This is a genomic window from Actinotalea alkalitolerans (assembly GCF_023369855.1).
Classification (GTDB): Bacteria; Actinomycetota; Actinomycetes; order Actinomycetales; family Cellulomonadaceae; genus Actinotalea.
In genome coordinates, this window is the sequence record NZ_JAMBPP010000003.1 from 115343 (window position 1) to 230685 (window position 115343).

Sequence of the window (115343 nt, forward strand, 5' to 3'; positions counted from 1 at the left end):
TGGGCGGCGCCACCAGGTCGGTGCCCGGCGCGCCGGGGAGCACCGAGGTCACGACCTCGTCGGCCGGGTCCGGGACACCGACCTGCGCCGCAGGAAGGACCTCGGTCGCGCCGGCGTCCGTCACCGGGGGGTGGGCCGGCTCGGTCAGCGCCGCTCGCTCGAAGGCCTCGTCGCCCGCGAAGCCCTCGGTGTCCACCTCGGGGACCTGCGTCGCCCGAGGCTTGCGCAGGCGCTTGAGCCCACGGCGCGCCGCCGACCCCTCTTCCTCCTGCTGCTGGGCCAGGGTCGGCAGGTCGGCGAGACTCTCGTCGTCGGCCGGCGGCGCATCGTCCCGCCCGCCGGTGAGCCGGTGGTACCCGCTGCGCAGCCGGGTCCCGATCTGATGCACGGGTGTCGCGGTGATCACCAGGACCCCGAAGAAGGCCAGCATCACCAGGAGCGGGACGGTGACCCACACGGTCAGGAGGTGCTCGAGCGGGGTCGCGACCAGGTAGCCGATCACCCCGCCGGCGGCACGCACCGCCTCGAGGTCCTCGCTCGGCGAGGGGAGCCCGGCCGGGAGGTGCACCAGCCCGCAGACCGCGAGCAGGACGGCGGTCAGACCGATCCCCATGCGTGAGTTGGCCTGAGCCCGGTCGGGGTGGCGCATGAGTCGTACCGCGACACCGAGCAGCAGCAACGGTACGACGACGCCGACCACGCCGAAGGTGCCGGCCACCACGGCATGGATCCCGTCGCCGGCGGCGCCCGACAGGCCCCACCACTCGCGTGCGGCGATGATCACCGCGAGACCCACGAGCGTGAAGGCGATGCCGTCGCGTCGGTGGGCCGGGTCGAGATCCCGGGCACTGCGTCCCAGCCGCCGTGCCGTACCACCCACGAGGTGCGCCGAGCCCATCCATGCCCCTCGCACCATCCGCACCGGGAGCGATCGCGGCCGGGGCGGGGGCTCGGCCTTGGCCCCACGACCGGCCGGACGCGACGAACCGCCACCTCGGGGGGCCGACGCCCGGGCGGCCGAGGATCTGTTCGAGGTGCTGCGTCCGGAGGCGCTCCGGGGCTCTGAGGTGCGGGTCGCCATGCTCGACACGGTACCTGGCGCAGCAGCCCAGACCGGGGAGGCTGCACCGCGACGGTGGGCCGGGGGGCAGCTCACACCCTGAGCAGCCCGACGCCCAGGGTGAGGACCCCTGCGGTCAGGAACACGCCACCGGCGGGGAGCAGCACGACCCATCGACTGGGTCGTGCACGCCCGACGCCGAGCACCGACAGGAAGAACCCGGCAGGCATGAGGATCGCCGCCACGAGCACACCGGTCTGCGCGATCCACCGCCAGAAGCCGGTCAGGTCGGTGGCCTCGCCCAGCAGCAGGCAGAGCAGCCCCAGGATCACCAGGACCCCGGCGTGGGCATGGCCGGCCCGGAAGAAGCGTCGCTGCAGGTCGGTCGTCGGTACGGCACCTGTGACGACACGGACCATGAAGGCCCCGCCCGCCTCGATCGCCACGACCGTCAGCAGGACGATGCCCGCGGTGACCCGTGCAGCCTCGGTCAGCTCGAGCACGATGCCTCCTCCTCCGCCTCGGGCTCCGAGATTTCCGAACACTGTTATAGAACACTGTTCGCATTCGTGCGGTCAACCCCTACCATGGCTGCGTGCCCCGCCCCCGTCTGCACGACCAGGCCCTGCGCGACCGTCTGGTCGAGGTCGCCTCGGAGGTGATCGCCGCCGCCGGGCCCGGTGCGCTGACCGTCCGGGACGTGGCACGGCGAGCCGGGACCTCTGCCTCGGCGGTCTACGCCCTGCACGGCGGGCGTGAGGAGCTCGTGGCCGCCGTGGCCGACGAGGCCTTCCGTCGGTTCGGGACGCACCTCGGGACAGCCACCCGCACCGACGACCCGGCGTCGGACCTGCTCTCCCTGGGCCTGGCCTACCGGCGCAGCGCCCTGACCGATCCGCACTTCTACCGGATCATGTTCGACGTGCCGGGGACCGGCGGGCAGGACCCCCGAGGCCCGCACGCCACCGCACGTCCGACCTTCCACGTGCTGCGCGACGCCGTCGTCCGCGTGCTGCGGGCGCAGGGGGCTCCGACCGGCGACGGGACCGACCGCGCGGGGGTCGAGATCGCCGCAGCCCTGTGGGGCCAGGTGCACGGGATGGTGACCCTCGAGCTCGCCGGGCTGCTACCCGGTACCGCCGAGCAACGCGCCGACCGGTACGAGCGGGTGCTGCGCACCGTCGGCCAGGCCCTCCTGGTAGCGCCCCGCGGTGACGGACTCAGGCCTCGACGACCACCGGGATGATCATCGGTCGACGCTTCAGACGACCCGAGACCCAGCGGCCCACGATCCGTCGCATCAGCTGCTGCATCTGGTGCGCGTCCGCGGCGCCGCCCATGGCCATCTCCTCGAGCGCGCGGGCGACCTCGGGCTGGATCGCCTCGAAGACCTCGTCACCCTCAGCGAAGCCCCGCGCGTGGATCTGCGGACCGGCAAGGACCTTGCCGGTCGCAGAGTCGACCACCGCGAAGATCGAGATGAAGCCCTCCTCGCCCAGGATCCGCCGGTCCTTGAGCTCGGCGTCGGTGATCGTGCCGACGGTCGACCCGTCGACGTACACGTAACCGCACGGCACCGCACCCACGACCCGGGCCCGCCCGTCGACCAGGTCGACGACCACACCGTCCTCGGCGACGACCACCCGGTCGGCCGGCACACCCGACCGCACGGCGATCGCCGCGTTGGCGACCAGGTGGCGCACCTCGCCGTGGACCGGCATGACGTTGCGCGGTCGCAGGATGTTGTAGCAGTAGAGCAGCTCCCCCGCGCTCGCATGGCCCGAGACGTGCACCCGGGCGTTGCCCTGGTGGACCACCGTGGCCCCCAGACGCATCAGGCCGTTGATCACCCGGAACACGGCGTTCTCGTTCCCCGGGATCAGCGAGGAGGCCAGGATCACGGTGTCGCCGTGGCCGACCTCGACCCGGTGGTCGCGGTTGGCCATCCGCGACAGCGCGGCCATCGGCTCGCCCTGCGACCCGGTGCACATGAGGACCACCTCACGCGCGGGCAGGTCATCGGCCGCCTTGGCGTCCACCAGGACGCCGTCGGGCACCGTCAGGTAGCCCAGGTCGGCCGCGATGGTCATGTTGCGCACCATCGACCTGCCCACCAGCGCGACGCGGCGCCCGTGCGCGTGCGCCGCGTCCAGGACCTGCTGCACGCGGTGCACGTGCGAGGCGAAGGACGCGACGATGACGCGTTGCTCGGCACGCGCGAAGATGCCGTCGAGCACCGGCCCGATCTCGCGCTCGTGGGTGGTGAAGCCCGGCACCTCGGCGTTGGTCGAGTCCACCATGAAGAGGTCGACACCCTGCTCGCCGAGCCGCGCGAAGGCCCGCAGGTCGGTGATCCGACCGTCGAGCGGCAGCTGGTCCATCTTGAAGTCGCCGGTGTGCAGCACGGTCCCTGCACGCGTGCGGACTGCGACGGCGAGCGCATCGGGGATCGAGTGGTTGACCGCGACGAACTCGCACTCGAACGGCCCGAAGGTCTCGGTCCGCCCCTCGGCGACCACGAGCGTGAAGGGCGTGATCCGGTGCTCCTTGAGCTTGGCCTCCACGAAGGCCAGGGTGAGCTGCGAGCCGACGAGCGGGAGATCCGGACGCAGCCGCAGCAGGTAGGGCACCGCGCCGATGTGGTCCTCGTGCCCATGGGTCAGGACCACGGCCTCGATGTCGTCGAGACGGTCGGCGATGTGGTCGAAGTCCGGCAGGATCAGGTCGACACCCGGCTGGTGGTCCTCGGGGAAGAGGACCCCGCAGTCGATCACCAGCAGCCGGCCGTCGATCTCGAGCACCGACATGTTGCGCCCGATCTCCCCCAGACCACCCAGCGCGACGACCCGCAGCGCGCCAGGTGCCAGGGCGGGGGGAAGGGAGAGCTCGGGGTGGGGGTGCGACATCAGACCTCCGGGACGTCGAGCAGACCGGCCGTGACCAGGGCCGCCCTGACCTCCTCGACCTCGTCAGGGCTCGGCGGTGCCTGGGGCAGTCGCATGGTGGCGCCCGGGATCAGCCCGAGCAGGGCCAACGCCACCTTGGAGCGCAGGGCGCCGTTCCCGCTGCCGCAGATCACGTCGATCGCCGGCAGAGCTCCCACGAAGGCGGCGCGCGCCGCGACGACGTCGCCGGCGTCCATCGCGCGCACGACGCTGGCGAGCGCGTCACCGACCAGGTGCCCCGCCATGCTGACCACCCCCGCGGCACCGTGCGCGAGGAACGCCAGCGTGAGGGGGTCGTCCCCCGAGTAGTACGCCAGGCCGGTGCGCTGCATGACCTTGAGCGCGGCGAAGACGTCCCCGGTGGCGTCCTTGACCGCCACGACCTGCTCGAGGGCCGCCAGACGGTCGAGGGTGTCGTCGGAGTAGCGGACGACCGTCCGGCCCGGGACGTCGTAGAGCATCACGGGCAGGTCCGTCGCCCCGACGACCGCTGCCGTGTGGAGGTAGACCCCCTCCTGCGAGGGCCGCGAGTAGTACGGGGAGACCACGAGCAGGCCGTGCGCGCCGGCGTCGGCAGCCTGCTCGGCCATCCGCACCGCGTGCGCGGTGTCGTTCGACCCGGCCCCCGCGACCACCACCGCACGGTCGCCGACGGCCGCCACCACGGCCCGGATCAGGTCGGCCTTCTCCGGGGCGTGCGTGGTGGGCGCCTCGCCCGTGGTGCCGTTGAGCACGATGCCGTCGTGGCCGTGGTCGACGAGGTGGGCGGCCAGGGCCGCACCCGCCTCGAGGTCGACCGACCCGTCCGGCGCCATCGGCGTCACCATGGCGGTCAGCACCGCGCCGAACGGGCGGGCAGAGGATGTCACGACCATGGGCGACAAACTACCGCCCCGGGTCCCGCCCGAGGCACCCGGTCAGCGCCGCCAGGTCGTGAAGCGGTAGCGCAGCCCGCTGGTCGAGACGAGCCACTCGTCGGACCGCGCGGTGCACGTCCACCCGGCCGGCAGGAGCGGTGCCGAGGTGTCGCCCCCGACCAGGACGTCGACCTCGGTGACCTCGAGCCGATCGGCGTAGGGCAGGAAGGCCTCGTAGACCTGCGCACCGCCGATCACCCAGGACTCGCGTCCCGCGACGTGGGCGAGGGCGTCCTGGACGCTGCCGACCACGGTCGCACCCTCGAGCGTGAGCCCCGGCCGGCGGCTGAGCACCACGTTCTCACGTCCCGGGAGGGGGCGGAAGCGGGCTGGCAGCGAGTCCCACGTCGCGCGGCCCATGATCACGGGGTGGCCCGTGGTCAGCCGGCGGAAGTGGGCGAGATCCTCAGGCAGGTGCCAGGGAAGCCCGCCGTCGCGGCCGATGAAGCCGTCGGAGGACTGCCCCCAGACCATCGCGAGACTCACCGGCAGCTCACACCGCCACCGGGGCCTTGATCGCCGGGTGATGCTGGTACCCGACGACCGCGACGTCCTCGAAGGTGTACTCGTCGATCGACGCCGCACGGCGCAGCTCGAGGGTGGGTGGCGCGTACGGGGCCCTGGTCAGCTGCTCCCGGACCTGCTCCACGTGGTTGTCGTAGATGTGGCAGTCCCCGCCGGTCCAGATGAGGTCGCCCACCTCGAGGTCGGTCTGCTGGGCCACCATGTGGGTCAGCAGCGCATAGCTCGCGATGTTGAACGGCACCCCGAGGAAGAGGTCGGCCGAGCGCTGGTAGACCTGGCAGGACACCCGACCGTCGGCCACGTAGAACTGGAAGAAGGCGTGGCAGGGAGCCAGGGCCATGCGCGGGATGTCCGTGACGTTCCAGGCCGAGACGATCATGCGCCGCGAGTCCGGGTCGCTGCGCAGCGTCTGCAGCACCTGCGCGAGCTGGTCGACCGTCGTGCCGTCCGGGGCCGGCCACGACCGCCACTGCACCCCGTACACCGGGCCCAGGTCACCGTCCGGCCCGGCCCACTCGTCCCAGATGCTGACACCGCGCTCCTGGAGCCACCGGACGTCGGGCTCGCCACGCAGGAACCACAGCAGCTCGTAGACGATCGAACGCAGGTGGACCTTCTTGGTCGTCACCAGCGGGAAGCCGGTCGCGAGGTCGAACCGCATCTGGTGGCCGAAGACGCTCCGCGTCCCGGTGCCGGTGCGATCGGCCTTGGGGGTGCCCTCCGCGAGCACCAGGCGGAGGAGATCCTCGTAGGGCGTGGGCACCGTCGTCATGGCGACATCGTAGGCGCCGGGTTCATACTTCCGTCATGGCATCCGCACCCGCCTTCCCCGTCCCGGCGACCGTCGCCGCGCACCTGCCCACCGGCCTGCTGATCGGCGGCGAGTGGCGGCCGTCGTCGAGCGGTGCGACCTTCCCGGTGCACGACCCCGCCACCGGCACCGACCTCTTCGACGTGGCCGACGCCACCCCGCAGGACGGGCTCGCAGCCCTGACCGCGGCCCACGAGGCGCTCCCGGCCTGGCGGGCGGTGGCCCCGCGTGACCGGGCCGAGCTGCTGCGCGCGGTCTTCGAGACCGTCACCACCCGCACCGAGGACTTCGCCGCCCTGATCACCGCCGAGGGGGGCAAGCCACTGGCCGAGTCGCGGGCCGAGGTCGCCTACGGGGCTGAGTACGTGCGGTGGTACTCCGAGCAGGCGGTCCGCATCAACGGGATGACCAGGACAGCCCCGAGCGGCGCCAACCGGCAGCTGGTCCTGCGGCGTGGTGTCGGTCCCGCGCTGCTGATCACGCCCTGGAACTTCCCGCTCGCGATGGCCACGCGCAAGATCGCCCCGGCCCTGGCCGCCGGATGCACCGTGGTGATCAAGCCGGCCGGGCTCACCCCACTCACCACGGCGTACTTCGCCGAGGTGGTGCGCGCCGAGCTGGCCGAGCGAGGACTGCCCCCTGGTGTGATCAACGTCGTGCCGACCTCGTCGTCCGGGGACCTGGTCGGTCCTCTGCTCGCCGACCCCCGGCTGCGCAAGCTGTCCTTCACCGGCTCGACCGAGGTCGGGCGCGTGCTGCTGGCCGGCGCAGCGCAGGGGATCCTCCGGACCTCGATGGAGCTCGGCGGCAACGCCCCCTTCCTGGTCTTCGAGGACGCCGACATCCCCGCGGCGGTGCAGGGAGCCGTGGTCGCCAAGATGCGCAACGCCGGGCAGACCTGCGTCGCGGCCAACCGCTTCCTGGTCCACCGGTCGGTCGTCGAGGAGTTCAGCGCCGGGCTGACCGCCGCCTTCGAGAAGCTGGTGACCGGCCCCGGCTCGGCACCCGGGACGACCGTCGGTCCCCTCATCGAGGCCGGTGCGGTCGACCGTGTCGAGGAGGTCGTGGCGCAGGCGGTGGACGACGGCGCCACGGTGACCACCGGTGGAGGGCGGCCGGCCCGCCGGGGGCACTTCTACTCCCCGACGGTGCTGACCGGGGTCTCCCCCGACGCGCGCGCGGTCCGCGAGGAGCTCTTCGGGCCGGTCGCGCCGGTGGTGACCTTCGACACCGAGGACGAGGGCATGGACCTGGCCAACAGCACCGAGTTCGGCCTCGTCGCCTACGCCTACACCCGCGACGTGGGACGAGCCTTCCGCGTCGCCGAGCGGATCGAGTCCGGGATGCTGGGCCTCAACCGCGGCATGATCTCCGACGCCAGTGCACCGTTCGGCGGCGTCAAGGCCTCCGGCCTGGGCCGTGAGGGTGGCGAGGCGGGCATCGAGGAGTACCTCGAGAGCACCTACGTCGCGCTGTGACGGCACAGATCGACCAGCAGCACCGCCCCCCGGCCGCGGCTCGACGGCGCGCGACCCTGCGGCAGGCACTGTCGGTGTCCGCCGCGACCGGCGTGTACGGCATCTCCTTCGGGGCGCTCGCGGTCGCGGCGGGCCTGGACCTGTGGCAGACCATGGCGCTGAGCCTGCTCATGTTCACCGGTGGGTCGCAGTTCGCGTTCATCGGGGTGCTGGGGGCCGGCGGCGCCCCGGGCGCTGCGATCGCCACGGCGGGACTGCTCGGAGCGCGCAACGGCCTGTACGGCGCGGCGATGGCACCCCGGCTGGGTGTCCGCGGACCCCGCCGGTGGTGGGCTGCCCAGCTGACGATCGACGAGTCGACCGCGGTCGGCACGGCGCAGAGCGAGCCGACGCTGGTCCGGGTCGGCTTCTGGTGGACCGGGTGGGGTGTCTACGCGCTCTGGAACGTCTTCACCGTGGTCGGGGCGCTGGTCGGCGACGCCCTGGGTGACCCCACCCGCTGGGGCCTGGACGCCGCCGCGGCGGCCGCGTTCCTGGGACTGCTCTGGCCTCGGCTCGCGGGACGCACCACGCAGACGGTGGCTGCCGCGGCGGTCGTCGTGGCGCTGCTGCTCACCCCCCTGGTCCCGGCCGGGATCCCGGTGCTGGCCGCCGCCGTCGTCGCGGTCGTCGCCGGATGGCGCACCCCCGGTCGCGCCCCGGACGAGGCCGCGCACCCCGACCGGCAGGGTGGGGAGTCGCCGTGAGCGCCTACGCCCTGACCTGGGTCGCGGTGATCGCCGCGTCCGCCGTGTGCTTCGCCCTCAAGCTCGTGGGTCACCACCTGCCCGAGCACTGGCTCGCCGAGCCGCGAGTGGCCCGCACCGCCGGGCTGGTCACCGTGTCACTGCTCGCGGCGCTCGTGGCCGTCCAGACGTTCACCCTCGGGTCGACGGTCGTGGTGGACGCACGGGTCGTCGCCCTGGCCGTCGCCGCGGTGGCCCTGGCGCTGCGGGCCCCGTTCGTCGCGGTCGTGGTGCTCGCGGCAGCGGTGGCCGCGACCCTGCGTGCGGTCACCTGAGCCGCAGTTGCTAGCCTGCCCGGATGGCACTCTTCCGCGAGCAGGCTGACGTCTCGGTCCGACCTGCCCAGCCCGATGACGAGGCGGCGATCGCCCGCGTGCAGCTGCGGGCGTGGCGGTCGAGCCACGCCGCGCTCCTGGGGCCCGAGGTCCTCGAGCAGATCGACGTCACCGCGGTGCGCGACCAGTGGTCCCGCGCGATCACCGCACCCCCCTCCCCGGCCCACCACGTCCTGGTCGCCTGCGACGGCGCCCGGGTCATCGGGTTCGCGGCGTCTGCACCGGTCGAGGACGGGGTGGAGATCCTGGCGCTCGAGGTCGACCCCGACCACCAGCGCGGCGGGCACGGGTCGCGCCTGCTGACCGCGTGCGTCGACCTCGGTCGCGACCAAGGCGCGCAGCACCTCCAGACCTGGGTGCTCGACGACGACGACGCGCGCGCGCAGTTCCTGTCCTCGGCGGGTCTGGGCCCCGACGGGGCTCACCGCGACCTGGCCACCGGGACCACGGCCGAGGGCGCCACCCGAGCGGTGTCCGAGCGACGCTGGGTCGCCGAGCTCTGATCCACGGGGTCCGGCCTACCGACCGTTCACGAGGTGGGCGGTCCCGCTCGGACGGTTCGCTCAGCTCGTGCCCGGGCCGTCCTGGCGGTAGAGCCGTGCCGCCGTCCGCAGCGCGCTCCGTGCCCGACGTCGGTCACCCGCGGCGTCGTAGGCGAAGGCCAGCCGGTACCAGGCCGCCCAGTCGTCCTGGGCCTGGTCGACCGCCGACCGCGCCTCGACGAAGGCCTCATCCGCAGCCGCACGGTCGATCCGACCTCCGGGCGAGCGGGGCAGGTCGTCCACGGGCAGCAGGCCCTGCGCGGCGAGCCGGTCGGCCATCCGCTGCACGACGATCGCGAGCCACCACTCGCGGACCACGATCCACAGTCCCATCAGCGGCAGGACCAGGACGGCCAGCCCCAGGGCGACCCCCACGGGCTCCCCGGTGCCGAGCAGCGCGAGTCCGCGGCCCGCGACCGCCACGACGTACAGCAGGAGCAGTGCGGTGAGCGCCAGCGCACCCAGGAGCGAACGTCGCACGGGATCGCCTCAGCCCAGGTCGAGGTAGCGCTCGAGGCCCACGGTGAGCCCCGGCCTGAAGCTGACCTGCCGCACCGCGTGCAGGACCCCGGGCATGAAGGAGACGCGGTCGAACGAGTCGTGCCGGATGGTGAGCTGCTCCCCCGGGTTGCCGAGCAGGATCTCCTCGTGCGCGACGAGGCCGCGCAGCCGGACCGCGTGGACCCGCACACCGTCGACGTCGGCTCCCCGCGCCCCGTCGAGCTGCTGCGACGTCGCGTCGGGGACCGGGCCCAGCCCCGCGGCCCGGCGGGCCTGAGCGATGGCTGCGGCGGTGTGACGAGCCGTCCCGCTCGGGGCGTCGACCTTGTCCGGGTGGTGCAGCTCGACGACCTCGACCGACTCGAACCATCGCGCGGCCTGCGCGGCGAAGGCCATCGCGAGCACCGCACCCAGCGCGAAGTTCGGGGCGATGAGCACCCCGACGCCCGGCGCGTGCTCGAGCTGGCCGCGCAGGCGGTCCAGGGAGGTCTCGTCCCAGCCCGTGGTACCCACCACGGCGTGCACCCCGTCCGCGACCAGGGTGCGGACGTTCTGCGCGGTGGCCGTCGGAACGGTGAAGTCCACCGCGACCTGGGCTCCGGCGCGGGCGGCCAGGGCCGGATCGTCGCCCGCCTCGAGCGAGGCCACCAGCTCCAGGCCGGCAGCCTGCTGCACCGCCTGGACGACGGTGCGCCCCATCCGTCCGGCAGATCCCAGGACCGCTACTCTGATCGGCTCGCTCACGGTCAGCCACCCTAGTGCGTCGCTCGTGACCCGCAGCCCCCGGCCGCCGGACCAGGACGAGGCTCGACGCGGCTCAGGACCCGAAGGGACCGACCCGGACCACCGAGCGCGGCTGGGTGGCGAGCTCGGCAGCGAGCTCCTGCACCTGCGTCGCCGTGACCGCCCTGATCCGGTCGAGCGACTCGCCCTGGGTCAGCAGCTCACCGTGGACGAGCTCGGCCTTGCCCAGCCGGCTCATCCGGGACCCGGTGTCCTCGAGCCCCAGGACCAGACCGCCCGAGAGCTGACCGACGCTGCGCTCGAGCTCGGCGGAGGTGATGCCGTCCGCCGCGAGACGCTCCCACTCCTGGACCATGAGGGCGATCACCTCGTCGACCTTCGTGGGCGTGCACCCCGCGTAGAGGCCGAAGATCCCGGTGTCGGCGTGACCTGAGGCGAAGCAGTACACCGAGTACGCCAGCCCCCGCTTCTCGCGGACCTCCTGGAAGAGCCGCGAGGACATCCCCCCACCCAGCACCGCGCTCAGGACGGAGAGGGCGAAGCGACGGTCGTCCGTCGCGGTCAGACCCAGGCCACCGACGATCACGTTCGCCTGCTCGGTCGTGCGACGCACCGTCAGCTCGGTGCCCGCGGAGGGCAGCGAACCGTCAGGGAAGGTCAGCGACCCGGGGGCGCCCGTGCCGCGCCGAGCGCGCGGGCTCGTCGCCCCGCTCAGGTCCCAGCCACCGGCGTCCAGGGCGCCCGCGACCTGCTCGCACAGCGCGACGTGGTCGACGCCCCCGGCGGCGGTGACGACCAGGGTCGAGGGCTGGTAGTGCTCGGTGTAGTGCTGCCAGACGGCCTCACGCGGGACGGCGCGGATGGTGGCCGGGGTACCGCCGATGGGTCGTCCCAGTGCGTGCTCGCCGAGCACGACGGTCGCGAACTGCTCGTGCGCGACGTCGGACGGGTCGTCGTCGTTCATCGCGAGCTCTTCGAGGATGACTCCGCGCTCGGTCTCGAGCTCGGCCGGGTCCAGGCGTGCCGAGGTCACCATGTCGGCGATCACGTCGACGGCCATCGGGAGGTCGGCGTCGAGCACCCGGGCGTAGTAGCAGGTGTGCTCCTTGCCGGTGGCCGCGTTCGCCTCACCGCCGACGGCGTCGAAGGCCTCGGCGATGTCCATCGCGGTCCGTCGCTGCGTGCCCTTGAAGAGCAGGTGCTCCAGGAAGTGGGTCGATCCGTGGTGCCCGTCCCGCTCGTCGCGCGAGCCGACACCGACCCACGCCCCGACGGTCGCGGAGCGTAGGCCGGGCATCTGCTCGGTGAGCACGCGCACCCCGCCGGGCAGGACGGTGCGACGCACGATGGCGCCACCGTCCTGCCCGGCGGTCAGGTCGCTCCCGGGCTCACCCGGGGCACTGAGCGGAAGGGTCAGCGACACCTCAGGCCTGGGGCCCGTCGGTCGTCGCCGACGCCTCGGCGTCACCGGACTCCTCGATCACGGCGTGCAGCGAGAGCTTGCCGCGCGGGTCGATCTCACCGATCTCGACCTGGACCTTCTGACCGATGGCCAGGACGTCCTCGACGTTCTCGACCCGCTTGCCGCCGACGAGCTTGCGGATCTGCGAGATGTGCAGCAGCCCGTCCTTGCCGGGGGCGAGCGAGACGAACGCACCGAAGGTGGTCGTCTTGACGACCGTGCCGACGAAGCGCTCGCCGATCTCGGGCATGTGCGGGTTGGCGATGGCGTTGATCATCGTCCGTGCCGCCTCGGCCGACGGGCCGTCGACCGCACCGATGTAGACGGTGCCGTCGTCCTCGATGGAGATGTCAGCGCCGGTCTTCTCCTGGATCTCCTTGATCATCTTGCCCTTCGGCCCGATGACCTCACCGATCTTGTCGACCGGGACCTGCACGCTGATCACCCGGGGGGCGTACGGCGACATCTCGTCGGGCACGTCGATGGCCTCGTTCATGACGTCGAGGATGTGCATCCGGGCGTCGCGAGCCTGGGTCAGCGCACCGTCGAGCACCGAGGTCGGGATGCCGTCGAGCTTGGTGTCGAGCTGGATCGCGGTGACGAACTCCCGCGTACCGGCGACCTTGAAGTCCATGTCGCCGAAGGCGTCCTCGGCCCCGAGGATGTCGGTCAGCGCGGCGTACCGCGGCTGGCCGTCGATGGTGTCCGAGATCAGACCCATGGCGATGCCCGCGACGGGCGCCCGCAGCGGGACACCGGCGTTGAGCAGCGACAGCGTCGAGGCGCAGACCGAGCCCATCGACGTCGACCCGTTCGAGCCGAGAGCCTCGGAGACCTGACGGATCGCGTAGGGGAACTCCTCGCGCGTGGGCAGGACCGGCATGAGGGCACGCTCGGCGAGGGCGCCGTGGCCGATCTCGCGACGCTTGGGAGAGCCCACGCGTCCCGTCTCCCCGGTGGAGTACGGCGGGAAGTTGTAGTTGTGCATGTAGCGCTTGCGCGTCTCAGGAGCCAGCGTGTCGAGCTGCTGCTCCATCCGGAGCATGTTCAGCGTGGTGACACCGAGGATCTGCGTCTCCCCGCGCTCGAACAGCGCCGAGCCGTGCACCCGCGGCAGGACCTCGACCTCGGCCGAGAGGGTCCGGATGTCGGCCAGGCCACGACCGTCGATGCGGATGCCGTCGGTCAGCACGCGCTGGCGGATGAGCTTCTTGGTGACCGCGCGGACCGCGGCCGACAGCTCCTTCTCGCGACCCTCGAAGGCGTCCTTGAGGGAGTCCAGCGCCGCAGCCTTGATCTCGTCGAGACGACCCTCACGGGCCTGCTTGTCGGCGATGGTCAGCGCCTCGGCGAGCGGGCCGGAGACCTCCGCCTCGACGGCCGCGTAGGAGTCGTCCTGGTAGTCCAGGAAGCGGGGGAAGTCCTGCGTGGGCTTGGCGGCCTTCGCGGCCAGCTCGGCCTGGGCCTCGCAGAGCACCTTGAGGAAGGGCTTGGCGGCCTCGAGGCCCTCGGCCACGACCTCCTCGGTCGGGGCTGCGACGCCCTGGAACTTGATCAGGTCCCAGGCGTTGTCGGTGGCCTCGGCCTCGACCATCATGATCGCGATGTCGGACGAGCCGTCCTCGTTGGTGACCTGGCGCCCGGCCACGACCATGTCGAAGACCGCGCGCTCCTTGTCGCTGAACTTGGGGAACGCGACCCACTGGCCGTCGACGAGCGCGATGCGCACACCGGCCACGGGCCCGGTGAAGGGCAGGCCGGAGAGCTGGGTGGACAGCGACGCGGCGTTGATCGCGAGCGTGTCGTAGGCGTCGTCCGGGTGCAGGGACATCACCGTGATGACGACCTGGACCTCGTTGCGCAGGCCCTTGGCGAACGTCGGGCGCAGCGGGCGGTCGATCAGCCGGCAGGCCAGGATCGCCTCGGTCGAGGGGCGGCCCTCACGGCGGAAGAAGGAGCCGGGGATGCGACCCGCGGCGTACATGCGCTCCTCGACGTCGACCGTGAGCGGGAAGAAGTCGAAGTGCTCCTTGGGGTGCTTGCCCGCGGTCGTCGCGGACAGCAGCATCGTCTCGCCGTCGAGGTACGCGACGGCCGAGCCGGCAGCCTGACGGGCGATGCGGCCCGTCTCGAAACGGACGGTGCGGGTGCCGAAGCGGCCGTTGTCGATCGTGGCCTCGGCGAACTGGATCTCGGGTCCCTCCATAGGGATGCCCTCCTCATGTGTCGATGTGCCCGGCTTCGCGTGGCGGTCATCGATCGAGGTCCGCGGAGCTGCGTCCAGGACGCCTCCGAGAGCCACTACCGAGGACCGGACGGCGGTTCCGAGCGGTCTGGTTGCGGTCGTGCGGTGGTGCGGTTCGCACTCGGACGCGCTCACGCACGTCGTCGTACTGAAGGCGCCGGGGGCGCGGGACGCGTCCCGGAGCGCCTGACACCGGGCCAGCCCGGACCCCTACGGGTCCGGGCTGGCCCAGGGATGTTCAGCGGCGCAGGCCGAGCCGTTCGATCAGGCTGCGGTAGCGGTTGATGTCGATCTTCTGGAGGTAGCCGAGCAGCCGGCGGCGCTGGCCGACCAGGAGGAGCAGGCCACGACGCGAGTGGTGGTCGTGCTTGTGCTCCTTGAGGTGCTCGGTCAGGTCCTTGATGCGCTGGGTCAGCATCGCGATCTGGACCTCCGGCGAACCGGTGTCGTTCGGCGTGGTCGCGTACTCGGTCATGATCTGCTGCTTGACGGCGGCATCGAGTGGCACTGGTTCTCCCAAGGTGTTCATTGCGCGGTGCTCTGGGGCATGTCCACCCGAGCGCTCTGGTTCCGCGGCCGATCTGACGGCCTCGCCATGCTATCAGCCGGGCTCGAGGGCTCCCACCACCAACGGCCCGCCGGCCAGCATGGCCCGTGCCTGGTCGACGTCCTCGCCCATCTGGGTGACCAGGTCCTCGACCGTGGCGAACCGGACCGTGGGGCGCAGCCGTGCGACGAGCTCGAGGACGACCTCCTCGTCGTACAGGTCCAGGTCGTCGCGGTCCAGCACGTACGCCTCGACGCGTCGCTGGACCCCGTCGAAGGTGGGGTTCGTCCCGATCGAGATCGCCACCGGCAGGAAGCCGTCAGGCAGCCCCTCGGGCAGGTCAGGGCGCCGCATCCATCCGGCGTACACACCGTCCGCAGGCACCGTCCCGCACAGGTCCTGCCTCAGGTTCGCCGTCGGGTAGCCGAGCCCACGGCCGCGGGCATCGCCGTGCACGACGGTCCCGCGCACACGGTGAGGACGGCCCAGGATCTCCGCGGCGCCCACGACGTCACCCGCGGCGAGCAGCTCTCGGACCCAGGTCGAGGACCAGCGCCGCGCCGTGTCGAGGGGACCGTGGATGTCCTCGATCACCTCCACGTCGAACCCGTGACGGCGACCGAGCTCAACCATCGTCGAGAGGTCCCCCACGTTGTCCCGGCCGAACCGCACGTCCTGGCCGACGACCACGGTCCTCGCGTGCAGCCCGTCGACCAGGTACCGGCGGACGAACTCCTCAGGAAGCAGACGGGCGAACTCGAGCGTGTAGTTGACCACCAGCACCGCGTCCAGCCCGGTGTCCGCGAGGAGCTCGAGGCGGTCCGCGAGCCCGGTGATGAGGTCGGGCGGGTCGGCCGGCCGGTGGACCTGCGCGGGGTGCGGGTGGAACGTCACCGCGACCGCACTTCCCTGGATCGCACGTGCCGAGCGGACCATGCGCGTGAGAACGCTGCGGTGACCGCGGTGCACGCCGTCGAAGTTGCCGATCGTGACGACCGAGGGTCCGAGGTCTGCCGGGACCTGGCCCAGGTCGGTCCAGCGGTGCACGCGTTCTCCTCGTCTACCTACGGCTCTACCCCCGTGCACTGCGCACGGAGCGGGTCAAGCCTGCCACGCCCGCGGCCGCCCGGGCGCCGTGCGCGCCCGACGGCCGTCGCGGCTCACGGGTCGAGCAGCCGCTCGAGCCCTTCGAGCACCGCCTCGAGAAGCTTCGCGCGCGGGGTCTCCCCCGGCACGACCTGGGGAACCGCCGACGTCATCTGGAGCAGGCCGATCCACAGCACATAGGCCTGCAACGCACGCGCCCGGCACGCGTGGCCCGCGACCCCCACCTCTGCGAGCACCGCGGCCATGTAGTCGACCCGCCGACGGGTCACCCGCTCGAGGACGAGGGCGACCTGCGGGTGGGCGGCGGCCGCGAGCACCGCCAGGTCCTGGGCACCGGGAGTCGGGTCGGCGAAGGTCAGCGCGAACAGGGACCTCAGCCGACGTCGCGGGTCAGCCTCCGCCTCGAGGTCGGCGATGACCTGCTCGGTCGCGACCGCCTCCCACCGCTCGAGGACCGCGTCGACAAGCGCGGCGCGGTCTGCGAAGTGCCAGTAGAAGCTGCCCTTGGTCGCGCCGAGGCGCTGGGCGAGCGGCTCGACGCGCACCGCTCCGAGCCCGCCCTCGGCCATCGCCAGCAACCCGGCCTCCGACCAGTCCTCGGGGGTCAGGGAGGTACGGCGACTGGTCGGAGGCACCCCCATACGCTACCGTACGGATGACCGTACGGGTCCGTATGGCCACGTCCGATGAGAGGCCCCGTCATGCTTCATGAGCGTGTACGCAACGTCCATGAGCGAGTCATCGCCGCCCCCGCGGCGAAGGTCGCAGCCCTCCTCGAGACCCTGGGCTCACCCGATGACGAGATGTGGCGGACGCGGGTGCCGACCGTGATGGTCCTGGACCGCGGGGTGGTCCCCGGGTCCGCGGGCGGTCACGGCGGTGTTCGCTACCACGTCACCGATCACGTGCCCGGCCGGCTCCTCGCCTTCACCTTCGACGCACCCACCCCTGTCGAGGGCACGCACCGGTTCGACATCGACGAGCTGACGCCCGGCTCGACGCGGCTGCGGCACACCCTCGAAGGGCGGCTGCTCGGGCCGATGCGGTGGCAATGGCCCCTGCTCGTGCGAGCCGCCCATGACACCGTGATCGAGGACATCCACGACCACGTCGAGCGCACCCTCACCGGGGTGGCGCACCGGGCCCAACCCGCGAGCCGGCGTATCGCCCTGCTCGTCGCCGTGCTGCCCGGCCGCGCGGTGGTGCGACGGAGCGTCCCCCGCTCGGCCCTCCTGGAGGCCGCCCTCCCCCGCGTCGACGCATCGGACGCCTGGGCCACCCCGCTGCTCCCGGGCGACCCGCACGACGTCCGGGAGTGGCAGGAGGCGATCTTCACCGCCGCGCCCGGTTGGGTCCGGCGGCTGATGGCACTTCGCGACCTGCTGGTGCGCCCCCTGGGGCTCGAGACCGCGGGAGGGACACCCGCGCGGCGCGGGTTCCCCGAGGTGCGTGGCGACACGCACGAGATTCTCACCGGGGTCGACGACCGGCACCTGTCCTTCCGGGTGAGCACCCGGGTGGACGCCGACGACGTGACAGTCAGCACCCTCGTCCAGATCCACAACCACCTCGGGCGGATCTACTGGGCCGTGGTGCGCTGGTTCCACCCGGTGGTCGTGCGCGCCCTCGTCCGCCGCGCGCCCCGGCCCTGGCGTCGTTGAGCACAGCCCTCCCGCGGTGGCCGGGACGCGTCCGAGAGGTCGTCGGGCGTGCGTCCGATCAGGGCGCGTCGTCCGGAGACGCGAAGACGATGACCGGCCTCGACCTGCCCTGCTCGTCGGCCACCAGCGCGACGAGGGTGCCGTCGGGGGCGAAGGCCGCCACGGGTCGCTCGCGGGTCCCGACGGGCCCTTCGACGGAGATCGGGATCCGTCGCCCGAAGGTCAGCTCTCGCGCCTGCTCGGCGTCCACCTCACGGCTCGCGAGCGTCGCCCGCGCCGCGTCCGCGAGCGGCAGCAGCGCCAGCTCCTGCGCGAGTTCGTCGAGAGACCGCGCGACGTCGAGGCCGTAACCACCCACCCGCGTCCGCCGGAGCGCGGTCAGGTGACCCCCGGTACCGAGGTCCGAACCCAGGTCGCGGGCGAGCGCTCGCACGTAGGTCCCCGAGGAGCACGTCACCTCGACGTCCACGTCGACCACCGGTGTCCCCTCGTCGGACGCTGCCCGCACGTCCCGCACCAGCAGCCGGTCCACCGTGACCCGACGGGCCGCGAGCTCCACGACCTCGCCGGCGCGCGCGCGGGCGTAGGCCCGGCGACCGTCCACCTTGATCGCGCTCACGGTCGAGGGCACCTGGTCGATCGGCCCGGTCAACCGGGCGACAGCGTCCGCCAGCCCGGGGAGCGGCAGCTCGGCACCGGCCCGTGCGAGCACCTCGCCCTCGGCGTCGTCGGTCGTGGTGACCACACCCAGGCGGATCGTGGCGGCGTAGTCCTTGTCGGCACCGACGACGAACGTCAGCAGCCGTGTCGCGGCCTCGACGCCCAGGACGAGCACACCAGTGGCCATCGGGTCGAGCGTCCCGGCGTGGCCCACCTTGCGGGTGCCGGCCAGCCGCCGGACCCGCGCGACCACGTCATGGCTGGTCCACCCGGCAGGCTTGTCGACGACGACCAGACCTGCCGGGACCCGGTCAGCCACGGACCGTCGGGCCGGCCGTGCCTGCCTCTCCCTGCGTGGGCGCGTCGTCGAGGTCGTCGTCGTCGGCGCGCTTGTAGGGGTCGGCCTCCCCGGCGTACTGCGCGGCCGCAGCCAGTGCCGCGACCTCGGCATCCCGGGCCGCCGCCTGGCGCAGGGCGTCCTCGAGGTGCTGGGCGGTCTCGGGGATCGCGTCGGCGATGAACTCGAGGGTCGGTGTCAGGCGGGTACCCACCTGCTTGCCGACCTCGGAACGGATGACACCCTTGGCGCTCTCGAGCGCCGCTGCGGTGCCCTCGCGCGCCTCGGTGTCACCCAGGACCGTGTAGAACACCGACGCGTGCTGGAGGTCGCCCGTGACGCGGACGTCGGTGATCGTCACGAAACCGAGCCGCGGGTCCTTGATGCGGGTGTCGAGCATGCGCGCGACCGTCTCGTGGATGCGATCGGCGACCTTGCGCGCACGGGGGTGGTCAACCATCAGAAGTCTCCTAGCGTGCTGTCAGAACCACTGGTCCCGCGAGGCTCGTGCAGCCTCTGGGAGATGAGACCACGGTGACGTCGTGACCGCGGCGGGGCCGAGGTGAGCCGTGGCGCACCGGAAGGACGCCCGACGGACGAGGTCGTCGGGTGGGCCGCGCGTCGATCCCCGCCGCGCGGCCCACCCGGACGTCACCTCAGGAGCGCGGCTTCTCGCGCATCTCGAAGGTCTCGATGACGTCCTCGGACTGCAGGTCGTTGAACGACCCCAGACCGATACCGCACTCGAAGCCCTCACGGACCTCGGTCGCGTCGTCCTTGAACCGCTTGAGCGACTCGATCGTGAGGTTGTCCCCCACGACCTTGCCGCCGCGCAGCACCCGTGCCTTGGCGTTGCGGCGGATGAGGCCCGACCGCACGATCGAGCCCGCGATGTTCCCGAACTTGCTCGAACGGAAGATCTCGCGGATCTCGGCGGTACCGAGCTGGACCTCTTCGTACTCGGGCTTGAGCATGCCCTTGAGGGCCGCCTCGACGTCGTCGATCGCCTGGTAGATGACCGAGTAGAACCGGACGTCGACGCCCTCGCGATCGGCGAGGTCCTCGACACGCTCGGCGTACTTGACGTTGAAGCCGATGATGATCGCGTTGTCCACGGTCGCCAGGTTCACGTCGTTCTGCGTGATGGCACCCACCCCACGGTGGATGACCCGCAGGTCGACCTCGTCGCCGACGTCGATCTTGAGCAGCGCGTCCTCGAGCGCCTCGACGGCACCCGAGACGTCACCCTTGAGCACCAGGTTGAGCGTCTCGACCTTGCCGAGCTGCAGCGCCTGCGTGAAGTCCTCGAGGCTGATCCGCTTGCGACGCTTGGCGAGCAGAGCTGCTCGCTCGGCCGCCTCGCGCTTCTCGGCGATCTGCCGGGCGGTCCGGTCGTCCGGTGCCACCAGGAAGGTGTCACCCGCACGCGGGACCGAGGTCAGACCCAGGACCAGCACCGGACGTGCCGGCGTGGCCTCCGTGACGGCCTCGCCGTGCTCGTCGAACATCGCCCGGACCCGGCCGTAGGCCGTGCCGGCGACGATCGCGTCGCCGATCCGCAGGGTGCCCGACTGGACGAGCACGGTCGCGACGGCACCGCGGCCCTTGTCGAGGTTCGCCTCGACCGCGACACCACGAGCGTCCTTGTCGGCGTTCGCCCTCAGGTCCAGAGCGGCGTCGGCAGTGAGCAGGACGGCCTCGATGAGGTCGTCGATGCCCATCCGCTGGAGCGCGGAGATCTCGACGAACATCGTGTCGCCGCCGTACTCCTCGGCCACCAGGTTGTACTCGGTGAGCTGCTGGCGGATCTTGTCGGGGTTGGCCCCCTCCTTGTCCACCTTGTTCACCGCGACGACGATCGGCACGCCGGCCGACTGCGCGTGGTTGAGGGCCTCGACCGTCTGCGGCATCACGCCGTCGTCTGCCGCGACCACCAGGATCGCGATGTCGGTGACCTGCGCGCCACGGGCACGCATGGCGGTGAACGCCTCGTGGCCCGGGGTGTCGATGAAGGTCACGGCGCGGTCCAGACCCTCGTGCTGGGTGTGGATCTGGTAGGCACCGATGTGCTGGGTGATGCCGCCGGCCTCGCCCGCGACGACGTCCGCCGAACGGATCGCGTCGAGCAGCTTGGTCTTTCCGTGGTCGACGTGACCCATGACGGTCACGACCGGCGGTCGGGCGCTCAGCTGGTCGTCGCCCTCTCCGGCGAGCTCGGCCTCGAGGTCGATGTCGAAGCCCCCGAGGAGCTCGCGGTCCTCCTCCTCGGCCGAGACCATCTCGATGACGTAGCCGAGCTCGTTGGCGAGCGTGCCGAACGTGTCCTCGTCGAGGGACTGGGTCGCCGTGGCCATCTCACCGAGGTGGAACAGCACCGTGACCAGGCTCGCGGGGTTCGCGTCGATCTTGTCCGCGAAGTCGTTGAGCGACGACCCGTGGCGCAGTCGCACGACCGTGCGACCGTCCCCACGCGGAACCTGCACGCCACCCAACGAGGGTGCCTGCATCTGCTCGAACTCCTGGCGCTTCGCGCGCTTGGACTTCCGTCCGCGCACGGGGCGGCCACCGGCGCGCCCGAAGGCACCCTGGGTGCTGCCTCGACCGGCACCACCGGGGCGACCGCCACCGCCGGGCCGACCGGCGAAACCGCCACCACCGGCACCAGGGGGGCCACCGCCGCCGGGGCGACCGGCGTAGCCGCCACCACCACCACCGGGACGGCCTGCACCGCCGGCGCCGCCACCGGGGCGACCGCCTCCGGGGCCCGCGGCACCCGGACGACCGACCGTGCTGCGGCCGGGCATCATGCCCGGGTTGGGGCGAGGACCACCAGCACCGGCCTGCGGCGGTCGGGGGCCACCGGGACGCTCGCCGGCGCCCTCGGTACGGCCGCCCGGTCGCGGCATGCCCTGGCTGGGGGCGAACGGGTTGTTGCCCGGACGCGGACCGCCGGGACGACCGCCGCCACCCTGGCGCGGCATGCCCTGGCTGGGGGCGAACGGGTTGTTGCCCGGACGCGGGCCACCGGGACGGGGCGCTGCCGGGCCAGGTGTCGGAGCGGCCGGTGCGGCCGGAGCGGCCTCAGCCGCCGGGCGCGGTGCGGAGGTCGGCTCAGCGGGGGCCGCGGGTGCGGCCGACGCGGCAGGAGCCTGCGGCTCGGCAGGGGCCGCCGGAGCAGCGGCTGCCGGAGCGGGCGCCGCCGGAGCAGGCGCCTGCGGGGCCGCTGCGGGGGTCGAGGTGACCTCCGGCTCAGCGACGGGCTTGGGGGCTGCCGGTGCGGGCTTGCGCGCCCCGGGCTTGTTCGACGCAGCGGGCGCTGCGGACTCCGCCTGCCCGGACCCTGCCGGGTAGGCGTCACGCAGCTTACGGACGACGGGCGGCTCGATGGTCGATGATGCCGACCGGACGAACTCGCCCATCTCACCGAGCTTGGCCATGAGGGCCTTGCTCTCGACCCCGAGCTCCTTCGCGAGCTCGTAGACGCGGACCTTTGCCACAACTCTCCTGTCTCGGTCCGCCCGGACAGGGTCGGACCGTCGTTAGTGCTGGGTACTCATCGCTGGGTACTCATCGGGTGCCCATCGGCTTCCAACCCGCTTTCCTTCTCGATGAACGACGGACGTGCTGCAAGGCCGTCGGTGACGATCCTGCTCTCGTGCTCGAACCACCGGGTGACCGGTGAGGTGTCCAGCTCCGTGACGCGCAGCGCGCGAGGCAGAGCCCGACGCCGTTCGGCGAGCTCGAGGCACCTCGGCTCGGGGTGCAACCAGGCACCCCGGCCAGGCATCACGTGACCCTCGTCGACGACGGCGCGGATCGTGCTCTCGTCCGACGTCGACAGGACCACCCTCAGCAGGACGGACCGCTGGTCCCGTGACCGGCATCCCACGCACGTCCGCACCGGGCCCATGTCAGGCGCCGAGGCACCGTCAGAGCCGTGATCGGCCAGTCCGGGGAGCCGAGCGCGTGACCCAGCCTCGGTCAGTCTAGCCCCCTCGCTCACGAATCGTGACCGGGGGGCTCCTGCGGACCCGGCTCACCGGACACCGCGTCCGCCCTGGTCGGTGTCGCGTCGCCGCCCGCGTCGGGGCGGTCGCCGCCCTCGTCGGAGCGGATGTCGATGCGCCAGCCGGTGAGCTTGGCTGCGAGCCGCGCGTTCTGGCCCTCCTTGCCGATCGCCAGGGAGAGCTGGAAGTCGGGCACCACGACGCGTGCCGCGCGGGCCTCGGCGTCGACCACCGTGACCGACGTCACGCGGGCGGGCGACAGCGCGTTGCCCACCATCGTCGCCGGGTCGTCGCTGTGGTCGACGATGTCGATCTTCTCGCCGTGCAGCTCGGCCATGACCGCCCGGACGCGCGCCCCCATCGGTCCGATGCAGGCGCCCTTGGCGTTGAGCCCTGGGACCGAGGTGCGGACCGCCATCTTGGTGCGGTGGCCGGCCTCGCGGGCCATCGCGGTGATCTCGACCGAACCGTCGGCGACCTCGGGCACCTCGAGCTCGAAGAGCTTGCGGACCAGACCCGGGTGCGTGCGGGACAGCGTGATCGAGGGACCCTTCATCCCTCGCGACACGTCCAGCACGTAGGCCCGCAGCCGCTCGCCGTGGACGTACCGCTCGGTGGGGACCTGCTCGTGCGCAGGGAGCACCGCCTCGGTCCCGCGCACCGCGACCAGGACGTTGCGAGGGTCCCGGCCCTGCTGGATGACCCCCGCAAGGACCTCCCCCTCGGTGCCGCGGAAGCTGCCGAGCACCTGCTCGTCCTCGGCGTCACGCAGCCGCTGGACGATCACCTGCCGGGCGGTCGACGTCGCGACACGACCGAACCCGTCAGGGGTGTCGTCGAACTCGGGACCCAGGGGCGCAGGACCCCGGTCGACCGCGGCCGGGGCCGGGGTGTCCGGGCCCTGGTCGCCCTCGGGCGTCACGGGCTCCTCGTGCTCGAGCTGCTCGCGAGCCCAGACGGTCACGTGGCCCGAGCGCCGGTCGACCTCGACCCGGGCGTGGTCGTGCGCGCCCGGTGTGCGGTGGTAGGCCGACAGCAGAGCCTGCTCGATCGCCGAGACCAGGACCTCCAGGCTGATGTCGCGCTCGTGCTCGACGAGCCGCAGCGCCGTCATGTCGATGTCCATCAGTCCTGCTCCTCGTCGTCCTGCGGATCGGTGGGGCCCGCGCGGGTGAGCTCGACCTCGACCGTCCCGCGCACCACGAGCGCAGGGTCGAGGGTCCTGGTGGTGCCTTCGTCCTCGAGCTCGTAGCGGGTGGGTCCGGCCGCGATCAGCCGACCCGTCACGACCGACCCGTCCGTGAGCGTCAGGGCCACGCGTCGCGTGCGTGCGCGGCGGAAGTGCCGCAGCTCGGTGAGCGGGCGGGAGGTCCCCGGGCTGGAGACCTCCAGGACGTACTCGCCGCGCACAGGGTCGGCGGCGTCCAGCGCGGCCGAGACCTCGCGGGACACCGCGCTCAACGCGTCCAGGTCGAGGCTGCCGACGGCGTCCTCGTCCAGGTCGACCACGACACGGACCGCCGAACGGCGACCGGCGGGGACCACCGCGACATCCTCGAGGAACAGTCCCGCAGCGGCGACCACAGGCTCGATCGCCTCACGTACTCGTTGCACCTGACCCGAGCCAGACGTGACCATGATCGCCTCCTGAGGGGCCGTGACGGGCCACCCGACGTGGAATCGACCCTCTGGACTTGTTGCGCAGCCCAGCCTAACGACTCCGCAGGGGTGCAGCGTGGCAGGATCGCCGCGATGAACGTCTCCAGCGCCCCTGACCCCCCGGACCGGGACGAGCCTCGACCCGGCCGCCGCGCCCGTCGTCGGCTCGGCACCCTCCTGGTCGTCGTGAGCCTGGCTGCCTCCGGCTGCGGTCTCCGGCTCGAGACCGGTCCACCCGACCCGCTCCCCGCAGGCGAGGTCGAGCTCGCCCGCCAGTCGGGCGCCGCCACGGCGGACGACCTGTCCGCAGCGGCCCGCACCGCCGCGCAGGAGGCACCCGAGCAGCTCCGTGCCGTGCTGCTCGAGGTGGCCGATGCCGCCGACCAGCACCTGGTCGCCCTGGGCGGACGCTACGACCCGGGGCCCGGGTACACCATCGCGCCCGACGGCAGCGTCGAGGCGGTTCCGGAGGCACCCGACGACGCCGCGGCCCCCACCCCGACGAGCGCGGCTCCCCCGGTCACGAGCGACGACGTCGTCGCTCGCCTCGTCCAGGGCGCCGCGTCGGCGCGCTCGCACGCCGTGACCGTGCCCGACGGGGCGCTCGCCCGGCTGCTCGCCTCGATCCACGTCGCCCGGCTGCTCCAGGCCCAGGCACTGGCGGCGGCCAGCGGGGCCGAGCCGCTCGAGGAGGTGGTCGTCACCGTGCCCCAGGTGGTGCCCGAGGGGCTGAGCCCGGCCACGATCGCCACGCTGGTCCAGTCCGAGGACGCCACCGGGATGGCCTGGGAGGTCGCCGCGGCCCGCGCGCAGGGCGAGACCCGCGACAGGGCCGCCGCGCGCGCGGCGCAGCACCGGCAGCGGGCGCAGGCGTGGTCCGACGCCGCCGGCTTCACCGGCACGGGTCTGGACCCTCGACGCTCGGCGTACGAGCTCCCCGAGGCGATCCGCTCCGCGGCTGCGGAGCCGGGCACCGCCGAAGGGGCTCTGGCAGACCTCGAGCAGAGCCTGTCGGCCGTCTACGCGACGCTCGTGCTCGAGGTGGTCGCCGAGGATCGCGGTCCGCTGGTGGACGTCATGGCCGACACCGCCCGCGAGGCGGTCCGCCACGGCGCGACGGTGCCGGTGTTCCCAGGGCTCGCCGAGCAGCAGTCCTGACCCGCCAGGCCCGCCAGGCCGTCAGGCCCGTCAGGCCTCGAGCACAGCGGCGACGAGCTCTCCGATGCGTACGGCCGCGGAGTCCACCGGCACCTGCTCACCGGCCGCACGGCCGCCGTCGGGGGACGCGGGCCCGCCTGAGCGCCGACGGACCTCGACGACACCGTCGGCCAGCCCTCGACCCACCACGACGATGACCGGGGCGCCGAGCAGCTCGGCGTCGGCGAACTTGACCCCCGGTGAGACCTTGGGTCGGTCGTCGTAGAGGACCTCGACACCCTGGGCGTGGAGCTCGGCCGCGAGCTCCTCGCAGGCGGCGAAGACCGCGGCGTCCTTGCCGGTGGCCACGAGGTGGACGTGCACCGGGGCGACCTGGGCCGGCCAGGTCAGCCCGACCTCGTCGTGGTTGGTCTCGGCGAGAGCTGCCACCGCACGCGAGACACCGATGCCGTAGGACCCCATCGTCACGGTCACGGCCTTGCCGTTCTCGTTGAGGACCTTGAGCCCCAAGGCGTCGGAGTACTTGCGCCCGAGCGCGAAGATGTGACCCATCTCGATGCCACGGGCGATCTCGAGCGGCCCGGACCCGTCGGGGGCAGGGTCGCCGGCACGCACCTCGGCGGCCTCGACCGTCCCGTCACCGACGAAGTCGCGGCCGGCCACCAGGTCGAAGACGTGACGCCCCTGCTCGTCGGCCCCGGTGATCCACCGGGTCCCGGGCACCACCCGCGGGTCGAGCAGGTACCGGACCGCGCGCTCGTCACCGGTGTTCAGACGACCGAGGACGCCGGGCCCGATGTACCCCTTGACGAGCTCGGGCCGGGCCGCGAAGTCGGCGTCGCCGGCAGCGACGACCGTGGCGGGGCTGACCGCTGCCTCGAGACGCTTGAGGTCGACCTCGCGATCACCCGGGAGCCCGATGACGACGAGCTCGCGCTCGCCCTGGGGATGGTCCAGGGCGACGACCACGTTCTTGAGGGTGTCCGCAGCGGTCCAGGGACGGTCGGGCCGCGCGAACCGCTCGTTGGCGAGAGCCACGAGCGTGTCGATCGTCGGGGTGTCCGGGGTGTCCTCGACGTGGGCAGCCGGGACGTCGTCGTGCGGGACGGGGTCAGGCACCGGGGTGGTCACGGCCTCGACGTTCGCGGCGTAGCCACCCGGTGACCGCACGAAGGTGTCCTCACCGATCGGAGTGGGCATGAGGAACTCCTCGCTCATCGAGCCACCCATCGCGCCCGAGACAGCGGTGACGATCACGACATCCATCCCCAGGCGCAGGAAGATCCGCTGGTACGCCTCGCGCTGGCGCCGGTAGGCGGCCTCGAGACCCGCGTCGTCCACGTCGAAGGAGTACGCGTCCTTCATGATGAACTCGCGCCCGCGCAGGATGCCGGCACGAGGGCGGGCCTCGTCGCGGTACTTGGTCTGGATCTGGTAGAGCGCGAGCGGCAGGTCCTTGTACGAGGAGTAGAGATCCTTGACCAGGAGGGTGAACATCTCCTCGTGGGTGGGTGCCAGCAGGTACTCGGCGTCCTTGCGGTCGCGCAGGCGGAACACGTTCGGGCCGTACTCGGTCCACCGGCCGGTCGCCTCGTAGGGCTCACGCGGCAGCAGCGCCGGGAAGTGCACCTCCTGCGCACCGATGCCGTCCATCTCCTCACGCACGATCCGCTCGACCTTCGCCAGGACACGCAGCCCCAGGGGCAGCCAGGTGTAGATCCCGGGAGCGGCCCGGCGGATGTAGCCCGCTCGGACGAGAAGGCGGTGGCTCGCCACCTCGGCGTCGACCGGGTCCTCCCGCAAGGTCCGGACGAACAGGGTGGACATTCGCAGCAGCATGGGCGCCAGCGTAGTGCGCACCGCACGCCCGCGATGCAGCGTGCGGGGGGTCGCCGACGGACGCGGAGTCCGCCACGATGAGAGGGTGCCCGAGCTTCCCGAGGTCGAGGCGCTCGCCGAGATGCTGCGCGAGCGGCTGACCGGGCGTGCGATCCGACGGGTCGACGTCGGCACGATCAGCGCGCTCAAGACCTGGTCCCCCGCTCCTGCCGATCTGGTCGGCAGACCGGTGACGGAGGTCCACCGGCACGGGAAGTGGCTGGACGTGGCCACCGGGGACCGCCCGACGGCCACGGACTCACCGGCTCCGCACCTGGTCGTGCACCTGGCCCGAGCAGGGTGGCTCCGCTGGTACGACACGGTGCCCTCGACGCCGGTCCGGCCCGGCCCCTCGCCCCTGGCTCTGCGCGTCGTGCTGGACGACGCGAGCGGCTTCGACCTCACCGAGGCAGGGACCCGCAAGCGACTCGCGGTGCACCTGGTGAACGACCCTCTGGATGTGCCAGCCATCGCCTCCCTGGGGGTGGACCCCCTCGGTCCCGACCTGACCGTGGAGAGGCTCGCCGCCCTGCTGGGCTCGACCAACCAGCAGATCAAGGGGTTGCTCCGCGACCAGGGGAAGATCGCGGGCATCGGCAACGCCTACTCCGACGAGATCCTGCACGCCGCCCGGACGAGCCCTTTCGCGCTGACCCGGTCCCTCGAGCCGCAGGACGTCCGACGACTGCACGAGGCACTGCGGCGGGTGCTGGCCGAGGCGCTCGGGGCCGCCCGTGGGCGGCCCGCACGCGAGCTCAAGGACGCCAAGCGTCAGGGGATGCGCGTGCACGGACGCACCGGGCAGCCCTGCCCGGTGTGCCAGGACACCGTCCGGGAGGTCTCGTTCGCCGACTCGTCGCTGCAGTACTGCCCGACCTGCCAGACCGGCGGTCGGCTGCTCGCCGACCGACGGATGTCCCGACTGCTGCGCTGAGGAGGGTGAGCGCGGGTCAGAACAGGATCGTGGCGTAGGTGCCGTGCTCCCGGAACCCGACCCGACGGTAGGCCGCCAGGGCACGGGTGTTGTAGTGGTTGACGTACAGCGAGACGACCGGGGCGGTGGTGCGCAGGGTCCATGCGACGACCGCCGCCATGCCGGACTCGGACAGACCCCGGCCGCGGTGCTGCGGGGCGACCCAGACCCCCTGGACCTGCGCGACGCGACTGCTGACCGCCCCGAGCTCGGCCTTGAAGACCACCTCGGGCACCCCGTTCGTCGTGCCGACCCGGACCAGCGACCGCTCCTCGACGACCAGCGAGCGCACGCGCGCCTCGTAGGCACCCGTCGCGCCGGTCAGCGGGGAGTAGCCGACCTCCTCGACGAACATCTCGACGCAGGCGGGGAGCAGCACCGGGAGGTCGTCCAGGGTCGAGAGGCGCACGTTCGGGTCGGGTCGGACCCATGGCGTGTGATCGATCACCAGCGAGGGCTGGTCGGCCCGTACCTCACGCGCCGGACCCCAGGTGGGCTGGAGCCTCTCCCACAGGGCGAGCACCGTCGCAGCCGGCCCGACGATCGACGAGCACCGGCGTCCCTGGCGGATCGCCGCACGGGCGAAGGCGTCGATCGCATCGGTGTCCTGCGCCGCACACACCGGCACGAGGTTGGCACCGGCCCAGCAGACCGCGACGAGCGTGCCCTCGCGCTCGAACCCCCACAACGAGGCGCCGCCCCGGTGGGACCCGTTGGCGATCGCGGTCTCGATCCGCGCCGCGGCGAGCACCGAGCCCACCGGGTCCTGGGCGCACAGCCGGAGGGCCTGACGCAGGTCGACGTCGACGACGACCGACCGCGCGGCGCCGACCTCGGTCCACGAGCCGCTCACGTTCGAATTCTGCACCATGCCTGCCCACCCCGGCGCGTACGAGGTCAGGAGACCGAGACCACCGGTGCGCCACCGCCCTGCGGGGTCTCCATCGACTCGGCGATCTTGAGTGCCTCCTCGATCAACGTCTCCACGATCATCGACTCGGGCACGGTCTTGATCACCTCACCCTTGACGAAGATCTGGCCCTTGCCGTTGCCCGAGGCGACGCCCAGGTCGGCCTCCCGGGCCTCACCCGGACCGTTGACCACGCAGCCCATGACGGCCACCCGCAGCGGCACCTCCATCCCCTCGAGCCCGGCGGTGACGCGCTCGGCCAGCGAGTAGACGTCCACCTGGGCCCGTCCGCACGAGGGGCAGGAGACGATCTCGAGCTTGCGCGGACGCAGGTTGAGCGACTGTAGGATCTGGATGCCGACCTTCACCTCCTCGACGGGGGGCGCAGAGAGGGAGACCCGGATGGTGTCGCCGATCCCCTGGCTCAGCAGCGCACCGAAGGCGGTCGCGGACTTGATCGTCCCCTGGAAGGCCGGGCCGGCCTCGGTGACCCCCAGGTGCAGCGGCCAGTCCCCACGCTCGGAGAGCATCTCGTAGGCGCGGACCATGATCACCGGGTCGTTGTGCTTGACCGAGATCTTGAAGTCGTGGAAGCCGTGCTCCTCGAACAGCGACGCCTCCCACACCGCCGACTCGACCAGCGCCTCCGGGGTCGCCTTGCCGTACTTCTCGAGCAGTCGCTTGTCGAGGGAGCCCGCGTTGACGCCGATCCGGATCGAGACCCCGGCGTCAGCAGCGGCCCGGGCGATGTCAGCCACCTGGTCGTCGAACTTGCGGATGTTGCCCGGGTTGACCCGGACCGCCGCGCACCCGGCGTCGATCGCCGCGAAGACGTACTTGGGCTGGAAGTGGATGTCGGCGATCACCGGGATCTGCGACTTGCGCGCGATGATCGGCAGGGCCGCCGCGTCCTCCTCGGTGGGGCAGGCGACCCGCACGATGTCGCAGCCCGACGCGGTCAGCTCAGCGATCTGCTGCAGCGTCGCGTTGATGTCGGTCGTCTTGGTCGTCGTCATCGACTGCACCGAGACGGGGGCGTCCCCACCCACGTGCAACGAGCCGACCTTGATCTTGCGCGTCGGTCGGCGCGGGGCGAGGACGGGGGGTGGGGCTTCTGGCATGCCGAGGCTGATGGGGATGCTCACCGCACCATTATCGCCCTACCCGCGGCCGGCGCCGCGCGAGGTCAGAAGGTGATGGGCCGGACGAGGTCGGCGTAGACCAGCAGGACCATGACGACGGCGAGCACCGCGAACACCCCGTAGGCCAGCGGCATCATCCGTGCGACGTCCGCAGGGCCGGGCAGCGAGACCCCGCGCCACCGGGCGAGCTGACGCCGCCCACCCTCCCAGAGCGCTCCGGCGACGTGCCCGCCGTCGAGCGGCAGCAGCGGGATGAGGTTGAAGGCGAAGAGGGCGACGTTGAGCGAGGCGAGCAGGAGCAGCATGCTGGCCACGCGCTCGGCGAGGCCGAACCCCGGGGACTCGTCCGCCGCGATCTCACCCGCGAACCGGCCGATGCCGACCACGCCCACGACCCCTGAACCGTCGCGGGTACCCCCGCCGAAGGTCGACTGCGCGACCTGGGCGACATGGACGGGCAGGGTCGCGACGATCTTGACCGTCTCCCACACGACCGTCCCGACGGTGCTCGGCACCGCGGACAGCGGCTGACGTTCGAGCTGGGGTGCCGGGCCCACGCCGAGGAAACCGACCGTGTCGGTCAGCGGCTCGCCGTCGGCCCCGAGCACCGGCTCGCGCTGCTCGTCGTAGACGGGGCGCTCGGCCAGCAGCGGCACGACCTCGAGGCGCACCTGCTGGCCTTCGCGCTCGACGACCATCGACACCGGGATGCCGCCCGAGGCCCGGATCGCCGTCTCGAGCTCGGTCCAGGTCGCGATCTCCGCGCCGCCGAAGGCCACCACCCGGTCGCCCGGCTCGATCCCCGCCGCCGCGGCAGGGGCAGCAGGGTCCTGGGCGGTGCACTCCCGGTCGGGATCGGCGTCGAGCGGCACGACGCACTGGCTCACGGTCGCCACCGTCGTCGAGGCACCGCCCGGCAGGCCGATGCCCACCAGGACCACCCCGATCAGCACGATCGCGATCAGCAGGTTCATCACCGGCCCGCCCAGCATCACCACGAGCTTCTTGGGGGTGCTGAGGCGGAAGAACGCCCGGTGGTCCTCCCCGGGGTGGATCTCCTCGGCGCTCGCCTCCCGGGTGGCCTGCGCGAGCTCGGCGAGCCGACCGGTCCGGGGTCGCGCGCCCACGGCCTCGGCCGTCGCGAACATCCCCACCAGCCGGACGTAGCCGCCCAGGGGGATCGCCTTGAACCCGTACTCGGTCTCGCCGCGCGTACGCGACCACAGGGTGGGGCCGAAGCCGACCATGAACTGACTGACCCGAACCCCGAACCGCTTGGCGGGCACCATGTGACCCACCTCGTGCAGGGCGATCGAGACCAGCACGCCGACGACGAGAACGAGCACGCCGACCAGGTACGCCATCAGAGCCTCCGACCGCCCGGGCGCAGCGCTCGGGCACAGGGTTGTCACCGGCACGCGGTCCGCGTGCCGGTCCCATCATCCCCCGTGACGGTGCGTGCCGGTGACGCGTCCGCGGGCAGCGAACAGTACGACGGAAAACATCGGTCTCGACCCTGCCCTGCTGCGGTTCTGCGCACTAGCATCACCTCATGACCGAGGGATCCGCACCGCTGACCGATCTCCACCCCCGTGACCTACCCCAACGGCGCCTGCTCCGCACCGCCGTCCCCGGCCCTCGGTCCACCGCGCTGCACGATCGCCGCCGCACCGCTGTCGCCGCGGGTGTCTCGAGCACCCTGCCGGTGTACGTCGAGCGGGCAGGTGGCGGGGTGGTCGTGGACGTCGACGGCAACTCGTTCATCGACCTCGGGTCGGGCATCGCCGTCACCTCGGTCGGCAGTGCCGCACCCGCCGTGGTCCGGGCGGTCAGCGCCCAGGTCGAGGACTTCACCCACACCTGCTTCATGATCACGCCGTACGAGGAGTACGTCCAGGTGTGCGAGGCCCTCGCCCGCCTCACCCCGGGAGACCACGAGAAGCGCAGCATCCTGGTCAACTCGGGCGCCGAGGCGGTCGAGAACGCCGTCAAGATCGCCCGGCGCGCGACCGGTCGGCCCGCGGTCGTGGTGCTCGACCACGCCTACCACGGACGCACCAACCTCACGATGGCGATGACGGCCAAGGCCATGCCCTACAAGACCGGCTTCGGCCCGTTCGCGGGCGAGGTCTACCGCGTACCGGGCTCCTACCCCCTGCGTGAGCCCGTGCCGCTGAGCGGCGCCGAGGCGGCGGCGCGGACCACGGCGACCATCGAGAAGCAGGTCGGCGCCGACCAGGTGGCCGCACTCGTCGTCGAGCCGATCCAGGGTGAGGGCGGGTTCGTCGTCCCGGCCCCGGGGTTCCTCCCCGCCCTGGCCGACTGGTGCACCCGGCAGGGTGTGCTCCTCGTCGCCGACGAGGTGCAGACCGGCTTCGCCCGCACCGGCGCGATGTTCGCGTGCGACCACGAGGGTGTCGTGCCCGATCTGGTGACCCTGGCCAAGGGGATCGCCGGCGGACTGCCCCTGGCGGCCGTCACCGGTCGTGCCGCGATCATGGACGCCGTGCACCCCGGCGGGCTGGGCGGGACCTTCGGAGGCAACCCGCTGGCCTGCGCCGCGGCACTGGCCACCTTCGCGATGATCGCGGAGCACGACCTGACCGGTGCCGCGCGACGGATCGAGGCCGTCGCCATGCCACGCCTGCGCGACCTCGCCCGTCGGGCGCCCCAGGTCGCCGAGGTCCGCGGCCGCGGCGCGATGCTCGCCCTCGAGCTGGTCCGGCCCGGGACGCTCGAGCCCGACGCCGCCGAGACCGCCCGGGTCGCCCGCGAGTGCGCGCAGCAGGGGGTGCTGGTGCTGACCTGCGGCACCTACGGCAACGTGGTCCGCCTCCTGCCACCGCTGGTCATCGAGCACGACCTGCTGCGCGAGGCGCTCGACGTCCTTGACACCGTCCTGACCGGGGTCGCCTCGACGTCGTCGCCCACCTGAGGCGGGATCAGGTCGAGGCCAGCACGACCCGGTTGCGCCCTGCGGCCTTGGCCGCATACATCAGCCCGTCGACCCGGGCGAGCACGTCGAGCGCCCCCTCGCCGGGCCGCATCATCGCCACACCGAAGCTGCCGGTGACCGCGACGCCGGTGCTCAGACGGGTCGCCTCGGGCAGTGCCGACCGCAGCCGCTCGGCGAGCTCGCGGGCGCGGTCGGCGTCGACCCCGGGCGCCACCACGACGAACTCCTCCCCACCCAGCCGGGCCACCAGGTCCTGCTTGCGCACCAGCCCCTCCAGGAGAGCCGCAGCGGTGCACAGGACGTCGTCGCCCACCGCGTGCCCGTGCTCGTCGTTGACCTCCTTGAAGCGGTCGAGGTCGAGGAAGATCACGGCCACCGGCCCAGGGAGCGGCCTGCGCGGGACCTCGGCGTCGGTGACCTCCTCGGCCGCCCCGGTCCCCGAGCCGTCGCGACGCGACCCGTACCCACCAGGGTCGAGGCGCTCTGCCTGGTGGGCGAGCTCCTCGACGAGCCGTCGCCGGTTGGCCAGACCGGTGAGCGCGTCGCTGTAGGCCAGGTCACGGTAGCTGTGGGCCTCCTGCTTGGCGTGCTCGGTGGCGATGAACGCCTGCGCGGCACGCTCCTTGGCGCGCGACAGCACGTGCAGCAGCACACCGATGACCACGAGGTAGATGCAGTACCGCAGCAGGTCGACGACGTGCTCCTGACCACCCTCCCGGGTGAGGAGCACGGCCAGGCCGGTCACGCAGACCGCGGCCGTGACCACCGCCCCCCGCCACACCGCGGCCCGGGTCGGGTGCAGCAGGTACCCCACCACGAGGAAGACGATCAGCCCCATGAAGGTCGTGGGGAACAACGCGTGCCAACCGTCGGTCACGTCGGGCGACGTGCCCAGGCGCACACCCATCATCACGACCCACAGGACCTGCGCCCCGGTCAGGGTCACCCGCGAGACCAGCTGCGCGTGCTGCGGACGGCGCACGAGCACCCAGGTGAAGAACAGCAGGTAGAGCAGCCCGGGCGGGGCGGCGAAGCGCATGACCGGGTCCTGCGGAGCACGGATCAGGTAGACCACGATGATCGACGGGACACCGATGAGCAGGCCCAGCACGAGCACCTGGCGACGGAGCGCGACCAGGTCTGCGCTGAAGCCGCGCAGACCCTCCTCGGAGCTCGGTCGTGTGCTCATCGGGGTGGCGGACGCTCCTCCAGGCCCCAGGGGGATCCGTAGCCGACCGGCGCAGGGGCTGCGAGCAGGTCGAGGAAGGGAACGGCGTCGAAGGCCTCAGGACCCAGGACGCCTGACCCGGACCAGGTGCCACGGGCCAGCAGCTCGAGGGCGACGACCGGGTTGACCGCGGTCTGCCACACCACGCACTGTGCGCCGTACTCGGCCATGGACCAGGCGTTGTCCACGACATGATGAAGATAGACCTCTCGCGGGCTCCCGTCAGCCGCCGTCCCAGTGACCAGGACACCCGCGCAGGTCGCCCCGTGCATCCGGTCGCCGAGTGTTGCCGGGTCGGGAAGGCAGGCTGCCACCACGTCACGCGGACTGACCGCCGCGGTCACGGGCGAGCCGGCGACCGACGCGCGGACCGCCACCGGTGTCGTGCTGTCCAGCCCCAGCCGGTGCAGCGTACGCAGCACGGCGATGAACTCCTCCCCGAGCCCGTACTTGAAGGTCACCCGTCGGGCGTCCAGGAAGCGAGGCATGAGCAGCACCTCCTCGTGCTCGACGTGCACGCACTCGACCGGTCCGATCCCCCCCGGGAAGTCGAAGACCTCGGGCTCGTGGAAGGGCGGCACGGTGAACCACCCGCCCTCGGGGCGCCCCGAGGTCTCGGCCCGGTCCCGCTCCCAGATCACCGGGGGGTTCAGGCACTCCTCGATGGTCGTCCAGATCGAGAACGAGGGGGCGAAGACCGGCTCGCCGTCGTCGCCCAGCACCACGAGGTTCGAGCCGTCCCGTGTGCCCAGCTCGTCGATCTGAGCGAACAGGTGGTCGGCCGCGTAGCGCGCGAACACGTTCGACAGGCCCGGCTCGACGCCCATGCCGACCAGCGCGAGCCGCCCAGCGCTCTCCCAGCGGTCGGACAGCTCGAACTGCTCGTCGCCCAGCTTGACGCCGGTCAGCTCGTACGGACGCTCGGGATGGGGACGGGACAACGACATCGCCATGTCGAGGTAGTCGGCCCCGGCCGCGAGCGCTCCGGTGAACACCGGCATCACGAAGCGCGGGTCGACCGCGTTGAGGATGTGGGTGATGCCGTGCTCCCGGGCCAGCGCGGTGACGGCGCCCGCGTCGGACGCGTCCACGGGGGCCGAGACGAAGCGCGGGTCACCGTGGTCGCCCTGCACCGCCGCGACGGTGCGCTCGGCACGGGAGAGGTCGTGATCCGCCATGACGACGAGGTCGAAGAACGAGCGTCGCGCGGCGATGCGTGCCACCGCGTCACCGACCCCGCCACTGCCCACCACGAGGATCCTCATCCGTTCTCCTTCTGGTCGGCCGGCCGCGGATCGGGCCGGTGCTGAGCGGTCGTCGCGTCGTCGCGAGGGCCGCGGGGGCGACGGGATCCACCCGCCAGGACCTCACGTGCGACGACGGCGGGCCACGGACACGACCTGGACCGCGACGACGAGGAGCAGGGCGAGCGCGAACATCGCGGACCCGATCACGTTGGCCTGGGCAGGGATCCCACGGGTGGCCGAGACGTAGACGAACTTGGGGAAGGTGGTGAAGTTCCCCGAGTTGAAGTTGGTGATGATGAAGTCGTCGAAGCTCAACGAGAAGGCGAGCAGCGCCGCGGCCGCGATACCCGGGATCAGCAGCGGGAACGTCACCCGCCAGAACGCCTGCCAGCTCGAGGCGTACAGGTCCGCGGCCGCCTCCTCCAGGCGCGGGTCCAGGCTCGCGACCCGGGCCTTGACCGTGACCACGACGAAGCTGATGCAGAACATGATGTGCGCGACCACGACGGTCGTGAACCCGGGGTTGACCCGCAGGCTCAGGAACTGGGCGAGCAGCGCGGCACCCAGCACGACCTCCGGGGTCGACATCGGCAGGAAGATCAGCAGGTTGGCGGCGGCCCGTCCCCGGAAGCGGTACCGGACCAGCGCCAGGGCGATGAGCGTGCCCAGGGCCGTGGAGACGACCGTGGCGATGCCCCCGACCTTGAGCGAGTTGACCAGGGCCTCGCAGACCTGGGGCGCGCCGCAGGGGTTGCGCCAGTTGTCGAGGGTGAACCCACGCCAGACGAGGTTGGTCCGGCCGGCCTGGTTGAACGAGAAGGCCACCGTGTAGGCGATGGGTACCAGCAGGTAGAGGAAGGCCAGGCCCGCGAAGATCGGCACGATCGCGTCCCCGAGCCGCCACGACGGGCGCCGTCTGGGCGGGTCGGACGGACCGACCGCACCCGGGCGACGGGTCACCCCGGTGGTGACGGCGGTCGCCGTCGTGCCGCTCACAGCAGCTCCTCGGTCCCTGAGCGCCGGACGTAGGCGCTCACCAGCAGGAGGATCGCGGCCATCAGCACCACGGACAGCGCGGCCGCGGACGGGTAGTCGGCGACCTTGAAGAACCGCGAGTCGATGACCTGACCGATCATCGTCGTCGTGTTGTTCCCCAGCAGGACCGAGTTCACGTAGTCACCCGACGCAGGGATGAAGGTCAGCAGGGTCCCGGAGACGACCCCCGGCATGGACAGCGGAAGGGTGACCCGCAGGAAGGTCGTGGGTGCACCGGCGTAGAGGTCCCCCCCTGCCTCGACCAGCCGTGGGTCGAGCCGCTCGAGGCTCGCGTAGATGGGCAGGGTCATGAACGGCAGGAAGTTGTAGGTCAACCCGCACACGACGGCGAACCCGGTCGCGGTCAGACGACCGTCGGGGGGCAGGAGCTGGACGGCCCGCAGCGCGGCGACCACGAAGGACTCGTCGGCCAGGATCTGCTTCCAGGCGATCGTCCGCAGGATGAAGCTCGTGAAGAACGGCGCGATCACCAGCACCAGCAGCATGCCCTGCAGGAAGGGCCGCCCCCGCGCGCGCACCGCGATGACGTACGCCATCGGGTAGCCGATGAGGAAGGCCGCGACGGTCGCGGTCAGGGCGTAGAGGAACGACCGCAGCATCTGCGGCCAGTAGCTGCTGAGGGCGACCACGTAGTTGCGCCACTCGAAGGCCGGCTGGTACTGCCCGATGTCCCCGCCCGGTACCGGTGCGTAGAGCGAGGTGAGCAGCAGCGCGACGACCGGGAAGACGAAGAAGAGGGTCAGGTACGCCATCCCCGGGAGCAGCAGCAGGTACGCCCCGCTGCGTCCACGGCGGCCCTGCGCCGCCGGCGGTGGGCTGGCCGGCCCGTTGCCGGGACCGTGGCCGATGGCACTGACGATCGTCATCGCCTCACGCTCCCGGGTCGTCGAGGTCGACCGCCCCCGATGTCGCGTCCTCGGCACCGTCCAGGCCGAAGGTGAAGTCGACGTCGCAGGCGAGCCGCACCTGCTCGCCCAGCCGGACCTCACCCCTGCCGGCGACGTTCTGGCTGAAGACGCTGAGCGTGCCCAGGCCGGGGACCATGACCTGGTACTGGGTGCTGACGCCCGAGAAGGACACGTCGGTGACAGCGCCGGGACCCACCCAGTTCGTGCCCGGGGCCGGTTCCTCTCCCTCGCGCACGAGTCGGAGCTTCTCGGGTCGGACCCCGACCAGCACGTCACCGCTGGTGCTCACCGCACGGTCCACGGGGACACGGATGCGGCGTCCGGCGACGTCCACACCCATGATGCCGTCCACCGTCTCGACGACAGTGCCGCCCAGGAGGTTGGACTGCCCGAGGAAGTTGGCCACGAAGGCCGTCCGCGGCAGCTCGTAGAGATCGGCGGGGGCGCCGAGCTGCTCGATGCGTCCGGCGTTCATCACCGCGACGGTGTCGGCCATCGTCATGGCCTCCTCCTGGTCGTGCGTGACGTGGACGAACGTGAGCCCCACCTCGGTCTGGATCCGCTTGAGCTCGACCTGCATCTGGCGCCGCAGCTTGAGGTCCAGTGCGCCCAGCGGCTCGTCGAGGAGCAGCACGGCGGGGTTGTTGACCATCGCCCGCGCCAGGGCGACGCGCTGCTGCTGCCCACCCGAGAGCTGGGAGGGACGCCGGTCGGCCAGGTGCCGCAGCTCGACCAGGTCGAGCGCGTCACCTGCGCGTCCCAGCGGGTTCGCGGCCCGCGTACGACGCAGCCCGAACGCCACGTTCTCGATCACGGTCAGGTGCGGGAAGAGCGCATAGCTCTGGAAGACCGTGTTGACCGGGCGCTGGTGGGCGCGGGTGGAGGTGACGTCCTGCCCACCGATGAGGATCCGTCCGCTGCTGGGTCGCTCGAGCCCGGCGACCATCCGCAGCGTGGTCGTCTTGCCGCAGCCCGAGGGGCCCAGGAGGGCGAAGAACGACCCGGACGGCACGGTCAGGCTGAGGTCGTCGACCGCGACGAACGACCCGAAGTCCTTGGTGATCCGCTCGAGGGTGAGATCGGCCCCCGAGGAGGTCTCGCCGTCCGGCGAGCCGCTGGGCACGGCGCGGGTCGAGGCGCTCAGGCTCATCAGTTCCCGATCACCGACTGGAACTCGTTGTTGTACCGGGTCTCCTCCTCGGGGCTGAGCGCCCGGAAGACGTGCGACCGCGAGAGCGTCTCGTCGTCGGGGAAGATCAGCTGGTTGTCGACCAGCTCGGGGTCGATCGCCTCCATCGCCTCACGAGCGCCCTCGACGGGGCAGATGTAGTTGACGTACGCGGCGACCTCAGCCGCCACCTCGGGCTGGTAGTAGTAGTCCATCAGCGCCTCGGCGTTGGCCTTGTGCGGGCTACCGATCGGGATCATCAGGTTGTCGCTCCAGAGCGTGCCCCCCGCCTCGGGGAGCACGAACTCCCAGTTCTCACCGTTCTCGAAGTTCAGCACCGTGATGTCGCCCGACCAGCCGATCACGGCGAGCGCATCGCCCGAGACGAGGTCCTCGGCGTAGGAGTTGCCCTTGACCTGTCGGATCTGCCCCGAGGAGATCTGCTCGTCGAGCACCTCCAGCGCCCGGAAGAACTCGTCGTCCCCCCACTCCCCGGCCACGTCGACGCCCTGGTCGAGCATGATCAGACCGACGGTGTCACGCATCTCCGAGAGGACCTCGACACGTCCCGCCAGGGACGGGTCCCACAGGTCGGAGACGGTGCGCAGGCCCCCGGGCACCGCCTGCTTGTTCCATGCCAGCCCGCCGAACCCGGACTGCCAGGTCAGCGAGTGGGACCTGCCGGGGTCGAAGGAGACGTCCTGCAGGCTCTCGAGGAGGTTGGCGGCGTGCGGGAGGTTGCCCTTGTCGAGCTCCTGCGTGTAGCCCAGCCGGATCATCCGCGCGGCCATCCAGTCCGTCAGGGTCACGATGTCCTGGCCGATGTCCTGGCCGTTGGCCAGCTGTCCCTGGATCTTGCCGAAGTAGGCGTCGTTGTCCTCGATGTCCTCGGAGTAGGTGGCGCGGATCCCGGAGGTCTCGCTGAAGGCCTCGAGGGTGGGGTAGCGCTGGGTGACGTCGTCGTAGTCCAGGTACAGGGTCCAGTTCGCCCAGCTCACGACCTTCTCGTCCTGCGACCGGTCCTGCGCCGGCGTGGGAGCTCCGCCGGTCCCCGGCGTCCCGCCGGTCCCGCAGGCGGCCAGGAGCGCCCCCATCCCGGCGATCCCGGCGCCCCCGGCCAGCACCGAGCGACGAGAGACGACCCCGGACCGCTGGGCTCGCTGCAGGGCACGGATGATCGGGTCGGTGGGCGGACGGCGGTCACGCTGGGTCATCCCCGGGCTCCTGTCGTGGCGGCGGGCAGAGCGCGGGCACAGCCCGCGATGAGGGGGATCGTGGCAGGAGGACCCCCTGGCGCACAAGGGATTCCATCGTGCTGGGGCGATCTCGCAACGGAAACGTCACCGGACTGGAACATGAACAACGATTCACGCAGCCTCTCGTCCGCCGGACCGTCGATCCTTCTCCCCGCAGCGGGGTGGTCACCCGCCGAAGGCACTCATCACGTGCTTGATCCGCGTGTAGTCCTCGAAGCCGTACCTCGACAGGTCCTTGCCGTAGCCCGAGTGCTTGAACCCCCCGTGCGGCATCTCGGCCACGAACGGGATGTGCGTGTTGATCCAGACGCAGCCGAAGTCCAGACCGCGGGACATGCGCATCGCCGTGCCGTGGTCGGAGGTCCACACCGAGCTCGCCAAGCCGTACTGCACACCGTTGGCCAGCGCGAGCGCCTCGGCCTCGTCCCGGAACGTCTGCACCGTGATCACCGGCCCGAAGATCTCGGTCTGCACGGCCTCGTCGTCCTGGCGCAGGCCGTCGACGACGGTGGCCTCGTGGAAGTAGCCGACATCGCCCTGCCTGCTCCCCCCGGCCACCACGGAGGCGTGGGCGGGCAACCGGTCCAGGAAGCCGAGCACCCGGTCCAGCTGGACGGCGTTGTTCACCGGTCCGAACGCGACGTCCTGGTCAGGCCGTCCGGTCCGCGTCCCCTGCGCCTGCTCGGCGAGGGCGGCGACGAAGTCGGAGTGCACCGACTCGTGGACCAGCACCCGGGTGGCCGCCGTGCAGTCCTGTCCCGCGTTGTAGAAGCCGGCCGCGGCGATCCCCTCGGCCGCGGCGGCCAGGTCCGCGTCGGCGAAGACGACCACGGGCGCCTTGCCGCCGAGCTCCAGGTGGACCCGCTTGACGTCCCTGGACGCCGAGGCCGCGACCTCCATCCCGGCCCGCACCGACCCGGTGATCGACACCATGGCCGGGATCGGGTGCTCGACCAGGGCCCGACCGGTCTCGCGATCGCCGCACACCACGTTGAACACCCCCGCCGGCAGGATCTCGTTGATCACCTCGGCGAGCAGGAGGGTGCTCACCGGGGTCGTGTCGGACGGCTTGAGGACCACGGCGTTGCCCGCGGCGAGCGCGGGGGCGATCTTCCAGACCGCCATCATCAGCGGGTAGTTCCACGGGGTCACCTGACCGACGACACCGATCGGCTCACGCCGGACCCATGAGGTGTGACCGTGCATGTACTCACCCGCAGCGACCCCCTCGAGGACCCGGGCCGCGCCGGCGAAGAACCGGAACTGGTCGACGCACGGCGGGATCTCGTCGGTGGCCGTGAGCGCCAGGGGCTTGCCGGTGTTGCGGGACTCGACCGCCACGAACTCCTCTGCTCGGGCCTCCAGAGCGTCCGCGACCCGCAGCAGGGCCAGCTGCCGCTCGGCGGGGGTGGTCTCGCGCCAGGTCTCGAACGCCCGGGCCGCGGTGCGCAGGGCGTGGTCGACGTCGTCCGCGCCAGAAATCGGAGCGGTCGCGTAGGGCTGCCCGGTGGTCGGGTCGACGACCGCGCTCGTGCGCTCGTCGGCGGCGGGCCGCGGCTCACCTCCCACCACGTTGTGCAGCTCGATCGGTCGGGCGGTCGGATCGGGCACGGCGGCCTCCTGGGACGTGGGTGGCGCAGGATCGCGAGGTCCACACCGCTGTGGCTCCTCGTGCCGACCGTATCGCAGCCGCCTCGACATGGCACCGATTTCCTCGCTCTGCCCTCTCGCGCATGGCGAAATCAGCAGTCAGGGAGCGCCAGGACCACGGAATCACTTGCCACTGGCCGGGGATCACGGGACGATCGCTGCATGTCACGTCCCACCGGCCCCACCAGCCCGGCATCGCCGCAGCCCAAGAACGCCGCGAGCTCCACCGCCAAGACCCCACCCATGGCCCTCGACCAGACGTCCAAGGCCATCATCGAGCAGCTGCAGGAGGACGGACGGCGACCCTACGCCGCGATCGGCAAGGCTGTCGGCCTGTCAGAGGCAGCCGTCCGTCAGCGCGTGCAACGACTCGTCGAGTCCGGCGTGGTCCAGATCGTGGCGGTGACCGACCCCCTCCAGGTCGGCTTCACCCGGCAGGCCATGATCGGTCTCAAGGCCGAGGGGAACCTCCAGGACCTCGCCGACGCGCTGGCCGAGATGTCCGAGGTCGACTACGTCGTCATCACCGCCGGGGCCTTCGACATCCTGGTCGAGGTCGTCTGCGAGGACGACGAGCACCTCCTCGAGGTGCTCAACAACGACATCCGAACCCTGCCAGGGGTCCGCACCACCGAGACCTTCGTCTACCTCAAGCTGCGCAAGCAGCTCTACAACTGGGGCACCCGATGACCGAGATCGCCGCCGTCCCCTCGACGGACACCTCCCCCGCCCGCACCCCGGCGGGCACCGAGCGCACCGAGGCGGCGCGCCGGCACCTGTGGGGGCACTTCACCCGGCACTCCACCTGGGAGCAGGGCACCGTCCCGGTCATGGTCCGCGGCGAGGGCCACCACGTCTGGGACTCCGAGGGCCGCCGGTACATCGACGGGCTCTCCGGACTGTTCGTCGTCCAGGCCGGGCACGGCCGGGTCGAGCTCGCCGAGCGCGCCCGTCAGCAGGCGAGCGAGCTGGCCTTCTTCCCGCTGTGGTCCTACGCCCACCCGAACGCGATCGACCTGGCAGAACGGCTCGCCCACCACGCACCGGGCGATCTCAACCGCGTGTTCTTCACGACCGGTGGCGGTGAGGCCGTCGAGACCGCGTGGAAGCTCGCCAAGCAGTACTGGAAGCTCGTGGGCAAGCCCACCAAGTACAAGGTCATCTCGCGCGCGGTCGCCTACCACGGCACTCCGCAGGGAGCGCTGTCGATCACCGGGATCCCCGGGATGAAGGCTCCTTTCGAGCCGCTGGTGCCCGGCGCCCACAAGGTGCCCAACACCAACATCTACCGCGGACCCGAAGAGCTGCGGTCCGACCCCAAGGCCTTCGGGCGGTGGGCCGCGGACCGCATCGAGGAGGCGATCCTCTTCGAGGGGGCCGAGACCGTCGCCGCCGTCTTCCTCGAGCCGGTCCAGAACTCGGGCGGGTGCTTCCCCCCACCACCCGGCTACTTCGAGCGGGTCCGGGAGATCTGCGACGAGCACGACGTCCTGCTCGTCTCGGACGAGGTGATCTGCGCCTTCGGCCGGATCGGCGGGATCTTCGCCTGCAACGACTACGACTACGTCCCGGACATGATCACCTGCGCCAAGGGGATGACGTCGGGCTACTCGCCGATCGGCGCGCTCATCGCCTCGGACCGGCTCTTCGAACCCTTCCGGCACGGCACGACGACCTTCTACCACGGCTACACCTTCGGCGGACACCCGGTCAGCGCAGCGGTGGCCATGGCCAACCTCGACATCTTCGAGCGCGAGGGGCTCACCGACAGGGTGCGCACCCACGCGCCGGTCTTCCGCCAGACCCTGGAGAAGCTGCTCGACCTGCCCATCGTCGGCGACGTCCGCGGAGACGGCTACTTCTACGGCATCGAGCTGGTCAAGGACGCGACCACCCGGGAGACGTTCGACGACGACGAGAGCGAACGGCTGCTGCGGGGCTTCCTGTCCCACGCCCTCCTCGAGGCGGGGCTCTACTGCCGTGCCGACGACCGGGGCGACCCGGTGATCCAGCTCGCCCCACCGCTGACCTGCGGGCCGGCCGAGTTCGACGAGATCGAGCAGATCCTGCGCGGGGTGCTGAGCCAGGCCTGGGCGCAGCTGTGACCCACGGGTCCCGACCACGCGGGCCATGGGCACCGACCTGACCTACCGCGACCTCTCGCTCTGGTTCGACCAGGTCGCGGACGACCCGCACGAGGACCTCGCACCCCGCGCCGCGCTGCGCGGTGCCACCGAGGCGGACGTCGTCGTGGTGGGGGCGGGACTGACCGGGCTCTGGACGGCCTACCACCTGCTGCGCGCCGACCCGGGGATCGACGTGCTCGTCGTCGAGCAGGAGATCGCGGGGTACGGAGCGAGCGGACGGAACGGAGGGTGGTGCTCCGCCCTCTTCCCGGTCCCGGCCGACGTGATCGCCCGTCGCCACGGCCGCACGGCAGCACTGGCGATGCGGTCCGCGATGCGCAGCACGGTCCACGAGGTCGCGGCCACCGTCGCGGCCGAGGGGCTGGACTGCGACCTCGTCCTGGGGGGCACGCTCGCCCTCGCGCGTTCGCGTCCCCAGCTGGCACGTGCCGATGCCGAGGCCCAGGAGGCCGCTCGCTGGGGCGACCCCGTCGAGCTGCTGACCGCCGAGCAGGCCCACGCCAGGCTCGCGGCCAGCTCGGTGCTCGGAGGCACGTGGACCCCGGACTGCGCGAGCCTGCAACCCGCACGGCTGGTGCGCGGGCTGGCCCGGCTCGTCGAGCGGCGTGGTGCCCGCATCGTCGAGCGGACGCAGGCCACGGCGATCAGGCCCGGCAGGGTGGTCACCCGGACCGGAGCTGCCCGGACCCCGGGTACCGTGCGCGCACGTCACGTGGTCCGGGCCACCGAGGCCTGGACCCCTCGCCTGCCCGGCTCGCCCCGTGCCCTCGCCCCGGTCTACTCGTTGATGGTCGCGACCGAACCGCTGCCGGCCTCGGTCTGGCAGCGCATCGGCCTCGCCCCGGGCGGGACCTTCACCGATCACCGGCACCTGATCGTCTACGGGCAGCGCACCGCCGACGACCGGCTTGCCTTCGGCGGACGTGGTGCCCCGTACCACTGGCGCTCGGGCATCGATCCCCGGCACGACCGTGACCCACGCGTCCACGCGGCGCTCGAGCGCACCCTGGTGGACCTCTTCGGAGAGCTCCGAGACGCCCGGGTCACCCACCGCTGGGGTGGCCCGCTCGCGATCGCCCGCGACTGGCACGCCTCGGTCGGGATGGACCCCGCAACCGGGGTGGCATGGGCAGGCGGCTACGTCGGCGACGGGGTGGCGACCACCTACCTCGCAGGACGGACGCTGGCCGACCTGATCACCGGCCGCGACACCGAGCTCACCCGGCTGCCCTGGGTCGGCCACCGCTCGCGACCCTGGGAGCCTGAGCCGCTCCGGTGGCTGGGGGTCAACGCCGGGCTCCGGGCCACGACACTCGCCGACGTCGAGGAGCGGCTGACCGGCCGCCCCAGCGTGGTCGCCCGGGCCGTCGCGCCGTTGCTCGGGCACTGACCTGGGCGCACCCCTGGACGCCGACCGGGCGCGGCCTCACCGACGTGCGAGCACCTCGTGGGCGCGGGTGCGTGCCCACGACTCGGCGGCGAGCACGTCCTGCAGCACCAGGGTCGTCGAGGCCGTCGTGCCGTGGTGCTCACCGAGCACCCGCTCGACCGTGTCGACGATGTCGAGGAACCCGATCCGGCCGTCCAGGAAGGCCCCGACGCACTCCTCGTTGGCCGCGTTGTACACGGCCGGGTGGGTGGCCGAGGCCGCCACCGCCTCACGGGCCAGCCGGAGCGCCGGGAACACCTCGTCGTCGAGCGGCTCGAAGGTCCAGGCGCAGGAGGTCGACCAGTCGCACGGCGCGGCGACCTCCTCGAGCCGCTCGGGCCAGGACAGTCCCAGGGCGATCGGCAGACGCATGTCGGGCGGTGAGGCCTGAGCCACGGTCGAGCCGTCCACGAACTCGACCATCGAGTGGACCACCGACTGCGGGTGCACGACCACCGTGATGTCCCGGACGGGCACGTCGAACAGCAGGTGGGCCTCGATGAGCTCGAGTCCCTTGTTCATCAGGGTGGCCGAGTTGATCGTGACCACCGGTCCCATCGACCAGGTGGGGTGGTTGAGCGCCTGCTCGGAGGTGACCCTCTTCAGGTCGTCCCGCCCCCTGCCACGGAAGGGCCCCCCGGAGGCCGTGAGGATCAGGCGCCGCACCTCGGCGCGGGTCCCCGAGCGCAGGCACTGCGCGATCGCCGAGTGCTCGGAGTCCACCGGGACGAGCTGGTCCGGTCGCTGCATCGCCGCCGCGACCAGGGCCCCACCCACGACGAGCGACTCCTTGTTGGCCAGGGCCAGGGTGCTGCCCGCCCCGAGGGCCGCCAGGGTCGGGCCGAGGCCGACCGAGCCCGTGATGCCGTTCAGGACGACGTCGGCCCCCCGCGACGCGAGCTGCGTCGCGCCCTGGGGGCCGACCAGGAGCTCGACACCCACTGACGTCAGGCCTCGCTCGGCAGCCACGACCGTGACCTGCTCCAGGACGGCGACCCCGGCCGCCGGGTCGGCGACCGCGACGCTCTGCGCGCCGAGCTCCACGACCTGCTCGGCCAGCAGCCGCGGGTTCGCGCCGCCTGCGCTCAGCCCGACCACGCGGAACCGGTCAGGGTGCCGACGGATCACCTCCACCGCCTGCGTCCCGATGGAACCGGTCGAGCCGAGAAGGATCACGCTGCGCTGGGTCACCCGCCCATCCTCGCGGACCACGCACGACGGGCACCACCGGACCGTTCACGAGGACACGCGGTGCACAGCGGTGCGATGATCCGGCAATGGTCAAGAAGTCGCACCTCGCCCGGAACGAACGCATCGTCTTCAGTGCCCACTCGCACTGGAAGGCACTGGTGGCACCCGTCCTGGTCACCGCGATCACCCTCGCCCTGGTCGTGTACCTCCTCCTCGAGGTGGTACCGAGCCCCGAGGAGCAGGCCTGGCAGCGCTGGACCGTCGCTGCGGTCGGCGCGCTCCTCGTGCTGGTCCTGGGCCTGTGGCCCACGCTCGTGTGGTTCACCTCGACCGACACGCTCACCACCAAGCGGCTGATCAGCCAGAGCGGTGTGTTCTCCCGCGAGACGAAGAACATCCCGGTCGATCGCGTGCACGGGGTCACCTACCGCCGCACGGTGCTGGACCGGGTGCTCGGCTGCGGGACCGTCGTGGTGCAGACGGCCGGCGCGGACAGCGATGTCGAGCTGCACGACGTCGCGCACGTCGAACGCAGGGTCGTGCAGATCCAGGAGATCATCGTCGACGAGCAGGGCCCTGCCCCCGAGGTCCCCCGACCCGGCACGTCGAGCGCACCACCGACCTCGGACTCCGGCACAGCACCACCCTCGCCGACCGACCCGACGACCGGGAGCAGCACCCCGACGCCGCCACCCGCACGCGACACCGGCGACCCGTCCCCCCCGACAGGTCACGAGAGCCGCTGACCGCCCTCGGGGGGTCGGCTACGGCCGGGTCACTCGACGCCGAGCAGGACGTCCACCACACGCTCGCAGAAGGCGTCCACGGCCGTCTCGCCGTAGGCCCGGTGCCCCTTGGCCCGGGTGAAGACCGCGTGCCGGACCTCCTCGGAGGTGAGTGGCTGGCCGTGGTCGAAGTAGCCGATCATCCGGTGGCACAGCGCGTCGACCTCAGCGGCCGAGTAGCCCTGCTCGCCGCGTCGGGGCGGGGCGAAGCGCTCGCCGTCGGGCCGGGTCAGCCGCCCGTAGAGCGTCCGTGCCTGCTCAGCAAGGTGCTCCATCCAGGCCTGCTGGCCCTCGGAGGCCACGTACTCCGAGCGCTGCCGGGCGATGAAGGCTCGCTCGAGGCGGTCCAGCGCCGCATCCACGGCACCGGTCGCGTACCCGCCGCGCACCAGGTCGAAAGCGGCCTGACGCACGTCGCGTCCCGTCAACGGGTCGCTCGCGGTGCCCTCGTACACCTCGCGGGCGTGCGCGAAGAACTCGTCGACCGCCTCCGGGTCGTATCCCGTGCGGAAGCGGCCTGCGGTGCGGAACATGCGGGTCATCATTCCTCCTCGGCGGCGAGCTGCCCGCACGCACCGTCGATGTCGCTCCCCCGCGTGTCGCGCACCGTGGTGGGGATGCCGTGGGACCGCAGCCGCGAGACGAACTCGGCCTCGACCGAACGCTCGCTCGCGGTCCAGATCGACCCGGGTGTCGGGTTCAGCGGGATCGGGTTGACGTGCACCCACCCCTTGCCCCGCGAGGTCAGCTTCGTGCCGAGGAGGTCGGCCCGCCAGGCGTGGTCGTTCATGTCCTTGATCAACGCGTACTCGATGCTCACCCGACGTCCGGTTGCCTCGAAGTACGCGCGCGCGGCATCCAGGGCCTCGTCCACGCTCCATCGTGTGTTGATCGGCACGAGCTCGCTGCGCAGCTCGTCGTCGGGGGCGTGCAGCGAGAGTGCGAGGGTGACCGGGATGCCCTCTGCGGCCAGCTTGTTGATCGCCGGCACCAGGCCCACCGTCGAGACCGTGACGTTGCGGGCCGACATACCCAGACCGTCAGGGGTCGGTGCGACGAACCGGCGGACCGAGTCGATGACCGCTCGGTAGTTCGCGAGCGGCTCGCCCATGCCCATGAAGACGAGGTTCGACAGCCTGCCGGGGCCGCCGGCGATGTCACCACGGGAGAGCGAGCGGGCCGCGTGACGGACCTGCTCGACGATCTCCGCGGTCGACAGGTTGCGGGTCAGACCCTGCTGGCCCGTGGCGCAGAACGGGCAGGCCATCCCGCAGCCCGCCTGGCTCGAGACGCACAGCGTCGACCGGCCCGTGTAGCGCATCAGGACCGACTCGACCTTGACGCCGTCGTACAGGTGCCAGAGGGTCTTCACCGTCGTCCCGCCGTCCGCCTCGAGGGTGCGCACCGGCGTCAGCAACGGGGGGAAGAGGCCTTCGACGAGGGCGTCGCGAGTGGCCTTCGGCAGGTCGGTCATGTCCGCGGGGTCGGCGGTGAGGTGCGTGAAGTAGTGCGTCGCGAGCTGCTTCGCCCGGAACGACCGCTCCCCCAGCGCGGTCACCGCCTCGACCCGCTGCTCGGGGCTGAGGTCGGCGAAGTGGCGCGGGGGCTTGCCCCGACGCGGAGCGTTCATGGTCAGCGCGAGCGGCGCGCGGCCCTCTGCTGCCGGACGTACCTCAACCATGACGACCTACCTCTTCCATGCTCAGTCTCCGACCGGAAGTGCGACGAGCAGGACCAGGTAGACCAGGGGCGCCGTGAGGAGCATCGAGTCGATGCGATCCATCACCCCGCCGTGGCCCGGCAGCAGGCGCCCCATGTCCTTGAGCTCGAGGTCCCGCTTGAGAAGGGACTCGGCGAGGTCGCCGAGCGTGGCGGTGAGCACCGCGACCAGGCCCAGGCCGATCCCGATGAGCGGCGAGGCACCGAAGCCCCAGACCACCCCGACGACACCGACGACCGAGGCCAGGACGAAGGAGCCGCCCAGCCCTTCCCATGACTTCTTGGGACTCACCGAGGGGGCCAGCGGGTGCTTGCCGAGCAGCACCCCTGCCACATACCCACCGACGTCGTTGGCGACCGCCAGCAGGACGAAGAGCAGCACGCGGCGACCGCCGTCCGGCTGCGCCAGCATGAGCATGACGAAACCCGCCATGAACGGGATGTAGGCCGTGGCGAAGGTCGCCGCCGTGGCGTCGCGCAGCGCTGCCGTCCCGCTGCCGTCGAGCACCCGCCAGACGACCACGCCACCCGCGGTGAGCATGAAGGCCACGAGCAGCGCCTCGGCACCGGCGGTGTAGGCCGAGACCAGGATGCCCACCGAGCCGACCAGGAGGGGCAGCAGCGGGATGTGGATCCCCCGCCGGGTGAAGGCCTGGGCCAGCTCCCACAGCGCTGCCCCGCACGCCAGCACCGCGAGCAGGAGGAAGCCCTCCTTGCGGACGAAGAGCGATGCCCCCACCACCGCCAGGAGGCCGAGGCCGACGGCGATCGCGATGGGCAGGTCGCGGCCCGCCCGCGCTGACCCTGCCGGGGCGCTTGCCATGTCCGTTCCTGCGAGCTCCGACATTCAGACCTCGAGCAGCTCGCTCTCCTTGGCAGCGAGCACGTGGTCGACGAGATCGACGTGCCGCTTGGTGAGCGCCTCGAGCTCCTTCTCGGCGCGAGCGCCCTCGTCCTCGCCGGCCTCGCCGTCCTTGACGATCCGATCCAGCTCGTCCTTGGCCCGGCGCCGGATGTTGCGCACCGAGATCTTCGCGTCCTCGGCCTTCGCCCGGGCGAGCTTGACGTACTCGCGCCGCCGCTCCTGGGTGAGCTGGGGCAGCACGATGCGGATGATCTTGCCGTCGTTGCTCGGGTTCACCCCGAGGTCGGAGTCGCGCAGGGCACGCTCGATGCTGCCGAGCGAGCTCACGTCGAACGGGCTGATCAGGATGGTCCGCGCCTCGGGCGTGGTGAAGGAGGCGAGCTGCTGCAGCGGGGTCGGTGCACCGTAGTACTCGACGGTCACCTTGGTGAACATCGCCGCGTTCGCGCGACCCGTACGGATCGTCGCGAAGTCCTCCTTGGCGACCTCGATCGCCTTGTCCATCTTCTCCTCGGCCTCGAGGAGGGTGTCGTCGATCACCGGTGCTCCTTCGTCGCAGTCGTCGTCGGCCGTGGTCAGCCCGCTGTGACCAGCGTGCCGATCTTCTCACCCAGGATGGCCCGTGTGACGTTCCCTGGTTCGCTCATGCCGAACACGCGCATCTGCACGTCGTTGTCCATGCACAGGCTGAAGGCGGTGGAGTCCACCACCTTGAGGCCGTCCTGCAGGGCCTCGCTGTACGTCAGCCGCTCGAGCAGCCGCGCGTCGGGGTCCACGTGCGGGTCGGCCGTGTAGACCCCGTCGACCCCGTTCTTGCCCATGAGGACCTCGTGGCAGTGCGTCTCGAGAGCCCGCTGCGCCGCGACGGTGTCGGTCGAGAAGTAGGGCATCCCCGCCCCCGCCCCGAAGATCACGACCCGACCCTTCTCGAGGTGCCGGATCGCGCGCAGCGGGATGTACGGCTCGGCGACCTGGCCCATCGTGATCGCCGTCTGCACCCGTGTCGCGACCCCGGCCTGCTCCAGGAAGTCCTGCAGCGCGAGGCAGTTCATCACGGTGCCGAGCATCCCCATGTAGTCGGCACGCGCACGGTCCAGTCCCCGCTGGGACAGCTCCGCGCCACGGAAGAAGTTGCCGCCGCCGACGACGATCGCGACCTGGACGCCCTCGCGGACGGCCGCAGCGATCTCACCGGCGACCCGCTGGACGATGTCCGGGGCGAGCCCGATGCTGCCGCCGCCGAAGGTCTCCCCCGAGAGCTTGAGGAGCACCCGTCGCGCCGAGGGGATCACCGGGTGCGGCGTCTCGGCGGTCGTCACGGAATCGTCGTTCTCCAACGGTCCTCCACCTCTGCGGCTGTGCTGCCTGCCGGGCTCCGGAGTGGCCGGCGTCCGGGTCGGGACCCACCGGGTGCGGCGGCGGCCCGTGGTCCGTGGACCGCGGGCCGCCGCCCCGGCGGGGACGTGCTGAGGGTCAGGCTCCCACGCGGAAGCGCGCGAAGCCCGTGGCCGTGCCGCCGACCTCGGAGAGCACCTTCGCGACCGACTTCTTGGGGTCCTTCGCGAAGGCCTGGTCCACCAGGACGCTCTCCTTGAAGAAGCCGTTGAGGCGGCCCTCGATGATCTTCGGCAGTGCGGCCTCGGGCTTGCCCTCGTTGCGCGAGGTCTCCTCGGCGATACGACGCTCGGACTCGACCGTCTCGGTCGGGACCTCGTCGCGGGTCAGGTAGGTCGGCGAGTACGCCGCGACGTGCATCGCGATGTCCTTGCCGACCGGGGCCCCGGCGGCGTCGGTGCCGACGAGCACACCGACCTGGGGCGGGAGGTCCTTGTTGACCTTGTGCAGGTAGACCGCGACCTTCTCGGCGCTGACCCGCGCCACGCGACGCAGGACGACCTTCTCGCCCAGCGTCGCGGCGGTCTCGTCGATGGTCTCCTGCACGGTGCGTCCGTCGACCTCGGTCGCGAGGATCGCGGCCACGTCGTCCGTGCCTGCGGTGACGGCACTGGCGAGCACCTTCTCCGCGAGTGCGACGAAGGTGACGTTCTTGGCCACGAAGTCCGTCTCGCAGTTGAGCTCGATGAGCACGCCCGTCTGACCCGTGGCGTCGTCACCGACGTGCGCGGCGACGAGCCCGTCCGAGGCCGAGCGGCCCTCGCGCTTGCTCACACCCTTGAGTCCCTTGACCCGGATGATCTCCAGGGCCTTGTCGGCGTTGCCGTCGGCCTCGTCGAGTGCCTTCTTGACGTCGAGCATGCCCGCGCCGGTGCGCTCGCGCAGGGCCTTGATGTCTGCGGCGGTGTAGTTCGCCATCGTGTGTCCTTGTCTGTGGGTCCGGAGTTCCAGGGCCGTCACGCGGCCCGCTGGACGGGTGTCAGCTCGCGGGCTTGTCGTCCGCAGCAGGCTCGGACACGCCGGGGACCAGGGCAGCCGGGGCTGCGTCCTGACCGACGACGGCTGCGGCCTCGGGGGCACCGGACGGCGTGGCCTCGACAGCGGGGTTCTCGACCTCGGCGTCAGAGGGGACCACGTCGGCCTCGACGGCCGGCTCGGGGCCGTCGGACGGCTCGGTGTGCACCTCGGCAGCAGCCGGGGCCGCCTCGGCAGCGGGGGTCGCCTCAGCAGCCGGGGCTGCCTCAGCAGCCGGGGTCGCCTCAGCGGCCGGGGTCGCCTCGGATCCGGCGAGCAGCTCGCGCTCCCACTCGGCGAGCGGCTCGGCCTCGGTGGCCGTGCCCTCCGCGGCGGCCGTACGCCCCGAGTGACGAGCGATCAGACCTTCGGCGGCTGCGTCGGCGATGACTCGCGTCAGCAGCGTGACGGCACGGATCGCGTCGTCGTTGCCCGGGATCTGGTAGTCGACCATGTCGGGGTCGCAGTTGGTGTCGAGGATCGCGACGACCGGGATGCCGAGCTTGCGCGCCTCGTCGACCGCCAGGTGCTCCTTGTTGGTGTCGACGATCCACACGGCCGAGGGCACCTTGGCCATGTCGCGGATGCCGCCGAGGGTCTTGGCGAGCTTGTCGCGCTCGCGACGCATGATGAGCAGCTCCTTCTTGGTGAAGGCACTGCCGGCGACGTCGGCGAAGTCGATCTCCTCGAGCTCCTTGAGGCGCTGGAGACGCTTGTTGACGGTGGTGAAGTTGGTGAGCATCCCACCGAGCCAGCGCTGGTTCACGTAGGGCATGCCGACACGGGCAGCCTGCTCGGCGACGGGCTCCTGCGCCTGCTTCTTGGTCCCGACGAAGAGGATGGTGCCACCGTGGGCGACCGTCTCCTTGACGAACTCGTAGGCGCGGTCGATGTACGACAGCGACTGCTGCAGGTCGACGATGTAGATGCCGTTGCGCTCGGTGAAGATGAACCGCTTCATCTTCGGGTTCCAACGACGGGTCTGGTGCCCGAAGTGGACACCGCTCTCGAGCAGCTGGCGCATGGTCACGACGGCCATGGCACGTCCTTCCGGCGCACCCCGTGGGGGCACGCGTCATTCGGCGGCTCCCGCACGTGCGGGATCCGCATCCGGTTGTCGGCGGCGGTCGGGTGACCGGACGCCCCTGACGCCACGTGGCACCGACACCGGGACGTACCCGGACCGCTGTCGGCACACACCCCCGGCACCGGCGCGAACCGGCATCACCTCGGGGAAAGATGGCGTGCGATGTCACCCGGCGGACCGGGCGCAGCAGCGATCCTACCGGACGTCCGCCGGCCCACGGTGCACCACGTGACATCGTCCGCCGGCCCGGTCCACAAGGTCGGCCGTGCTACACCCTTCCACCGGGGACGCAGGCCGACCCGCGCTGGGCCCGGCAGTCAGGATGCAGTGCTCTCCATGCTCATCTCGGCGCACACCTCGTGGAGGATCGCTCTCGCCACGCTGACCGTCGTCCTCACCGTCCCCGGCCTCCTGCCCGTGCTGCCTGCCGAAGCCTCGGGCCAGGTTCGTGCTGCGACGTCGGGAGCCTCACCGACGGCGCCCCGCACCGCAGACCGATGGGCGCCACGGGAGGGATCGCACGAGCTCCCGCTACCCGTACCCGTGACCCTGCTCAGGCCGTTCACCGCCCCGGCCACCCGGTGGGGACCCGGGCACCGAGGGGTCGACCTCGCCGCGACCACGGGAGCGTCGATCATGGCGCCGGCGGACGGTGTCGTGAGCTTCGCGGGTCACGTGGTCGACCGTGGAGTACTGACGCTCACCCACCCGGACGGCACGAGGTCGTCCTTCGAGCCGGTCGACGCGGTGGTCGACCTTGGTGCAGCGGTCAGCCGCGGCGAGACCGTCGCGACGCTCCAGGCCGGACCCTCGCACTGCCCGGGCGTCCCATGCCTGCACTGGGGGGTGCGCCGAGGGCCCGACTACGTGGACCCCCTGGGGCTCGTCGCCGGGACCGGCCCGGTGGTCCTGCTCCCGTGAGGTCAGCCGTGCTCGACCTCGTGCAACGTGGTGCGGAGCCTGAGCATCGCGGCGGTGTGCATCTGCGAGATGCGCGACTCGGTCACACCCAGGACCCGTCCGATCTCCGCGAGCGTCATGTTCTCGTAGTAGTAGAGGACCAGGACGATCTTCTCGCGCTCGCCGAGGCGCTCGATCGCCCGGGCCAGCATGAGCTTGGTCTCCTGCGCCTCGACCGACCCCGCCGGATCGGTGGCCATCGGGTCCTCGAGGGTGTCGAGCAGCGAGAGCGAGTCACCCCGTTCGGAGCCGGCGCCCAGGATCTCGTCGAGAGCGGCGACGTTGACCGTCGACAGCTGCGTGAAGACCGCCCGGAGGTCTCCCACGCCCATCTCGAGCCGGTCGGCGACCTCCTGCTCGGACGGTGTGCGCCGCAGCTCGCTCTCGAGCTCGGCGTACGCACGGTCCACCGCACGCGCCTTGGTCCGGACCGACCGAGGGATCCAGTCGATCGCCCGGAGCTCGTCGATGATCGCGCCGCGGATGCGAGAGCTCGCATAGGTCTCGAACTTCACCGCACGATCCGTCTCGTACTTCTCGATCGCGTCGATCAACCCGAACATCCCGTACGAGACAAGGTCCGCCTGCTCGACGGTCGAGGGCATACCGGCACCGACGCGACCCGCGACCATCGTCACCAACGGTGCGTAGTGCAGGATCAGCCGCTCGCGTGCGGCACGGTCACCGGACTCCTTGAAGACCGACCAGAGCGAGTCGATCGTCAGCACGTCGCCCACCCCCCCGACGAGGTGCGGGCGTGGCACGGTCGTCACCGGTGGTCGTGTGGAGATGATCTCCGGGGCCTGGGCACGGGCCTGGGCTGACATGTCTCGCATCCCCTCAGGCACGTGGGTGGGCTTGGCTGTACGACTGGCGGAGCCGGTCGGCACTGACGTGGGTGTACCGCTGCGTGGTGGCAAGGCTCGCATGACCGAGGATCTCCTGGACGCTGCGCAGGTCAGACCCCCCGTTCAGCAGGTGGGTCGCCGCGGTGTGCCGCAGACCGTGCGGGGCGAGGTCCTCGACCCCGGCCAGAGCGGCCGCACGGTGCACGACCTCACGCAGCTGGCGCTGGTCCGCGCGCCGACCCCGCCGACCGATCAGGAGGGCGGGACCCGAGGTGGGGGTCGCCAGCCGTGGGCGAGCGTCCTGGACCCACCGGTCCAGGGCGCGGGCGGCCGGGACGCCGAACGGCACCACGCGCTCCTTCGAGCCCTTGCCCATGACTCGCAGCAGCCGGCTCGGGGCGTCGACGTCGTCGAGGTCGACCGATGCGAGCTCACCGACGCGGACACCGGTGGCGTAGAGCAGCTCAAGGGTCACCCAGTCGCGCACCGTCAGCGGGTCCTCGTCGACCGCGTCACGCGCCGCGTCCAGCAGGCGCCGGGCGGGCTCGACCGCGAGCGCGGAGGGAAGCGCCCCGCCGGGCTGCGCGGTGACCAGCCGGGCCGCCGGGTCGGTCACCAGGTGACCGGACTGCTCGGCCCACGCGTAGAAGGCGCGCACCGCCGCACCCCGACGGGCCACCGTCGACCGCGCGAGACCGTTCGAGACCATCGACGCGAGCCAGGCGCGGAGCAACGTCAGGTCGACCTGCGACCACTCCACGCCACGCCGACGGGCGAAACCCACGAGGTGGTTCACGTCGCCCAGATAGGCCCGGGTGGTGTGGGCGGAGAGCCCGCGCGCAGCCGTCAGGTGGGCCGCGAAGCCGGCCACGACCTCGTGCGAGGTCATGGCAGCGGGCGCTGCCACCGTCGGGTTCATGGTCCTACCGTGGCGTGTCATCGAGGAGGTCACAAGCAGGAACACCGAGACTTCACCCGGTATGTGATGTCATTGGCATCCCACCCGCCTGGCTCGTCCCCAAATGTCCGTTGTGCTCACGGACGTGGTGGCGACGGCGTCGCCACCCTCGGGCGTCCTGCTCCGCGAGTCCGGCCACCTCGAGCGCCCCCAGGGCGGCCCTGACCTCGCCGACCGTCAGTCCTGCGACACGGCACAGGGTCTCGACCACCGCGCCACGCACTGATGGCAGGGCGTCCAGCGTCCGCCGCTGCGTGTCGCTCAGGCCGTCGACGTCGGAGGGGGTCGCCGGTCGGTCACCCACGAGGTCACAGCCCGCACGACCGACCAGCTCGAGGACCTCGGCTGCGTCCGTGACGCACACGGCACTGCCCTCGCGCAGGAGACGGTGGCAGCCCGCGGACGCCATCGAGGTCACCGGCCCGGGTACCGCACCGACCGGACGCAGCAGGCCTGCGGCGTGGCCCGCCGTGTTCAACGCCCCCGATCTCCAGGCCGCCTCGACCACCACGGCGCCCGCACTGACGGCTGCGATGAGCCGGTTGCGTTGGAGGAAGCGCGAGCGGGTCGGCGTGCTGCCCGGCGGTACCTCGCTGATCACTGCACCACCACGATCGGTGATCGCCGCGAGCAGCCGCACATTGCCTGCGGGGTAGGGCCGGTCGAGCCCTCCGGCGAGCACGGCCACCGTCGGGCCTCCCGCTGCCAGGGCAGCCCGGTGAGCCACCGCGTCGATCCCGTAGGCGCCCCCCGAGACCACGGCACGCCTTGCGCCCACTACCCCCGCACCGATCTCGGACGCGACGTGCTCGCCGTAGGCGGTGCACGCGCGCGCCCCGATCACGGCCACCGAGCCGGCCAGCACCGCTGCCAGGTCGCCCTCGCCACGCACCCACAGGCAGTGCGGTGCCGCAGCTCCGAGGTCGTCCAGACCCCCGGGCCACTCAGGGTGTCCGGGCACCAGCACCCGACCTCCGAGCCTCTCGATCGCCGCGAGGTCCTGCCCCAGACGCAGAGCCCGCCACCGCGGCGCCCAGCGTGCACCGGCGACACCGAGACGTCGTACCGCCTCGGGCGGCAGGTCACGGAGCCCGTCGAGATCCGGCGGGCCACCCCTCTCCAGGCTCGCCACACCGTTCTGCAACCAGGCCAGCGCCTCGACCGCCCCCAGTGCGGCGACCAGCGCGCCCGCCACGAGGTCACCAGGCTCGGCGAGCCTGCTCCACGCGGTGCGGGCCACGATCTCGGCGGCATCCGGGCCGTTCACGCTCCCACCTGACCCCGGGTACGCAGCAGCAGTGCCTGGCCGACCTGCTCGCGACCCGGCCGGTCGCACCCGGCGAGGTCCGCCAACGTCCACGCGACCTTCAGCACGCGGTCGACGCCCCGCAGGCTGAGCAGCCCGGAGTCCAGCGCGCGCTCGAGGTCACGGTGGCCAGGCCCCGGTGCAGCGTGCGCGCGCAGCCACGAGCCCGGGACCTCGGCGTTCGTGGTCCAAGGTGTCCCCACGAGCCGCTCCGCGGCCACCGCCCGGGCTCGAGCGACCCGCGCGGCCACCGACGCCGACGTCTCCGGGGCGCCGCCGTCGAGCCTGTCGGCCCGTGAGACGGGGAGCACCTCGAGCTGGACGTCAACGCGGTCCAGCAGCGGGCCGGAAAGCCGGGAGAAGTATCGCCGGCGCGCCAGCGCTGAGCACGTGCACTCGAGCCCCTTGCCGACCGCGCGCCCGCACGGGCACGGGTTGGCAGCCAGGACGAGCTGGAACCGCGCCGGGTACCGTGCGGTGCCACCGGCACGGTGGATCACCATCTCGCCGTGCTCGAGAGGTTGGCGCAGCGTCTGGAGCACCCGGGGTGAGAACTCCGGCGCCTCGTCCATGAACAGCACACCCCGGTGGGCCCGCGACGCAGCCCCGGGCCGTGGCAGACCGCTGCCTCCGCCCACCACGGCCGCCGGGGTGGCGGTGTGGTGCGGGTCCTCGAACGGCGGCCGCCGGAGCAGGCCGTCCCCCGCCTCGAAGGTCCCGGCCACCGAGTGGACGGCTGTGACCTCGACTGCTGCCGCCTCGTCGAGGTCGGGAAGGAGCCCCGGCAGACGAGCGGCCAGCATCGTCTTGCCAGCACCCGGCGGGCCCACCATCAGCAGGTGGTGACCACCCGCGGCAGCGACCTCGATGGCCCACCGCGCCGCCCGCTGGCCGATCACCTCTCCCAGATCGGGGACATGGACGGGACGGACCGTCTCGTGCACCTGGATGACCGGGAGCACCGTGGGGACCTCGACCTCGGCTCCATAGCTGTGTGCCACCTCGGCGAGGGTGGACGCTCCCACGACGCGGGCACCTGGAACGAGCCGCGCCTCGTCGGCGTTGGCCGTCGGGACGACCACCCGCGGGTGCCCGGCAGCGACCGCCGCCGCGACCGCGGGCAGTACGCCGCGGACCGGACGCAGCCGACCGTCCAGCCCGAGCTCACCGAGGTGGACCGCCAGGCTCGTCGAGGCCGGGTCGCAGATCCCGGCTGCCGCGAGCGTGGCCACCGCGATCGCCAGGTCGAAGGACGCCCCGGCCTTGGGCAGCGCGGCCGGGGAGAGGTTGACGGTGATCCTACGGTTCGGCCACGGCATTCCCGAGGAGCTCACTGCCGCACGCACCCGGTCACGCGCCTCGGCCAGCGACGCGTCCGGCAGGCCGACCAGCGTGAAGGCAGGGAGCGAGGCCGCGAGGTGCGCCTCGACCTCGACGAGATGACCGGTCAGCCCGACGAGGGAGACCGCGAAGGTGCGCCCCAGGCTCATCGGACCACGCCGCGCAGGTGCTCGACCTGTGCGGACCCCTGACGCGGCAGGACCACGGCGATCACGTCGATCCGCACCCCCCGCGGGTGCAGGTCGTGGGCGTCGAGCCACTGCGCGGCGAGCCGTCGCAGCCGAGCGAGCTTGGCCGCCGTCACCGCCTCGGCGGGATACCCGAACCCGGTACCCCGTCGGGTCTTGACCTCGACCACGACCAGCTCGTCGCCTTCGAGGGCGACGATGTCGACCTCCCCCGACGCACCCCGCCAGTTGCGATCCACGACGTCCCACCCGGCCTGGACCAGGTGGTGTGCCGCGACGTTCTCCCCGTACCGCCCGACGGCGTCCTTGGCCCTCATGCGACCACCTCCGAGGCAACCCTGCGGCAGACGCGGAGGCGCGCCTGAGAGGAACCGGCCCCGCTGAGGACGACTGAGTCCGTCCACCGACCTGTGGAGGGCTCAGGTGTCAGCGGCGGAAGCCACCGCCCTCGGGGAGGTCGAGCTCAGCCTTGGCCAGCTCCTCGACGTTGACGTCCTTGAAGGTCACCACCCGCACGGACTTCACGAACCGCGCCGACCGGTAGACGTCCCAGACCCACGCGTCGGTCAGGGTGAGCTCGAAGTACACCTCACCCGCCGCCGATCGGACCTGCAGATCCACCTGGTTGGCCAGGTAGAAGCGGCGCTCGGTCTCCACGACGTAGGCGAACAGGCCCACCACGTCGCGGTACTCGCGGTAGAGGGCGAGCTCCATGTCGGTCTCGTAGTTCTCGAGGTCCTCAGCACTCACCCGACCATCATGGACCATCGGGCGCCTGGCGCCGCCTCGAGGGGGATCGTCACACCTCGGTCGGCAGCGCGACCTGCTCGGGCTGGGCGGTCCAGCCCGTCTCGAGACCGGGCAGGCGCCAGCTGCGCCGATGCTCGGTGCACGCCCCGACCCGACGCAGCGCCTCGATGTGCCCGGGGCTCGCGTACCCCTTGTTCTCGTCCCAGAGGTAGCGCGGGTGGTCGCGCGCGAGCGCGACCATGAGCGCGTCACGCTCGCACTTGGCGAGCACGCTCGCGGCGGCCACCGACGCGCAGACCTGGTCGGCCCTGACCTTGGTGCGCACCGCCGGCTCGAGCCTCGTCATGGTCGGCGACGGCGCGCCCGCGCCGGGGCGCTCCTGCTCAGGCGAGGGCGGCGGCGCAGCACCGAGGTCGAAGAGGGTGGGCTGGACCGGCTCCCGGAGCCAGTTGTGCGAGCCGTCCAGCAGGACGACGTCGACCTCCACCGCGAGGTCGGCCAGTGCGCGTCGACCGGCCAGCCGCAGGGCGGCGATGATGCCGATGCTGTCGATCTCCTGCGGTGAGGCGTGACCGACCGCGCGGGCGACCCCCCAGCGACCCAGAGCCGGGAGCAGCCTCTCGCGGGCCGAGGGGCTGAGCAGCTTGGAGTCGGCGACCCCGGCCGGGCACGCCCGGGTCCGCAGGTCGACCGCCACCGCACCGACGCTGACCGGACCGGCGAGCGCGCCGCGTCCGACCTCGTCCATCCCGACCACCAGACGTGCCCCGCTGCGCAGCAGTGCACGCTCGTGACGCAGGTCCGGCCGCCTCACGGCTCGGGGACCTGCTCGAAGGTCGACCCGGCCGAGCGGATCACGCTCCACCGGTCGATCGGCCAGACGGTCACGAAGGAGACTCCGACGACGTTCTCCACCGGGATGCTCCCACCCCCGGGGTCGCCCTGCTTGTACCGGGAGTCCTGGGAGTTCTGGCGGTTGTCCCCCATCACCCACACCCCCGAGGTGGGCACCACGGCGGTGAACTCGATCTCGCTCGGCCGCGAACCGGGGGCCAGGTACTCCTCGTCGAGCGGCACCCCGTTGACGGTCAGACGTCCGGCCTCGTCGCAGCACTCGACGACATCTCCGGGCAGGCCGACCACCCGCTTGATGAGGTGCTCGCCGGAGTCCTGTGGCACCAGGCCGATGAACGTCAGCCCGGTCGTGAGCGCCTCGCGCCAGGCTGGCTGCGGCGGGTCCTGCGAGGGCGGGAGCCAACCACCCGGGTCCTTGAAGACCACGATGTCGCCGCGGTTCATCTCGAAGGGACCGGGGGCGAGCTTGTTCACCAGCACCCGGTCACCGATCAGCAGCGTGGGCTCCATCGAGCTGCTCGGGATGAAGAAGGCCTGGACCAAGAAGGTCTTGATGAGCAGGGAGAGAACAAGGGCGCTCCCGACGATCAGGAACGTCTCTCGCAGCCACGCTGCGAGCCCGCCACCGCGCCGTGGCGGGGGGGCCGCCGGGCCCGTCCCCGAGGGGTCGTGGTGGGCAGCGCCGGGCACAGAGGCAGGCGGCAGGTCGTCGCTGCGCTGGGCCGACGCATGACGGGGGGGCACGCGGTCCACTGTGCCACGCTCCTCGAGCCGTTGGGTGGTGCGACCGACGAGCGGGCAGCCTCCCGCGACCGGTGCACCGGAGCACGGACGGGGGGACCTCCCGAAGGTGGTCCCCCCGTCCGGGGTGCGCTGAGCAGCGCCTACCTGGGAGCAGGCGTCTCGCGCTTCTCCTTGATCTTGGCCTTCTTGCCGCGCAGCTTGCGCAGGTAGTAGAGCTTCGCGCGCCGCACGTCACCACGGGTGACGACCTCGACCGAGTCGAGGGTCGGGGAGTGCACCGGGAAGGTCCGCTCGACACCGACCCCGAAGCTGATCTTGCGGATGGTGAAGGTCTCGCGGACCCCACCACCCTGACGGGCGATCACGACGCCCTGGAACGCCTGGACACGCGAGCGCGTGCCCTCGACGACCTTGACGTTGACCTTGAGCGTGTCGCCCGGGCGGAAGTCCGGGATGTCGGAGCGCAGCGAGGCTGCGTCGACCGAGTCGAGAATGTGCATGAGTGTCACTTCCCCGCCCTGCCACAGGTCAGGCGCGAATGTCACGGGCAGCAAGCCGCCACGTCCGGTTCGGGACTGGTGCGTCCGTCGTACTCACAGAGCGGCCGTGACCGTCTCCCCTGTGGCAGAGACGCAGCCGACACACACCAGAGGGTCAGTCTGCCACAGCAGGACGCACCGGCACGACCTCGTCCGCTGCGGGCTCGGGGACGACGCCCTCGCCGATGACCCGCCACCCGCACGACTCGAGCGTCGCGCGGTCGTGCGCGTCGAGGTCCCCCGGGCCCAACCTGCGCAGCAGGTCGGGCCGCCGCTCGGCGGTGCGCCGCAGTGCCTGGTCACGCCGCCAGCGGGCGATGCGGGCGTGATGACCCGACACCAGGACCTCGGGAACGGAGCGCTCCCTCCACACCGGGGGGCGGGTGTACACCGGGTACTCGAGCAGCCCGGCCACGCCGTGCGACTCCTCGACCAGGGACTCCGGGTTGCCCACGACCCCGGGCAGCAGCCGGGCGACCGCCTCGACGACCACGAGGGCGGCCACCTCTCCCCCGTTCAGCACGTAGTCGCCCAGCGAGAGCTCGGTGACCCGCACCCCCCGCGCCCGGTACTCCTCGGCGACCCGGGCGTCGATGCCCTCGTACCGTCCGCAGGCGATCATGAGTCGAGGCACCTGCGCCAGCCGTTCGGCGGTGCGCTGGTCGAAGCGCTCCCCTGACGGCGTGGGGACGATCAGCTCGGTCCCTGCGGGCGGCCCGGACCCGAGGACCTCGTCCAGGGCCTGACCCCACACGTCGGGCCGCATGACCATGCCGGCTCCACCGCCCAGCGGGCTGTCGTCCACGGTCCGGTGCCGGTCGGTGGCCCACGTCCGCAGGTCGTGGACCCGCAGGTCCAGGAGCCCTGTCGCGCGCGCCTTGCCGACCAGCGACAGGTCGAGCGGGGCGAGGTACTCGGGGAAGATCGTGACGACGTCGATCCGCACGTCAGACCTCGTCCCCTGCCGACGGTGCCGGCGGGACGGGCTCGTCACCGGGGAGGTCGTCGAGGACGGACTCGGGCTCGTCGTCGACCAGACCGTCCGCGGCGAGCAGGCCGTGCGGCGCGTCGATCACCACCCGGCCTCCCGGGACGTCCACGACCGGCACGATCGCGCGGACGAAGGGCACCAGCGTGCGCTCGCCGCCGTGCTCTCGGAGCACCAGGGCGTCCTGGGCGGGCAGGTGCTCGAGCCCCACCACCTCGCCCAGCGGCGTGCCGTCCGGGCGCTCGGCCCGCAGACCCGCCAGCTCGTAGGGGTACCAGGCGTCCTCCTCGTCCGAGCTCTCCACCTCGACGACCAGGTCGACGCCGCGCAGCGCCTCGGCCTGGGTCCGGTCACGGGCCTCCTCGAAGGTGACCAGCCAGCGCCCGTTCTGGTCGCGAACCCGGGCGACGGTCAGCGGACCGGCGGTGGGCGGGTCGGTGGTCAGGACCACGCCGACCACGAACCTGTCCCGCGGCACGTCGGTGCGGACCTCGAGGGCGACCTCACCCCGCAGGCCGTGGGCGCGACCGATCCTGGCGACCGTGAGCTGCATGACTCCACCTTCGTGACGAACGGGGGGCGTGGGCCGGGACGGCCACGCCCGCGAGGAGTGCACCACCGGGCACGGACGAGGCCCGGTCCCCAGGCTAGGGGACCGGGCCTCGTCCGGTCTGGCGTGCTGGTGCTCAGCGGCGGTCGACGTCCACGACGTCGACCCGCACGGCACCATCGGTCGACAGCGCACCGACGACGGTGCGCAGGGCGCGGGCTGTGCGCCCGCTGCGACCGATCACCCGGCCGAGGTCCTCGGGGTGCACCCGGACCTCGAGGAGCTCCCCGCGACGCAACGACCGTGCACTCACCTGGACGTCGTCCGGGTGGTCGACGATCCCGCGGACGAGGTGCTCCAGCGCGTCGGCGAGCATCAGGCCTGCTCGTCCGTGGTGGGCGCCTCGGCGTCCTCGGCGGGGGCCTTCGCGGCCTCCTTGGCGGCAGCCTTGTCGGCAGCAGCCTTGTCCTCGGCGGCCTTGGCCTTGACCTTCTCGGCAGCGTCGGACGCCGCCGCGACGGCGGCCGCGGCGTCGGCCTCGGTGCCCTTGCTCTTGGTCCGCAGGGTGCCCTCGGTGCCGGGCAGACCCTTGAACTTCTGCCAGTCACCGGTGATCTTGAGCAGCACGAGCACCTGCTCGCTCGGCTGTGCGCCGACGCTCAGCCAGTGCTGCGCCCGCTCGGAGGAGATCTCGATGAACGAGGGCTCCTCGGTGGGGTGGTACTTGCCGATCTCCTCGATGACACGGCCGTCACGCTTGGTGCGTGAGTCCGCGACGACGACGCGGTAGTACGGCGCCCGGATCTTGCCGAGACGCTTCAGACGGATCTTGACGGCCACAGTGGTGGTCTCTCCTGGTTCTGCTGGGATGGTCACCGCACGCCGACCTGTGGGGTAGGTGGTGCGTGGTGGACCGAGGGACACGGTTGCGTGCGGCTAGAGGGTCCGACGCACCGGGTACAGCGGGCCATTCTGCCAGACCGATCGGCGATCCGTCGCACCCGCCCTCCTACGGGTCCCCCGGCCCGGCGGGCTCAGTCCTCGAGCGTCCGACCGCGCAGCTCGGGCAGGGCGAGCGCGGCGAGGGCTGCGAGCACGAAGGCTGCCGCGAAGACGCCGAAGGTCAGGCGGTTGCCCCCCAGGATCAGCATCGGCGGGACGGCGAGCGGGGCCAGGATCGAGGCAAGCCGACCGAAGCCCGCCGCCCAGCCCGACCCGGTCCCGCGCAACGCCGTCGGGTAGATCTCCGGGGTGACCGCGTAGAGGGCCCCCCACGCCCCCAGGTTGAAGAACGAGAGCATCATCCCCGCCGCCAGCACCGCCGTGGTCCCGCCGGCCACACCGAACAACCCTGCGGAGACCGCCGAGCCGACCAGGAACGTCGCCAGGGTCGCTCGCCGGCCCCACACCTCGATCAGGACTGCTGCGACCGCGTAGCCCGGCAGCTGCGCCAGGGTGATGAGCAGCGTGTAGCCGAAGGACTGCACGAGCGTGAAGCCCGAGGCGACCAGGATCGAGGGGAGCCAGACGAACGCCCCGTAGTAGCCGAAGTTCACGAAGAACCACACGACCCAGGCCGCGGCCGTGCGCCGACGCAGCCCCCGTGCCCACAGCGCCGCCGGTCCTCGAGCGGCGGCCTGCCTCGGCCGCGATCCCTCGACCGGCGGGACGGACTCCACGGACGGGTCCCGGACCGATGCGACGGGAAGCTCCGGGGCAGGTACCCCGGCCGATACCTCGAACCGGCGCACCGCCGCCTCTGCCTCCTCCTGCCGACCCACGCCCTCCAGGAAGCGGACCGACTCGGGCAGCCCCCGACGGACGACGATCGCGTAGAGGGCAGGGACCGCACCGATCAGCAGCGCCCAGCGCCACCCGTCGTCGTCGAGCGGGATGACCAGGTAGCCGATCACCGCAGCCATGACCCAGCCGACCGCCCAGAACGCCTCGAGGACCACCACGACCCTGCCCCGGATCCGCGCCGGCGCGAACTCGCTCACGAGGGTCGAGGCGACCGGCAGCTCGGCACCCAGTCCGAGGCCGACGACGAAGCGCAGCACCATCAGCGAGGCCACCGACCACGCGAGCGCCGAGGCACCGGTGGCCAACCCGTAGACCAGCAGCGTGAGCGCGAAGACCTGCCGTCGTCCGATCCGGTCTGCCAGCAGGCCGCCGAGGCTCGCACCCAGTGCCATGCCGATGAACCCGATCGAGGCGATCCATGACACCTCGGTCGCGCCCAGGTCCCACTGCACGCGCAGGGCGACGATCACGAACGAGATCAGACCCACGTCCATCGCGTCGAGGGCCCAACCGACCCCGGAGCCGACCAGGAGTCGGCGGTGCTGGCCGGTGAACGGGAGCCGGTCGAGCCGCTCGGGCCGGGTGGGCGTGACCGCCGCGACGGCCTCGTCACCCACCTCGGACCACGTCGCCGCGCAGCACGACCGCCCGTGGCGTCGCGAGCACCGCGATGTCCTCACGCGGGTCCTGCGGGTAGAGCACCAGGTCCGCGCTCGCCCCCTCCTCCAGTCCGGGCACACCGAGGTAGGCACGTGCCTGCCAGCTCGCCGCTGCCACGACGTCCCGCGCACGCACACCGGCACGCACCATCTCGGCCGCCTCGTCGGGCAGCCGGCCGTGGGCGATCGTCCCGCCCGCGTCGGTCCCCACGAGCAGCGGCACCCCGGCCTCGTGGAGGTCGCGGACGTGCTGGTAGCGACGCGCGTGCAGGTGGCGCATCCGGGCAGCGAACACGGGATAGCGGCCGGCCTGCTCGGCGATCGCCTCGAACTGGGCGACCTGGAGCAGGGTCGGCACCACGGGGATCCCCCGTCGGGCGACCTCGTCGATCATCTCCGGGGTGAGGCCGGTCCCGTGCTCGAGGCAGTCCACCCCGGCAGCCAGCAGCCCGGGCAGGGCCTCGGTCGAGAAGGTGTGGGCGGTGACCCTGGCCCCCTCGTCATGAGCGGCGCGCACCGCCTCGGCCAGGACGTCGTCGGGCCACAGCGGACGCAGGTCGCCCTGCGACCCGAGGTCGCGGTCGATCCAGTCGGCGACGATCTTGACCCACCCGTCCCCGCGGCGCGCCTCCTGCACGACGGCCTCGGGGAGCTCACCGACGTCCTCGAGCTCCCTGCCGTAGTGCCGCAGGTATCGCTTGGGGCGGGCCAGGTGCTGCCCGGCCCGGAGCACGCGTGGCAGGTCGGGACGTTCGTCGACCCACCGGGTGTCGGCCGGGGACCCGGCGTCGCGCACCAGCAGCGTCCCGGCATCGCGGTCGGTGCTGGCCTGCTGCTCGGCCGTGGCGTGGTCGACGGGCCCCTGGGCCCCGAGCCCGATGTGGCAGTGCACGTCGACCAGCCCCGGGAGCGCCCAGCCGTCCAGGGTCAGGACGTCCGCGGAGCGCCGGCCCGTGGGTGGGGTGAACGTGACCCGCCCACCGACCACCCACAGCTGGTCCACCTCACGCTCCGCATCGAGCACGATGCGACCGCGTACGTGCAGCGTGGTGCGGCCCGGATCGGCCTGCCTGTGGACAGCATCGGGGGTCGTGAGGTCCTGCATGATCACCGCCGGGGGTCGTGCCGAGCCGGACGCAGCGCGTCCGGAGTCAGCGGCCGAGGAACTTCTCCATGCCGGGAGGCAGCTCGAGGGCTGCCGGGTCCACCTCGGCGGGCGGTGGGGCACCGAGCCCGAAGGCCGACCCCGCCGGCGCGGCCGGGCCCTGGCCCGCTGCCCGCATCGCGGCCTCACGCTCCTGCTGGGCCCGCTTGGCCGGGTTGCCCGACTTGCCGGCCCTGGCCGCCTTCTTCTGCGGGGCGGAGCGCCCCCGGGACTTCTTTCCTCCCATGCCGGGCAGCGCACCCATGCCGGGCATCCCGGGCATGCCGCCCGACCGGGCCATCTGGCGCATCATCTTCTGCGCAGCGGTGAAGCGCTCGAGCAGCTGGTTGACGTCTGTCGCGGTGGTGCCCGACCCCCGCGCGATGCGCGCGCGGCGCGAGCCGTTGATGATCTTCGGGGTCTGGCGCTCGGCCGGGGTCATCGACCGGACGATGGCCTCGATCCGGTCGACCTCACGCTCGTCGAAGTTGTCGATCGCCTCGCGCATCTGACCCATGCCCGGGAGCATCCCGAGCATCTTCTTCATCGAACCCATCTGCTTCAGGCCCTGCATCTGGGTCAGGAAGTCCTCGAGGGTGAAGTCCTCGCCGCTCGCCAGCTTCCCGGCCATCGCGTCGGCCTGGTCGGCGTCGAAGGCCTTCTCGGCCTGCTCGATCAGCGAGAGCACGTCCCCCATGTCCAGGATGCGTGAGGCCATCCGGTCGGGGTAGAAGGGCTCGAAGTCGGTGAGCTTCTCACCGGTCGAGGCGAACATGATCGGCCTGCCCGTGACGCTCGCGACCGAGAGGGCCGCGCCACCGCGTGCGTCTCCGTCGAGCTTGGACAGCACCACCCCGGTGAACCCGACACCGTCGGCGAAGGCCTGGGCCGTGACCACGGCGTCCTGGCCGATCATCGCGTCGATGACGAAGAGGATCTCGTCGGGCTGCACGGCGTCGCGGATGTCCGCCGCCTGCTGCATCATCTCTGCATCGACGCCCAGACGTCCCGCGGTGTCGACGATCAGGACGTCGTGCTGGCGGGTGTGCGCCGCCGCCAGGCCGTCCCGGGCCACCGCCACCGGGTCGGCCGAGCCGGGCACGACGACGGCGCCCTCGGCGCTCTCCTGGGCACCGGGGTGCGGGGCGAACACCGGCACCCCCGCACGCTCGCCGACGACCTGGAGCTGGGTGACCGCGTTGGGGCGCTGCAGGTCGGCGGCGACCAGCAGGGGTGTGTGGCCCTTCTCGCGCAGGTGCAGCGCCAGCTTTCCCGCCAGGGTCGTCTTGCCGGCACCCTGGAGGCCCGCGAGCAGGATCACGGTCGGCGGGTTCTTGGCGAAGACCAGCGGCCGCTGCTCGCCACCGAGCACGGACACCAGCTCGTCGTTGACGATCTTGACGACCTGCTGGGCGGGGTTGAGCGCCCCCGAGACCTCGACGGACAGCGCCCGCTCGCGCACCTTGCCGGTGAAGGTCCTCACGACGGGCACCGCGACGTCGGCGTCGAGCAGCGCACGCCGGATCTCGCGGACGGTCGCGTCGATGTCCGCCTCGGAGAGCCGGCCCTTGCTGCGGAGGTTCTTGAAGGTCGATGTCAGACGGTCGGACAGCGTGGCGAACACAGGAGCAACCTCACCAGACGCTCGGGATGTGGGAGGTCCCAGGGTACCTGCAGGTCAGCCGACGCTCCCCAGGTGAGCCCTGGCACGCTCCGTCAGGTCGTCGACCAGCCGTGCCCGCCATGGTGTCCACGTCGCGGGCCCCGCAGCGGAGGCGTCGGCCTCGGTCAGCGCCCGCAGGACGTCGAGCAGGTCACGCCGGTGCTCGAGGGCCTCGCACAGCTCGGCGACGGTCGCCGGGTCGTCCGGGTCGCGGGACGTCGCGAGCATCGCCAGGGTCAGGTGGTGGCGGACCAGCAGGGCGACGTCGCGGCCGTCTGCCGGCTCGAAGCCCATCCGGTCCATCATCGGCGGGACCAGCTCGGCGCCTTCCACGCTGTGGTCGGTCGAGCCCGCCCGCTTGCCGATGTCGTGCAGCAGCGCGGAGACCAGCAGCAGGTCGCTGCGCTCGACACCACGGCGGGTCCGGGCGGCGCGTGATGCCGTCTCGACCAGGTGCCGGTCGACCGTGTGCCGGTGGATCGGTGAGCGCTGCGGCCGGTTCCGCACCGCGGCCCACTCGGGGATCCACCGGGTCACCACGCCCGCCAGGTCCAGGGTCTCCCACACGGGGATCTGAGCCGCGCCGGTGCCGAGCAGGTGCAGCAGGTTCGCACGGGCGGCCGACGGCCACGGGTCGGGCAGGTCAGGCGTGCGGGACAGGCTCTCGACCATCACCGGGGACAGCGGCAGACCCAGGCGGGCCGACGCCGCCGCGGCCCGCAGTGCCAGCAGAGGGTCCTCCTCGGGCCGGACCCCGGCGGCCAGCACCAGCTCGCCGTCGTGCTCGACGATGCCCTCGCCGACCGAGCGCAGACGGGGCGCCATCCGACGCCCACGGACCAGCACCGGCCGGCGCAGCGAGGGACGAGCCAGGGCCTGGCGGGCATGGCGCACCGTGGTGTCCAACGCGTGCGCGATGGTCCGCGCCGCGTCGGCGAGCCCCGCGAGCAGGTCGTCGGCGTCCCCCGCACCCACCAGGGCAGCGACCTCGTCCTGGTCGGCCCGTAGCAGGCGGTTGGTCGGACGACGGGTCGTGACGTGGAGCGCGTCGCGCACGTCGAGCAGGTGCGCGTAGGCGTCGTCGACCGCCCCGTGCGGCCGGTCGGTCAGCCAGGTCGCGGCCAGCGCGAACACGACCACCGCGTCACGGATGCCCCCGCGGGCCTCCTTGAGGTCCGGCTCGACCAGGTACGCGAGCTCACCGCTGCGCTCGGCGCGGGTCCTGGTCGTGGCCAGGAGCTCGGGCAGACGCCGGCGCGCCGCCGACCGCCAGTCCTCGAGCAGAGCGGTCCGGGCGCGGTGGATCACGGTGCGGTCACCGCCCACGTGACGCAGGTCCAGCAGCCCGACCGCAGCCGGGAGATCGGCCGAGGCCACCTGCCGGCACTGGGCCAGCGACCGCACGGAGTGGTCCAGGTCGAGCCCGGCGTCCCAGATCGGGTACCAGAGCCGCTCGGCGACCGTCGCGACCACCTCGCGGCTGTGGGTGCGCCCGTCGTGGACCAGGAGAAGGTCGAGGTCGCTCGCGGGCGCGGCGTCGGCCCGGCCGAGGCTCCCCACCGCACCCAGGGCGATGCCTGCGGGGTCGTGGTCACGCATCACCTCGTCCCACAGCTCGGCGAGCCGGGTGCTGACGAGCTGCGCGACCGCGGCCCGGCGCACCGCCCCCTCGGCCTCGGGGCCGGTCATGCGCGCGGCGAGGTCCAGCCGGTCGGCCTTGAGGCCCCGCACCCCCATGCGGGGATGCGGGGCCTCGAGGTCCGGGCCGTCGACCGCCGCGTCGTGCGGTCGATCCTGCATCGGTCCTACCCCCTGCTCTCAGGTCGCGCTAGAGAGCGTCGACGCCGTGCTCGCCGGTGCGCACCCGCGCCACGTCGTCCACGGGAACCGTCCAGACCTTGCCGTCGCCGATCTTGCCGGTCTGGGCGGCCGCCACGATCACCTCGGTCACGCTCGCGGCGTCCTCGCTCGCCACGAGCACCTCGATCCGGACCTTGGGGATCAGGTCCACGGTGTACTCCGCACCGCGGTAGACCTCGGTGTGCCCGCGCTGCCGGCCGTAGCCGCTCGCCTCGCTCACCGTCATGCCGCGCACCCCTGCGGCCTCGAGGGCCGACTTCACGTCGTCCAGCCGGTGCGGCTGGATCACTCCGGTGACCAGCTTCATGCCTTCACCTCCGTCGTCTTGCGGGCCCCACCGAGGGACTCGTAGGCAGCTTCACCGTGCACGGCCAGGTCGATCCCGCCCACCTCGGCGTCGTCGCTCACCCGCCAGCCCATTGTGGCCTTGAGAGCAAGGCCGATGATCAGGGTGACCACACCCGAGATGAGGATGGCGACCGCCGCGATGATGATCTGGACGACCGTGAGGTTGAACCCTCCGCCGTAGAACAGACCGCCGTCGGTGGCGAGGAACCCGATCATGATGGTCCCGACCAGGCCACCCACGAGGTGGACACCGACGACGTCGAGCGAGTCGTCGTAGCCGAACTTGAACTTCAGGCCCACCGCCAGGGCGCAGAGCGCACCGGCGACCAGGCCGAGGAGGATCGCCCCGACCGGGCTGAGCGAGCCAGCAGCCGGCGTGACGGCCACGAGTCCCGCGACGATGCCCGAGGCGGCACCCAGGGAGGTGGCGTGACCGTCGCGGATCTTCTCCGTGATGAGCCAGCCGATGATGGCAGCCGAGGCTGCCGTGGAGGTGTTCACCCAGGCCAGACCTGCGACACCGTCCGCGCCGTAGGCCGAACCGGCGTTGAAGCCGAACCAGCCGAACCAGAGCAGGGCCGCCCCGAGCATGACGAAGGGGAGGTTGTGCGGGCGCATCGGCTCGCGGCCGAAGCCCTTGCGCTTGCCGATGATCAGGACCAGCACCAGCGCCGCGACACCGGCGTTGATGTGCACGACCGTGCCACCGGCGAAGTCGACCGGCTCGGCGATACCGGCGAACGGACCGTCACCGCTCAGCAGGCCGCCGCCCCAGACCATGTGCGCCATCGGGAAGAAGGCGAAGGTGACCCACAGGACCGCGAAGACCAGCCAGGTGCTGAACTTCACACGCTCGGCCAGCGCACCGCTGATCAGGGCGACCGTGATGATCGCGAAGGTCGCCTGGAAGCCGACGTCGACGATCAGCGGGAGACCGTCGGAGATGATCGCCTCGCCCGACTCGTCGAAGACGCCACCACCGCCCAGCCCGAACTGCTCGAACGGGTTGGCGAACAGCCCGCCGACGCTCTCGTTGCCGTAGGACATCGACCAGCCCCACAGGACGTAGACGATGCCGACGACGCCCATCGCACCGAAGGACATCATCATCATGTTCAGCACGGCCTTGCCGCGCACCATCCCGCCGTAGAACAACGCCAGTCCCGGCGTCATGAGCAGCACGAGCGATGCTGAGACCAGCATCCACGCCGTGAGGCCCGAGTCCAACTCAGCCATAGAGATCGCCTCTCCCTCCGCCAGCCGGTCGGCTGGGTCGGGACCACTCTGGAGGAGGGCTGTTTCGCCGCCGCACCCCGACAGTTACAGGGTGGTGACGAAGCGGCGTCGCGTGTGAACAGCGTGTTTCGCCGGGCTCAGCCTCCCAGCAGGCCCTCGACGAAGGACTCGGGCTCGAACGGCGCGAGGTCGTCCACGCCCTCCCCCAGGCCGACGAGCTTGACCGGCACTCCCAGCTCGCGCTGGACGGCGATCACGATGCCACCCTTCGCCGTCCCGTCGAGCTTGGTCAGCACGATGCCGGTCACCCCGGCCACCTCCGCGAAGACCCTCGCCTGGTTCAGACCGTTCTGCCCCGTGGTCGCGTCGAGCACCAGGAGCACCTCGGCGATCGGCGCGGAGCGCGAGAGCACCCGGCTGATCTTGCCGAGCTCGTCCATCAGGCCTGCCTTGTTCTGCAGACGGCCCGCGGTGTCGACCAGCACCACGTCGACCCCGTCCTGCTGGCCCCGGCGGACCGCGTCGAAGGCCACCGCAGCCGGGTCGGCCCCGTCCCGGTCCGAACGGACGGTCGGTACGCCGACGCGGGCACCCCAGGTCTGGAGCTGGTCGGCCGCCGCGGCGCGGAAGGTGTCGGCCGCACCGAGCACCACCGTCCGTCCCTCGGCGACCAGCACCCGGGCCAGCTTCCCCACCGTGGTGGTCTTGCCGGTGCCGTTGACACCCACGACCAGCACGACCGCCGGGTGGGTGCCGGGCTCGCCGTCAGCGCCCACGACCAGCAGCGGCTCGGTCCGCAGCGACCGGTCCAGGGACGGGTCGACCTGAGCCAGCAGCTCCGTGCGCAGGAGGTCGCGCACCGCGGCGGGCTCACGCACCCCCAGGACACGCACCCGCTCACGCAGCCCGTCGACCAGCTCGGTCGTGGGCCCCGCACCGACATCGGCCAGGAGCAGGGTCTCCTCGATCTCGTCCCAGTCGTCCTCGGTGAGGTGATCGCGCGAGAGCACGGCGAGCAGCCTGCTGCCCAACGGCGAGCCCGACCGGGCGAGCCGCTCGCGCAGCCGGGTCATCCGCCCCGCCACGGGTTCGGGGGTGTCCAGCGTCGGTGCGGGCGGACCGGCGTCCTGGACCGGCGGCTCGAGGGTGTCGACCGCACTCCCGGCCGTGTCGTCGGCCCGGGTCGCCGGGGGGGTCTCAGGCGCCGAGGGGGTCGACGAGCGGCCACGGCGGGACCGCAGACCCACGTAGCCGAGGCCGACCAGGGCCAGTGCGGGCAGTCCGAACAGGAGGAGGTCAGTGAGCTCGTTCACGCGTGCAGTCTCTCATCGGCGTGGGTCCGCGCCCGTCGGCGCGGGTCGGGCAACGGCGGGCTGCTCGTGGGGACCTCGACGATCCTGGTGCGGCTCAGCGACGGGTGAAGTGCTGCACGCCCCGCACCGCACGGTGCGTGGCTCGGGAGAGCGTCCGGCTGAGCTCCTCGGCGTCGAGGTAGGCGGGGCCGTCGGTGCTGCCGATGGTGAAGATCTCGTCGACCGAGGCCTCGCGCGGGCCGGGGACCTCGCTGAGCACGCCACGGAACGCAGCCGCCGCGCCTCGGGCCGGGAGCACCGCACCGTCCGGTCGCGCGAGGTCGTCACCGGGCGCCTCGGCAGGGCCCTCGGGAGAACCCGCCGTCGCTGCTGCGCCGCGCCGTCGACCCGACCGCAGGTCCGCGAGGAGCTGCGAGAACCCGCTCTGGGTCCCCCCCGCGACGCTCGCCACCACGAGCACCGCCGCCGAGCCGAGGAGTGCCAGGACGATCCAGCCGAGAACGGGTGCCATGCCTCCAGTATCGGCAGCCCCGGGGCGAGACACGCGCGACTCGGACGACCCCGGCACGATCGCCACACGATCTCCACACCCTGCCCGGGAGTGCGGTCAGGCGGTGGCGTCCTGGTGCATGCGCTGACTGATCACGGTGGTCACCCCGTCGCCGCGCATGGTGACGCCGTACAGCGCGTCAGCGATCTCCATGGTGCGCTTCTGGTGGGTGACCACGATCAGCTGGCTGTCCTCCTGGAGCTCGGTGAAGATCTCCAGGAGCCGACCGAGGTTGGTGTCGTCCAGAGCGGCCTCGACCTCGTCCATGACGTAGAAGGGGCTCGGTCGGGCCTTGAAGATCGCCACCAGGAGGGCGACCGCCGTGAGCGAGCGCTCGCCGCCCGAGAGCAGCGAGAGCCGCTTGACCTTCTTGCCGGCCGGCCGCGCCTCGACCTCGATCCCGGTGGTGAGCATGTCACCCGGGTCGGTCAGCACGAGCCGTCCCTCACCGCCCGGGAACAGCCGGCCGAAGACCCGCTCGAACTGGACCTCGGTATCGCGGTACGCCTCGGTGAAGACCTGCTCGACCCGCTCGTCGATGTCCTTGACGATCTGCAGCAGGTCCGCACGTGACTTCTTGAGATCAGCCAGCTGGGTGGTGAGGAAGGTGTGACGTTCCTCGAGTGCGGCGAACTCCTCGAGCGCCAGGGGGTTGACCCGTCCGAGCAGGGCCAGCGCGCGCTCGGCCGACCGGAGCCTCTTCTCCTGCTCGGCCCGCACGTACGGGACCGTGCGAGGGGCAGGGTCCTGCTCCGTCTCCTGCACCTGGGTGACGGGATCTCCACCCGCTGCCGGGCCTGACGGCGGTTCCCCGGTCACCGGGACCGGCTGATCGGGACCGAACTCTGCCACCAGGACCTGCGGGTCCATCCCCAGGTCCTCGACGGCTCGCGTCTGGAGCTGCTCGACCCGGAGCATCTGCTGAGCCCGAGCGACCTCGTCGCGGTGCGCCACGTCGGTCAGCTGGGTCAGCTCGGCCGTCCAGCGCTCGACCTCCCTGCGGACCGCGACCAGGGCGGCGTCACGCTCGGTACGGGCCTGCTCGGCCGCCTCGCGCTGCTCCGTCGCCGCCCGCAGCGAGCCTTCGAGCACGGTGAGCGCAGCCTCGGCCCCCGTCAGCACCGCCTGCGCGCGTCGCGCCTGGACCGCACGCTGCCGCTCGCGCTCCGCGGCCCGCTCACGGGCCTGGCGCTCTGCCGCGGCGGCCCGCTCGAGGGACTGCGCCCGGCCGGCAAGTGCCCGTGCGCGCTCCTCGCTGGTCCGCAGCGTCAGGCGCGCCTCGGTCTCGCGGGCCCGCGCTGCCGAGGCGTCACGAGCGGCGTCGTCCCGCGCCTGGGCAGCCGCCGCGATCTGGTCGTCGGACTCTGCCGGGTCGGCCTCGGCATGGGCGAGACGCGCAGCCAGCTCGGTCAGCTCGGACTGGTCGGAGGTCAGGCGCTCATGGGCAGCGGTCAGCGTGACGGCAGCGCGCTCGGCCTCTGCCCGCGCCGCCCTGGCCGCAGAACCCAGGTGTCCGAGCTGCTCCGCGACTGCCGCGAGAGCGGCGTCGGACTCGTGCAACCTCTCCAAGGTGCTCTCGTGGCGCTCGCGCGCCTCGGCCTCGACGCGCTGGGCAGCCGAGAGCTCGAAGCGGGTCCGCTCGCCGCGGGCGACCGCCTCGTCGTGCCGGGTGCGCGCCTCGTCCAGCGCACCCTGGAGCTCCAGGACGCTCGGAGCGCTCGCCGACCCCCCCGAGGCGGCACGCACCCCCAGCAGGTCACCGGCACGGGTGACGGCGGTCAGATCAGGACGCGCCGTCACCACCGCGCGCGCTCGGGCCAGGTCGTCCACCACGACGATCCCGGCGAGCAGCCCGGTGATCGCACCGCGCACCGAGGCCGGCGACCGGACCAGGTCGGCCGCGGCGACCGCCCCGTCCGGCAGGTCCCTCACCGTGGTGGTCGCGGGCGCGTCGTCGGGTCCCGCCGAGCCGATGACCAGGCTCGCCCGGCCGGCGTCCTGCGCGCGCAGCCACCGCAGCGCGTCCACCGCCGCCTCGACGGACTCCATCGCGACCGCGTCAGCGGCTGCTCCCAGGGCCGCGGTCAGTGCGTCCTCGTAGCCGGTCTCGACACCGAGCAGCGCAGCCACGGATCCCAGCGTCCCCGGCAGGTCATCAGCGGCCAGCAGCGCGCCTGCGCCGTCCTTGCGGACCAGGCTCATCTCGAGCGCCTCGACCCGCGCCACCCACCCCGCGCGGTCGCGCTCGGCCACCTGCTCGTCCTGACGCAGACCGACCAGCGCCTGCGTCGCGGCCTCGAGAGCCTCGACGGCGGCCTCGTGCTCGGCGTCGAGCCCTTCCTCGCCCTTCTCGACCCCGGCGACCTGCGACTCGAGGGCGGCGAACTCGACCCCCGCCTCATGGCCTCGGCGCTCGGCGGCGGACAGACCCTCCTCGAGCCGACCGATCTCCGCCTCGGTCGCCTCGAGCCGGCTGCGCTTGGCGGCCACCTGCCCGGCCAGCCGGGCCAGGCCCTCGCGACGGTCGGCGACCGCCCGCTGGAGCGCGGCGAGGTGCCGCTCGGTCGTCTGCGCCTGCTCCTCGAGCTGGTGGCGCTGGGCGGTCGCGGCCTCGACGGCCGCCCGCGCGAGGTCCACCTCCGAGCCGAGCTCGGCCTCGGCCGCGCGAGCCCGCTGGGCCTGCGCCTCGAGGTCGTCCGGGTCACGACCAGCCGCGACCGGCTCGCTCGCCGACGAGCCGAGGAGACGCAGCCGCTCCCCCGCGAGCGTGGCCGTGCCGCGCAGCCGTTCCCGGGCCGAGGACAGCCGGTACCAGACCTCGCTCGCCTCCGAGAGCTCGGGGGCGGCCGCTGCCGCAGCCGTCTCGAGCGCCGACAGCCGGGTCCGCGCGGCGCCCAGCTCGGCCTCGACCTCGTCGCGCCGTGCGCGCAGCGCGGTCTCGTCGGCCATCTCCTGCTCGAGGGTCGCGGTGAGCTGGGCGAGGTCGTCGGCCAGCAGTCGCGCGCGAGCGTCACGCAGGTCGGTCTGGACGGTCTGCGCGCGACGGGCCACCTCGGCCTGGCGACCCAGGGGGCCGAGCTGGCGCCTGATCTCGCTGGTCAGGTCGGTCAACCGGGTCAGGTTCGCCTGCATCGCGTCGAGCTTGCGCAGCGCCTTGTCCTTGCGCTTGCGGTGCTTGAGGACCCCCGCGGCCTCCTCGATGAAGCCGCGCCGCTCCTCCGGTGTGGCGCGCAGCACCGCGTCGAGCTGGCCCTGCCCCACGATGACGTGCATCTCGCGCCCGAGACCCGAGTCCGAGAGCAGGTCCTGGATGTCCAGCAGTCGGCAGGGCGAGCCGTTGATCGCGTACTCCGACCCCCCGCTGCGGAACAGCGTCCGCGAGATGGTCACCTCGGTGTAGTCGATCGGCAACGCACCGTCGGTGTTGTCGATCGTGAGACTGACCTCGGCACGGCCCAGCGGCGGGCGGCCCGAGGTGCCCGCGAAGATGACGTCCTCCATCTTGCCGCCCCGCAGCGACTTGGCCCCCTGCTCGCCCATCACCCACGCCAGGGCGTCCACGACGTTGGACTTCCCCGAGCCGTTGGGTCCCACGACGCAGGTCACCCCGGGCTCGAAGCTCAAGGTCGTCGCCGAGGCGAAGGACTTGAACCCGCGCAGGGTCAGCGTCTTGAGGTGCACAGGGTGAGCCTAGGAGGTCGTGGGGGCCGGAGCGTCCACGACGGGACGTCCGCGCGGGTCGCGGCCCGGCGTCGGGGCGTCAGACCAGTCCGGGGAACCACAGGGCGATCTCACGGGCGGCGGACTCGGGCGAGTCCGACCCGTGGACCAGGTTCTGCGTGACCGCCAGGCCCCAGTCACGGCCGAGGTCGCCACGGACGGTCCCGGGCGCCGCGGTCGTGGGGTCGGTGGTGCCGGCCAGCACACGGAAGCCCTCGATGACACGGTGCCCCTCGGCCACGACGGCGAGCAGCGGCCCCGAGCCCATGAACTCCAGCAGCGGGCCGTAGAAGGGCTTGCCCTCGTGCTCGGCGTAGTGGGCGCCCAGGAGCGCGTCGTCCGCCTGGCGCAGCTCGACAGCCACCAGGGTGTAGCCCTTCGCCTCGATCCGGCGGAGCACCTCCCCGGACAGGCCGCGGCGCACGCCGTCCGGCTTGACGAGGACCAGGGTGCGTTCGATCGAGGAGGTCGTCATGCCGGTCAGCCTAACGGCGCGCCGGCCTCGCGCTCGCGCCGCTCGCGGTCGATGCGCCCACCCAGACGCAGCGCGACCACCCACATCGCCACGAAGATGCCGCCGACGACGAACATCATGGGCACCGCCAGCCCCGTGGCCAGGACCGCCACCTGCAGGACCGATCCGGCCACGTAACCCGCAGGCCACCGCAGCATGCCGGCCACCAGGACGAGGGAGAGCGCGAGCGCGCCGCCGACCGCCCACACCACACCGGTCGGGGCCAGGCGCAGGCCGAAGGCGACCAGTGCCGCGAAGAAGACCACGAAGGCCTCCAGGACGAGGATCGTCGCGGCGAACTGGTGGCGGGCCGACCGCTTGCGCCGTGGGACCGCCGACGGGTCGTGCCCCGCCAGGCCCTGGGGGTCGGCGGAACCGTCGGCAGGGGTGGTCATCGGCCCAGGCTACCGGCGCCCGGCGGACCCGCCGCCGCCCGACGGCGCCTCGCCCACCGTGACCCCCTCCGGCTCGCCCGACGTCGTCGCGGACGGGACCACGGCCGGGGAGGGCACCGCGAGCGCCTCGCCGCGGGCGACCATCCCGGCGACGTCGGAGAGCGCGACCTCGCGCAGGAAGAGAGTCAGCACGAAACCCACCGCGACCACCGGGACCAGGTACCAGAAGGCAGGGGCGAGCGAGTCGGCGAACGCGTCGACGATGCCCTGGCGCAGCGGGTCGGGCAGGGCCTGGACCCCTGCCGGGGTCAGCGAGGACGCGCCGCCCGCGCCCTCCTGCGCCCCGGGGACACCGGCGAAGACCGGTTCGAGCCGCTCGGTGAGCCTGCCCGTGAAGATGGTGCTGAACAGCGCCACGCCGACGGCGGCCCCGATCTCGCGGAAGAAGTTGTTCGCGCTGGTCGCGGTGCCGATCTCGCTCGGGTCCACCGAGTTCTGGACCGCCAGGACGATGGTCTGCATCACCAGACCCAGACCGGCACCCAGGACGAAGATCATCGCGCCGAAGAGCAGCATCGAGGTGTCACCGGTCAACCGGGTGAGCCACACCAGACCGAGTGTCGCGACAGCCATCCCGGCGATCGGGTACGCGCGGTAGCGACCCGTGCGGACGATCGCGAGACCCGAGGCGATCGAGGTGCCCATGACCCCGATCATCATCGGCAGCATGAGGAACCCGGACTGGGTCACCCCGGCACCCGTGGCCATCTGGAGGAAGGTCGGCAGGAAGGTCAGCGCGGCGAACATGCCCATGCCGATGATGAGGCCGACCGAGGTCGCGATCGCGAAGGTGCGGTTGCGGAACAGGTGCAGGGGCAGCAGCGGTTCCGGGGCCCGCTGCTCGACCCGGACGAAGGCCACGGCCGAGACGAGCGTGACGAGCACCAGGGCGACCAGACGCGGGTCGGTCCAGTCGTACCCGCGTTCGCTCCCGCTGAAGCTCTCCCAGCTGGTCGTCAGCACCAGGCCCGAGGTGGCCACCACCATCAGGAGGATGCCCGCGACGTCGACCGGGCGACCCGAGCGGTGGCTGGGCAGGCGCAGGGCGAACCAGGCGACCACGAAGGCGGTGACCCCGATCGGGACGTTGATCCAGAACGCCCACCTCCAGGTCAGGTGGTCGGTGAACAGACCGCCCAGGAGCGGCCCGATCACCGCGGCGACGCCGAACACGGCGCCCATCGGCCCCATGTACTTGCCTCGCTCCTTGGCCGGGACGATGTCGGCGATGATCGCCTGCGACAGGATGATCAGCCCGCCACCCCCGAGCCCCTGCACCGCGCGCCAGGCGACGAGCGCCTCGAAGGTCTGGGCCAGCGCCGCCCCGACCGAGGACAGGGTGAACAGGGAGATCGCCACGAGGAACGGGTAGCGACGACCCCAGAGGTCACCGAACTTGCCGTAGAGCGGCATCACGATCGCGATCGCCAGGATGTAGGCCGTCATCAACCAGCCCTGGTGCTCGACACCCTGGAGCTCCCCGACGATGGTCGGCATCGCCGTGCCGAGGATGGACTGGTCGAGCGAGGACATGAACATGCTCGCCATCAGGGCGCCGAAGATCAGCCACACCGTCCGGGGGGTGAGGGTGATCAGCGGCGCGCCGTCACGCGCGGGAGCAGGGGTGGGCGAGGCCATGGTGTCCTTCGATCGGTTCTCGGGCGTCGGGGCCCGGCGAGGTGAGGCGGGAGGTCGTGGAGGGCGCGAGGTCAGTCGTCGCGCAGCAGGTTGCGCAGCTCGGTCATGACGGCGGGCACGACGTCGCGCACCTGGCCGTGCTGGCCCTCGGCCTCCCAGTGCACGAAGGCAGCCCGGGTGATCGAGAGCACCAGGAGGGTCAGCATCTCGACCCGCGCCGGGGTCTCCTGCGGGCCGAGCCGGCGGGTGACGAGCTGGGCGACGGACTCGTGGTGCTGCTCGAAGGCCGCCACCTGACGACCGAGCAGCCGGGGCTCACGTCGCGCGAGCTCCATCGCACAGGCGATCCTGCGCCCACCCATCGGCGGTCGGTCGACCAGGCCGGTGACCAGGAACTCCAGGTCCGCGCCGAGCCGACCGTTCGGCCCGCCCGCGGCGAACGTCTCGACGACTTGCGGGTCCAGCGTCCACGGAGCGACCGCCAGGACGGCGTCGTCCTTGGACTCGAAGTAGTTGAAGAACGTGCGCGTGGACACGCCGGCCTCGCTGCAGATCGCCTCGACGGTCACGGCGTCCAGGCCGTGCTCGGAGACCAGCCGGTGCGAGGCGTCGATCAGCGCCTCGCGGCACGCACGCTTCTTGCGCTCGCGCAGCCCCATGGGCTCGTTGTCGATCGAGGATTCCTGCACAAGATGTAAAGTTACGCGATCTGCATGTTTACATCAAGTGCACGTTCTCATGTCTCTCCGAAGCCGTCCTGGATCATCGCGCGCACCGTCGTCAGGGTGTCCTGGGCATCACGGCCGGTCACGACCAGCTCGAGCTCGCTCCCGCCCACGGCGCCGAGGCCCATGAGCTCGAGCACGCTCGCGGCGTCGACGCCGTTCACCGTGACCCGGGCATCGCGGTCGGCGACCGTCCGCGCCAGCAACGCCGCGGGCCGCGCGTGCAGGCCGAGCCGGTTCCCCAGCACCACCCTCTCGCGCAACGCCGGGCCCACGTCCCCCGCACCCGCCGACGCGACCTCCTCCCCGGGCGCCGGAGGTGTCGCGTGCGCGCCGGCCGACCCGGCGAACGAGCCGCCGGCGCGCACCGCGGCCCGCGCCACCGCCTCGACGTCGGCCCCCGACTGCGCCTCGACGGCCGCCGCCACCGCGCCCTCGACGAACGGGGCGTCCGGCACGCGGACACGGGCGGCCACGGCCTCGTCGAGCATCTCGAGCACCGACTCCGTGGTCAGGACCGCCGAGCCCAGGTCCGTCAGGACCACCGCCCCCGACCCGCCGGCGGTCGCCTCCTCGACGGCCGCCAGGACCAGCTCGAAGCTCGTCCCGACACCACCGTCGATGCCGCCCGCCGGGAGCAGCACCACGTCGGGGGCCATCTGCCGGGCGATCTCCGCGGTCCCCTCAGCGGCAGCCCGCGAGTGGGAGACCAGCACGAGGGCCGTCATGCCCCGTCGACCGCTGCCGTGTGCGCCGCCCTGACCAGCAGGGCGGACGAGGCCGCCCCCGGGTCGCGATGACCCGCGCTGCGCTCTCCCAGGTAGCTCGCCCGGCCCTTCGTGGCGACCATCGGGTCGGTGGCCACCGCGCCCTCCTCGGCCGCGGTCGCGGCAGCCTCGAGCACCACGACCGGATCGACCCCCTCGACGCAGGCCGCCTGCGCCGCCGCGACGGCCGGCGACCACGCGTCGACCATCGTCTTCTCCCCGGGAACGGCCTTGCCCCGCGCGACGATGCCCTCCAGACCGGCCTCGAGCATCGCCACGACGGCCCCCGCGTCGAGCTCGTCCAGCCCGGTCACCTTGGCCGCCCGGAGGTAGGCCGTGCCGTACAGGGGACCCGCAGCACCACCCACCGTCGACATCAGCGTCGTCGCAACCAGCTTGAGCACGTCACCCACCTGCGCGGGAGGCCCCTCGAGCGCGTCAAGACGCGCGACGACCGCGGTGTACCCGCGGTACAGGTTCTCACCGTGGTCGTTGTCACCGATCTGCCGGTCGAGCTCGGTCAGGTAGGCCCGGTGCTCGGTGACCAGACCCGCGGTGAGCCTCACCCACCGGACCGCCCACGCGACGTCGAGTGCCATGCTCCTCCTTCGTCGGACCGCGGGTCCCGGAGCCCCCGGGACCCTCACCCGGCAGCCTCCCACGCCCAGGTTCACCCCGTCACGGTGCCGCCCGCAGGCGGCACCGCCTCACCACCGCAGCGCGGCCGTGTGCACCGGGGCGTCCCAGAGCGCCATGAGCTCGGCGTCCAGACGCAGGACGGTCACCGACGCACCCTGCATCTCCAAGGACGTCACGTAGTTGCCGACGAGCGACCGCGCGACCATCGCGCCGCGGGCCTCGACCAGGTGCCGGGCCTTGCGGTAGACCACGTAGAGCTCGGAGAGCGGCGTCCCACCCATCCCGTTGACGAAGAGCAGCACCTGCTCGCCGCCGCCCAGACCGAGGTCGTCCAGCACGGGCGTGGTCAGCATCTCGGTGATCTCGTCCGCGGAGGCCATCGGGATCCGGCGACGTCCCGGCTCACCGTGGATCCCGATGCCGATCTCGATCTCGTCGTCGGTCAGGTCGAAGCTCGGGTTCCCCGCGTGCGGGACGATGCAGGCGGACAGCGCGACTCCCATCGACCGGACGTTGGCGTTGACCCGCTCGGCGATCGATGCGACCGACGCCAGGTCATCACCTCTGTCGGCGGCAGCCCCGGCGATCTTCTCCACCGCGACCGTGCCGGCCACCCCCCGGCGCCCAGCGGTGTAGAGCGAGTCCTGGACCGCCACGTCGTCGTTGACGATCACCGTCCGCACCTCGACGCCCTCGGCGTCAGCCAGCTCGGCGGCGGTCTCGAAGTTGAGCACGTCACCGGTGTAGTTCTTCACGATGTGCAGGACGCCGCGTCCGCTGCTCGCGGCGAGCGTCGCGGGGGCGATCGAGTCAGGCGTCGGCGAGGTGAACATCGCCCCCGGGACCGCGGCGTCGAGCATGCCCGGGCCCACGAAGCCGGCGTGGAGCGGCTCGTGCCCGCTCCCCCCGCCGCTCACCAGACCGACCTTGCCCTCGACCGGGGCGTCGGCACGCACGACGTACAAGGGGTCCCGGTGCACCGTCACCAGGTCCGCGTGGGCCCACCCGAACCCCTCGACGGACTCGTCGACGACGGTGGCCGGATCGTTGATCAGCTTCTTCACGCTGCACTTCCCTTCGCTGGCCGCACGACGCGCGGCCTCGATGCCGCGCGTCGCCGGGCGCCTGGACCGGCGAGGGCCGGGCGATGTCGCCCAGCCCCCATGGTCAGCATTGGACGGACCCGGGTGGCCGGTCAAGGGAAAGTCGTGCACCAGGGGTGCACGTCTGTGCAGGCCCGCTCAGTCGCGCCCGACCAGCATGCGCACCTCGGCGGCCATGGTCACCGAACCGGTCACCAGGACCCCCGCGCCCGTCGTCGAGCCGGTCGTCGCAGCCTCGGCGAGCTCGACCGCCCGGGCCAGCGCCTCGTCGAGCCGCTCGGCCTCGTGCACCCGGTCCTCGCCGAACACCTCGACGGCGACCTCGAAGAGCTCGGGCACCTCCATGGCCCGCGCCGAGGAGGACCGGGTAACCACGACCTCGTCGAGCAGCGGCTCGAGGCCGGACAAGATCTGCTCCGCGTCCTTGTCCTGGAGCACACCGACCACGCCGACCAGGCGCTCGAAGGTGAAGGCCTCGTTCACCCCGTCGACCAGCGCCTCGATCCCTGCGACGTTGTGCGCGGCGTCCACCAGGATCGTCGGCGAGGTCCGCACGACCTCGAGGCGGCCCGGGGAGTGCATGTCCGCGAAGGCCGGCTCGACCACCTCGCCCGCGAGGGCCCCACCGTCGCGCAGCAGCACCTCGACAGCAGTCAGGGCGAGCAACGAGTTGTGCGCCTGGTGGGCACCGTGCAACGGCAGGAACACCTCGGTGTAGAGGCCGCCGCTGCCCCGCAGCGACAGCAGCTGCCCTCCCACGGCGACCTGCCGGGACGCGACCTCGATCTCCCGCCCCTCGCGCAGCACCCGTGCACCCTGCTCTGCCGCGGCGGCCAGGACCACGCCCTCGACCTCCTCGCGCTGCTCGGCCAGGACAAGGGTGGTTCCCTCCTTGATGATCCCGGCCTTCTCCCCGGCGATGTCCACCAGGTCATGACCCAGCCACCGCTCGTGGTCCCGGGAGATCGGGGTGATGACGGCGACGTCCCCGTGCACCACGTTCGTCGCGTCCCAGGTGCCTCCCATCCCGACCTCGATCACCGCGACGTCGACCGGGGCGTCGGCGAAGGCCGCGAAGGCCATCACGGTGAGGACCTCGAAGAAGCTCATCCGCGGACCGCCGGCGGTCTGCGAGCGCTGGTCGACCATGTGCACGTACGGGGCGACGTCCTGCCACACCTCCACGAACCGCTCCGGGCTGAGCGGCTCGCCGTCGATCGCGATCCGCTCGGTCACGCTGCGCAGGTGAGGGCTGGTGTAGCGCCCGGTGCGCAGACCGTGCTCGCGCAGCAACCGCTCGATCATCCGCGCGGTCGACGTCTTGCCGTTGGTACCCGTGACATGGACCACCCGGAACGCCCGCTGGGGCTCCCCCAGCAGGTCGCAGACCTCGCGCACCCGGTCCAGGGTGGGCTCGAAGTCGTGCTCCGGTGCGCGGTCAAGGATGCCCGCGTAGACCTCGCGCAGCTGCTGCTCACCGGGCAGCTCGGGGGCTGGGCCCCGTCCGGCGCGGCTCACGGCAGCACCCCGTCGGTGAGGACCCGCTCGACCTGTGCCACGACAGCACCACCCGGTTCGCCCGGCTGGACCGCGAGCTCGACCGCGAGCGTCTCGCGGGCGATCATCCCCTCGTGGGCCTGCACGGCCACGAGCTGCTCCTCGGGCACGGTCAGGTGCACCCGGACCCGGTCCGACACCTGCAGCCCGACCGCCTTGCGCTCGTCCTGGACCACACGCACGACATCGCGCGCGAAGCCCTCGGCGAGCAGCTCGTCGTCCAGCGCGGTGTCGAGCAGGACGACACCACCGTCGCCGAGCACCGCGGCGACCTGGTCGGCGCGGCTGTCGCCGTCCTGGGCACCGGCCACCACGGTGGTCAGCTCGTACTCACCCGGCTCGAGGGGCACCGGACCGGCCGCGGTACGCACCACCACAGCATCGGCGTCGCGGTCCCAGTCCCCCGCCTTCGCGGCACGGATGACGTCCTGCACGCCACGGCCCAGCCGAGGGCCGGCCGCGCGGGCGTTGACCGAGAGCCGCGTCGTGACGCCGAGTTCGGCCGGACCCACCTCGGCCAGGTCGACCAGGGTCAGGTGCCGCACGTTGAGCTCGCTGCGGATGAGGTCGCCGTAGGGCGCGACCGCCTCGGGGTCGCGGAGCGCCACCCCCAGCTCGCGCAGCGGCTGACGGACCCGCAGCCCGTGGGCCTTGCGCAGCCCCAGAGCGGCCGAGACGATCTCCCGGACCTGCTCCATGGCGGTGACCAGACCCGCACGGGCGACCAGCACGTCGCCGTCCGCCCCGTCCACGTCGGGCCACTGGGTCAGGTGCACGCTGCGCCCCCCGGTGAGCCCGCGCCAGATCTCCTCCGAGAGCAGCGGGGCCAGCGGCGCCATCACCCGGGTCAGCACCTCGAGAGCTGTCCACAGGGTGTCGAAGGCGTCGTGGTCCTCTGCCCAGAACCGGTCTCGCTGGGTGCGCACGTACCAGTTCGTCAGCATGTCGAGGTGCTCCCGGACCGACTCGCACGCCCCCGCGACGTCGTACGCGTCGAGCTGGCCGGTGGTCGTGACCACCAGGTCCCGGGTGCGGGCCAGCAGGTAGCGGTCGAGCTCGGACAGCTCCTCGACCCTGGAGGGGTCGACCCGGCGCGCCGTGTAGCCCGACCCGCCGTCAGCCGCCCCCGCGTAGAGCGTGAAGAAGTACCACGTGCTCCACAACGGCAGCAGCACCTGGCGCACCCCGTCGCGGATGCCCTCCTCGGTGACCACGAGGTTGCCCCCGCGCATGATCGGCGAGGACATCAGGAACCAGCGCATCGCGTCCGAGCCGTCGCGCTCGAAGACCTCGTTGACGTCGGGGTAGTTGCGCAGCGACTTGCTCATCTTGCGGCCGTCCGAGCCCAGCACGATGCCGTGCGAGACCGCGGTGCGGAAGGCGGGGCGGTCGAACAGCGCGGTCGCGAGCACGTGCAGCGTGTAGAACCAGCCGCGGGTCTGCCCGACGTACTCGGTGATGAAGTCACCCGGGTAGTGGTGCTCGAACCAGTCGGCGTTCTCGAACGGGTAGTGCACCTGCGCGAAGGGCATCGAGCCCGAGTCGAACCACACGTCCAGCACGTCGGGGATGCGTCGCATCGTCGAGCGCCCCGTCGGGTCGTCAGGGTTGGGACGGGTGAGCTCGTCGATGAAGGGACGGTGCAGGTCGGTGACCGGGACGCCGAAGTCGCGCTCGAGCTCGGCCACCGAGCCGTACACGTCGGTGCGCGGGTAGGCGGGGTCGTCGCTCTCCCAGACCGGGATCGGCGTGCCCCAGTACCGGTTGCGGGAGATCGACCAGTCCCGGGCTCCGGCGAGCCACTTGCCGAACTGCCCGTGCTTGATGTGCTCGGGAACCCAGGTGATGTCCTCGTTGAGCTCGACCATGCGGTCCCGGAACTCGGTCACCCGGACGAACCAGCTCGAGACCGCCTTGTAGATCAGGGGGTTCCGGCAGCGCCAGCAGTGCGGGTAGGAGTGGTCGTAGGTCTCGTGGCGGACCACGACGGCGCGCTGGGCAGGGGCCACCCCGGCGAGCGGGCCCGTCCCCGCCTTGAGGTCGGCGATGATCGAGGGGTTGGCCTCGAAGACCTGCCGACCCGCGTAGTCGCGCACCTCGGCCGTGAAGCGGCCCTTGCTGTCCACCGGGACCACCGGGCTGATGCCCCACGTCCCGCACACCGTCATGTCGTCCTCACCGAAGGCGGGGGCCAGGTGGACCAGGCCCGTGCCGTCCTCGGTGGTGACGAAGTCGGCCGGCAGCACGCGGTGGGCCTGCGGGTGACCCTCGAAGTAGCCGAAGGGCGGGGTGTACCGCCGCCCCACGAGCTCCGCGCCCTTGATCGGCTCGCCGATCACCTGCGCCTGGTCCTGCGGGTCCTGCGCGGCGCCGAGCGCGGTGCCCAGCTCCCGCTCGTAGGAGGCCAGCCGTGACGCCGCCAGCAGCACCGTCTCCCCGGCGAGGGCCGAGCCGGGCGCCGGACGGACCCGGACGTAGTCGATGTCCGGGCCGACCGCGAGCGCGAGGTTCGAGGGCAGCGTCCACGGCGTGGTCGTCCACAGGAGCGCCAGCTCACCGGTCTCGAGCCGCACGCCGACGGTGAGCGCAGGGTCCTGGCGCATCGAGTAGACGTCGTCGTCCATCCGCAGCTCGTGGTTGGACAGCGGCGTCTCGTCGCGCCAGCAGTACGGCAGCACCCGGTAGCCCTCGTAGGCCAGGCCCTTGGAGTGCAGCTGCTGGAAGGCCCAGATGACCGACTCCATGTAGCTCAGGTCGAGGGTCTTGTAGTCGTTCTCGAAGTCGACCCAGCGGGCCTGGCGGGTCACGTACTCCCGCCACTCGCCGGTGTAGCGGAGCACCGAGTCACGACAGGTCTTGTTGAAGGCCTCGATGCCCATCTCGTCGATCTGGGACTTGTCCGTGATGCCCAGCACACGCTCGGCCTCGAGCTCGGCGGGCAGCCCGTGGGTGTCCCACCCGAACCTGCGCTCGACCCGGTCGCCGCGCTGCGTGCGGTAGCGCCCGACGATGTCCTTGGCGTAGCCGGTGAGCAGGTGGCCGTAGTGGGGCAGCCCGTTCGCGAAGGGCGGACCGTCGTAGAAGACGAACTCGCACGACCCGTCCGGACCGGCGTCGCGGTTCTCGACGGACGCCTCGAACGTGCCGTCACCGGCCCAGTAGGCCAGGACGTCCCTCTCGAGGGAGGGCAGGTCGGGTGAGGCAGGCACGCCCCCGGCAGGCGTCGCGGCGGCGGCGGGGTCGTCGGCGGACGAGGTCTGCCGGTGCAAGGGGTAGGCCATCGAGGGGCTCCTGTACGTCACGGTGCTGGCTGTCGATCGTGCTGCTGCCACATCGTGCGAGGACGAGCCACCGACGCCCGGGAGGGCGTCGTGTCCCGCGGTACCACCTCGCTTGCCGAGCACCGACCCCAGGGGCTGGTGCACCGACCGCTCGTGCAGGCTGTGACGGGCCCACCCGTCCGGATCTACTGCGGGCCTGACCGCGCTGCGGTCACCACCCGGTTCTTCCGGAGGCTCGCCGGTGATGGCCGGGTCGACGCCTGTGCGGCCGATACTACCCTCGTGCGGCCGGGAGGGTGCCGGTGACCACCTGTGGCCCGGTCAGGACTCCGGTGCCATCCTGAGCCCCATGAACACCTCCGTGCATTCCGCAGCCGCCGAGGCCGGCGACCACCCCCTCGTCGAAGAGGGTGCACGGCTCGGCTACGCCGCCAGCGGTGTGCTGCACCTGGTGCTCGGCTGGCTCGCCCTCCAGCTCGCCCTGGGGCAGGCCGGCGGCGATGCCGACCAGTCCGGCGCCCTGAGCGCACTGGCGGAGAACCCCGTGGGCGCGGTGCTGCTGTGGGTGATCCTGGTGGGCTTCGTGCTGCTGGCCGTGTGGCAGGTGACCGAGGCCGTCGTGGTCGACGAGGTCACCGACCGGGTCAAGGCCGCCGCCAAGGCCGTGGTCTACCTGGCCCTGGCCTGGACGGCCCTGAGCACGGTGCGGGGCTCGGGCTCGGAGTCCGGCTCCGAGCAGACCTCAAGCTTCACCGCGACCCTCATGGAGCAGCCGCTCGGGCAGCTCCTGGTGGGACTGGTCGGCCTGGGCGTGGTGGCGGTAGGTGTGTACCACGTGATCAAGGGGTGGAAGGCGACGTTCCTCTCCGACCTGCGCACCCGGCCCGGGACGTGGGGGGTCCGAGCGGGGCGGGTCGGCTACGTCGCCAAGGGCGTCGCCCTCACCGTGGTCGGTGGACTCTTCGGCTGGGCGGCCGCGACCCACGACCCCGAGCAGGCCCAGGGGCTCGACGGTGCCCTCAAGACCATCCTCGAGGTCCCGCTGGGCCAGGTCCTCCTGGTCCTGGTGGCGCTGGGCCTGGTGGCCTACGGGATCTACTCGTTCCTCCGGGCCCGCCACGGCAAGGTCTGAACCTGTCGTGGCCGTCGCCGTCCCGGCGTCGGTACGCAGCCAGCGACGCTGCGGCTCGGTGGTCACACCAGCACGCTAGGGCTGTGCCCGCCTCGGCGCGCCCCGGGAGGCCACGCCGGGACGGCACGAGGACGAGCGGCGGCCGGCCGGTCAGCCCGCTGAGGTGGCCACCGGGCTCTCGATCAGGTCCGCCCCTGCGCGCAGGTTCGCGCCTCCGCGGTAGCGCGCGGCTGGGTGCGAGTCCGGGAGCCTCACGTTGCCCTGGCCCGAGAGCCGCTCCCGCAGGGTGCTCTCCTCGTAGCTGGTGCGGTACAGCCCACGACGCTGCAGCTCGGGCACCACGTGCTCGACGAAGTCCTGAGCGGTCCCCGGGGTGAGGAACTGGCGGAGGTTGAACCCGTCGAGGTCGGTCTCGGCGATCCACCCCTCGATCGCGTCGGCCGCGTCGCTCGCGTCGCCCACGACGACGAAGGGCCCCCGGTCGAAGCGGGTCACCGCGTCGAGCGCCTCCCCCACGGTCGCCTTCGCGCCGTACCTCCACGAGTCCCGGCCCCTGTCACGGCCGGGGCGGTCCTCCGCCGCGAGGATGTCGGCGATCCGGGCATCACGCGGGTACGCGGCGAGGTCGATCCCCCCACCCCCTGCGTGCGCGAGGTATCCCTCGGCCCGCGAGAGGCGCCGGTACTCCTCGGCCTTGCGCTCGGCGGACGCCTTGTCCTTCCCGACGATGACCACGGCCATGGCGTAGGCCGTGATGTCCTGCGCGCGCCGACCGTTGGCGACGGCCCGTCGCCGCAGGTCCGCGACGTTGGAGCGGTACTGCTCGAGCGTGGCCCCGCCGACGAAGACGCCTTCGGCGTGCTTGGCCGCGAAGGCACGACCCGCCGGCGAGCTCCCGGCCTGGAACAGCACAGGGGTCCGCTGCGGCGAGGGCTCGGCGAGGTGCGGACCGGCGACCGAGAAGTGCTCGCCGACGTGGTCGATCGCACGGACCCTGGAGGGGTCGGTGTAGACCCGCCCCTCGCGGTCGCGGACCACCGCGTCGTCGTCCCACGAGCCCTCCCACAGCTTGTAGAGCACGTCGAGGTACTCGTCGGCGATCGCGTAGCGGTGGTCGTGCTCGACCTCGTCCGCCAGGCCGAAGTTCCGGGCGGCGTTGGGCAGGTAGGAGGTCACCACGTTCCAGCCGAACCTGCCCTTGGTGAGGTGGTCGAGGGTGCTCGCACGGCGCGCGAAGGCGAACGGCGGTTCGTAGGTCGTCGAGAAGGTGGCGGCGAAGCCGAGGTGGCGGGTCACGGCGGCCATCGCCGGCACGACCAGCAGCGGGTCGTTGCTCGGGATCTGGACCGCCTCGCGCAGCGCTGTCTCCGGGCCGCCGCGGTAGCCGTCGTACGCACCGATCACGTCGGCGAGGAAGATCGCGTCGAAGAGGCCTGCCTCGCAGAGCTTCGCCTCCTCGACCCAGAAGTCGAGGTCGTTGAAGCGGTGGCGGGTGTTGTCGGGGTGCACCCACAGACCGTGGGAGATGTGCCCCACGCAGTTCATCTCGAAGAGGTTGAAGGCGATGCTCTTGGTCGTGGCCCCCATGTCACCGCCTCCCGACGGGTGCGGTTCCCGGGTGGTCGACGGCGGTGTGCGGTGCGGTCATGGGTCGGCGCTCCTGGTGGTCGTGCGGTCGCGGGTCGTGCAGGTCGTGATCCCGGGTCAGCCGGGGAAGCGAGGCGAGCAGCCGCCGGGTGTAGGGCGCCTGCGGGTCGGTGAACATGTCGTCGGCGTCGCCCTCCTCCACCACCCGTCCGTCCTTCATCACCAGGACGCGGTCACACATGTGGTGGATCACCCCGAGATCGTGGGAGATGAACAGGTACGCGACCCCGAGCTCCTCCTGGAGGTCGGTGAGCAGGTCGAGGACCTGCGCCTGGACCGAGACGTCCAGGGCCGAGACCGGTTCGTCGCACACGATGACGTCGGGGCGGGGCGCCAGCGCGCGGGCGATCGCGACGCGCTGCCGCTGACCACCGGACAGGTGCAGCGGGGACCTGCCCAGGTGCTCCTCGCCCATGCCGACCAGCTCGAGCAGCTCGCGAGAGCGCCCGCGCAGGTCACCGCCGCCGTCCGGGCCGGTTCGCAGAGCGTCGCCGAGGATCCTCGCGACGTCCCACCGGGGGTCGAACGAGCTGAGCGGGTCCTGGTAGACGACCCCGACGCGACGGCGCGACGGACGGCGCGCGGCACGGGACGCCCGGGTCCACGGGGCCCCGTCGAGGCGTACCTCACCCGCGTCCGGCTCGAGCATCGCCAGGGCCAGACGAGCCGTCGTGGTCTTGCCGGACCCGGACTCCCCCACGATCCCCAGGGTCTGGGCGGGGAAGAGCTCGAAGGAGACGTCGTCGACGACGGTGCGGTCGACCCCGTCGGGCCCACGGAAGCTCTTGACGAGTCCTGAGGCGGTCAGCAGGGCGCGTCGTGGACCGCCGCTCGGAACCGTCGCGGGGACCGGTCGCCGGCGGGGTGTCGGCGACAGCCGCGTGCCCTTCGTGCGTTCGCTCGGGACGGCGTCGAGCAGCGCCCGGGTGTACTCGTGCTGCGGCCGGTTCAGGACGTCCTGGGCCGCCCCGTGCTCGACGACCTCACCGGCCCGCATCACGCAGACCTCGTCGGCCAGCCGCGCGACCACCGAGAGGTCGTGGCTGATCAGCAGGACCGCCTTGCCCCGCTGCTTGGTCTGTGCGAGGAGGTCCAGGACCTGTGCCTGGACCGTGACGTCCAGGGCCGTCGTCGGTTCGTCGGCGATGACCAGCCTGGGGTCCAGTGCGAGAGCCGTCGCGATGAGGGCCCGCTGACGCAGACCGCCGGAGAGCTCGTAGGGGCGTTGCCGGGCACACAGGTCCGGATCCGGGATCCCCACGTCACGCAGCACCTCCAGGACCCTGCGGCGACGCTCGTCGCGTGAGCCCCGTCGGTGCAGGCGCAGCGGCTCGTCGACCTCGGCGCCCACGGTGCGGAACTGGTCCAGGGAGACCAGGGCGTCCTGCAGGACGAACCCGATCTGAGCGCCGCGGACCCGCTGCCACTGCCGGGGACGCAGGCCCTGCAGCTCCCGCCCGTCGAGCTCGAGCCGGTCAGCCTCGACCCGGGCACCCGCGCCCGTGAGCCCGACGAGCGTCCGGGCGGTCACGCTCTTGCCCGAGCCGGACTCCCCGACGATCGCCAGGCACCGTCCCTGCTCGAGGTTGAAGGAGATCCCCCGCACCACCGGGGCGACCGCTCCGTCCCGGACGAACCCCACCCGGAGGTTCTCGACGCGCAGCAGCGCGGGCGCTGGCTCCAGGGTCCGGGTTCGCTGCAGGTCTGGTGCGAGGGTGGTCATCGGTCTGCTCCTTCGAGGCTCTTCTGGAGGGTGCGTCCGAGCGATGTCGCGGCGACCGCGACCAGGACGATGGCAAGTCCAGGCATGACCTCGAGCCACCAGGCGTGCGTGATGTACATCCGGCCGGCCTCCAGGAGCGCACCCCACTCGGCCGCGGGCGGCGCGACGCCCATGCCGAGGAAGGCCAGACCCGAGGCCCAGACGATGGACTGACCGATGCCGAGGGTGAACAGCGCCAGGAGCGGGCGGACCGCGTTGGGGAAGACGTGCTGGGCGACCACCCGCGCACGGCCGTGCCCGAGGGCGCAAGCCGCCTCGACGTAGGCCTCCTGCCGGACCGCGAGCACCTGACCACGCACCATGCGCGCGTAGCCCGGTGCTGAGCCGACCCCCACGGCGATGATCAGCGTGGTGCTGGACGGCCCCCGCACCGCGACGAGCAGCAGCGCCAGGAGCATGACGGGAAAGGCGAAGGTGACCTCGAGGGCCGCGCCGACGAGACGGTCGACCACCCGCCCCCCGAGGCCCGCCAGGAAGCCGAGCAGCACGGCGATCCCCATCGCGAGCGCGGTCGCACCGAGCCCGATCGTCAACGACTCACGCGCCCCGTAGACGATGCGTGTGTACAGGTCACGACCCGACTGGTCGGTTCCGAGCAGGTGGGCGAAGGACGGTGGCTGCAGCGCGCGGGCGAGCTGGATGGCCGTCGGGTCGCCCGACGTGAGCAGCGCCGGCTGCAGCGCGGCCACGGCCACGAAGGTCAGCACGGCGACCGAGACCACGGGGACCACGCCCGGGTGCCGTGCCCTGCCCCGGGGGAGTCGGGTCCTTCCGGTGCGCGTCGTCGTGGTCATGCGGCACGCCTCCTGGGGTCGACGGCCGTGTAGGCGAGGTCGACGAGCACGTTCGCGACGACGTAGACCAGTGCGACGAAGACGACGACGCCTGCCACGACCGGGAGGTCGCGGGCGTTGACCGCGCTCACCAGGACCTGTCCGAGGCCGGGCCGGGAGAAGACCGACTCGACGATCACCGCACCCGAGAGCAGGGCGCCCAGGGCCCATCCGGACAGGGTGATCGGTGGGATGACCGCGTGCCGCAGCACGTGGCGCAGGCGCACGCCCGTCTCGCTCATCCCCCGTGCCCGTGCGGAGGTCACGAACGGCTGCTGCAGGACGCGCTCGAACTCGTCACGGGTGGCCTGCCCGAGGAAGCCGGCCAACGGGATCGCCAGGGTCAGGACGGGAAGGACGGAGGTCGCCAGGTCGGACCCGCCCATGACGGGGAACCATCGGAGGTGGACGGCGAAGACCACCAGCAGGATCACGCCGAGCCAGTAGTGCGGCAGGCTCGCGGACAGGGCCTCCAGACCCGACCCCAGCGCGGTCACCGTGCGGCCGCGTCCCGCGGTGAGCAGCACGGTGACCAGCGAGATCAGCCAGGCGACGACGAGCGCACCGCCGGCCAGCTGGACGGTCGGGACCAGCTGCTCGACGATCACCTCAGTGACCGGGGAGTGCAGCTGGTACGAGGTCCCGAGGTCACCGCGGACCAGACCTCCCACGAACGACAGGTACTGCACGACGAGCGGCTCGTCGAAGCCGTACCGGGCGTTGATGGGAGCGAGCTCCGCCTCGGTGCGTTCGACCGCCTGTCCCGTGCTGGTGTTGAGCAGGAGCGTCGCCCGGTCACCGGGCATGAGGGCCTGGACACCGAAGACGACGGTGGCGGCGCCGAGCAGGACGAGCACCGCGGTCGCGACCCTGGTCAGGCACCGGCGGGCGACCGCCGCTGTCTTCTCGCGCCGGCGCGGGTCGAGGTGTGCCGCGGTCGGTGCCACGGCCGTCGCGGTGGTCATTCGACGAAGTAGGCGTCGTGGAACACCGGCTCACCCTGCGAGTCCTCGAGCCACACGTCTCGCAGCTGCGGGGCGACGGCGATCGAGGTCGTCTGGGTGTAGAGACCGATGCTCGCGGCGTCCTCGCTGATGATCCGCTGGGCCTGCCCGTACAGGCGGTCCTGCGCGGCGCGGTCCAGCGTCGAGTTCGCCTCGAGGATGATCTGCTCGAGCTCGGGGTTGTTGTAGAAGCTCGAGTTGCTGAAGTTCGGGCGGCTCTCGAGGTGCTGGCGGAAGGTGATCAGGAGCACCCCGGAGGTGGGGCTGGTCCAGTACCCGGGCTTGGCGTCGTAGGACTCGGGCGAGGAGTACGTGCCGGAGAACAGCTCGTCCCGCGTCGCCGGGACCAGGACCACCCGGAACCCCGCGGACTTGGCCTGCTCCTGGAGGTTCTGGAGCACGGTGGCCCCTTCGGCGGTGATGATCGACCCCGCGCCGTAGACCACCCTGATCTCGAGCTCCTCGCCGTCCTTGGACCGGACGCCGTCGGGTCCGACGTCGACCCAGCCCGCGGCCAGGAGGAGCTCGACGGCCCTCTCGGGGTCGTGCGGGTAGTCGTCGGCGACGCCCGCGTCGTACCCGGGTGTGCTCTGGCTGATCGAGCCGTTGCCCTCGTAGGGGATCACCCCGTGGAACGCGCTGGTCACCGCGGCCTCACGGTCGGTGGCGTGCGCGAGGGCCTGGCGGACGCGGACGTCGGCGAGCGGGCCGTGCACCGTGTTCAGGCCCAGCGCGACGGGTCGTCCCGGGGTGATGTACTGCTGGACGTCGAACAGCTCCTGGGCTGCCGCCCACTGCGGTGTCGGGACGTCGTAGATGACGTGGGCGCCACCGGTCGTCAGGGCGCCGTACCGGGCCACCGGGTCGTGGACGAACCGCCACTCGATCCCGTCGACGTACGCGGGGCCGTCGTGCTTGGCGTTGGCCGGGGCCGAGGTGTACCCCGGGTTGGTCACGAACGTGACGCTGCTGCCGCGGTCCCATCGCTCCACGACGAACGGTCCGCTGCCCACCGGCTCGTCGCAGTTGATCTCCGACCCGCGTGCCAGCGCCGTCGGCGACTGGATGCCGAAGTACGCCTGGGAGAGCGCCGAGAGCAACGGCGAGTACGGCGCGGTCAGCGTGAGCTCGAACGTCGTCGGGTCCACCGCCCGGCCGGAGCCGTAGTAGTCGCCCAGGTAGGCCGCCACGGTCGAGTTGCCGCCCTCCTCGAGCCAGAAGGTGAAGTTCGACCTGACCGCGTCGGCATCCAGCGGTGTGCCGTCGGTGAAGGTCACGCCCTCCTTGAGCGTGAAGGTCCCGGTGAGCTGGTCCGCCGACACCTCCCAGCCGGTCGCGAGCCACGGGACGATCTGGCCGTCGTCGACCTGCGAGACGAGGGAGTCCAGGACCTGGCGGGACAGGTACGCCTGCTGGACCCACCCTCCGTACAGGCAGGGCGGCTCCTGGTCGTGGGCGTAGACGATCGTCCCGCCGGACACCTGGGTGGCAGCCTGCGAGGAGACGACACCGGGGCCGGCAGCGCACGCGACGACGGTCGAGCCCAGCAGGGCCGCGACCATCGCGACGAGAGCACGGTGGCGGAGCCGCGACGGCGTCACGGCGGGGTCGGATGGTCGGAGGTCGTCGGGTCGTGCGTCACCGGCTGGGCTCACCATGTCGGTCTTCTCCTCGGTCAGGGTCGCCACGAGGGGTGGCGGACGGTCGTCTGCGGGTACGGCGGAGCCCGTCCGGGGGGTCACGGACAGGCGGGTCGGTGGTCTGCGGGCGCACCCGGGGGCGCCCGGTGCGGTCACGGGTGCCGGGTGGCGGCGGGTGCCGGGGGGCGGCGGGGCGGGTGCCGCCCGTCCGGGAGCGCGTGCTCCCGGACGGACGACACCTAGGGCATGGGACGACGCGTCACGTGTACCACGTCGGCTCCGGCACCTCGTCGAGGAGGGCGAAGACGCCCACCTCCCGCCGCTTGTAGGCGATCGGGTCGTGCAGGGAGTGCGTGCGGACGTTGCGCCAGAACCGGTCGAGCCCGACCGCGCTCGCTGTCGCGCGTGCCCCGGTGACCTCGTAGACCCGGGTGCCGATCTCGAGGCCCACGTCGACGGCGCGCTGCTTGGCGGCGGCGATGAGGACCGCGACCTCCCCGCGGGCCCGCGGCGTCAGCCCGTCAGGGTCCAGGTGGAGCTCCTCGATGGCATCGCCGGCCTGGTCGGCCAGGGCCTGCGCCGCCCAGAGCTTGGACTGCAGGTCCCCGTAGGTGTCCAGGATGTAGGGCTCGTCCGCGGCCCGCTCGCGATCGTCACCCCCGTAGGGCCAGGGTCGCGTCCGCTCCCGGGTGTACTCCAGGGCGGTCTGCAGCCCGCCCGAGGCGATCCCCAGGTAGAAGCTGGTGAAGACCAGCTGGATCGCGGGGAGTGTGAGGGTGTTGTAGGTGCGCGGACGGAACTGCTTGTCGACCCAGCCGAGGGCCGCGGACCACGGCAGGACCACGTCGGTGACCGTCACGCTGCCGGACTCGGTGAGCCGCTGGCCCAGGGCGTCCCAGCCGTCGTGGAAGGTGATGCCCGGGTGGTCGGAGGGAGCGAGGGCGAAGATGTGCTCGTCGTGGCCGGCGACCGCCGCCTCGAGCCAGGTGACGTCGGAGACCTTCGACCCGGTCGAGAAGGTCTTCGCGCCCGTGAACGACAGGTCGTCGCCGGTGTCGACCGCGATCAGGTCGTCGTCACGCGGGTTGACGGCTCCGCCGAAGAACCAGCCCTCGCGGGTAGAGGTCGCGATGATCTGCTCGGCCTGGCCGAGGGTCCCGTAGAAGGCCGGAAGCTGCGACCACAGGTAGTGGTACCCGAGCAGCTGCCCGATCGAGCCGTCCCCCGCCGCGACCCGGCGGATCACCTGGTACGCGGTCGCCCAGCTCTGCCCGGCGCCCCCCTGCGGGGCCGGACCGAGCAGGGTGACCAGCCCGGACTGCTTGAGCAGGCCGACCTCGTCGTACGGGGTCAGCAGCTCGCGGTCCCGCTGGACCGCGTCGACCGCAAGGATCGCGGCGACCTCCTCGGCCCTGCGGATCCACTGCTGCGGTGTCGCGGGCCGCTCGCGGTCCGCCCAGGGCGAGGCCGCGACGGCCTGCGCTGTGGTGATGGTCATGAGTTCCCCCTGCATGGTGTGGTGACACCCCACGGCGGCGCCGCGGGACGGATCGGTCCGGTCGGTGCCGGATCAGGCGGAGGCGGCGACGTAGGCCGCCGTCTGGCGAGGGACCTGGACGACGTCGCCCAGGGCCGCACGGAAGGCCTCGGCGGTGCGCGCCACGCACTGCCGGGTCGCGTCGGCGACCAGCACGGGCCCCCCGGAGAGGTGGTCGATGTCGGTGTCGAGCACGAACCGTCCGGTGGTGATGTGCCGCGCTCCGAGCGAGACGAGGACCGGTCGCAGCGAGTAGTCGATCGCGAGGAGGTGGGCCACCGTGCCTCCGGTCGCGAGCGGGAGCACGGCCTTGCCCTGCAGCGCCGACTGCGGGAGGAGGTCGAGGAAGACCTTGAGCAGCCCCGAGTACGAGGCCTTGTAGATCGGCGTGGCCACGATGAGGGAGTCCGCGCCGATCACCGCGCGGACGGCGTGGGCGATGTCCGGGTCGGTGGTGTCGGCACTCAGCAGGGCCCCCGCCGGGAGCTCGCGCAGGTGGATCACCTGGACGTCGTGGCCGTCGGCGGCCAGCTCGTCACCGACGTGCAGGGCCAGCGCGGAGGTCCGGGAGCGGGCGGACGGGCTGCCGGTGAGGATCAGGATGGAGGCCATCGGTCGTGTCCTTCGGTCGGGACGAGGCAGAGCGTCGTCCGGTGCGGGTGGTGAGGGTCAGGAGGGGTCGGGGGGCGGGGTCGAGAGGTGCACCCGAGCGACCCCGAGGTTGCACGGAGGTGCACGGAGGTGCACGGAGGGCACGCGACGCCCAGGATCGGACGGGCGCGCGCCGCTCTCCACCGGGGAGCGGGTGGGGGACCCCGGGGTCGACGATGCGAGGCGGGGTCCTGGGGGAAGGGGAGCTACGGCCTCCGGTGCTGGTCCACCGAGCGGTGGACGGGCTGACCTGTGGTCAGCGACCGGGAGGGGGCGACGTGAGGTCGCAGGCGGGTCGTGTCAGAGACAGGACGCGGCCGAGGCTCCCGCGGACATGCACATTCGTGCAGCGCAGTGGTTGCGCGTCACGGTCGGCAGCCGGTCGGAAGTCATGGCATGACCATGACAGGAGTCACCCCTGCGACCAAGGGCCCATTCGCATGGTGAGACGCGTCTCAGGATGCGAGCAGCGTCAGGCGCGGCGGGCGACCGTGGTGTTGGAGGCCTGGGCGCGAGGGCGCACCACCATCGAGTCGATGTTGACGTGGTGCGGACGGGTCAGCGCCCAGACGATCGCGTCGGCGACGTCGTCCGCGACCAGCGGTTGGTCGACCCCCGCGTAGACGGCATCCGCCGCGGCCCGGTCGCCGCGGAACCGGGTCAACGAGAACTCCTCGGTGTGCACCATCCCGGGAGCGATCTCGATCACCCGCACCGGCTCCCCCACCAGCTCGAGCCGCAGGGTCGCGGCGATCTGACGCTCGGCGTGCTTGGCCGCGACGTAGCCGCCACCCCCGGGGTAGGTGCCGTGGGCAGCGGTCGAGGTCAGCACGAGAACGTCACCGCGGCCCGAGGCCCGCAGCGCCGGCAGGAAGCCCTGGGTCACCCGCAGCGTGCCGAGCACGTTGAGCTCGTACATCTGGCGCCAGTCCGCGAGCGAGCCGCTCGCCACCGGGTCGGTACCCAGGGCCCCGCCGGCGTTGTTCACCACCGCGTGGACCGGTCCGCCGTCGACGACCTCGGCGACCAGCGCGGCGACGTCCTCGTCCGAGGTCACGTCTGCTGGGCGGGCCACCGCACCGGTCTGCCGGGCGAGGTCCGCGAGCCGGTCGGCCCGCCGCGCCACCGCGACGACCTCCCACCCCTCGGCGCGCAGGCGGCGCACCGTGGCGGCACCGATCCCCGACGACGCACCGGTCACCACGGCACGCAGCACCTGCTCGGTCACGATGGGAGCTCCTTCTCGATCTGGGTCAGGGCGTGGTCGTAGATGCTCAGTGCGCGGGCCACCTCGTCCGACGTGACCACGCACGGCGGGACCACATGGATGCGGTTGTCCACCAGGAAGGGCAGCAGACCGCCCTCCAGGAGCAGGCCCTTGAGCCGCCCCATCGCAGCGGCAGGCAACGGTTCCCGGGTGGTGCGGTCCACGACCAGCTCGAGGGCCCAGAAGACCCCGAGCCCGCGGACGTCACCCACCACCGGGTGCCGATCCGCCAGGTCGGCCAGCCCGGGGCCCAGGACCTCGGCGCCGATCCGGGCCGCATGCTCCACGACGCCCTCGCGCGCCATCGCCTCGAGGGTCGCGACCACCGACGCCATCGCCAACGGGTGCCCCGAGTAGGTCAGCCCGCCGGGGAACACCCGCTCGTCGAAGGTCGCGGCAACCTCGTCCGAGATCACCACCCCACCGACCGGGACGTACCCCGAGTTGACCCCCTTGGCGAAGGTGATCAGGTCGGGTCGCACGTCGAAGTGGTCCAGGGCGAACCAGGCCCCCGTCCGACCGAACCCCGCCATGACCTCGTCCAGGATCAGCAGGATGCCGTACCTGTCGGCCAGCGCCCGCACCCCCGCCAGGTACCCGGGGGGTGGGACCAGCACCCCGCCGGTTCCCACCACCGTCTCGAGCAGGACCGCCGCGATCGATCCCGCACCCTCGGCCTCGATCACCCGGGCCAGGTGGTACAGCGCCCGCTCGGTCTCCTGCTCGGGGGTCGTGGCCCAGAAGTCGGTGCGGTACAGGTACGGGCCGAAGAAGTGGGCGTGGCCCCGGGCGAACTCGTTCGGGACCCGCCGCCAGTCCCCCGTGGCCACGACCGCCGCACCGGTGTTGCCGTGGTACGAGCGGTAGGCCGACAGGACCTTGTCACGCCCGGTGTGCAGCCGCGCCATCCGGATCGCGTTCTCGTTGGCGTCCGCACCCCCGTTGGTGAAGAAGATCTTGGACATGCCCGGCGGGGCGTGCGCGACGATCGCCTCGGCCGCCCGTCCACGGGTCAGGTTGGCATGCGGGGGCGCGACCGTCGGCAGCACCTGGGCCTGGGCGGTGATCGCGGCGACCACCGCAGGGTGCGCGTGCCCGATGTTGACGTTCACGAGCTGGCTGGCGAAGTCCAGGTACCGACGACCCTCGAAGTCCCACACCTCGCTGCCGAGCCCACCGGCGATCGCCAGGGGCGCCAGCGCACCCTGCGCCGACCATGAGTGGAAGACGTGCGCGCGGTCCAGCCGTACGGCCGTCTCGCCGTCCTGTGGTGAGAGGTCGGTCATGTCGCACCCTTCACGGAGTCGTGGGCGGTGGGAACCACCCGAGGTTCGGCGCCCGCCGGGCTGCGTGCGGGGACCGTCGCCGGCCCCCGCACGCAGCGGGCCGTCGGTCAGCTCCCGCCGGCGGCGAGGGTCACGGAGAGCGGCTCGAAGCCGTCGCCCGTCACGTCCACACCGTCTTCGACGAGCTCGGCGAGCGCCTGCTCGATGTAGGTGTTCGAGTATGCCGTCGACGGCGGCTCGGTGCTGATGATGGTCGCCCCCGTCTCGTTGGACGTCTCCAGCGACATCTCGACCGTCGCCTCCCACGCGGCGGGGTCGACCATGCCGATCCCGCCGGTGGTGCTCGGCCAGATGAGCTTGTTGACCTCGTTCGTCATCCACAGCTGGTGGCTGGCCCCCAGGGTCGAGCCCGCGGCCGTGACGATCTCCGCGGTCTCCTCGGGGTTGTCCCGCGCGAAGACCCAGCCCCGGATCGAGGCCTTGAGGAACTTCACGGTCGTCTCGGCGTACTCCTCGTCGTCGGCCAGCCGGGTCGCGTCGGCCCAGATCGCGTCCTGGAGCATCGCCGTGCCCTCCTCGTTCCAGTCGATGACGGAGAAGTCCTCGGGCTGGTACAGGTCACCCGTCTCGGGGTTCTCGGACTCGAGCAGCTGGGCGTACTCGTTGTAGGTCATCGCCTGGGCCGCGTCGATGTCACCGGCCAGGAAGGCGTTCATGTCGAAGGCCTGCTGGATGATCTCGACGTCGGTGACCCCGGCCCGGTTGAGCCCGGCGAAGAGCTCCCACTCGTTGCCGTAGCCCCAGCTGCCGATCTTCTTGCCGTCGAGCTCGGCGACCGAGTCGATCCCCGCGTCGGCGAAGGACACCTGGAGCGTGGCCGAGCGCTCGAAGACCTGCGCCACGTCCGTGATCTGGGCGCCCTGCTCGATCGAGCCGAGCACCTTGGGCACCCAGGCGATCGCGTAGTCCACCTCCCCGTTGGCCAGGGCGTCCTGGGGGACGACGTCACCGCCGCTGGGCAGGATGGAGACGTCGAGCCCCTCCTCCTCGTAGTAGCCCTGGTCGAGGGCCGCGTAATAGCCCGCGAACTGCGCCTGGGTCAACCACTGCAGCTGCAGCGTGACCGGGGTGAGGTCCGCCGTGGCCGCGCCGCCGTCGTCGTCGTCCGAGGTGGTGCTCGCGCAGCCCGCGAGGGCCACCGCCGCGAGCGTGCCCACCAGGCCCGCCCGCAGCGAGATGCCGCTGTTGATCCTCATGTCATCGCCTTCCTCGTGCCTGTCGGGTCCGTGCTGATGTCTGACCGGCCTGACGCCATCGGCAGGCGGACCTCTCGAGCGGGCTCATCCGGGTCGCCCGGAGGGCCCCGACCGCCGCCTGACCAGGTGCTCGGCGGCCAGCGTGGTGCCGTAGAAGACCAGTCCGACGATCACCCCGCCGAGCACGAAGGACCAGGCGCGTGCGTAGTTGCTCCCGGCGGCCGCGGTCGTGATGAACGAGCCGATGCCCGTCCGGGGGCCACCGAAGTACTCCGCGACGATCGCGGAGATCACCGCGAGCGACGAGGCCAGGCGCAGCCCCGTGAAGACGAACGGCAGTGCCGCCGGAACGGTGACGGTGCGGGTGACCTGGCCAGGGGTGGCCGCGTAGACCCGCATCAGGTCACGGTGCACCGGCCGGACCTGGCGCAGGCCCCGCAGCGTGTTGACGAAGACCGGGACCAGCACCGCGACCGCTGCCACGACCTGCCGGGCGACCTCGGAGGCCGCACCGAACATCGTGTACAGGACCGGGGCGAGGGCGACGATCGGCACGACGGCGAGTCCGGCGACGAGCGGTGCCAGCAGCCGGTCGGCGGTGCGCAGCAGGCCTGCCAGCACCGCCGCACCGATGCCGAGCAGGCCACCGAGCGCCAGGCCGACGGCGGCGTTGGTCCCGGTGACCACGATCGCGCCGCTGATCGTGGGCCACATCGCGACCAGCTCGCCGCCGATCGCCCGCGGGCTCGGCAGGAGGAACGGCGGGATCTCACCGAGGTCCACGGCAGCCTGCCACCCGACCAGCAGCAGTCCCGCGAGGATCACGGGTGCGAGCACGCGCAGGGCCGTGCCCCGCACGGCCACCACCACGGCGGTGCCGCCCGACGCGCTCACCGCAGCTCCGCCCCACGCACGGTGGCACCGGCCCCTGAGCCCCCGTGCAGGGCCTCTCGCACGCGTGTGACCGACTCGAAGTACGAGGTGTCCTCCCGCAGGCCCTCCTCGCGCTCGGTGCCACGCCCCAGCCCGATGTCCACGACCTCCTGGATCCGACCCGGTCGGGCCGACATCACCACGACCCGGTCGGACAGGAACACGGCCTCGGGGATCGAGTGGGTCACGAAGACCACCGCCGCCCGCGTCTGGGCGCACAGCCGGACGAGCTCGACCTGGAGCCGTTCGCGAGTCATCTCGTCCAGCGCCCCGAAGGGCTCGTCCATCAGGAGCAGGCTCGGCTCCTCGGCGATGGCCCGGGCGATCGCGACGCGCTGCTGCATGCCGCCCGAGAGCTGGTCGGGGAAGTGGTCGCCGAAGTCGGCCAGGCCCACCAGGTCGAGCAGGTGACCGGCGCGCTCGCGACGCCCGCCCTTGCCGACACCGTGCAGAGCCAGCGGGAGCTCGACGTTCGCCCGCACGGTGCGCCAGGGCAGCAGCCCCGCCTGCTGGAAGGCGATCCCGTAGTCGTGGGCCAGCCGCGCCTGCTCGGGAGTGCGGCCGAAGACACTGATGCTGCCCGAGGTGGGCCGGTCGAGATCGGCGACCAGCCGCAGCAGCGTGCTCTTGCCGCAGCCCGAGGGGCCGATCAGGGACACGAACTCCCCCGCGGCGACGGTCAGGTCCACCTGGTCCAAGGCCGTGACCGCGCCGCCCGAGCCACCGAAGACCCGGCTCACGTCCTCGACGCTCACCGCGACGGCACCCCGCGGGTGGTCCTGGGCAGCGGTCGCCGCGCTCATGCGGTCACCTCCGCACGCCGGTAGCGACCGAGCGGCAGCCCGACCAGCGAGACGAGACCCGCCACGAGCAGCCCGAGGAGCACCGCCCCCAGCAGGGGTGCCCACGGCTTGGCCGGGTCGCTGCTCGCGAAGTTGGCGAACTCCAGGATCATCCGTCCCACACCTCCGGGAAGTCCGGTCGAGACCTCGGCGACGATGGTGCCGACCACGGCGTTGGCACCGGCCAGCCGGATGGCCGGGAGCACGTAGGGGACGCTGGCCGGCAGCCGCAGGCGGACCAGGGTCGACCACCAGCCCGCGCCGTAGGCCCGCATCAGCTCGCGATGGATCGAGTCGGGCGACTGGAGCCCGCGCAGGGCGCCCACCGCGACGGGGAAGAACGCCAGGTAGGAGGCGATCACCGCGACCGACATCCAGCCCTGCCAGGCGAAGCCGCCGATCTCGACCCGGCCTCCCCAGCCCTTGACCAACGGGGCCAGCGCGATCAGGGGGACGGTCTGGCTGAGCACCACGAGCGGCAGCACCGCGGCCTCGACCAGCGCGAAGCGCTGCATGCCCACCGCGAAGCAGAACCCCACCACGACCCCCAGCACCCAGCTGACCAGGGCCACGGCCAGGCTGAACCCGCTGGCCTGGAGCACCGCGACCCACAGCGGCACGGCACCGGGGGCACCGGTCAGCGGCTCGGGCAGGCGCCCCAGCATCTCCCAGACGTGCGGCATGGCCAGGTCGGTGGTGCGCGGGAGCACCCGCACCTCGCGCACGCTCCAGCCCTGCTCGGGGCCGAGCAGCTTGTACAGCTCCCAGGTGGCCGCGACCCCCAGCAGGGCCGCCACCCCCAGACCCAGGTCGGCCAGGCGCCGCCTCATGCGGTCGCCACGACGTGCTCGCGCAGCGCGGGGATGACCCGCTCGCCGTACATCCGCAGGGTCTCCTCCTTGTTGTCGTGCTGGAGGTAGCCCGCGAACTGGTCGACGCCGAGCTCGCGCAACGCCTCGAGCTTCTGGACGTGCTCGCGCGCGCTGCCGAGCAGGCAGAAGCGTTCGACGATCTCGTCCGGGACGAAGCCCGCGTGGCTGTTCCCGGCCCGCCCGTGCTGGTTGTAGTCGTAGCCCTGACGGCCCTCGATGTAGTCCGTGAGGGCCTTGGGCACCGACGAGCCCTGCCCGTACTTGGTCACGATGTCCGCGACGTGGTTGCCGACCATCCCGCCGAACCACCGGCACTGCTCACGCATGTGGGCGCGTGCCGCGGGCGAGTCTCCGTCCCCGACGTACATCGGGGCCGCGACGCAGAACTTCACCGCCGCGGGGTCCCGGCCGGCCTTCTCGGCCGCGTCCCGGACGGCCTTGATCATCCAGGCCGCGACATCGAGGTCCGCCAGCTGCAGGATGAACCCGTCACCGACCTCGCCGGTCAGCCTCAGAGCCAGCGGGCCGTAGGCCGCGACCCACACGTCCAGGGTCGACCCGGTGCTCCACGGGAACCGGACCGTGACGCCGTTGACCTCGACGGCACGGTCGTTGGCCAGCTCACGGATCACGTGCACCGACTCGCGCAGGGTCGCGAGGTTGCTGGGTCGACCGTTCAGGGTCCGCACGGCCGAGTCCCCCCGGCCGATCCCGCAGATCGTCCGGTTGCCGTACATCTCGTTCAGGGTCGCGAGGAGGGAGGCCAGGACCGTCCAGTCACGCGTGGCCGGGTTGGTCACCATGGGGCCGACGACGACCTTGCGGGTCGCCGCCAGGATCGCCGAGTAGATCACGAACGGCTCCTGCCAGAGCAGGTGCGAGTCGAAGGTCCAGACGTGGCTGAACCCGTGGGTCTCGGCCTGACGGGCGAGCTCGACCGTGCGCGAGGCCGGGGGGTTGGTCTGCAGGACGACGCCGAAGTCCATGGGGTGCTCCTCTCAGACCAGGTACTGGGACAGTCCGCGCCTGACGAACCTCCCGTCGCCGGGGCGACCGTGGTAGCCGCCCTGGTCGACCAGGACCTTGCCGCGGGACATCACGACGTCCACGTGCCCGTCGATCTCGAAGCCCTCCCAGGCCGAGTGGTCCATGTTCATGTGGTGGGTCCGGCCGTAGCCGATCGAGGTGTGGCCGGCCGGGTCGTAGACCACGACGTCGGCATCGGCGCCCGGTACCAGCACCCCCTTGGTGCCGTACATGCCGAACATCCGCGCGGGGGTCGTGGAGGTGATCTCGACCCACCGCTCGAGGCTGATCTCCCCCGTGACCACGCCCTGGTACATCAGGTCCATCCGGTGCTCGACCGATCCGATGCCGTTGGGGATCTTGGTGAAGTCGCCCAGCCCGAGATCCTTCTGACCCTTCATGCAGAACGGGCAGTGGTCGGTCGAGACCATCTGCAGGTCGTTGGTCCGCAGACCGCGCCACATGTGGTCCTGGTGCCCCTCGGCCCGGGAGCGCAGCGGGGTCGAGCAGACGTACTTGGCCCCCTCGAAGCCGGGGGCGCCGAGGTGCTCCTCGAGCGAGAGGTACAGGTACTGCGGGCAGGTCTCGCCGAAGACGTTCTGGCCCCGGTCGCGTGCCGCGGCGAGCTGCTCGACGGCCTGCTTGGCGCTGACGTGCACGACGTAGAGCGGGGCACCGGTCAGGTCGGCCAGCATGATCGCGCGGTGGGTGGCCTCCTCCTCCATCTGCCAGGCACGTGCCACGCCGTGGAAGTACGGGTCGGTCCGTCCCGCCTCGACCAGCTGCTGGGCCAGGACGTCGATCGCCGGTCCGTTCTCGGCGTGCATCATGGTCAGCAGCCCGGTCTCGGCGGCCTTCTGCATCGCTCGGAGGATCTGCCCGTCGTCGCTCAGGAACACCCCCGGGTAGGCCATGAACAGCTTGAAGCTCGACACCCCTTCGTCGAGCAGCCCCTCCATGGCCTGGAGCGAGGCGGCGTCGACCCCGCCGACGATCTGGTGGAAGCCGTAGTCGACCGCGCACTGCCCTGCGGCCTTGGCGTGCCACGCCTCGAGCGCATCCTGGACCCGCTCCCCCGCACGCTGCACGGCGAAGTCGACGATCGTCGTGGTCCCGCCCCAGGCCGCGGCCCGGGTGCCGGTCTCGAAGGTGTCGCTGGCCGAGGTGCCGCCGAAGGGCAGCTCCATGTGGGTGTGGGCGTCGATCCCGCCGGGGATCACGTACTTCCCGGTGGCGTCCACGACCCGGTCGACGTGGGCGGACACGTCGAAGCCGAGCAGGGTCGAGCCGGGAGCCAGCACGGCCGCGACGGTCTCGCCGTCGACCAGCACGTCGGCGCGGCTGCGTCCCGTCGCGTTGACGACCGTGCCACCGCTGATCAGGGTCTTCACGTCGGTCTCCTCACGTCGGGACGGGTCAGGGGGCCACGATCGCGCCGTAGGCGTCAGGGCGACGGTCGCGGTAGAACTGCCAGCGCTCGCGCACCGTGCGGATCGCGCCGAGGTCGACGTCACGCACGATCAGCCCCGCCTCGGTCGAGCTCGCGAGCTCGCCCACGAACGCGCCGTCGGGCCCGACGACGTAGGACGAGCCGTAGAAGGCGACGGCCTGGTCGCCGTACTCGTTCTCCTCGGAGCCGACCCGGTTGTTGGCCGCCACGTAGTAGCCGTTGGCGATGGCGGCGGCCGGCTGCTCGATCTCCCAGAGCCGGTTGGAGATCCCGGGGGCGGTGGCGTTGGGGTTGAAGACGATCTCCGCACCGGCCAGGCCGAGCATGCGCCAGCCCTCGGGGAAGTGGCGGTCGTAGCAGATGTTCACCCCGATGCGACCGACGGCGGTGTCGAAGACCGGGTAGCCGAGGTTGCCCGGACGGAAGTAGAACTTCTCCCAGAACTTGGGCAGGTGCGGGATGTGGTGCTTGCGGTACCTGCCGAGGTAGGAGCCGTCCGCGTCGACGACCGCGGCCGTGTTGTAGAGCACACCGGGCTGGTCCTCCTCGTAGACCGGGAGCACCATGACGATGCCGAGCTCCTTGGCCAGGGCTGCGAACCGGTCGACGGTCGGCCCGGGCACGGACTCGGCGTACGCGTAGTACTGGGGGTCCTGGGTGATCCCGAAGTACGGGCCGTAGAAGAGCTCCTGGAAGGCGATGACCTGCGCGCCCTGGGCTGCGGCCGCGCGGGCGTACTCCTCGTGCCGGACGATCATCGACTCCTTGTCGCCCGTCCAGGGGGTCTGGGTCAGTGCCACACGCACCACGCTCATGGGTCCTCCGCCTCGTCTCGGACGTCGACCCGGGGCCGGGGACCGGCCTCGGGCCCCGTCGCCAGTAATGTGACTCTCGGGGTTGAACATTTCTGCTGCGTTTCTCCTCGTTTCGGTCACGAGAACGCTGGTGTCGGGGCGGTAAAACCTCGGGTCGGGTGCGGCTCACCGCCCGATCACCGGCACGATGACCCCATGGACCTGGCCCGGCACGTCGAGGACCGCAGCCCCCGCGGGATCGCCACCGCGGTCGCCCGGCTGGTCCGGTCGGGTGAGCTCCAGGCCGGGGACCGGCTGCCCACCGTGCGTGCGCTGGCCACCGACCTCGGGGTCAGCCCCGCGACCGTGAGCGGTGCGTGGAAGGCCCTGGCCGGCATCGGCCTGGTCCGCACCCGCGGCCGGGCGGGCACCTACGTGCTGCCCGAGCCGCAGAGCTGGCTGCCTCCGCGCTACCGCGACCTGGCCACCGGCGCCGCCGCGACCCGCCTGGACCTGTCGACCGGGACCCCGGACCCCGAGCTCCTGCCGCCCCTGGGGCCCACCCTGCGACGGGTCGCGAGCTCGAACCCGGCAGCAGCCACGGGCAGCTACCTCGCCGCACCTCTGATCGAGCCGCTCGAACGGCTGCTGAGAGCCTCCTGGCCCTTCCCGCCCGAGCGGCTCACCGTCGTGGACGGTGCCGTCGACGCGATGAGCAGGGTCCTGGAGCAGATCACCGGGTTCGGCGACCGGGTCGCGATCGAGAACCCGTGCTTCCCCCCGGTGATCGACCTGGTCGAGCAGTTCGGGCTCGAGGCCGTGCCGGTCGACCTCGACCGGCACGGGATGCGCCCGGACCGCCTCGCATCCGCCCTCGAGGCCGGGGCGACCGTGGTGGTGATCCAGCCCCGGGCCCACAACCCGACCGGGGTCAGCCTCACCCCCACCCGGGCCCGCGAGCTGGCCCGGGTGCTGCGCGAGCGCGCCGACGGCCCCCGCGTCCACGTGATCGAGGACGACCACTCGGGTGAGATCTCCTCGGCGCGCGACGCCAGCCTCGGCCCGCTCGTGCCCGGGTCGGTGATCCACATCCGCTCGTACTCCAAGTCGCACGGGCCCGACCTGAGGATCGCCGCGGTCGGCGGGTCCGCCTCGGTGCTCGACGGCCTCGTCGCGCGCCGCATGCTCGGTCCCGGATGGACCAGCAGGCTGCTGCAGGAGGTGCTCGTCGACCTGATGACCGACCCGGGCGCGATCGGCACGGTGCTCGAGGCCCGGCGCATCTACTACGCGCGCCAACGGGCTCTGACCACCGCCCTGGCGACCCACGGGGTGGTGGTCACCCCCGGGGACGGCATCAACCTGTGGCTGCCTGTGGCCGACGAGGCGACCGCGCTGGTCCGGCTCGAGGCCGCCGGCATCCGGGTGGCCCCGGGAACCCCGTTCCTCGTGGGGGCACGGGCCGCATCCACCGCAGGTCACGTGCGGGTCACCGTCGGCTCGTTGCGCGGCGACGTCGAGGCGGTCGCCCGCATCCTCGCGCTGGCTGCTGCCTGATCACGGGTCCCGGCTGCCCCGACCGGCACGCCCCACCCGCGGCCCCAGGGGACTCAACTCCGCACGTGTGCTGCCGATGGGACGGACAGGTCGACCGCACCGCTGCGCGTCGCCGTCCTGGGAGGTCAACGGTCATGTCCGCGGTCGACGAGCTGCGCGCGACCACCGCGGACCCCCCGCTGCCCGACTGGGACGCCCTGGTCGAGGAGCTCGAGTTCCTCAGCGACTCCGACGCCCCGACCTGCGCCGCGCGCTCGACCGAGGCCATCCTCCTGGCCAGGGCGCGCAACGACGACGACGCCGAGATGCGGCTGTGCTACTACGCCGCGGTTGCCCACCACCACCTCGCCCACGACGCCGCGGCCCTCGAGGCGGCCTCCCGGACCGAGGCCATCGCCCGCGAGCGCGGCGAGCTCGTCTGGCACTCCCGGGCGCTGGCGTGCCAGGGACTGGTCCGTCACGAGCTCGGCGACCTCGAGGACGCCGTCGACCTCCTGATCCGGGCGCTCGAGGTCCGGCGCGAGGCGGGCGACGCGCAGGGCTCGGCCGAGATCCTGCACAGCCTGGGAACCGTGTACACCGGGATGGTGCAGTTCGGCCCGCAGGCCGCGCAGTCACTGACTGACGCTCGCCGCCTGTGGCTCGCGGCCGACGACCCCGACCGGGCGTCGATGGCCCTGACCAGCCTCGCGCGGACCTACGTGGTGACCAGCGCGCGACTCGTCGAGGACAACCCGCAGGGGGCACGGACCGCCGCCCGGCACGCCCTGGGCATCGCCCGCCAGGCGGTCGAGGAGGCCGACGCCGCAGGTCTGAGCCGCACCGGGATCGACGCGCGGCTCGCGGTGGTCGGAGCGCTGATGATCGCGGGCGACCTCCCCGCCGCCGGGAGGGTGCTGGACACGACCCGGGCCATGCTCGAGCGCTTCCCCACCAGCCGCCAGCAGCTGGTCCTGCACCGGGTGCGCAGCGGGTGGCTCGTGCGGCTCGGCCGCCACGACGAGGCGGTCCTCGAGCTGTGCGACGGGCTCGACCTCGCCGAGGAGCTCGACCGGCCCGCCGAGAGGCTCGAGCTGCTCCGGACCCTGGTCGAGGCGCACGAGGGTCGCGGCGACGTCGTCGGTGCCCTGCGCACCCTGCACGAGGTGCACGACCTCACCGTGCGCCGCAGCGACGCCGTCGCCGAGCGCCGGGCCGTGCTGCTGAGCTCGCGGATGGAGGTCGAGCGCGCCGAGCGCGCGGCCGAGGCCGCTCGCCGCCGCACCGCAGAGCTCGAGCAGCGCAACGCCCGCCTGTCCCACGAGGCGAGCCACGACGCCCTGACGGGTCTGGCGAACCGGCGCGCGCTGGACGTCGCCCTGACGGCATGGACCACCGACCACACCGGCCCCTTCGCCGTCGCGCTCGTCGACATCGACCACTTCAAGGCGGTCAACGACGACTTCTCCCACCAGGTCGGCGACCAGGTGCTGACCCGGCTCGGCGCCTTGCTGAGCGAGGCCGTCCGGGCGAACGACCTCGCGGCGCGCTACGGCGGCGAGGAGTTCGCGCTGCTGCTCGACGGCGTCGAGGGCCCGTCGGCCTGGGCGGCGTGCGACCGCATCCGGGCTGTCGTGAACGCGTGCGACTGGGAGGACCTGGTGCCCGGGTACGGCCTCGCGGTGAGCATCGGGGTGACCGCCGCCGCCGCGGGGCACGACGTCGCCGACCTGCTCCGCCGGGCGGACACCGCGCTGTACGCCGCCAAGGGGCGCGGTCGCAACCAGGTCGTCCTCGCCCCGCCGGCGGAGGTCTGCGCACCGGCCGATGGTCGAGCCGACACCACCGGGCTCGCGGTCCCCTAGGCTGGTACCGGATCCTGGGCCCCGCACTGGCCCGGTCGCGCGGCCTGGTCCTGGGCCGTGATCCACGGTCGCCAGCTGGTCCGGCCCCACCACGCCCCGTTCAGCCCTGGAGCCCTTGTGCCCGCTCACCTCCGCCCCGCTCACCCCGTTCCCCGCGTGACCCGTCGCACGGCGGCCACCGGCGTGCTGGCCGTCGCCCTCCTGGCCGGCTGCGCCGCCGCGCCACCGACCGCCCAGGAGGTCGGCAACCCTCCCGCCCCCGCGGCCCCCGCGGTCACCGGCTTCCCGGTCACCGTCGACAACTGCGGCACCGAGGTCACGGTGGCCGCTCCCCCGCAGCGCGTCGTGGCGATCAAGTCGAGCGCGATCGAGATGCTGCTCGCCCTGGGCCTCGGCGACCGGGTGGTCGGCACCGGGTTCCCCGACGGCCCCGCGCCCGAGGACCTCGCCGTGGCCGCCGCCGCGCTCCCGGTGCTCTCGGACCAGGTCCCCTCGGCCGAGGTGGTCCTGGAGACCGAGCCGGACCTGGTCTACGCCGGCTGGGAGTCCAGCTTCTCCGCCGAGGGGGCCGGTGAGCGCGCGGCACTCGCGGACCTGGGCGTCGCGACCTACGTCTCGCCGTCGGCCTGCAAGGAGCCCGCCTACCAGCCCGACCGTCTCACCTTCGAGGAGGTCTTCGCCGAGGTCACCGAGGTCGCCCGACTCCTGGGCGTGCCCGAGGCCGCCGAGGAGCTCGTCGCGACCCAGCAGGAGGTGCTCGACGGGGTCGAGCCCGACGACCGCGGGCTGACCGCCCTGTGGTACTCCTCAGGCACCGACGTGCCCTACGTCGGCGCCGGGATCGGCGCCCCGCAGATGCTCATGGACGCCGCCGGGCTGACCAACGTCGCGGCCGAGGTCCAGGACACCTGGACCTCGTTCGGCTGGGAGCAGGTCGTCGCCGACGACCCCGACGTCATCGTCCTGGTCGACTCGGCGTGGAACACCGCAGAGCACAAGCGCGAGCTGCTCGCCAGCAACCCGGCCACGGCGAACCTCGACGCGGTACGTCACGAGCGCTACGTCGTGCTGCCCTTCGCCTCGACCGAGGCGGGGGTGCGCAACGTGCACGCGGTCGCCGAGGTCGTCCGCCAGCTGCAGACCCTCGACGTCACCGGATGACCGACCGGGCGCCGACCCGTCGCCCCGCCCCCCGAGGCCTCCCGACCTGGGCGGCGATGACCGGGGCGGGTGTGCTCCTGCTCGCCTCGCTGACGCTCGCGGTGACCGTCGGCCCGGCGGACATCGCCCCGACCGACGTCTGGCGATCGCTCGGGCACCATCTCGCGGTGGCCCTGGGGGCCGCGCCGCCCGGCCCGGACCCGACGCTGGGCCTGCTGCGCGACGGGATCGTGTGGGAGCTACGGCTCCCCCGGGTGCTGACAGCGGCGGCAGTGGGAGCCGGGCTGGGGGTGGCGGGCGCGGTGATGCAGAGCCTGACACGCAACCCGCTGGCCGACCCCTACCTGCTGGGACTCTCCTCGGGGGCGTCGCTGGGTGCCGTCGCGGTCCTCGTGCTCGGTGTCACCGTCCTGCTGCCCGTCGCTGCGTTCGCCGGGGCGGTGCTGGCGCTCGTCGCCGCACTGTCCCTGGCAGGGTCGCTGGGCACCCTCACCCCGGCCCGTACGGTGCTCGCCGGGCTCGCGGTCGCCCAGCTGTGCGCCGCAGCCACCTCGTTCGTGATCTTCTGGTCGGCCACGGGTGACTCCTACCGCGAGATCCTCAGCTGGCTGATGGGATCGCTCGGCGGGGCGACGTGGGGGTCGGTGAGCATCGCCGGCACCGCGGTGCTGCTCCTGGGTCCCGTGCTGCTCGCCAACGCCCGGACGCTGGACGCGTTCGCGTTCGGCGACACGGCGGCCGCTGCCCTGGGTATCGGGGTGGCCCGCACCCGGTGGAGCCTGCTGACGGTCGTCGCGCTGCTGACCGGTGGCCTGGTGGCCGTGAGCGGCTCGATCGGCTTCGTCGGGCTGATCCTGCCCCACGCCGTGCGTCTGGTGGTCGGTGCCGGGCACCGCCGGCTGCTGCCGCTCACCGCACTGCTGGGCGCCTCCTTCCTGGTCTGGGCGGACACCGTCGCCCGCACCGTCTTCGCCCCGCGTGAGCTGCCCGTGGGAATCGTCACGGCCTTCCTCGGCGCTCCCGTGTTCGCCTTCCTGCTCTGGCAGCGGCGCAGCAGCAGCGGAGACCTCGCGTGAGCCTGCGGCTCGACCACCTGGCCTGGTCGGTCGACGGACGCGTGATCCTCGACGGCGTGGACTGCACCCCACCACGCGGTGCGCTGACGGGTCTGCTGGGGCCCAACGGGGCGGGGAAGTCCACCCTGCTGCGCCTGGTCGTCGGCGCACAGCGGCCCGACCAGGGGCACGCGGTGCTCGACGACGTCGACCTGCTCGGCCTTCCCCGCAGGGACCGGGCCCGCAGGGTCGCCCTGGTCGAGCAGGAGGCCACGACCACCTCTCCGCTGACGGTCCGTGAGGCCGTGCTGCTGGGACGCACGCCGCACGCGTCCCGCTGGGGCGGTTTCAGCGCACGCGACCTCTCGGTGGCGGCCACGGCCCTGGCCGAGGCCGGGATCGGCCACTTCGCCGAGCGCCGCCTGAGCACTCTGTCGGGTGGCGAGCGGCAGCGGGTGCACCTGGCCCGCGCCCTGGCCCAGGAGCCCGACCTCCTGCTGCTCGACGAACCCACGAACCACCTCGACGTGCACGCCCAGCTGGACACCCTTGCCGTGGTCGGCGGGCTCACCGCGCGGGGCGTGACGGTCGTGGCCGCACTGCACGACCTGAACCTCGCTGCAGCGGCGTGCGACCACCTCGTGCTGCTGCGGGCCGGCCGGGTCGTGGCCACCGGGAGCGTCGAGGAGGTGCTGCGGCCCGAGGTGATCGAGCCGGTCTACGGGGTGCGGTGCCTGGTGCTGACCCATCCTGAGACGGGCCGGCCGGTACTCACCTTCACCGCCCGATGAGCGGGTGGCACGATGGATCCATGACACCAACCCTCTGGCTCACCGGTGACCCCGAGGCCGACCGGCTGCTCGACGACGACCCGTTCGCGCTGCTCATCGGGATGCTCCTGGACCAGCAGGTCGCGATGGAGACCGCCTTCGCCGGCCCGCACAAGATCGCCGAGCGGATGGGTGGCCTGGACGTGCACCGCGTCGCGGGGGCCGACCCCGACGACTTCGCCGCGATGTGCGCGACCCCGCCGGCGGTGCACCGCTACCCGGGCTCGATGGCCCAGCGGATCCAGGCGGTCGCCGCGGCCCTGGTCGAGCGCTACGACGGCGACGTCACCAGGCTGTGGTCCGAGGGTGACCCCGACGGTGGCGAGGTGCTTCGGCGGTTGCGCGCGCTGCCCGGCTTCGGCGAGCAGAAGGCCCGCATCTTCGTGGCGCTGCTGGGCAAGCAGCGCGGCGTGCGCCCCGAGGGGTGGCGTGAGGCCGCCGGCCCCTACGG

At 72.3% G+C, this 115343-nt stretch carries 106 protein-coding genes (2 of these 106 running past the window's edge); 21 read left to right on the forward strand and 85 right to left on the reverse strand.

Translation table 11 applies throughout. From position 1 onward, the window contains the following. Window positions 1-1081: the start of an FtsK/SpoIIIE family DNA translocase gene (locus tag M1R94_RS04080; protein ID WP_249380390.1), read on the reverse strand. Its footprint begins 1589 nt before the window's first position; only the first 1081 of its 2670 coding nucleotides appear in the window; it begins with the start codon at window positions 1079-1081; the stop codon falls past the left edge of the window. Window positions 1082-1152: 71 nt separating this feature from the next. Then, complete coding sequence (locus M1R94_RS04085) at window positions 1153-1563, reverse strand: hypothetical protein (protein ID WP_249380391.1); 411 nt, start codon at window positions 1561-1563, stop codon at window positions 1153-1155. Window positions 1564-1655: 92 nt separating this feature from the next. Here M1R94_RS04085 and M1R94_RS04090 point away from each other — a divergent pair, with 92 nt between their 5' ends. Continuing rightward, the gene (locus M1R94_RS04090) at window positions 1656-2306 is read left to right on the forward strand and encodes a TetR/AcrR family transcriptional regulator (RefSeq protein ID WP_249380392.1); all 651 of its coding nucleotides are present in this window, start codon (window positions 1656-1658) and stop codon (window positions 2304-2306) included. On the opposite strand, the gene M1R94_RS04095 is transcribed toward M1R94_RS04090, so the two are convergent. From M1R94_RS04095 to M1R94_RS04110, 4 genes are read right to left on the reverse strand one after another with little or no spacing between them, the layout of a single operon-like run. Beyond that, on the reverse strand, window positions 2281-3966 hold the full coding sequence (locus M1R94_RS04095) for a ribonuclease J (protein WP_249380393.1): 1686 nt from the start codon (window positions 3964-3966) through the stop codon (window positions 2281-2283). The genes M1R94_RS04090 and M1R94_RS04095 overlap by 26 nt on opposite strands. Then, window positions 3966-4880 carry a 4-hydroxy-tetrahydrodipicolinate synthase gene (dapA, locus tag M1R94_RS04100; protein WP_249380394.1) on the reverse strand — a complete coding sequence of 305 codons (915 nt, stop codon included), beginning with the start codon at window positions 4878-4880 and terminating at the stop codon, window positions 3966-3968. The genes M1R94_RS04095 and dapA overlap by 1 nt, the downstream gene beginning before the upstream one ends. A gap of 42 nt (window positions 4881-4922) precedes the next feature. Beyond that, window positions 4923-5408, reverse strand: a complete 486-nt coding sequence (locus M1R94_RS04105) for a dihydrofolate reductase (protein ID WP_308199871.1) — start codon at window positions 5406-5408, stop codon at window positions 4923-4925. A gap of 7 nt (window positions 5409-5415) precedes the next feature. Further along, window positions 5416-6219, reverse strand: a complete 804-nt coding sequence (locus M1R94_RS04110) for a thymidylate synthase (RefSeq protein WP_249380395.1) — start codon at window positions 6217-6219, stop codon at window positions 5416-5418. 35 nt (window positions 6220-6254) lie between these two features. Between M1R94_RS04110 and M1R94_RS04115 the strand changes: the two genes are divergently transcribed. Genes M1R94_RS04115 through M1R94_RS04130 form a run of 4 tightly spaced genes read left to right on the forward strand, consistent with a single transcriptional unit; the run spans window position 6255 to window position 9359 of the window. Beyond that, the gene (locus tag M1R94_RS04115) at window positions 6255-7736 is read left to right on the forward strand and encodes an NAD-dependent succinate-semialdehyde dehydrogenase (RefSeq protein ID WP_249380396.1); all 1482 of its coding nucleotides are present in this window, start codon (window positions 6255-6257) and stop codon (window positions 7734-7736) included. Next, the gene (locus M1R94_RS04120) at window positions 7733-8482 is read left to right on the forward strand and encodes an AzlC family ABC transporter permease (RefSeq protein ID WP_249380397.1); all 750 of its coding nucleotides are present in this window, start codon (window positions 7733-7735) and stop codon (window positions 8480-8482) included. Before M1R94_RS04115 ends, M1R94_RS04120 begins: the two co-directional genes overlap by 4 nt. Further along, the gene (locus M1R94_RS04125) at window positions 8479-8796 is read left to right on the forward strand and encodes an AzlD domain-containing protein (protein ID WP_249380398.1); all 318 of its coding nucleotides are present in this window, start codon (window positions 8479-8481) and stop codon (window positions 8794-8796) included. The genes M1R94_RS04120 and M1R94_RS04125 overlap by 4 nt, the downstream gene beginning before the upstream one ends. A gap of 23 nt (window positions 8797-8819) precedes the next feature. Beyond that, complete coding sequence (locus M1R94_RS04130; protein WP_249380399.1) at window positions 8820-9359, forward strand: GNAT family N-acetyltransferase; 540 nt, start codon at window positions 8820-8822, stop codon at window positions 9357-9359. Window positions 9360-9419: 60 nt separating this feature from the next. Here the strand turns inward: M1R94_RS04130 and M1R94_RS04135 are convergent, their stop codons facing one another. The 7 genes from M1R94_RS04135 to M1R94_RS04165 all read right to left on the reverse strand — a co-directional run bounded on the left by M1R94_RS04135 (window position 9420) and on the right by M1R94_RS04165 (window position 16639). Beyond that, window positions 9420-9878 (reverse strand): hypothetical protein, encoded by a 459-nt coding sequence (locus M1R94_RS04135; protein ID WP_249380400.1) that lies wholly within the window; start codon window positions 9876-9878, stop codon window positions 9420-9422. 9 nt (window positions 9879-9887) lie between these two features. After that, window positions 9888-10643: a 4-hydroxy-tetrahydrodipicolinate reductase gene (dapB, locus tag M1R94_RS04140; RefSeq protein WP_249380401.1), complete on the reverse strand. Its 756-nt coding sequence runs from the start codon at window positions 10641-10643 to the stop codon at window positions 9888-9890. 73 nt (window positions 10644-10716) lie between these two features. Further along, complete coding sequence (locus tag M1R94_RS04145; RefSeq protein ID WP_249380402.1) at window positions 10717-12066, reverse strand: M16 family metallopeptidase; 1350 nt, start codon at window positions 12064-12066, stop codon at window positions 10717-10719. A 1-nt stretch (window position 12067) separates the two neighbouring features. Continuing rightward, window positions 12068-14311, reverse strand: coding sequence for a polyribonucleotide nucleotidyltransferase (locus M1R94_RS04150; protein WP_249380403.1), 2244 nt, complete (start codon window positions 14309-14311; stop codon window positions 12068-12070). 277 nt (window positions 14312-14588) lie between these two features. Further along, window positions 14589-14858 (reverse strand): 30S ribosomal protein S15, encoded by a 270-nt coding sequence (rpsO, locus tag M1R94_RS04155; RefSeq protein ID WP_249380404.1) that lies wholly within the window; start codon window positions 14856-14858, stop codon window positions 14589-14591. A gap of 93 nt (window positions 14859-14951) precedes the next feature. Beyond that, on the reverse strand, window positions 14952-15944 hold the full coding sequence (locus M1R94_RS04160) for a bifunctional riboflavin kinase/FAD synthetase (RefSeq protein WP_249380405.1): 993 nt from the start codon (window positions 15942-15944) through the stop codon (window positions 14952-14954). Between the two features lie 113 nt (window positions 15945-16057). Further along, window positions 16058-16639 (reverse strand): TetR/AcrR family transcriptional regulator, encoded by a 582-nt coding sequence (locus tag M1R94_RS04165; RefSeq protein ID WP_249380406.1) that lies wholly within the window; start codon window positions 16637-16639, stop codon window positions 16058-16060. Between the two features lie 66 nt (window positions 16640-16705). On the opposite strand from M1R94_RS04165, the gene M1R94_RS04170 reads away from it, so the two are divergent. Further along, window positions 16706-17665 carry a DUF2867 domain-containing protein gene (locus M1R94_RS04170; protein WP_249380407.1) on the forward strand — a complete coding sequence of 320 codons (960 nt, stop codon included), beginning with the start codon at window positions 16706-16708 and terminating at the stop codon, window positions 17663-17665. A gap of 58 nt (window positions 17666-17723) precedes the next feature. On the opposite strand, the gene truB is transcribed toward M1R94_RS04170, so the two are convergent. From truB to M1R94_RS04200, 6 genes are all read right to left on the reverse strand, one after another. Then, window positions 17724-18644, reverse strand: a complete 921-nt coding sequence (gene truB / locus M1R94_RS04175; RefSeq protein WP_249380408.1) for a tRNA pseudouridine(55) synthase TruB — start codon at window positions 18642-18644, stop codon at window positions 17724-17726. After that, window positions 18637-19122, reverse strand: coding sequence for a 30S ribosome-binding factor RbfA (gene rbfA, locus M1R94_RS04180; RefSeq protein ID WP_249380409.1), 486 nt, complete (start codon window positions 19120-19122; stop codon window positions 18637-18639). The genes truB and rbfA overlap by 8 nt, the downstream gene beginning before the upstream one ends. Before the next feature lie 196 nt (window positions 19123-19318). Beyond that, window positions 19319-22159 carry a translation initiation factor IF-2 gene (gene infB / locus M1R94_RS04185; protein WP_249380410.1) on the reverse strand — a complete coding sequence of 947 codons (2841 nt, stop codon included), beginning with the start codon at window positions 22157-22159 and terminating at the stop codon, window positions 19319-19321. Window positions 22160-22215: 56 nt separating this feature from the next. Next, window positions 22216-22572, reverse strand: a complete 357-nt coding sequence (locus M1R94_RS04190) for a YlxR family protein (protein ID WP_249380411.1) — start codon at window positions 22570-22572, stop codon at window positions 22216-22218. 89 nt (window positions 22573-22661) lie between these two features. Next, on the reverse strand, window positions 22662-23795 hold the full coding sequence (gene nusA, locus M1R94_RS04195) for a transcription termination factor NusA (protein WP_249380412.1): 1134 nt from the start codon (window positions 23793-23795) through the stop codon (window positions 22662-22664). Beyond that, the gene (locus M1R94_RS04200) at window positions 23795-24307 is read right to left on the reverse strand and encodes a ribosome maturation factor RimP (RefSeq protein ID WP_249380413.1); all 513 of its coding nucleotides are present in this window, start codon (window positions 24305-24307) and stop codon (window positions 23795-23797) included. The genes nusA and M1R94_RS04200 overlap by 1 nt, the downstream gene beginning before the upstream one ends. A 114-nt stretch (window positions 24308-24421) precedes the next feature. Here M1R94_RS04200 and M1R94_RS04205 point away from each other — a divergent pair, with 114 nt between their 5' ends. Further along, window positions 24422-25486 (forward strand): DUF4439 domain-containing protein, encoded by a 1065-nt coding sequence (locus tag M1R94_RS04205; protein ID WP_249380414.1) that lies wholly within the window; start codon window positions 24422-24424, stop codon window positions 25484-25486. A 30-nt stretch (window positions 25487-25516) separates the two neighbouring features. On the opposite strand, the gene M1R94_RS04210 is transcribed toward M1R94_RS04205, so the two are convergent. After that, on the reverse strand, window positions 25517-27325 hold the full coding sequence (locus M1R94_RS04210; protein WP_249380415.1) for a proline--tRNA ligase: 1809 nt from the start codon (window positions 27323-27325) through the stop codon (window positions 25517-25519). A gap of 85 nt (window positions 27326-27410) precedes the next feature. Between M1R94_RS04210 and M1R94_RS04215 the strand changes: the two genes are divergently transcribed. After that, window positions 27411-28298 carry an Fpg/Nei family DNA glycosylase gene (locus tag M1R94_RS04215; protein ID WP_249380416.1) on the forward strand — a complete coding sequence of 296 codons (888 nt, stop codon included), beginning with the start codon at window positions 27411-27413 and terminating at the stop codon, window positions 28296-28298. 16 nt (window positions 28299-28314) lie between these two features. On the opposite strand, the gene M1R94_RS04220 is transcribed toward M1R94_RS04215, so the two are convergent. From M1R94_RS04220 to M1R94_RS04230, 3 genes are read right to left on the reverse strand one after another with little or no spacing between them, the layout of a single operon-like run. After that, window positions 28315-29190 (reverse strand): GNAT family N-acetyltransferase, encoded by an 876-nt coding sequence (locus tag M1R94_RS04220; protein ID WP_249380417.1) that lies wholly within the window; start codon window positions 29188-29190, stop codon window positions 28315-28317. Window positions 29191-29234: 44 nt separating this feature from the next. Then, window positions 29235-30392, reverse strand: coding sequence for a flavodoxin-dependent (E)-4-hydroxy-3-methylbut-2-enyl-diphosphate synthase (gene ispG / locus M1R94_RS04225; protein WP_249380418.1), 1158 nt, complete (start codon window positions 30390-30392; stop codon window positions 29235-29237). Between the two features lie 41 nt (window positions 30393-30433). After that, entirely contained in the window at window positions 30434-31753 is a 1320-nt protein-coding gene (locus M1R94_RS04230) for a M50 family metallopeptidase (RefSeq protein WP_249380419.1), read from the reverse strand. 188 nt (window positions 31754-31941) lie between these two features. Between M1R94_RS04230 and gabT the strand changes: the two genes are divergently transcribed. Further along, window positions 31942-33324, forward strand: coding sequence for a 4-aminobutyrate--2-oxoglutarate transaminase (gabT, locus tag M1R94_RS04235; protein WP_249380420.1), 1383 nt, complete (start codon window positions 31942-31944; stop codon window positions 33322-33324). A gap of 7 nt (window positions 33325-33331) precedes the next feature. On the opposite strand, the gene M1R94_RS04240 is transcribed toward gabT, so the two are convergent. The 7 genes from M1R94_RS04240 to M1R94_RS04270 all read right to left on the reverse strand — a co-directional run bounded on the left by M1R94_RS04240 (window position 33332) and on the right by M1R94_RS04270 (window position 41819). After that, window positions 33332-34534 (reverse strand): GGDEF domain-containing protein, encoded by a 1203-nt coding sequence (locus M1R94_RS04240; RefSeq protein ID WP_249380421.1) that lies wholly within the window; start codon window positions 34532-34534, stop codon window positions 33332-33334. Next, window positions 34531-35838, reverse strand: a complete 1308-nt coding sequence (locus M1R94_RS04245; protein ID WP_249380422.1) for a saccharopine dehydrogenase family protein — start codon at window positions 35836-35838, stop codon at window positions 34531-34533. The genes M1R94_RS04240 and M1R94_RS04245 overlap by 4 nt, the downstream gene beginning before the upstream one ends. Window positions 35839-35940: 102 nt before the next feature. Beyond that, entirely contained in the window at window positions 35941-36705 is a 765-nt protein-coding gene (locus M1R94_RS04250; RefSeq protein ID WP_249380605.1) for an ABC transporter permease, read from the reverse strand. 107 nt (window positions 36706-36812) lie between these two features. Further along, a complete protein-coding gene (locus M1R94_RS04255) occupies window positions 36813-37742 on the reverse strand; it encodes an ABC transporter permease (RefSeq protein WP_249380423.1) in 930 nt (309 codons plus the stop codon). Window positions 37743-37746: 4 nt separating this feature from the next. Further along, window positions 37747-38934: an ABC transporter ATP-binding protein gene (locus M1R94_RS04260; RefSeq protein ID WP_249380424.1), complete on the reverse strand. Its 1188-nt coding sequence runs from the start codon at window positions 38932-38934 to the stop codon at window positions 37747-37749. Further along, on the reverse strand, window positions 38934-40166 hold the full coding sequence (locus M1R94_RS04265) for a polyamine ABC transporter substrate-binding protein (RefSeq protein WP_249380425.1): 1233 nt from the start codon (window positions 40164-40166) through the stop codon (window positions 38934-38936). Before M1R94_RS04265 ends, M1R94_RS04260 begins: the two co-directional genes overlap by 1 nt. A gap of 207 nt (window positions 40167-40373) precedes the next feature. Continuing rightward, window positions 40374-41819 carry a gamma-aminobutyraldehyde dehydrogenase gene (locus M1R94_RS04270; RefSeq protein ID WP_374109424.1) on the reverse strand — a complete coding sequence of 482 codons (1446 nt, stop codon included), beginning with the start codon at window positions 41817-41819 and terminating at the stop codon, window positions 40374-40376. Window positions 41820-42101: 282 nt separating this feature from the next. Between M1R94_RS04270 and M1R94_RS04275 the strand changes: the two genes are divergently transcribed. Genes M1R94_RS04275 through M1R94_RS04285 form a run of 3 tightly spaced genes read left to right on the forward strand, consistent with a single transcriptional unit; the run spans window position 42102 to window position 45395 of the window. Further along, a complete protein-coding gene (locus M1R94_RS04275; protein ID WP_249380607.1) occupies window positions 42102-42548 on the forward strand; it encodes an Lrp/AsnC family transcriptional regulator in 447 nt (148 codons plus the stop codon). Next, on the forward strand, window positions 42545-43963 hold the full coding sequence (locus M1R94_RS04280; RefSeq protein ID WP_249380426.1) for an aspartate aminotransferase family protein: 1419 nt from the start codon (window positions 42545-42547) through the stop codon (window positions 43961-43963). The genes M1R94_RS04275 and M1R94_RS04280 overlap by 4 nt, the downstream gene beginning before the upstream one ends. 25 nt (window positions 43964-43988) lie before the next feature. Beyond that, a complete protein-coding gene (locus M1R94_RS04285; RefSeq protein WP_249380427.1) occupies window positions 43989-45395 on the forward strand; it encodes an NAD(P)/FAD-dependent oxidoreductase in 1407 nt (468 codons plus the stop codon). Between the two features lie 36 nt (window positions 45396-45431). Here the strand turns inward: M1R94_RS04285 and dxr are convergent, their stop codons facing one another. Then, a complete protein-coding gene (dxr, locus tag M1R94_RS04290) occupies window positions 45432-46625 on the reverse strand; it encodes a 1-deoxy-D-xylulose-5-phosphate reductoisomerase (RefSeq protein WP_249380428.1) in 1194 nt (397 codons plus the stop codon). Between the two features lie 86 nt (window positions 46626-46711). Between dxr and M1R94_RS04295 the strand changes: the two genes are divergently transcribed. Next, window positions 46712-47371: a PH domain-containing protein gene (locus tag M1R94_RS04295; protein ID WP_249380429.1), complete on the forward strand. Its 660-nt coding sequence runs from the start codon at window positions 46712-46714 to the stop codon at window positions 47369-47371. Between the two features lie 29 nt (window positions 47372-47400). Here the strand turns inward: M1R94_RS04295 and M1R94_RS04300 are convergent, their stop codons facing one another. From M1R94_RS04300 to rpsB, 7 genes are all read right to left on the reverse strand, one after another. Beyond that, window positions 47401-47952, reverse strand: coding sequence for a DivIVA domain-containing protein (locus M1R94_RS04300; protein ID WP_249380608.1), 552 nt, complete (start codon window positions 47950-47952; stop codon window positions 47401-47403). Then, complete coding sequence (rlmN, locus tag M1R94_RS04305) at window positions 47952-49040, reverse strand: dual-specificity RNA methyltransferase RlmN (RefSeq protein ID WP_249380609.1); 1089 nt, start codon at window positions 49038-49040, stop codon at window positions 47952-47954. Before rlmN ends, M1R94_RS04300 begins: the two co-directional genes overlap by 1 nt. Window positions 49041-49112: 72 nt before the next feature. Further along, a complete protein-coding gene (locus M1R94_RS04310) occupies window positions 49113-49952 on the reverse strand; it encodes a phosphatidate cytidylyltransferase (protein WP_249380430.1) in 840 nt (279 codons plus the stop codon). A gap of 24 nt (window positions 49953-49976) precedes the next feature. Beyond that, on the reverse strand, window positions 49977-50534 hold the full coding sequence (gene frr, locus M1R94_RS04315; protein WP_249380431.1) for a ribosome recycling factor: 558 nt from the start codon (window positions 50532-50534) through the stop codon (window positions 49977-49979). A gap of 35 nt (window positions 50535-50569) precedes the next feature. After that, entirely contained in the window at window positions 50570-51313 is a 744-nt protein-coding gene (pyrH, locus tag M1R94_RS04320) for a UMP kinase (RefSeq protein WP_249380432.1), read from the reverse strand. A 154-nt stretch (window positions 51314-51467) separates the two neighbouring features. Further along, window positions 51468-52307 (reverse strand): translation elongation factor Ts, encoded by an 840-nt coding sequence (gene tsf, locus M1R94_RS04325; protein ID WP_249380433.1) that lies wholly within the window; start codon window positions 52305-52307, stop codon window positions 51468-51470. A 61-nt stretch (window positions 52308-52368) separates the two neighbouring features. Continuing rightward, the gene (rpsB, locus tag M1R94_RS04330) at window positions 52369-53442 is read right to left on the reverse strand and encodes a 30S ribosomal protein S2 (protein WP_249380434.1); all 1074 of its coding nucleotides are present in this window, start codon (window positions 53440-53442) and stop codon (window positions 52369-52371) included. Window positions 53443-53826: 384 nt separating this feature from the next. Here rpsB and M1R94_RS04335 point away from each other — a divergent pair, with 384 nt between their 5' ends. After that, window positions 53827-54411, forward strand: coding sequence for a M23 family metallopeptidase (locus M1R94_RS04335; RefSeq protein ID WP_249380435.1), 585 nt, complete (start codon window positions 53827-53829; stop codon window positions 54409-54411). Between the two features lie 2 nt (window positions 54412-54413). On the opposite strand, the gene whiG is transcribed toward M1R94_RS04335, so the two are convergent. The 31 genes from whiG to ileS all read right to left on the reverse strand — a co-directional run bounded on the left by whiG (window position 54414) and on the right by ileS (window position 88492). After that, window positions 54414-55277 carry an RNA polymerase sigma factor WhiG gene (gene whiG, locus M1R94_RS04340; protein ID WP_249380436.1) on the reverse strand — a complete coding sequence of 288 codons (864 nt, stop codon included), beginning with the start codon at window positions 55275-55277 and terminating at the stop codon, window positions 54414-54416. Between the two features lie 13 nt (window positions 55278-55290). Next, window positions 55291-56217, reverse strand: a complete 927-nt coding sequence (locus M1R94_RS04345; protein ID WP_249380437.1) for a tyrosine recombinase XerC — start codon at window positions 56215-56217, stop codon at window positions 55291-55293. A 52-nt stretch (window positions 56218-56269) separates the two neighbouring features. Further along, a complete protein-coding gene (gene dprA / locus M1R94_RS04350; RefSeq protein ID WP_249380438.1) occupies window positions 56270-57523 on the reverse strand; it encodes a DNA-processing protein DprA in 1254 nt (417 codons plus the stop codon). Further along, the gene (locus M1R94_RS04355) at window positions 57520-59052 is read right to left on the reverse strand and encodes a YifB family Mg chelatase-like AAA ATPase (RefSeq protein ID WP_249380439.1); all 1533 of its coding nucleotides are present in this window, start codon (window positions 59050-59052) and stop codon (window positions 57520-57522) included. The genes dprA and M1R94_RS04355 overlap by 4 nt, the downstream gene beginning before the upstream one ends. Then, the gene (locus M1R94_RS04360; protein WP_249380440.1) at window positions 59049-59408 is read right to left on the reverse strand and encodes a YraN family protein; all 360 of its coding nucleotides are present in this window, start codon (window positions 59406-59408) and stop codon (window positions 59049-59051) included. Before M1R94_RS04360 ends, M1R94_RS04355 begins: the two co-directional genes overlap by 4 nt. Before the next feature lie 109 nt (window positions 59409-59517). Beyond that, complete coding sequence (locus M1R94_RS04365; RefSeq protein ID WP_249380441.1) at window positions 59518-59841, reverse strand: DUF2469 domain-containing protein; 324 nt, start codon at window positions 59839-59841, stop codon at window positions 59518-59520. A gap of 49 nt (window positions 59842-59890) precedes the next feature. Further along, a complete protein-coding gene (locus tag M1R94_RS04370; RefSeq protein WP_249380442.1) occupies window positions 59891-60655 on the reverse strand; it encodes a ribonuclease HII in 765 nt (254 codons plus the stop codon). Then, on the reverse strand, window positions 60652-61440 hold the full coding sequence (lepB, locus tag M1R94_RS04375) for a signal peptidase I (protein ID WP_249380443.1): 789 nt from the start codon (window positions 61438-61440) through the stop codon (window positions 60652-60654). The genes M1R94_RS04370 and lepB overlap by 4 nt, the downstream gene beginning before the upstream one ends. Window positions 61441-61580: 140 nt before the next feature. Further along, entirely contained in the window at window positions 61581-61940 is a 360-nt protein-coding gene (gene rplS, locus M1R94_RS04380; RefSeq protein ID WP_249380444.1) for a 50S ribosomal protein L19, read from the reverse strand. A 154-nt stretch (window positions 61941-62094) separates the two neighbouring features. After that, the gene (gene trmD, locus M1R94_RS04385; protein ID WP_249380445.1) at window positions 62095-62925 is read right to left on the reverse strand and encodes a tRNA (guanosine(37)-N1)-methyltransferase TrmD; all 831 of its coding nucleotides are present in this window, start codon (window positions 62923-62925) and stop codon (window positions 62095-62097) included. Window position 62926: 1 nt separating this feature from the next. Further along, window positions 62927-63520 carry a ribosome maturation factor RimM gene (gene rimM, locus M1R94_RS04390; protein ID WP_249380446.1) on the reverse strand — a complete coding sequence of 198 codons (594 nt, stop codon included), beginning with the start codon at window positions 63518-63520 and terminating at the stop codon, window positions 62927-62929. Between the two features lie 133 nt (window positions 63521-63653). Beyond that, window positions 63654-63893 (reverse strand): RNA-binding protein, encoded by a 240-nt coding sequence (locus M1R94_RS04395; protein ID WP_249380447.1) that lies wholly within the window; start codon window positions 63891-63893, stop codon window positions 63654-63656. Further along, a complete protein-coding gene (gene rpsP, locus M1R94_RS04400) occupies window positions 63893-64357 on the reverse strand; it encodes a 30S ribosomal protein S16 (RefSeq protein WP_249380610.1) in 465 nt (154 codons plus the stop codon). The genes M1R94_RS04395 and rpsP overlap by 1 nt, the downstream gene beginning before the upstream one ends. 194 nt (window positions 64358-64551) lie before the next feature. Further along, window positions 64552-65937, reverse strand: a complete 1386-nt coding sequence (locus tag M1R94_RS04405; RefSeq protein WP_249380448.1) for an MFS transporter — start codon at window positions 65935-65937, stop codon at window positions 64552-64554. Then, window positions 65930-67084, reverse strand: coding sequence for an amidohydrolase family protein (locus tag M1R94_RS04410; protein WP_249380449.1), 1155 nt, complete (start codon window positions 67082-67084; stop codon window positions 65930-65932). Before M1R94_RS04410 ends, M1R94_RS04405 begins: the two co-directional genes overlap by 8 nt. Window positions 67085-67130: 46 nt before the next feature. Continuing rightward, entirely contained in the window at window positions 67131-68747 is a 1617-nt protein-coding gene (gene ffh / locus M1R94_RS04415; protein ID WP_249380450.1) for a signal recognition particle protein, read from the reverse strand. 54 nt (window positions 68748-68801) lie between these two features. Next, window positions 68802-70586: a [protein-PII] uridylyltransferase gene (locus M1R94_RS04420; protein WP_249380451.1), complete on the reverse strand. Its 1785-nt coding sequence runs from the start codon at window positions 70584-70586 to the stop codon at window positions 68802-68804. A gap of 28 nt (window positions 70587-70614) precedes the next feature. Continuing rightward, entirely contained in the window at window positions 70615-70953 is a 339-nt protein-coding gene (locus M1R94_RS04425) for a P-II family nitrogen regulator (protein ID WP_249380452.1), read from the reverse strand. Next, window positions 70950-72230: an ammonium transporter gene (locus M1R94_RS04430; RefSeq protein WP_249380453.1), complete on the reverse strand. Its 1281-nt coding sequence runs from the start codon at window positions 72228-72230 to the stop codon at window positions 70950-70952. Before M1R94_RS04430 ends, M1R94_RS04425 begins: the two co-directional genes overlap by 4 nt. Window positions 72231-72367: 137 nt before the next feature. Continuing rightward, the gene (gene ftsY / locus M1R94_RS04435; protein ID WP_249380454.1) at window positions 72368-73543 is read right to left on the reverse strand and encodes a signal recognition particle-docking protein FtsY; all 1176 of its coding nucleotides are present in this window, start codon (window positions 73541-73543) and stop codon (window positions 72368-72370) included. Window positions 73544-73637: 94 nt separating this feature from the next. Then, window positions 73638-74054, reverse strand: a complete 417-nt coding sequence (locus tag M1R94_RS04440) for a hypothetical protein (RefSeq protein ID WP_249380455.1) — start codon at window positions 74052-74054, stop codon at window positions 73638-73640. A 96-nt stretch (window positions 74055-74150) separates the two neighbouring features. Next, the gene (gene smc, locus M1R94_RS04445; protein WP_249380456.1) at window positions 74151-77774 is read right to left on the reverse strand and encodes a chromosome segregation protein SMC; all 3624 of its coding nucleotides are present in this window, start codon (window positions 77772-77774) and stop codon (window positions 74151-74153) included. Between the two features lie 79 nt (window positions 77775-77853). Then, the gene (gene ndk / locus M1R94_RS04450; RefSeq protein ID WP_249380457.1) at window positions 77854-78288 is read right to left on the reverse strand and encodes a nucleoside-diphosphate kinase; all 435 of its coding nucleotides are present in this window, start codon (window positions 78286-78288) and stop codon (window positions 77854-77856) included. Between the two features lie 5 nt (window positions 78289-78293). Continuing rightward, complete coding sequence (locus M1R94_RS04455) at window positions 78294-78722, reverse strand: DUF4233 domain-containing protein (protein ID WP_249380458.1); 429 nt, start codon at window positions 78720-78722, stop codon at window positions 78294-78296. Window positions 78723-78731: 9 nt separating this feature from the next. Continuing rightward, window positions 78732-80420, reverse strand: coding sequence for an MDR family MFS transporter (locus M1R94_RS04460; RefSeq protein WP_249380459.1), 1689 nt, complete (start codon window positions 80418-80420; stop codon window positions 78732-78734). Between the two features lie 71 nt (window positions 80421-80491). Beyond that, complete coding sequence (locus tag M1R94_RS04465) at window positions 80492-81109, reverse strand: TetR/AcrR family transcriptional regulator (protein WP_249380460.1); 618 nt, start codon at window positions 81107-81109, stop codon at window positions 80492-80494. Window positions 81110-81156: 47 nt separating this feature from the next. Beyond that, window positions 81157-81873 (reverse strand): dihydroxyacetone kinase phosphoryl donor subunit DhaM, encoded by a 717-nt coding sequence (dhaM, locus tag M1R94_RS04470; protein WP_249380461.1) that lies wholly within the window; start codon window positions 81871-81873, stop codon window positions 81157-81159. Then, window positions 81870-82511: a dihydroxyacetone kinase subunit DhaL gene (gene dhaL / locus M1R94_RS04475; protein ID WP_249380462.1), complete on the reverse strand. Its 642-nt coding sequence runs from the start codon at window positions 82509-82511 to the stop codon at window positions 81870-81872. The genes dhaM and dhaL overlap by 4 nt, the downstream gene beginning before the upstream one ends. Before the next feature lie 108 nt (window positions 82512-82619). Continuing rightward, a complete protein-coding gene (gene dhaK / locus M1R94_RS04480; RefSeq protein WP_249380463.1) occupies window positions 82620-83615 on the reverse strand; it encodes a dihydroxyacetone kinase subunit DhaK in 996 nt (331 codons plus the stop codon). Window positions 83616-83792: 177 nt separating this feature from the next. After that, the gene (locus M1R94_RS04485; RefSeq protein ID WP_249380464.1) at window positions 83793-85172 is read right to left on the reverse strand and encodes a bifunctional folylpolyglutamate synthase/dihydrofolate synthase; all 1380 of its coding nucleotides are present in this window, start codon (window positions 85170-85172) and stop codon (window positions 83793-83795) included. After that, entirely contained in the window at window positions 85169-88492 is a 3324-nt protein-coding gene (ileS, locus tag M1R94_RS04490) for an isoleucine--tRNA ligase (protein ID WP_249380465.1), read from the reverse strand. Before ileS ends, M1R94_RS04485 begins: the two co-directional genes overlap by 4 nt. Before the next feature lie 349 nt (window positions 88493-88841). On the opposite strand from ileS, the gene M1R94_RS04495 reads away from it, so the two are divergent. Continuing rightward, entirely contained in the window at window positions 88842-89624 is a 783-nt protein-coding gene (locus tag M1R94_RS04495) for a DUF1206 domain-containing protein (protein WP_249380466.1), read from the forward strand. Window positions 89625-89774: 150 nt separating this feature from the next. Here M1R94_RS04495 and M1R94_RS04500 read toward each other — a convergent pair whose 3' ends face one another. The 16 genes from M1R94_RS04500 to M1R94_RS04575 all read right to left on the reverse strand — a co-directional run bounded on the left by M1R94_RS04500 (window position 89775) and on the right by M1R94_RS04575 (window position 108466). Continuing rightward, window positions 89775-91211: an LLM class flavin-dependent oxidoreductase gene (locus M1R94_RS04500; protein WP_249380467.1), complete on the reverse strand. Its 1437-nt coding sequence runs from the start codon at window positions 91209-91211 to the stop codon at window positions 89775-89777. A 1-nt stretch (window position 91212) separates the two neighbouring features. Next, on the reverse strand, window positions 91213-92994 hold the full coding sequence (locus M1R94_RS04505) for a dipeptide ABC transporter ATP-binding protein (RefSeq protein WP_249380468.1): 1782 nt from the start codon (window positions 92992-92994) through the stop codon (window positions 91213-91215). Continuing rightward, the gene (locus M1R94_RS04510; protein ID WP_249380469.1) at window positions 92991-93848 is read right to left on the reverse strand and encodes an ABC transporter permease; all 858 of its coding nucleotides are present in this window, start codon (window positions 93846-93848) and stop codon (window positions 92991-92993) included. Before M1R94_RS04510 ends, M1R94_RS04505 begins: the two co-directional genes overlap by 4 nt. Further along, window positions 93845-94852, reverse strand: a complete 1008-nt coding sequence (locus M1R94_RS04515; RefSeq protein WP_249380470.1) for an ABC transporter permease — start codon at window positions 94850-94852, stop codon at window positions 93845-93847. Before M1R94_RS04515 ends, M1R94_RS04510 begins: the two co-directional genes overlap by 4 nt. Next, on the reverse strand, window positions 94849-96579 hold the full coding sequence (locus M1R94_RS04520) for an ABC transporter substrate-binding protein (protein ID WP_249380471.1): 1731 nt from the start codon (window positions 96577-96579) through the stop codon (window positions 94849-94851). The genes M1R94_RS04515 and M1R94_RS04520 overlap by 4 nt, the downstream gene beginning before the upstream one ends. Window positions 96580-96790: 211 nt before the next feature. Further along, window positions 96791-98029 carry an acyl-CoA dehydrogenase family protein gene (locus tag M1R94_RS04525; RefSeq protein ID WP_249380472.1) on the reverse strand — a complete coding sequence of 413 codons (1239 nt, stop codon included), beginning with the start codon at window positions 98027-98029 and terminating at the stop codon, window positions 96791-96793. Between the two features lie 72 nt (window positions 98030-98101). After that, complete coding sequence (gene ssuE, locus M1R94_RS04530) at window positions 98102-98680, reverse strand: NADPH-dependent FMN reductase (RefSeq protein WP_249380473.1); 579 nt, start codon at window positions 98678-98680, stop codon at window positions 98102-98104. A 511-nt stretch (window positions 98681-99191) separates the two neighbouring features. Beyond that, window positions 99192-99950, reverse strand: a complete 759-nt coding sequence (locus tag M1R94_RS04535; protein ID WP_249380611.1) for an SDR family NAD(P)-dependent oxidoreductase — start codon at window positions 99948-99950, stop codon at window positions 99192-99194. Next, window positions 99944-101272, reverse strand: a complete 1329-nt coding sequence (locus tag M1R94_RS04540; RefSeq protein ID WP_249380474.1) for an aspartate aminotransferase family protein — start codon at window positions 101270-101272, stop codon at window positions 99944-99946. The genes M1R94_RS04535 and M1R94_RS04540 overlap by 7 nt, the downstream gene beginning before the upstream one ends. Before the next feature lie 107 nt (window positions 101273-101379). Beyond that, window positions 101380-102528 (reverse strand): ABC transporter substrate-binding protein, encoded by a 1149-nt coding sequence (locus M1R94_RS04545; protein WP_249380475.1) that lies wholly within the window; start codon window positions 102526-102528, stop codon window positions 101380-101382. A gap of 84 nt (window positions 102529-102612) precedes the next feature. Continuing rightward, window positions 102613-103422 carry an ABC transporter permease gene (locus tag M1R94_RS04550; RefSeq protein ID WP_249380476.1) on the reverse strand — a complete coding sequence of 270 codons (810 nt, stop codon included), beginning with the start codon at window positions 103420-103422 and terminating at the stop codon, window positions 102613-102615. Further along, window positions 103419-104264 carry an ABC transporter ATP-binding protein gene (locus M1R94_RS04555; protein WP_249380477.1) on the reverse strand — a complete coding sequence of 282 codons (846 nt, stop codon included), beginning with the start codon at window positions 104262-104264 and terminating at the stop codon, window positions 103419-103421. The genes M1R94_RS04550 and M1R94_RS04555 overlap by 4 nt, the downstream gene beginning before the upstream one ends. Continuing rightward, a complete protein-coding gene (locus tag M1R94_RS04560) occupies window positions 104261-105133 on the reverse strand; it encodes an ABC transporter permease (RefSeq protein WP_249380478.1) in 873 nt (290 codons plus the stop codon). The genes M1R94_RS04555 and M1R94_RS04560 overlap by 4 nt, the downstream gene beginning before the upstream one ends. Further along, window positions 105130-106161, reverse strand: a complete 1032-nt coding sequence (locus tag M1R94_RS04565) for a TIGR03842 family LLM class F420-dependent oxidoreductase (protein ID WP_249380479.1) — start codon at window positions 106159-106161, stop codon at window positions 105130-105132. The genes M1R94_RS04560 and M1R94_RS04565 overlap by 4 nt, the downstream gene beginning before the upstream one ends. A 12-nt stretch (window positions 106162-106173) precedes the next feature. After that, window positions 106174-107592: a dihydropyrimidinase gene (hydA, locus tag M1R94_RS04570; RefSeq protein ID WP_249380480.1), complete on the reverse strand. Its 1419-nt coding sequence runs from the start codon at window positions 107590-107592 to the stop codon at window positions 106174-106176. Window positions 107593-107617: 25 nt separating this feature from the next. Beyond that, entirely contained in the window at window positions 107618-108466 is an 849-nt protein-coding gene (locus M1R94_RS04575; protein WP_249380481.1) for a nitrilase-related carbon-nitrogen hydrolase, read from the reverse strand. 195 nt (window positions 108467-108661) lie between these two features. On the opposite strand from M1R94_RS04575, the gene M1R94_RS04580 reads away from it, so the two are divergent. The 6 genes from M1R94_RS04580 to M1R94_RS04605 form a co-directional block, all read left to right on the forward strand. Further along, the gene (locus M1R94_RS04580) at window positions 108662-110002 is read left to right on the forward strand and encodes an aminotransferase class I/II-fold pyridoxal phosphate-dependent enzyme (protein ID WP_249380482.1); all 1341 of its coding nucleotides are present in this window, start codon (window positions 108662-108664) and stop codon (window positions 110000-110002) included. A 134-nt stretch (window positions 110003-110136) separates the two neighbouring features. Next, window positions 110137-111846, forward strand: a complete 1710-nt coding sequence (locus M1R94_RS04585; protein ID WP_249380483.1) for a GGDEF domain-containing protein — start codon at window positions 110137-110139, stop codon at window positions 111844-111846. Between the two features lie 156 nt (window positions 111847-112002). After that, window positions 112003-113007, forward strand: coding sequence for a putative F420-0 ABC transporter substrate-binding protein (locus M1R94_RS04590; RefSeq protein WP_249380484.1), 1005 nt, complete (start codon window positions 112003-112005; stop codon window positions 113005-113007). Continuing rightward, window positions 113004-114083, forward strand: a complete 1080-nt coding sequence (locus M1R94_RS04595) for a putative F420-0 ABC transporter permease subunit (RefSeq protein ID WP_374109425.1) — start codon at window positions 113004-113006, stop codon at window positions 114081-114083. Before M1R94_RS04590 ends, M1R94_RS04595 begins: the two co-directional genes overlap by 4 nt. Further along, window positions 114080-114853, forward strand: coding sequence for a putative F420-0 ABC transporter ATP-binding protein (locus M1R94_RS04600; protein WP_249380485.1), 774 nt, complete (start codon window positions 114080-114082; stop codon window positions 114851-114853). The genes M1R94_RS04595 and M1R94_RS04600 overlap by 4 nt, the downstream gene beginning before the upstream one ends. A gap of 20 nt (window positions 114854-114873) precedes the next feature. Continuing rightward, window positions 114874-115343, forward strand: partial view of an HhH-GPD-type base excision DNA repair protein gene (locus M1R94_RS04605; protein WP_249380486.1) — the 5' portion only. The gene runs 109 nt beyond the window's last position; 470 of the gene's 579 nt are visible here — the first part of the coding sequence; the start codon lies at window positions 114874-114876; the stop codon falls past the right edge of the window.

What these genes read in the sequence shown, in the direction of transcription:
- M1R94_RS04095 (WP_249380393.1), bottom strand. Translation starts at nt 3,966, where the DNA reads ATGTCGCACCCCCACCCCGAGCTCTCCCTTCCCCCCGCCCTGGCACCT.
- dapA (WP_249380394.1), bottom strand. Translation starts at nt 4,880, where the DNA reads ATGGTCGTGACATCCTCTGCCCGCCCGTTCGGCGCGGTGCTGACCGCC.
- M1R94_RS04110 (WP_249380395.1), bottom strand. Translation starts at nt 6,219, where the DNA reads ATGACGACGGTGCCCACGCCCTACGAGGATCTCCTCCGCCTGGTGCTC.
- M1R94_RS04115 (WP_249380396.1), top strand. Translation starts at nt 6,255, where the DNA reads ATGGCATCCGCACCCGCCTTCCCCGTCCCGGCGACCGTCGCCGCGCAC.
- M1R94_RS04130 (WP_249380399.1), top strand. Translation starts at nt 8,820, where the DNA reads ATGGCACTCTTCCGCGAGCAGGCTGACGTCTCGGTCCGACCTGCCCAG.
- M1R94_RS04150 (WP_249380403.1), bottom strand. Translation starts at nt 14,311, where the DNA reads ATGGAGGGACCCGAGATCCAGTTCGCCGAGGCCACGATCGACAACGGC.
- M1R94_RS04170 (WP_249380407.1), top strand. Translation starts at nt 16,706, where the DNA reads ATGCTTCATGAGCGTGTACGCAACGTCCATGAGCGAGTCATCGCCGCC.
- rbfA (WP_249380409.1), bottom strand. Translation starts at nt 19,122, where the DNA reads ATGGTTGACCACCCCCGTGCGCGCAAGGTCGCCGATCGCATCCACGAG.
- M1R94_RS04190 (WP_249380411.1), bottom strand. Translation starts at nt 22,572, where the DNA reads ATGGGCCCGGTGCGGACGTGCGTGGGATGCCGGTCACGGGACCAGCGG.
- nusA (WP_249380412.1), bottom strand. Translation starts at nt 23,795, where the DNA reads ATGGACATCGACATGACGGCGCTGCGGCTCGTCGAGCACGAGCGCGAC.
- M1R94_RS04200 (WP_249380413.1), bottom strand. Translation starts at nt 24,307, where the DNA reads ATGGTCACGTCTGGCTCGGGTCAGGTGCAACGAGTACGTGAGGCGATC.
- M1R94_RS04205 (WP_249380414.1), top strand. Translation starts at nt 24,422, where the DNA reads ATGAACGTCTCCAGCGCCCCTGACCCCCCGGACCGGGACGAGCCTCGA.
- M1R94_RS04210 (WP_249380415.1), bottom strand. Translation starts at nt 27,325, where the DNA reads ATGCTGCTGCGAATGTCCACCCTGTTCGTCCGGACCTTGCGGGAGGAC.
- M1R94_RS04230 (WP_249380419.1), bottom strand. Translation starts at nt 31,753, where the DNA reads ATGGCGTACCTGGTCGGCGTGCTCGTTCTCGTCGTCGGCGTGCTGGTC.
- gabT (WP_249380420.1), top strand. Translation starts at nt 31,942, where the DNA reads ATGACCGAGGGATCCGCACCGCTGACCGATCTCCACCCCCGTGACCTA.
- M1R94_RS04240 (WP_249380421.1), bottom strand. Translation starts at nt 34,534, where the DNA reads ATGAGCACACGACCGAGCTCCGAGGAGGGTCTGCGCGGCTTCAGCGCA.
- M1R94_RS04245 (WP_249380422.1), bottom strand. Translation starts at nt 35,838, where the DNA reads ATGAGGATCCTCGTGGTGGGCAGTGGCGGGGTCGGTGACGCGGTGGCA.
- M1R94_RS04255 (WP_249380423.1), bottom strand. Translation starts at nt 37,742, where the DNA reads ATGACGATCGTCAGTGCCATCGGCCACGGTCCCGGCAACGGGCCGGCC.
- M1R94_RS04260 (WP_249380424.1), bottom strand. Translation starts at nt 38,934, where the DNA reads ATGAGCCTGAGCGCCTCGACCCGCGCCGTGCCCAGCGGCTCGCCGGAC.
- M1R94_RS04265 (WP_249380425.1), bottom strand. Translation starts at nt 40,166, where the DNA reads ATGACCCAGCGTGACCGCCGTCCGCCCACCGACCCGATCATCCGTGCC.
- M1R94_RS04275 (WP_249380607.1), top strand. Translation starts at nt 42,102, where the DNA reads ATGGCCCTCGACCAGACGTCCAAGGCCATCATCGAGCAGCTGCAGGAG.
- M1R94_RS04280 (WP_249380426.1), top strand. Translation starts at nt 42,545, where the DNA reads ATGACCGAGATCGCCGCCGTCCCCTCGACGGACACCTCCCCCGCCCGC.
- M1R94_RS04285 (WP_249380427.1), top strand. Translation starts at nt 43,989, where the DNA reads ATGGGCACCGACCTGACCTACCGCGACCTCTCGCTCTGGTTCGACCAG.
- M1R94_RS04295 (WP_249380429.1), top strand. Translation starts at nt 46,712, where the DNA reads ATGGTCAAGAAGTCGCACCTCGCCCGGAACGAACGCATCGTCTTCAGT.
- M1R94_RS04300 (WP_249380608.1), bottom strand. Translation starts at nt 47,952, where the DNA reads ATGACCCGCATGTTCCGCACCGCAGGCCGCTTCCGCACGGGATACGAC.
- rlmN (WP_249380609.1), bottom strand. Translation starts at nt 49,040, where the DNA reads ATGAACGCTCCGCGTCGGGGCAAGCCCCCGCGCCACTTCGCCGACCTC.
- M1R94_RS04310 (WP_249380430.1), bottom strand. Translation starts at nt 49,952, where the DNA reads ATGGCAAGCGCCCCGGCAGGGTCAGCGCGGGCGGGCCGCGACCTGCCC.
- tsf (WP_249380433.1), bottom strand. Translation starts at nt 52,307, where the DNA reads ATGGCGAACTACACCGCCGCAGACATCAAGGCCCTGCGCGAGCGCACC.
- rpsB (WP_249380434.1), bottom strand. Translation starts at nt 53,442, where the DNA reads ATGGCCGTCGTGACCATGCGCCAGCTGCTCGAGAGCGGTGTCCACTTC.
- M1R94_RS04335 (WP_249380435.1), top strand. Translation starts at nt 53,827, where the DNA reads ATGCTCATCTCGGCGCACACCTCGTGGAGGATCGCTCTCGCCACGCTG.
- whiG (WP_249380436.1), bottom strand. Translation starts at nt 55,277, where the DNA reads ATGTCAGCCCAGGCCCGTGCCCAGGCCCCGGAGATCATCTCCACACGA.
- M1R94_RS04345 (WP_249380437.1), bottom strand. Translation starts at nt 56,217, where the DNA reads ATGAACCCGACGGTGGCAGCGCCCGCTGCCATGACCTCGCACGAGGTC.
- M1R94_RS04355 (WP_249380439.1), bottom strand. Translation starts at nt 59,052, where the DNA reads ATGAGCCTGGGGCGCACCTTCGCGGTCTCCCTCGTCGGGCTGACCGGT.
- M1R94_RS04360 (WP_249380440.1), bottom strand. Translation starts at nt 59,408, where the DNA reads ATGAGGGCCAAGGACGCCGTCGGGCGGTACGGGGAGAACGTCGCGGCA.
- rplS (WP_249380444.1), bottom strand. Translation starts at nt 61,940, where the DNA reads ATGCACATTCTCGACTCGGTCGACGCAGCCTCGCTGCGCTCCGACATC.
- rimM (WP_249380446.1), bottom strand. Translation starts at nt 63,520, where the DNA reads ATGCAGCTCACGGTCGCCAGGATCGGTCGCGCCCACGGCCTGCGGGGT.
- M1R94_RS04395 (WP_249380447.1), bottom strand. Translation starts at nt 63,893, where the DNA reads ATGCTCGCCGACGCGCTGGAGCACCTCGTCCGCGGGATCGTCGACCAC.
- M1R94_RS04410 (WP_249380449.1), bottom strand. Translation starts at nt 67,084, where the DNA reads ATGCAGGACCTCACGACCCCCGATGCTGTCCACAGGCAGGCCGATCCG.
- M1R94_RS04420 (WP_249380451.1), bottom strand. Translation starts at nt 70,586, where the DNA reads ATGCAGGATCGACCGCACGACGCGGCGGTCGACGGCCCGGACCTCGAG.
- M1R94_RS04425 (WP_249380452.1), bottom strand. Translation starts at nt 70,953, where the DNA reads ATGAAGCTGGTCACCGGAGTGATCCAGCCGCACCGGCTGGACGACGTG.
- M1R94_RS04430 (WP_249380453.1), bottom strand. Translation starts at nt 72,230, where the DNA reads ATGGCTGAGTTGGACTCGGGCCTCACGGCGTGGATGCTGGTCTCAGCA.
- M1R94_RS04440 (WP_249380455.1), bottom strand. Translation starts at nt 74,054, where the DNA reads ATGGCACCCGTTCTCGGCTGGATCGTCCTGGCACTCCTCGGCTCGGCG.
- ndk (WP_249380457.1), bottom strand. Translation starts at nt 78,288, where the DNA reads ATGACGACCTCCTCGATCGAACGCACCCTGGTCCTCGTCAAGCCGGAC.
- M1R94_RS04455 (WP_249380458.1), bottom strand. Translation starts at nt 78,722, where the DNA reads ATGACCACCCCTGCCGACGGTTCCGCCGACCCCCAGGGCCTGGCGGGG.
- M1R94_RS04460 (WP_249380459.1), bottom strand. Translation starts at nt 80,420, where the DNA reads ATGGCCTCGCCCACCCCTGCTCCCGCGCGTGACGGCGCGCCGCTGATC.
- dhaM (WP_249380461.1), bottom strand. Translation starts at nt 81,873, where the DNA reads ATGACGGCCCTCGTGCTGGTCTCCCACTCGCGGGCTGCCGCTGAGGGG.
- dhaL (WP_249380462.1), bottom strand. Translation starts at nt 82,511, where the DNA reads ATGGCACTCGACGTCGCGTGGGCGGTCCGGTGGGTGAGGCTCACCGCG.
- ileS (WP_249380465.1), bottom strand. Translation starts at nt 88,492, where the DNA reads ATGGCCTACCCCTTGCACCGGCAGACCTCGTCCGCCGACGACCCCGCC.
- M1R94_RS04495 (WP_249380466.1), top strand. Translation starts at nt 88,842, where the DNA reads ATGAACACCTCCGTGCATTCCGCAGCCGCCGAGGCCGGCGACCACCCC.
- M1R94_RS04500 (WP_249380467.1), bottom strand. Translation starts at nt 91,211, where the DNA reads ATGGGGGCCACGACCAAGAGCATCGCCTTCAACCTCTTCGAGATGAAC.
- M1R94_RS04505 (WP_249380468.1), bottom strand. Translation starts at nt 92,994, where the DNA reads ATGACCACCCTCGCACCAGACCTGCAGCGAACCCGGACCCTGGAGCCA.
- M1R94_RS04510 (WP_249380469.1), bottom strand. Translation starts at nt 93,848, where the DNA reads ATGACCACGACGACGCGCACCGGAAGGACCCGACTCCCCCGGGGCAGG.
- M1R94_RS04515 (WP_249380470.1), bottom strand. Translation starts at nt 94,852, where the DNA reads ATGACCACCGCGACGGCCGTGGCACCGACCGCGGCACACCTCGACCCG.
- M1R94_RS04525 (WP_249380472.1), bottom strand. Translation starts at nt 98,029, where the DNA reads ATGACCATCACCACAGCGCAGGCCGTCGCGGCCTCGCCCTGGGCGGAC.
- ssuE (WP_249380473.1), bottom strand. Translation starts at nt 98,680, where the DNA reads ATGGCCTCCATCCTGATCCTCACCGGCAGCCCGTCCGCCCGCTCCCGG.
- M1R94_RS04540 (WP_249380474.1), bottom strand. Translation starts at nt 101,272, where the DNA reads ATGACCGACCTCTCACCACAGGACGGCGAGACGGCCGTACGGCTGGAC.
- M1R94_RS04545 (WP_249380475.1), bottom strand. Translation starts at nt 102,528, where the DNA reads ATGAGGATCAACAGCGGCATCTCGCTGCGGGCGGGCCTGGTGGGCACG.
- M1R94_RS04555 (WP_249380477.1), bottom strand. Translation starts at nt 104,264, where the DNA reads ATGAGCGCGGCGACCGCTGCCCAGGACCACCCGCGGGGTGCCGTCGCG.
- M1R94_RS04560 (WP_249380478.1), bottom strand. Translation starts at nt 105,133, where the DNA reads ATGAGGCGGCGCCTGGCCGACCTGGGTCTGGGGGTGGCGGCCCTGCTG.
- M1R94_RS04565 (WP_249380479.1), bottom strand. Translation starts at nt 106,161, where the DNA reads ATGGACTTCGGCGTCGTCCTGCAGACCAACCCCCCGGCCTCGCGCACG.
- M1R94_RS04575 (WP_249380481.1), bottom strand. Translation starts at nt 108,466, where the DNA reads ATGAGCGTGGTGCGTGTGGCACTGACCCAGACCCCCTGGACGGGCGAC.
- M1R94_RS04580 (WP_249380482.1), top strand. Translation starts at nt 108,662, where the DNA reads ATGGACCTGGCCCGGCACGTCGAGGACCGCAGCCCCCGCGGGATCGCC.
- M1R94_RS04585 (WP_249380483.1), top strand. Translation starts at nt 110,137, where the DNA reads ATGTCCGCGGTCGACGAGCTGCGCGCGACCACCGCGGACCCCCCGCTG.
- M1R94_RS04595 (WP_374109425.1), top strand. Translation starts at nt 113,004, where the DNA reads ATGACCGACCGGGCGCCGACCCGTCGCCCCGCCCCCCGAGGCCTCCCG.